The sequence below is a fragment of the Streptomyces sp. JL2001 genome, from assembly GCF_050917515.1.
In the GTDB taxonomy this organism is placed as follows: domain Bacteria; phylum Actinomycetota; class Actinomycetes; order Streptomycetales; family Streptomycetaceae; genus Streptomyces.
The window spans coordinates 7,443,836-7,556,198 of the sequence record NZ_CP169421.1; the positions used below are offsets into that span (position 1 = coordinate 7,443,836).

Here is a 112,363-nt window from a genome sequence, read left to right on the forward strand (position 1 = left end):
ACGTTCTGCAACGCGCTTCGGTCCCCGAGCTGTTCGGCGAGCTCCGCCGCCTCCGTGAACAGCGTGACCGCGTCCTGCATGGGGCCGCCGCTGAGCCGGGCGTGCCCGAAGCTGATCAGATGGGCCAGACGTGCGCGGTCGTCGGTCAATTTTCCCTCCAGGGTCAGATGCATGGAGATGGCGGCCAGCACCGAACCGTGCCACACCATCCACTCGCTGATGGAGCTCAGTACGTGAGCCGCGGCGTCCGGCTCCCCGGCACGCACCCGGTGCGCGAACTCCCTTCGCTGCGGCTCCACGTCGTCCAGGTGCCGCCACCGCGCCTGCGGTGCCGCCTGGTGTGCGTACCAGTCGGCGGCGCGACGCTCCACCGCCTTCACGCCCCGCGGTCCGTCCGATCGCATGGCGGCGTACGCCAGGTCGGCGTCCATCGGGTGCAGGGCGTAGGCACGGGTGGCCCGGTTCACCGACACCATGCGGATCCGCAGGAGTTCGCCCAGCGCCCCGAGTACGTCGAGGTCCGGGTCCACTCCGGCCGTGATCCACTCGATCGCCTCGCGGGGCACCGGTGTGCGCAGCGCTGCCAGGATCCCGAGGACGAGGCGGCCGTCGGCCCCGAGGCGTGCGTACCGGTCCTGGGCGAGCCCGGCGACCACGTCGCCGCGCAGGGCGAAGTCCTCGAGGACGTCCTGGAGCGTGGGCAGCGCCACCATGTCGTCGGCGACGGCCCCCACGAGGAGTTCGAGGGCGCGCGGCACTCCGTGGACGTGGACCGAGGCGTCCAGCAGCTGTGCGTCCGAGAGCTGGGCGATGCCGAGGCTGCCGTCCTGGTCGAGTTCGCGCAGAAGCGCGACGGACTCGGCCGGCGGGAGGCCGTCGGAGAGCTCGACCTCGGCGGCGAAGCGTCGCAGTTCGGGCGCGAGCCGGACGGGAATCTGGGAGGTGGCCAGGAGGCGAGGCGTCTCGCGGGCGCGGAAGAGGCAGTCGAGGAAGACGTAGAGCTCGTCCTCCTCGTCGAGCCGACCGTCGTCGTGGAGGCGGTCCTCCAGGTTGTCCATGAGGATGACGACGAGCCGGTCCTCCATCGCGTCGAACAGCTCACCGAGCTTGTCGCGGACATCGCGGTCCGTCGCCCAGACCCGCAGCAGGCGGCTCTCGGTCTCGGGGCCGAGGACCCGTGCGCAGTCGAGGAAGACGCGCTCCAGGGAGATGCCCGACGTGCGCGTGCTCAGGTTGACCAAGCCCACCGGGGCGGGGGCGGGTGCGTTGCCGGGCCACTCGCCGTGCGCCAGCATGTCCATCACCTTGGCGGCCACGGCGCTCTTGCCCATGCCGCGCCGTCCGGTGATCGTCACCATGCGGACGGCGGGGTCCCGCAGGTGGCGGCCGATCGCCTCACGCGCCTCGGTACGGTCCTTGAACAGCTCGAGCCCGTGGGCGACGGGCAGTCCGATGACCCGGGAGCCGACGGGAGCGGACGGACCGGGTCCGGGGAGCGGCGTCACGTCGGGCAGCGCGTCCGGGCCTGTGACGGGCAGCAGTTCAGCCAGGGTGGCCCGGCCTCCCTCGCCGATCCCGCGCAGGGCGTGGTCGATGCGGACGGCCGTGAGCCGGCCGAGTCCCTCGCCGCGGTGGTGCTCGGCGACGACACCGACGATGTGCGGCCCGACCCAGACGGCGGCTCCGGACATCCCGGACCAGGGCGAGACGGCCGGGTCGGGGTCCGCCGCCGCCATGGGGACGGTGATCTCCAGCGTGCCGGTGCGCAGGTTGGACAGCGCGGCCACGGTGCCGTCGGCCTGGTGCAGTTCGCGGAACTGCCTGCCGTCGGGTCCCCGCCGCCGCTTCCACAGGGGGAAGCCGGCGGCGTGCACCTCGACGATCGCGTGCCGCTCGTCCCCGACGCGGCCGAACTCCGCGGGGGATACGGGGACGACGTCCGGACCGGGCTCGATGACCAGCACGGCCAGGTCGCACCCCGCGTCGGACCAGGCCACGGCCGCGTCCGCGCTCCACTGACCCGTCCGGTCGGCGTCGAAGCGGACCCGCACCGCCGCCGCGTCGGCCACCACATGGTGGGCGGTGAGGACCGCGGCGCCGGTCACCCGGTAGCCCGATCCGCGGCGTCCCCGGCCGTTCGGGGCGGTGACGATGATCTCCGCGATCCGGTGGGGATCGATTCCGCCGGTCGGCGGCGTGGGGTCAGATCTCACCGAGCATCTCGTCATCGGAGATCAGCGGCGCCCGGTCCGGTGCGTCCGCGGTCACCGGCTGCAGCGTCAGGGTGAGTCGCTGGGTGGCAGTCGCGGAACGCCTGGCCGCGGCGCTCGCGTCGAACACCCAGAACCGCACCTTCACCCCCGGCTCGCGCGAGCGCTCCACGCCGACGGTGAGTTCGAGCTCCACCTTCTCGGCCTTGAAGCGCAGGTCCGCGCCCTCCCCATCCGCCATCGCGCGGCTCAGCTCGCGGCGCAACTGCGCGATCATGTCGGCCAACTCGACTGCGTCGTCCACGTACGGGTCCCCCACCTGCGTGTCTTGGCGGTCCTGCCTCAGCAACTGCCTTGTCCTGCAATTCATATCATCGCCCGTCAGGTCAGCCGGCCGGCCGCCGACAGAGATGAGGTGGACGTCTTGGCGTGAGCTGACGCCCCGGTGCCGGGCACCTCGCCCTTCGTGCCGGCGGCTGCTTCCGCGGGTTCGTGCCCACACACCCGGTGTCGAGGCAGCGCCGGCGTTCCCCCGGGTGCCGGCCACGGGAGCGGTCGTGGAGATGCGAGCGGTCGTGGAGATGCTCCTTGCGCCGGCGAGCGCGCGGAGCGGGAGAGGGCTCGCGCCGCACCTCCCCGTCGAGCCCCGTGGTGCTGTGCATCCGCGCGGCTCGCACGGGACGCCGCTCCGGTACGCACCCGACAGGCGGATCCGGCGCGTACCTGCGGCCCGCTCCGGGCGTACCCGGCGCGCGCGCTCGGGTACGCCGGCACCGCGGCACCGCGGCACCGCGGCACCGCGGCACCGCGGCACCGCGGCATCTCCCCCGCGTGCCGACGTGCCGCCCGGAACTCCGTCCCGCACCCTGTACGCAGGGAAGGAGCGTGCGCCCATGCCGACCGCGGGACCGACACCGATGACACCGACCGTCACACCGCTGCCCGTGAGCGGCGCGTTCCGTGCCTGATGGGGAGCGAGGGGCCCGCGGAGCGCCGCGCGGACAAGGGCCGCGGGACGCGGACGGGACCGTCGGGGCGTGGCGGTGCCCTGCGGCCGTCGTGGTGGCGCGTGAGGTACCAGAGGGCGAAGGCCACCGCCCTGCGGCTGCGGAGTTCGGCCGAGACCCGGTTTCCGGCCGTCACCCATGTCAGTGAACGGATGCTGGCGGTCAACATCCTGGACGCCGCCACCCGGCTGGCCGCGCAGTGCTTCCTGACCGCGATCCCGTTGCTCTTCCTCTTCGCCTCCGTCGCCCCCGAGGGGGTGCAGAACCAGCTGGTCACCTCCATCCGGGCCGTCTTCGGCCTGACGGGTGCCACGAACGCCGAGCTGGAGAAGCTGTACCGGTCCCACTCCGACTCCCTCCAGGACGTCACCGGCGTCGTGGGGGCGCTGATGGTCATCGTCTCGGCCACCGCCGTGAGCCGGGCGATGCAGCGGCTGTGCCTACGCGCCTGGCAGGTCCCCAAGGGCGGGATGAAGGTGGCGCCCTGGCGTTGGCTGGTGTGGATCGTCGTCTGGCTCGTCGTCCTGGTCGTCCAGGCTCCCCTGCACGACGGTTTCGGCCTCGGACTGTGGCTGGGTGTCCCCGTCACCCTGGTGAGCCAGACGGCACTGTGGTGGTGGAGTCAGCACCTGCTGCTGGGCGGCCTCGTCCGATGGCTGCCGCTTCTGCCGGGCGCCGTGCTGACGGCCGCCGCGGTGACCTTCCTGTCCCTCGGTGCGCAGTTCTACATGCCGACGGCGCTCAACCGGACGCTGGCCGAGTACGGGGGACTGGGGCCGGTCTTCACGATCCTGTCCTGGCTGATCGTGCTGTGCGCGGCGGTCGCCCTCGCCATCACGGTGGGCGCGGTCGTGGCGCAGGAGACGCATCTCGCCAAGCCGCTGGGAAGCCTCACCCTCAGGCCCGTGGAAGCCGGGGACGGCGAGGCAGGCGACGAAGACGGCGACGGCGAGCACGCCGCTGAGGGCGAGCACCCCGCCGAGGGCGAGCACCCCGCCGACGGCGACGACGGCGATCACGGCGGGCGACGATGACCAGCGGCGTCCGCCCCTCCGCCCGCCACCGTCCGCCCCTCCACCCGCCGCCGCTCGCCCCAACGGAGGCTCAGATTTCGCGCCGCCCGCGGTTCCGTGGCTGGCTGGGTTCGGAGGGCGCGTCCCCGATCGCGTCCCCGATCGCGTCCAGTGGACCGGACGCCCCCGGACAGGCACCGCGATCACGGAGGTGGCCTTCGATGCGCCAGCGCAGCAGCGGCGTGCCGCGGCGCCCGGACGACGCCGCGCGGCGGGCGGCCCGGGGCGCCCGGGTGGCGGGGGCGGAGGGCGACCGCCCATGACACTCGACCTGATCCTGATCGGACTGGCGATCACCTTGGAGCCCTTCCCGATCATGGGCTTCATCCTGCTGCTCACCGCGCACCGGGGCATCATCAAGGGGCTCGCCTTCATCCTCGGCTGGCTCGCCTGCCTGGTGCTGGTGATCGCCGGAGTCCTGCTGTTCACCAACGGGTCCCCGCCTTCCCTGAACAGCTCTCCCTCGACCGCCTCGCTCGCGGTCAAGCTCGCCGTCGGCCTCGGGCTGATCGCCTACGGGGTCCACAAACAGCGCAAGGGCCCACGCCCTCGTGAGGAACCCGCATGGCTGGGGAGACTGCGCCATATCTCGGTCTGGTCGGCCGCCGGCATGGCGGTGCTCCTCCAACCGTGGGGCCTGGTCGCGGCGGGCGCCGCGACCGTCATGGGCGCGAACCTCTCCCACGCGATCACCTGGCTGGTCCTGGTGCTGTACTGCGTCCTGGCCACCGCCAGCCTCCTGGCGATGGAGCTGTACGCGACGTTCAAGCCCGCCCGCGCCGAGACCCGGCTCCAGTCACTGCTCACCTGGATCACCGGCCACCAGGACCAGGCCGTCGTCATCCTGTCCCTCGGGCTCGGGTTCTGGCTGGCGGGCAAGAGCATCTACCAACTCGCCTGATGTCCCGGTCCCGCCGCACGCAGCCGTCGGCGACTCGCCCACGGCGCGTCAGGGCGGAACGTCCCGGCCCGGGGACCCGCCGACCCCCGGGGCCGCGCCCAGCTACCGACCCACCCGTCGCCGCCCACCAGCCCGGGGCCCGGGCCGGGACATCACGATTCGGCCGAGCCCTCGCCTCGGCCTGACCGACCGCTTAGCATGGCGACCCCGGGAGCGGTGCGGGCCCACGTCCGTGCCCGTGATCGCCCGCTGGAAGCACGCGCCACGACCGGCGCCGCCACGACGGCACCGTGCGAGGCGCACCTGCCCGCCGTCCACCTGGAGCGTCCATGCACAACGGTTCCGCCGCCGGCAGCATCCGCCCCCGCTTCCCCGCGGACTTCGGCGCCCCGTCGGCCGACAGCGCCGCGGACCCCTCGGCCCTGCTCCTCTTCGACCGCGCGTGCAGGAGCCTGCTCGCCTACGGCACGGACTTCACCGACGGTGTCGTGGCGAGGATCCGGGCCGAAGTCCCCTACTACGCCGACCCGGTGCTGGCCCCCTCCGACGTGCGTACCACGGTCCGCACCGGCATCCGCCACGGGCTGGAGACCGGTCTCGACCCGAGCAGGATCGTGGACGTCGAGCGCTACACCCGGGAGCTCGGCATACGCCGCGCGGAACAGGGCCGCCCCCTCGACGAGGTGCTGCACGCCTTCCGCGTCGCCGGCTCCGGCGTCTGGAACGGGCTGGTCGGCGTCGTCGAGCGGGACGGCCTCGGCGAAGCGCGCGGACTCGTGCACGTCGCCGAGATGGTGTGGAAGAGCAACGACCGCGACGCCGTGATGGTCGCCGACGCCTACCGGCAGGCGGTCGAAGGCGTAGCGGGCCGGCACGCCGAACGCGTCCGCCTGATCCTCGCCGCCCTGCTGGAGGCCCGCGGAGAACCCGGGTTCACCCGGAGCGCCGCCGACGTGCTCGACCTCCCGCTCGACGGACGTTTCGCGGTGGCGGTCGTCGAGGCGACGCCGCCGTACGGTCGCCTGCCCGGCGGCGCCCCGGAGATCGCCGGAGTCCGCGTCCTGCACCAGGCATGGGGACACCGCGTCGTGCTCGTCGCCCATCTCGCGGACGGCCCGCTGGACACGTTCGTGACCGGCCTCGCGGCCGGCCCGGGCCTGCGCATCGGGGTCAGCCCCGTCGTCCCCGGACTGGAGAGCCTGGCCAGGGCGCGTGACATGGCCGGGCTCGCCCTGCGCACCTGCCGGGGCGACGGGGAGATCGCCCGGCTCGACGGCCGGTTGCCCGAAGGGCTCCTGGTCTCGCGGCCCGACCTGTCCGCCGCGCTCACCCAGCGCGTCCTCCGGCCGCTGTACGACCTCGACCCCGTCGACCGGGAGATGCTGCTCGACACCGTAGACGTCTGGATCGAGAGCGGTGGGTCCACCGCCCAGGCCGCGCGCCGCATGTTCTGCCATCGCAACACCGTCCTGAACCGCCTGCGCCGCTTCGAGCAGATCACGGGCCTCGCCCTGGCCCGGCCACGCGATCTCGTACACCTCACCCTCGCGTTGGACGCCCACCGGCTGCTCGGACCGGCGGCGGCACTGGGCACCGCCGAACCCGACCCGGACGGTCAGCGGACCTGACCGCCTGACCGGGCAGGACGGCCGGCGGACCTGCCCGGCTCGCGGCCGACTCCCCGACAGGCCCGCGTCGGCCGGCCCCGCACCCCCCCGATGGCCGACTCCCCGGCAGGTCCCGCGTGCCGTTCCCCGCGCCCGTGGCGGTCGGCCCGTCCCGCTGGGCGCCGGCACAACCGCACCCACCCGGGACTGGGAGCGGGCAACGGGGCCGGGCCGGCGTATGGAGGTCCGCGGACGCGGCTGGTGTGGTGGGCGTCGTTCAGGGGCGAAGCAGCCGCGCCCCCGCCCGCCAGGAGAGACCGCGATGCCCCACCCGCTCACATCCCCACCTCCCCAGCCGTCCCCCTCCCCGCACCGTCGCCCCGGCCTCGCCTTCGCGGTGATCAACGGATCGACCTTCGCCGTCCACGTCCTGCTCGTCTGCACCACCGACGTCATGGCCGCTCCCCACCGTGGCGGGACCGGATTCGGCGTGACCGCGCTCCTTCTCCAGACGGTGCTGCTGGTCGTCACGGCGGCGCGCTTCGACCGGTCTGCGGACGTACCGGCCGCCCAGGGGGACATCCCGGCGGAGTCCCGCCCCGCGACTCCCGACCAGGGCGGACACTTCACGGCCCGTACGAGGGGAGGGTGGTGATGGCACCGGACGTCCTGCTCGCCGCACCGGGACCGCTCGACCTCGGCAACCGGACACTGATCTTCGGGTGCTTCGTGACCTTCATCGTGCCCGTCCTGTTCCTCTGCGTCCTCAGCGGTCCCCCGAGGGACCGCGTCAACGACTTCTACACGGCGGGCCGCACCCTGCGTCCCCTGCGCGGCGCCCTCGTCCTCTCCGGCGTCTACCTCTCCTCCGCCACCGTCCTCGGCACCACGGGCAGCGTCGCGGTCTACGGCTACGACGGCCTGTTCATCGCCCTGTGCACCGTCCTCTCGCTCGGGGTGCTCCTGCTGCTCGCCCGCCCCCTGCGCCGGCGGGCGGGTTACACCCTGGGGGACACGTTCGCTCTGCACGCTCCCGGGCGGGCGACCCGGATCGCCGTCGCCGTGGTCACCCTGAGCACCTGCGTCCCCTACCTCGTCGTGCAGCTCTCCGGGGCCGGCGTGACCACCGCGGCGCTGCTCGGACTGTCCGGCCCCGGCGTCGAGAAGACCGCCGTCGTGATGATCGGCACCCTCGTCGTCTGCACCACGGCGTTCGGCGGGATGCGCGGCACCGTCACCATCCAGGTGATCAAGACGGTGGTCCTGCTCTGCATGGCCCTGGCCGTCACCGTCGTCCTGCTCCACCGCTTCCACTGGAGCACCGACGCGCTCATCGACGCCGCCCGTCAGGGAAGCGGCCGGCCCGCCGCCTACCTGCGCCCGGGACTGCGCTTCGCCGGCAGCGCCGAACCCACCCTCGACTTCGTCGGCCTCGTCCTCACCATCGTGCTCGGGGTGGCCTGCCTGCCCCATGTCGCCACCCAGCTCGGCACGGCGCCCGACGAGGCCGACGCCCGCCGCACGGTGCGTCACACCATCACGATCGTCGGCGCGTTCTGCTGCGCCACGGTGCTCATGGGGTTCGCGGCCGCGGCCCTGATCGGGACGCCGGCGATCCTGACCGCCGATCCCGGAGCCAACGGCGCGCTGGTGATGGCCGCCGGCGAACTGGCCGGCGGCTCGTCCACCGACGCCGGCGGGGCCCTGCTCATCGTCCTGGTCGCCTCCGGGGTCTTCCTCACCACGCTGGCGGTCGTCGCGAGCGTCACCCTGGCCGCGGCCGGCACCATCGCGCACGACCTCTACACGCACGCGTTGCGCCAAGGGCGGACGACCGAGGGCCGCGAAGTGGCCGCCGCGCGCGTGGGGTCCGCCGTCGTCGGACTGCTGAGCATCACGCTGGCCGTCTGGTTCCAGGGATGGAACATCCAGTTCCTGACCGCCCTCTCCCTGGCGGTGGCGGCGTCCACCCTGCTCCCGGCGCTCGTGTACGCGTTCCGCTGGAGGCGGTACAACCGGCGCGGACTGCTCTGGACCCTGTACGGCGGACTGGGCTGCGCGGTCGGGCTCTTCGCGTCCGGCCCCGTCACGTCCGGCAACCCCCTCGCGCTGTTCCCCGACCGGCACTTCGACTGGTTCCCGCTCCAGACGGTCGTCCTGGTGTCGATACCCGCCGCCTTCTTCCTGGGCTGGATCGGCAGCATCGCCGGCACCGGCACCGGCGGCCACGGCAGGAAGCGCACGGAGCGGATGGAGCGGACGGAACAGGTGTCGGCAGGGTGGGTGACGCAGGCACCGGAACGGGAGGCCCCGGGCCACAGCCGGACGTGAGCCGGGTCGACTCCACGGCCCGGTTCGCGTCGGAACACGCGCGTCCCACTGCCCGGGCCGGGACCTCGGATTCCCGGCCCGAGGCGGGGTCGCACGGCCTGTCCGGGGCCGGGGCGGGCCGCCGCTCCTCCGGCTTCCCGGCAGGCGTTTCCCCTCCGGACCAGCGGGAAGGCGAAGGGGAGCTGCTGCGAAAGGGTGGACATGAGCACGCGAGAGAAGGCGAAGGCCCAACTGGAGCAGATCGTCGGGAAGGTCATGCGCAAGGTGGCGCACCTGACGGGCAAGAGGAACACCGGTGCCAAGGGCGCGGCCCTGCAGGCCCGCGGCAAGGCCCGGCAACTGAAGGAGAAGGGCAAGGACCGCATCGGACTCTGATGCGGCGCCGACGTCGCGCCCCCCCCCGTGGCCGACCGTCCTCACGAAATCCCGACGCGACCGTCACCGTCACTTCACGATCGCGTGGAGTGACGGAGCCCGCCCGGGTCAGAAGCGCAGGGACGCACGCACCCGACGCCTGAAGCCGGAGAACACCGTGCCCCAGTCCGCCTCCGCCGGCCTTCCGCCCGCGCAGACGCTCACCCAGACGATGACCACCGAACTCCTCACCGGTCTGCGGCCGGTGCGGATCGACACCACGCTCAGCTACTGCTCCCGAGCCCCGTTCACCGTGGGCATCGCCTTCCACATCCTGGGCGGGGACGTCACGGTCTGGCGTGTCGACCGCGACATGATCACCGCGGGTGCCCACACCCCCACCGGCGGAGGCGACCTCCACCTTCGACCCACCGGCGGAGGCAAAGTCCTGCTGCGCCTGGGCCCGCCCGGTGACACCGCGACCGTTCTGGCGAACCGCGACCATCTGGTGGAGATGGTGCGCCAGACGTACGTACTGGTCCCGCCGGGCAGCGAGAGCGCGCACATCGACTGGCAGCCGTTCATCGACCACCTCGACGGCTGACGGGGTTCCGGCGCCAGCCGGCGCCGTCCGCCCCCGGAACCTCCCCAGGACCCTCGACGCGGGCGGGCCGACGCAAGAAGACCCCGGTGCCGTGGCTGTACCCGTACCCGTTGGGGGCGTCTTGCCGATCTTGCCGGGCTCGCGGTGTGCTGCGACTCCGTCTCCGGCGTTGTCGTCGGTCGGCATGGCTCCGCCATGCCTCTCTCCTCCGCCTTGGATCCGAAGCCCCAGGACACCGCTCACTGACCCGGCCTGATCGGCAAGACACCCCTAGGGCGTGTTGCGAAAGTACCGACGTCCGCCCGAAGGGCGGGCCTCGCGGCGTCTGGTGCGTGCGATCGCAAGGCGGAGGGTCGCCCTCGTACTGGGCGTACTCGGACGATCCCGACAACGCGGCGAGCGTGCGTGCCAGGCGTCGCGAGGCAGGCGGGACTTTCGCAACACGCCCTAGCGCCATGCCGAACGCCCCCGCGTGCACGAAGCACGCGGGGGCGTCCGCTCCGGGCTCCCGAGAGAGCCCGGAGGACCGACGAGGGGTTCGAGAAGGTCAGCCGTGTCGCATGTCGTCGGGGTCGATCGGGAGAGACCCCGGTGTCGCCTGCGGTCCGCCCATCTGCGGACGGCCCGCGTCGGTCCCGCCCGGGGAGATCCGGCCGCGCCACCCGCCGCTCTCGCGGCCGCGCTCCTCGATGAAGCCCTTGAACCGCTTCAGGTCGCCCTTGACCCGCCGGTCGAGCATCCCGAGCGCGTCACCGGCCTTCTCCGCCATGCCCTCGGGCTCGAAGTCCATGGCCAGACTCACCCGCGTGTGCGCGGGGTCGAGCTGCTGGAAGGTGACGACACCCTTCTGCCGCACATCACCGGCGACCGTGCGCCACGAGATGCGCTCGTCCGGCAGCTGGTCGACGATCTCGGTGTCGAACTCCCGCTTGACCCCGGCGATCTTCGTCCTCCAGTGGCAGTGCTCGTCGTCGAGTTGCCGGACGTCCTCGACGCCTTCCATGAAGCTCGGGAAGTCCTCGAACTGCGTCCACTGGTTGTAGACGTGGTGCAGGGGGACGTCGACGTCGATGGTTTCCTTCACCATGCTCATGAGTGTCTCCTCCTTCGCGGCTCTGCCGCTCATTCGGTCTCACTGCGCCGCGTACCCGGACCGGAGGGACTCATTCACACATGATGCTCGCGGCCACCCGGCAAGATCGACAAAACAGCCCTAGCATCTCCCTCGTGACGGAGTTCCTCGACAGTCCCCTGGACCGCGAATCGGTGGTGGCGTTCGTCCGCGAGCACGGGGACGGCGTGCTCTCGACGCTCGGGCCCCTGGGTGCTCCGCAGTCGGCCTACCTCACACTGGCGATCACCGACGGCGGCGAACTCGTGCTGGACGCCCGGGAGGTCTCGCGCAAGGTGGCCAACCTGCGCCGGGACGGCCGCGTGGCCGTGGTCGTCGGTGGCCGGGAGGGGGTGACGCTCCAGCTGGAAGGGCTGGCCGACATCCCGTCCGGTGAAGAACGAGAGCGGTGCGCCGACGCCTACGAGGCCGCCTTCCCCCAGTTCGCTTCCTCCCTCCATGACCCCGGGATCGTCGTCGTGCGCGTGAGGATCGCGTGGGCGCGGCTCGGTGACTTCCGGACTCCCGCCGCGGTCATGCGGGAGACCTCCGGGCCGTGGTGAGCGTTCCGGCCCGCACGCGTCCGTGAGCGGCCCTCGGGTGTACGGGCTGCCACCGAGGGCCTTGTCCGGACACCCGGCGCTCTCGTCCGAGCCGCACGGCGCCCGGCAGGATTGGCCGCCACCCGAAGCGGGCAACCGCACTCGGTGACCAGGAACTCCCCGCCCGCCACCACCCCCGACGGCCACTACGTCGTCATCGACGGCCGGCGTTGGCGTGCCACCGACCCCTCGGTGCCCGACGACGCCCGGGCCCGGCTGCGGGTCCACCTCATGGCGGCGCGCAGGGCGGTCGCACAGGCCCGGCGGGCTCACGACCCGGAAGCCGAGGGCGCCGCACGGAAGCGCGTACAGCAGGCGAAAGTCGCCCTCGGTGAGCGCGGCACGCCGTGGTGGGAGCAGAGCCCGGCCGAGCGGGAGGCGCGCCGGCGCGACGGTCTGGCCGCGCTGGACGACTGACCCACGAGGGCCGGCGACCCGCGGGACCGCGGACCCCGCCGACCCGGTCCTCATCGTCCGAGCTCGTCGGGGCGGCCCCCGGCACGGCCCGACCCGGACGGACACCCCATCCTCAGACGCTGAAAGGCACCGCATGAGCATTCTGGAGAACGCGGAACCCACCGATGACATCGGTCAGGAGACCCGTGACGATGTGCAGGCACGCAAGCAGCGCCTTCGCCGGCGGCTGGAGCGCCTGATCGGCATCGCGGCCACCGAAGGCAACGAACTCCTGCCGCTGCGCAACGGCGATGCGATCTTCCCCGCCATGCTCGGCGCGATACGCGGAGCCGAGCACACCATCGACATGATGACCTTCGTGTACTGGCGCGGCCAGATCGCCCGCGACTTCGCCGACGCGCTCGCCGACCGGGCCCGGGACGGAGTGCGGGTGCGCCTGCTGCTCGACGGCTTCGGCGCCAAGGAGATCGAACCGAGCCTGCTCGATGCCATGGAGAGCGCCGGGGTACAGGTCGCCTGGTTCCGCAGACCGATGTGGCTGTCGCCGCTCAAGCAGAACCACCGCTGCCACCGCAAGGCCCTCATCGTCGACGAGGACACCGCCTTCACCGGAGGCGTGGGCATCGCCGAGGAATGGTGCGGTGACGCCCGCGGCCCCGGCGAGTGGCGAGACACCCACGTGCAGGTCCGCGGCCCGGCCGTGGACGGAATCGCCGCCGCCTTCGCGCAGAACTGGGCCGAGTGCCACGACGAACTGTTCGACGACCGCGACCGGTTCACCGAACACGCCCAGGTCGGGACCTCGACCGTGCAGGTCGTGCGCGGCTCGGCCAGTTTCGGCTGGCAGGACATGCAGACCCTCATCCGCGTGATGCTGACCTCGGCCGAACAGCGCTTCCGCCTGGCCACCGCCTACTTCGCCCCGGACACCTACTTCATCGACCTGCTGTGCGCCACCGCCCGTCGCGGCGTCACGGTGGAGGTCCTGCTCCCCGGCCCCCACACCGACCAGCGCGCGTGCCAGCTCGCCGGGCAGCACCACTACTCCCGCCTGCTGGAGGCGGGCGTGTCCATCCGGCAGTACCAGCCCACGATGATGCACGCCAAGATCATCACCGTCGACGGCGTGGCGTCACTGATCGGTTCCACCAACTTCAACCGCCGCTCCATGGACCACGACGAGGAGGTGATGCTCGCCGTCCTGGACGAGGATTTCACCGCCACACTCGATCAGGACTACGACGCGGACCTCGAACGCAGCGTGACGATCGACCCGCGGCGCTGGAGGCGGAGGGCGGCCGTGCAGCGGCTGCGGGAGGCGGCGGTCGTGCCCATCAGACGCTTCCTGTAGACCCCGCACACGGATGCGGTCCGGCGCCCCAGGGGGGAGGGGAACGCCGGACCTGCACAGCGACTGCCCCGGTCCGGCCGGTCCACACCCCGATCGGACCGAAAGGATGCGGGTCGACGGCAGAGTCGTCCCGTCGTGTGTGTGGTCACCGGTGGATCAGGAATCGCCCTGGTGCGGCCCGGCCTCGTGGGCGCAGGTCACGGCAGACGCGCTGGTCGTGCGGATGCGCATGCGGCGCAGGAGGTCACGGGTGGTGCGTGCGTGGGATGTGCTGCGCCAGGTGATTCCCGGGTGGCGGGAGCGCAGGTGCGAGAGCGCCCGGGTGCCCAGGCCGGTGCTGTGGAAGCGCTCCTCGATGTCGACGGCGGTGATGACCCCCTCGGCGCAGTCGGCACAGATCCGGTAGTGGACCTGGCCGACGACCTGCCGGATGTGGACGAGCAGCAGCCGTTCCTCGCCGGGCCCGGACGCTCCCGGGATGTGCGTGGACAGGAAGTCGATCGCCCGGTAGGCAAGGATCCGGCGTCGGAGCCGGCCACGGAGCCGGCCCGGACGTGAGTGCCTGGGGCCGCTGTGGCCAGGTGTCGATGTGCCCGCCGTGGAGGCGGGCCCGAACAGGGTGCTCGTGGGACGTGCGTGTTGTCCGCGCATGGGACCCGTGTGCCCCGGCCATGGATCCGTACCCGTCCCGTACCGTACCCGTTCGCGTTCCGCACGCATCGGTACGGCCTGCCGGTCGCTCTGCTACGGGCTACGGGCTACGGGCTACGGGCTACGGGCTACGGGACGCGGGACGCGGGACGCGGGACCCGAGGCCGCCGCCGGCCGTGCGGGGCCGCGCCGCCGGTCTCGTGCCGCCGTGCGCCGCCGCGGGAGGTTCAGCGGCTGATCTCCATGGCGGCCAGGCCCTTCGCCAGGTCCTCGCCGTTCATCACCGGGGTGTACGAGATCTTCGCGCCCAGCTCCAGGAAGAAGGGCTCCGCCGTCTTCGGCATGTCGGCGGACTCGGCCAGGTCGAAGAAGATGTAGGCCGTCCGGCTGCCGTTCTCGGTGGTGAAGTACGCGGCTTCGGGGCGTATCGCCTCCATCGCCTTCTCCACCGTCTTCTGGAGCGTGCCCTGCCTGATGGCCTCGTTGGACGTCTGCGTGTCCATTTGGACCTTCAACAACATACGCATGATGGCGGCCTTTCTCGGCCCGGGCAGGCGCTGCCAGAGGCGCGCGGTTCACACCCGGAGGCCCGTACCTCCAGCGTCTCTCCATCCCGTCGCGGGGACCAGTCGGCGACCCGGGCGGGGAAGGAGGAGCCCCGGCCGGGAAGGGGGAACCCGGCCGGGGCTGCGCGGCGTCAGCGTCCGGGGCACTCCTTCCATGCGAGGTGGTAGACGGTGCTGATGTCGCCGTCGGTGGAGTCCATGGTCATGTAGCTGGTGGTGGCCGGGTTCGACGTGCCGGCGTTCACCCGGAGTTCGGTGTTGATGTTGAAGTTCCGCTGCACACCGCACGGCGCCCACACGAGCTGCGCCCAGTCGGTGTCGTCGGTGGCCTGCCAGTTGTCCTCGTACGGGCCCCGGAAGGTGTGCGTCCGGGACGCGGTGTTCGGCGAGCCCTGGAAGTAGTACGACGCCTTCTCGGTGCTGCTCGCACCGGGGCGGAGTGACGCGTAGCCCCGGTAGTCGGCGCTGGCGATCGCGTAGGTGAAGCCCTGGGGCACGTGCACCAGAAGGTTGAGCTGGCAGTTCCTGCGGGCCGCCGTCGGGGAGGAGTCGCCGCCCACCTGGGCCAGGTACTCGCTGTACGTGACGGTGAAGGCCGTGTTGTCCTCGGACACGGCGATGGCTGCGGTGCCGAGGGGGCAGCCGGACCCGTTCACGGTGGCGATGTCGATGACGATCCTGTCCGGAGGCGGGTCGACGATCGACGACGGGCCTGCTTGCGCGGGCAGGGCCGAGGCGAACAGAGCGGCTATCGCTCCGCTGACCAGCAGGGGGACTCTCATGGTTCTCCCATCCAGTGCTTCGGTGCCGGGCGAGCGCGGGCGCACGGGTGCGCCCGGTCGCGGGGCGGGGGGTGCGGCGCGCCACCTGGGCGGCCGTCACGGACCTGGTGCGATGGATCGAGGACATCGAGGGTGCGAAGGGGTAGTGCAACCGACAACGGTTGAAGCATCATGTACATGTCAGGCACTGTCCCCGGGCGCCCCGCCGGTGCGGGCGGGGGTGGTCGAATGCTAGAAGCCCTGGCGCGCCGGTACACGTGGTCGCCCGGCCAACTATGGCCTGGTGAAAGGGCTTTCCTTTGGCTCGGAACAGCGGGTGACGCCCCTGGCGTCCCACGTGTACCGGGCGTCCCATGTGCCCCTCGACGGATCAGCGGGCGCGGCGCCGTGAGCCCGGAGACATCGACGGGACGCTCCTCGGGAGCTCGGGCGGTCGCCGCCCCCGTGCCCCGCGCCGGCGGGGGACACTGGAGGAGTGACGGACGGCGAACGGCAGACCGAACGGCGCTTGGAGCGGGCCATCCTGGAGCTGCTGGACCGTCGTGCCCCGAGCGCGACGATCTGTCCCTCCGACGCCGCGCGGGCGGTGTACAAGGGAGACGGGGACGGCTGGCGCGACCTGATGGAACCGGCCCGCCGAGCGGCCCGGCGGCTGGTCGAGGCCGGCGAGGTGGAGATCACCCAGAACGGCCGCCCGGTCGAGCCGGCGAAGGCCCGCGGCCCGATCCGTATCCGCCGGACCCGCTGACACTCCACCAGCGGACCTCCCGTGCGGCCCGCCTCCGCGGCCCGCCCCCCTCTACGGCCCCGCCGCCCCGCGCCCCCAGGTGCCCGTGCCCGGTGGCCGGGCGTCGTCAGACCTGCGGCGGGGCGGGCTCGCGGACGAGTTCCGAGGCGTCCGGGAGCAGCGAGGTCAGCTCCTGCCAGATCCGCTTCGGGGCGACGCGCCTCAGCCGGAACGGGCTGCCCGCGTCGGCCCCGCCCTCCGTCATCGGCTCGGCGGGCAGCTCCCGCAGCCACGAGCCGAGCGGACCGCAGTCCCAGGCGGAGACCGTGCGGGCCGCCACACCCCGCACACCGCCCTCGCGTCCCTGCCAGGCGGCGGTCATACGCCAGTTGGCGCGCAGCTCCACGATCAGCTCCGCGAGCCGGGCGGCGCCGGCGTCCGTCGCGCCCGCCGCGCCGAGTGCCGCGGAGACCGCGGTCCGCTCCTCCGTGCCGGGTGTGCCCGCTGCCTTCTCCAGGGCCGCGAGCCCCGCCTCCAGAGCGCCCACGGTCGTCTCCACGACCTCCTCCTCGTCGGGCTCCGCGCCTCCCGACTGCCGTAGACCGACGAGGTCGGCGAGCGTCCACACGACCGTCCTCGGCTCCACGAGCCGGTACTCCGCCTCCTCCTGGCCCGGCCAGGTCTCGTGGCAGACGACGTGGTCGTCGCCGATCAACAGCCCGTGGTGAAGGGTGCCCTGCCGGCCTCCCGCCTCCAGGGAGACGATCACCGACGGCTGGACGAGGGTCCGCATGAGGGGCAGCAGGAGCGCGGACAGTTCCCCGGCGTCGTTCGTGAGACCACAGTCCCGCAGCCGTGCCGCGGCGGGCGCCATGGACTCCGGGACCGGCCGGCCGGTCGCGAGCCGGGCGAGGACGAGGACGTCGTCGTCGGACAGCCGGAAACGGGATCGGGTCACGTCGAAGGAAGGCATCAGTCGCTCACTCGGTAGGGCGGGCAGGGTGGGCAGGGCGGGCAGCGCGGGAATCAGGGGCGGCAGGGTGGAACGGCAGGGTGCAATCGGCGGACGGAGAGAGGGGCGGGGCTTGCGGGTCGGGCAGTACGGGACCGGATCGCGGCGGAGGACCGGTACCGGGTCAGTACTGCGACTCGGCCCAGAAGTGGGTGACGCGGGAGATGCCCGCCTTCACCGCACCGACCCGCGTGAGCGTCGAGCGGTCGACGCCGGCGAAGATCAGCCCGAGCGCCAGGTCTCCGCCCTCGGCCCGCCCCGCGACCCGGACGGAGAGCCGGCGGCGGCTCCCGCGCCCCGACTCGCGGACGGTGACGGTGACGCCGGGGTCCTCCTCGTCGGGCAGGCGGGTCAGCACGTAGCCGCGCTTGTCGAGGGCCGCGAGCCGGTAGTGGTCGCCGGCGTACCGCATGGCCAGGGCGCGCTGTTCGAGGGTGGCGCCGAAACGGTTCCGGTTCACGTACACGACGCGGTCGCCGACCCGGAGCGTGGACCGGTTCAGGGTCGGCAGCCTGATCCCCTCCACGTGCATCCCGCGTGACTCGAAGGACGCGGTCGGGAGCAGGCCGCCGCGCACCTCCGAGACGATCGACTCGGGCGAGGTGCGGGGGAGCGGGCAGGTCAGCGTGATCTCGCCGAACTCCGGCGAGACCCCCTTCCAGCCCGCGCGGTGGTCGTGACGGTTCCCTTCCTTCCACGCGTGGAGGTCGAACGGTGTGACAGCGGTGTGCATGCGGGCTTCCCAGGGTGTCTGCTCAAAGGATCAGTCGGACGGGTCGGACGGGTAGGACGGGTCGGTCGGACGGACGGGTCAGAGGGCTGGGGCTGAGGGGTCGGTCGGACGGCTCGGCCGGCGAGCTCGGTCGAACGGCTCAGTCGAACGGGTTGAGCGCACTGCCCAGTTTCCTCGCGCCGTCCGCGATCCCGGAGCCGACATCGGAGGCGGTGTCGCCGATCCAGTCCCCGGCCTCCTCCAGACCCTTGCCGATGGCTTCGTGGTTGTCCCAGACCAGTGCTCCGGCATAGACGACACCCGTGCCGACGGCGAGTCCGAGGGTGACCGGGTTCGGGGCCACCGTCAGCGCCGTCATCGACGCGCTGAAGGCGGTCCCACTGAGGTCCGAGGCGAACTTCGCCGGGTCGGCCTTGATCATGTCCGTGTCGTACGTGGCGAGGTTGGCCACTCCGTACGCGGTGGCGGCCACGCCGCCGACGACGCCGGCACCGCGCAGCCAGCCGGCCGCCTTCGCCGCGTTGGCGAGGCCGCCGTTCTGCGCCACCTTCACGAGGTCGGCCTCGGCCGCGGTCGGCAGGAAGAAGGCGCCGTTGCGCAGGGAACCGCCGAACATGGCGGCCTCGTCGGAGCCGGTCAGGGCGGTGGCGAGACCCGGCGGCACCTTGCTGAGCATGCTGCCCGGAGCCGCCCCGGCCAGGCGCATGTTGAACTGCCGGGACAGGAAGGTGCCGGGCGCGGTCGGATGGACGAAGGGCGGCCGGAGCGCCTTGGACAGCTTGTACGAGTACAGGCCGGCCGCGGTCAGGGCGCTCGCGAACGCGCCGGCCGTGATCGTGCCCTTGGTGAACTTGGCTACCAGATCGGCCAGTTGCTCGTTGCCGGTGAGCCTCGCGAGGCCGTCGCGCTGCAGTCGCCGGACGTAGTCGTCGAGCGTCTCGTCGTCACGCATCCCGAGCCAGGCGAGGCTCGTCCGGACGTCCTGGGCCTTGTCGTCGGCCGTGGCGACCCGGCCCGCGTCGCCGTTGAAGCCGGTGCCGAGCGTCCCGTCGCCCTTGTTGCCGTACCCGTCCCGGACCACGGCCTCCAGGTCCTTCTTCAGGTCCTGGTCCGCGACGTCGAAGGCCTTGACGCAGGCCTCCAGGTGTTCCGCCCACGACGCCTCGGCGTCCCGGACGCTCTGGGCGCCGTCCGGATCGTGGTGCAGCGCGCTGCGCTCCTGCGGCGTGAGGCGGCCGTGGTCGTACGCGACCCTGCCCTGTTCGGAGACCTTCATGCCGGCCGCCACGGCGTCGGCGCGTGCGCTCTCCAACTGCTTCCTGAGCCGCGTGAACTGTTCGTGTGCGTTGCGCAGCAGGGTCGCGGTGGCCTTGGCCTGCGTCTGCGCCGCCCGGTACTCGTAGCGCGTGGCGGCGAAGAGGGTGTGGGCGGCGGTCGCGCTCTCGCCCAGCCAGGCCGGGGCCGTCGGCAGCGACTGGACGCTGTCGCGGTAGCGCTCCTCGACCTTGTGCAGTTCACCCGCCGTCTCGTCCCACTTGTCGGCGGCGTCGGCGAGCTTGTCCAGGTCGGTGGCCATGATCTCGGCGTACGTCGGCACGGTCCGCCCCCTCAGTACCGGTCGATGCACGAGGACGGTCCGACACCCGCGATACGGGTACGGGTGTCCAGCTCCTGGCGGCCGAAGGCGACCGCTGTGCCGCGCAGGGCGTCCCTCTCGGTGGCGAGCCGGGCGAGGAGCGTCCTGACCTGCTTGTCCCAGGTGGCCTCGACGGTCTTCAGGCCGCTCGCGGTCGCCCAGCCGTCGAAGCCGGCGACGGCCTCCGCGGTGGCGGCGTCGGCGCACCGGGCGGCCTTGCCGGTGCGGGGCTCCAGTTCGGTCTCGATCGTGTGGGCCGCGGCCTTCTTCTTCGCCGGTGCGGTGGCGAGATCGGGTGCTCCGCCCGCCGGTCCGGTGGCGCCGCCCGGATCGGTCCCGGCCGGCCCCGTGGCGCCGTGGGTTCGTGCCGGTGCGCCGGACCGGATGCCGGCCCAGTCCTCGTCAAAACCCATACCGCTTGCCCCCATGAAAAATGATCATCACTTTGCAGGTGCATCGTATGGTTCCGGGGTGGCGGCCGGGACGCAAGGTCACGCCGTGATCCTCCGCAGGAGCCACCCATTCCGGCACCGGGGCCGGTTGCCCGCGCCCGGGCGATCGCCGTCCTTCTCGCCGCGTTCGGCCGAGGGCGGACGGCGGCAGGGGGCCCGGCGCGGCTCGGGTCGACGGGGGAGCCGCGTCAGGAGGCGGTCGGCCAGGTCGCCCCCGCACCCATCGCCCCCGCGCCCCATCGCCCCTGCCCCCGCCGCGCGTTCCGTACCCGCCGCGCGTTCCGCGGTCAGTGCGTGCGTCGGTCGATGAGGACGGCCAGGCCGTCCAGAATGCGCTGCAGTCCGAACTCCCACGCCTGGTCCTGTCCGCCCGTCCGCGCCGCCGAAGCGAAGGCCTCGGTGAGGGCGGGGAACCGCTCGCCGTGGACCCGCATCAACTCGGCCAGCACTGCACCGAGTTGAGCCTCCGGGTTGCTCGACGGGCCGGCCGCGCGGGCCTGCTGGGTGATGCCACGCACGTGGCTGACGAGCAGCACGGCCGCGTCCATCCGCTCCGCCCCGCTCAGTCCCGTGCCGTCCAGCGCGGAGATGGCGCGCTCCATCCAGGAGAGTTCCCCGGGGCCGGGGATCCGTACTCCGACGGTGGCGTCGAGCGACCAGGGGTGCCGGTGGAAGGCGGCGAACAGGCGCCGCGCCCAGTCTTCGAGCTGCTCCCGCCAGTCCCCCTGCGGCGTCGCCTCCATCGGGAAGGCGCCGATCGCGCCTTCCACCATCAGCGCGACCAGCTCGGCCTTTCCGGGCACGTACCGGTACAGGGCCATCTTGGTGACGCCGAGTCGCTCCGCGACCCGCTGCATGGAGACGTCGGCCAAACCCTCCGCGTCGGCGATCTCGATACCGGCCCGCGCGATCCGGTCCAGATCGAGCGCCGGCCTGGGGCCCCGCTTCGGCTGGGGGTGCGGACCCCACAACAGCCGCACCACCTCGGCGTGCTCGTCGCCCACGCTTCTCCTCCGCCTCGCCTTGTCGAAGCCATCGAACTGTGTCTATCGTACACAGTATTAATCCGTGTCCGATGGACACAGTTTCCGAGCGGGGGAGACCCATGAACGAGACCGTCCTCATCTCCGGCGCGAGCATCGCCGGCCCGGCGCTGGCCTACTGGCTGGGACGCCACGGCTTCACCCCGACCGTGGTCGAGCTCTCGCCCACGCTGCGCGAGGGCGGTCAGGCCGTCGACTTCCGCGGCGAGACCCACCTGACCGTCCTGGAACGCATGGGGCTCCTCCCCGAACTGCGCCGCGTGCAGACCGGTGGGAGTCCGATGCGCTTCGTCGACGAGCACGACCGGACGCTGCTGCACCTGCCGGCCGAGTTCGCCGGCGGCGAGATCGAGGTCGTCCGCGGGGACCTGGCCCGGCTGCTCCACGAGCACAGCGCCCCCACCACCGAGTACGTCTTCGGCGACTCGATCACCGGCCTCACCGAGACCGCGTCCGGCGTGCGCGTCGACTTCCGGCACGGCGCCTCACGCGACTTCGACCTGGTGATCGGAGCCGACGGGCTGCACTCCCACGTCCGTCGCCTCGCCTTCGGTCCCGAGGCCGACTACGTCAGCCACCTCGGCTACTACGCGGCCACATGGCAGCTGTCCCACGACGAGTCCCCGGCGCCGGCCAGGGGGTCGGTCGGCTACAACGTGCCGGGGCGGCTCGCCTCCGTGGGCGCCGACCACCGGGATCCGTCGCGTGCGGGTGCGTTCTTCGTCTTCGCCGCGCCCGAGCTGTCGTACGACCGGCACGACCTCGACCGGCAGAAGCGGCTGATCGCCGACGCCTTCTCCGGCCTCGGCTGGGAGGTGCCCCGCCTGCTCGACTCCCTCCGCCGGGCCCCCGACCTCTACTTCGACTCCATCAGCCGCGCGGACGTCGCCACCTGGTCCAAGGGGCGCGTGGGCCTCATCGGCGACGCCGCCTGCGGGGCGACCATCGGCGGCATGGGCACCGGAACCGCCGTGGTCGCCGCGTACGTGCTGGCCGGTGAGCTCGCGCGATGCCGCGGGGACCATCGGGCGGCCTTCACCCGGTACGAGGACAGACTGCGGAAGTACGCCCAGGGCTGTCAGGCGGGCGGCGACCGGACCGGGAAGTTCCTCGCGCCCGGAACCGCCACCGGCATACGCCTCCGCAACACCCTGCTGTCCCGGCCGCTGTTGCTGAACGGCATGCTCCGGATGGGCGAGAAGGTCAGCACGGTGACTCTGCCCGACTACTCCGCCGACTCCCGCCGCGTCCGCCGTTGACCGGTGCCGTCTCCGGGGTGAGGGGCGGCCGTGGTGCCGGGCCCGGGCGGATTCGGCACCACGGCCGGCGGGTCAGCGGGTGATCAGGCGCGACAGCGCAGCATCTCCAGCGGCGGGTGGGCGAGGAGGTCCGCCCAGAAGTCGTCCCCGAACTCCCGGACGCCTGCTGCGGACACGTGCAGCGGAACCCACTCGATCTCACCGAACCCGGCCGCACGCAGGCACTCTGCGTAGACCTCGCGGCGCGGGGCCGTGGAGACGATGCTGATCGGCTCCGGGGCGAGGAGCGCGGTGACCCGCACCTGCGGCCCCGTCTCGAGCTCCTCCCCGGTGGGCTCGCAGCGGAACCCGTACGTGTCCAGGGACGGACAGTCGAACCCGTAGTCGGGCTTCTGGGCGAGCACGAAGAACTCCCCGCCGGGCACGAGGCTCCGGTGGACGTTGCGGCACATCCGCTCCATCTCCGCGATGTCCCGAGCGTAGTTGAGGCACTGCACCCCCAACGCGACGTCGAAGCGCCGGCCGTCCGTCCGCAACTCGGCGACGTCGCCGACCTCGTAACGCACACCGAGTGGATCGCGCTGCTCGATCTCCCGTGCGGCGGCGATCATCTCGGCGGAGATGTCCACCCCGAAGACGTCCGTGGCACCGCGCCGCCTGAACTCCCTGCTGTAGAAACCGGTCCCGCACGCCAGGTCGAGGACCGTCCTGCCTGTCACGTCCCCGACCAGGCCCAGGAAGCTCGGGACCTCCCCGTAGCGTGTCAGTGGCAGGGACTTGAACCCCTCGAACGCCTCACCGATCTTGTCGTACTGCTGCACGCTCACGTGCCGTCCCCTTCCGGGTTTCCTCGCCTGTACGCGGGCACGCCGGTGCCTCCGGATCCACAGGCCGGCCGCCGCGTCGTGCTCGAAAGTCTGCTGCGCCCGGTCCGGCCGTTCGTACTGGCAGATGACACGAAGAAGCCGCCCCCTCGCGTTCGTATCACCCAACGCCGCGACAGCTCAGGGCAGTTGACGTGCGATCTTGGAGCGGACACGCTCCGTGCCGCCGACGGGGCGGGCTCGCCGACGGAATGTGCCGACCGGAGCGCGCCGCCGGCCGATGGGGGAGTCCTCATGAGGGGTGGCCTTGAGGATCGACATCGGCGGTGTGCCGCGCGGGCGCCTGCGGTTCGCGGTTTCCCCGTTGGCCGAGCTGACCGTGATGCTGCACGTGCTGGCCGAACCAGCCGCCACACCCTCCATCTGCCCGACCTCACGGCCCTGGGCACCGACGTGCTGTCGGTCGTACTGCGCTGAGCGCACGCGTCCGTCTCGAACACGGGCGGTGAAGGAGCAGGTCGTCACCGGTGAGCAGCCGCCGACGCAGCCGGTGGCACCACATGAGGAACTGTGGCTTCCGACACAGCGCGCGGGGGGCCCGCCTGTTCAACTGACCGCATGCTGATCAACCTGATACTGCGCGTCCTGCCGTACTGGATCCGTGAGCCCCTGGTCATCGCCGCGAGCCTCTCCTTCGGCGTGATGTGCCTCTACTGGTACTTCACGGTCGGGGAGTGGCAACGAGCCGCCTTCGGCGTGGTGTTCCTCGCGATCGCGGTCCTGCGGTCGTTCGTCCTGCGCCGCGAATGGAGATCCCGCCCGAGAGCCGGCCAGGCCGCGTGACGGCGGAGCGGGCCGGTACAGGTTCGCCCCGCCGGGCGGTGACGATCCCGCCGCGCCGACCCGCCTTCGGCATCGGCGCATCGGCGCATCTGCTGGCCCGATCGGCCCGCTCCCGCTCGACCGGCCCGATCGGCCCGCTCCCGCTCGACCGGCCCGATCGGCCCGCTCCCGCTCGACCGGCTCGGCCGGCCCGCTCCCGCTCGACCGGCTCGGCCGGCCCGCTCCCGCTCGACCGGCTCGGCCGGCCCGCTCCGCTCGGCCGGCCCGATCGGGCATGTGGGCGGCGGGCGATCCCTCCCGCCCCGGTCTCCGTGGCCGCAGCCTCACCCGCGTGCGTCGAGGTAGGCCGCGAGCTCCGCGGCCCCGGTCAGCATCGCGCGCCCGCGGGCGGAGAGCCGGGCGTGCCAGTCGCGCAGCGCCGCCTCCAGGGGCGCCAGCCCACCGGCTGCCCGCACCTGGGTGATCAACGGGGCGATCTGCGCCAGGAGATAGCCGCCCCGCCTGAGCTGGTGCGCCAGCCGGGCGTCCCGTACGTCGGCGTCGTCGTAGACGCGGTAGCCGGTCCGGGGGTCCCGGCGCGGCCGCACCAGCCCGGCGCCCTCCCACTTGCGCAGGGTCGCCGGCCGGATGCCGAGCCGCTCCGCGAGAGGCCCGATGAAGGTGCCGCCGGATCCGAACTCCGCTTCCGACTCCGTAGCCTGCCCGGACCGCGCAGCCGTACCACCCGCCCACACCGCCTCGGAGCCCCGGTCGGGCTCCAGGTCGCGCAGGGCGCTCTCCACGGCCTCGAGGGTTCGCCGGTCGTCGAGGAGCCGGGCGTGGCTCTCGTCGATGAGGTGAAACGCCTCGTCGACCCCGCCCCCGTTCACCGCCCGCATGATCGACGTAGCCGTCCGGTGACCGTGGCCCGGCACCAGGGCGAGGAACGCGCGGAGGGCCCCGGCGTGCAGCGGGGTGTACGTGCGGTAGCCGTGGGGGGTGCGCCCGGCGGCCGGAAGGATGCCGGCCTCCTCGTAGTTCCTGACCGCCTGCGTGGACAGTCCGCCCGCACGCGCCAGATCGATCGGCCTCAGCCGTGCACAGCTTTGAAGGTTCTTCCCCATGCGACCGACGATATCGCGCAGAAGTTTCAAACGGAGGTTCAACGATACCGTTGAAGGCATGGCGACCGACATCAAGGACACCGCCCATGCCGTCGAGGCTGCCGCCGTCATGCGGCTGCTGCCGACCCGGCCCCGACTGCTCGCTCTGGGCGAGCCCACCCACGGCGAGGACTCGCTGCTCGAACTCCGCAACGAACTCTTCCGCGACCTCGTCGAGCAGCACGGCTACCGGGCCATCGCCATCGAGAGCGACTGCCTGCGGGGCCTCCTCGTGGACGACCACGTCACCTCCGGTGCCGGCAGCCTCGACGAGGTCATGGAGCACGGCTTCAGCCACGGTTGGGGCGCCTCGGCGGCCAACCGCGACCTCGTGCGCTGGATGCGCACCCACAACGACGGCCTGCCCCCCTCCGAGCGGCTCCGCTTCGCAGGCATCGACGGACCGCTGGAGATCAGCGGCGCCGCGAGCCCTCGTCAGGCCCTCACCGCGCTCCACGGCTACCTCGCCGCCCGGGTCGACGCGTCCCTGCTCCCCTGCACGGCCGACACGCTCGGCCGTCTCCTCGGCGCCGACGAACGATGGACCGAACCCGCGGCGATGATGGACCCGACCCGGTCGATAGGTCGGTCGGACGAGGCCGGTGAACTGCGGCTGTACGCCGACGACATGACGGCCCTGCTCGCCGCCCAGAGCCCGCAGCTGCTCGCGGCGACCTCGCCGGAGGACTGGGACCGGGCCTGCCTGTACGCCCGCACCGCCGTCGGCCTGCTCCGCTACCACTCCTGGACGGCCGACACCTCACCCGCCCGCCTGACACGACTGGTGGGGCTGCGGGACCAGATGATGGCCGACAACCTCCTCGCAGTTGCGGCCCGCGGCCCCGTGCTCGTCCACGCCCACAACGCCCACCTCCAGCGGGAGAAGAGCTCGATGAGGATGGGCGGAGCGCCCCTGGAGTGGTGGAGCGCCGGTGCGCTGGCGAGCGCGCGGCTGGGGGAGGAGTACGCCTTCTTGGCGACCGCCCTGGGCACGATCCGGCACCAGGGCGTGGACACACCGCCGCCGGACACCGTCGAAGGGCTCCTGTACGCGCTCCCCGAGGACCGCTGCCTCGTCGACCCCCGGCGCCTTGCCGCCGCCCTCGGCACCCCCCTGCCCGCACCGCGCGTCTCCCCGTGGTTCGGCTACGCCCCGCTCGACCCGGCCCACCTGCCGACCATCGACGGCCTCGTGTTCGTCGGGGACGTCCCGCGCAGCTGATGCGGCGCCCGCGCCGCACCCCGCCACGCCGTCGGCGGTAGACCCTGGCCCCTCGCGCGCGCCCCCTCGCGCGCGGCCGTTCGAGCCCGTGCGATGTCACGTCCGCACAGCACCCCGCACTCAGCGCGACGGCGGATGCGTGCTGAGCCAGTGGCGGGCGATCTGTTCGCGGGTGGCGACCCAGGCACCGCCACGCCGCGCGACGTGCCGCAGGAAGCCGTCGAGCGCGCGGATGCGCCCGGGCCTGCCGATGATCCGGCAGTGCAGGCCGACGCTCATCATGCGCGGGCGCTCGGCGCCCTCGTCGTGAAGCGTGTCGAACGTGTCGACCAGGTACGCGAGCATGTCCTCGGCGGTCGTGAAGCCGTGCACGATGAGGAACTTGAAGTCGTTCGCGTCGAGGCTGTACGGCACCACGAGGTGCGGCCGGCCGGCGGCCTCGACGTAGAACGGCAGGTCGTCCGAGTAGTCGTCGGAGTCGTAGAGGAAGCCCCCTTCCTCGGCGACGAGGCTGCGGGTGTGCGGGCTCGTCCGGCCGGTGTACCAGCCGACCGGACGGCGGCCGACGAGCCGCTCGATCGTCGAGATCGAGCGCGCGATGTCCGCACGCTCGACGTCCTCGGGCACGTGCCGGTAGTCGATCCAGCGCCAGCCGTGGCTCGCCACCTCCCAGCCGGCGTCGGCCATCGCCCTCGCCACCCGGGGATTGCGCTCGAGCGCCCGGCCCACGGCGTACACCGTGAGCGGGACGCCGTGCGCCGCGAGCGTGCGATGGATGCGCCAGAACCCGGCCCGGGAGCCGTACGCGAACATCGACTCGACGTTCAGGTCGCGCCCGCCGACCACGGGTGGCGCGCCGATGATCTCGTGCAGATAGCCCTCGGAGGCGGGATCGCCCTCGACGACACTCTGCTCCCCGCCCTCCTCGTAGTTGAGGACGAGGCTGACGGCGACGCGGGCGCCACCGGGCCACGCGGCGTGCGGCGGCTCGGCACCGTACCCGACGAGGTCGCGCTCATGCTCGGACACGGGCCGCACCCTACCGTCGCACCGCGTCAGGGCGGCGGGACCACGCCCCACCCCACCCGGAAGCCGGGCACCGCCGCCGCTCCACGCTGCCGTCACCTCGGCCAGGGCGTCAGGGGGCCTGGCCGTCGGCGGGGAGGCCGAGCCGGGCGGCCACGGTGGTGAGCGCCGCTCCCAGGGGGAGTGCCACGCGGGTGAGGGCATGCCGGTCCCCGCGGGTCGGGTCGCGGTTGACTATCAGTACGGGCTTCCCGGCCTGGGCCGCCTCGCGGACGAACCGCAGCCCGGACATCACCGTCAGTGAGGAGCCCAGGACCAGCAGGGAGGCCGCCTCGCGGACCAGCCGGCGGCAGTGCTCGACCCGTGCGGGCGGGACGGCCTCGCCGAAGAACACCACGTCCGGTTTGAGGACGCCGCCGCAGACCAGGCAGGGCACCACGCGGAAGCCGCCGACCTGCTCGTCGGAGAGGTCGGCGTCGCCGTCCGGGTTGATACCGGCCGCCACCGGCTCGAATCCCCGGTTGGCCTCCTCCAGCCGCTCCGCGAGTTCACGGCGCCGGCTGAACGCGCCGCAGGAAAGGCAGACCACCCGCTCCAGGCTGCCGTGGAGCTCCACGACGTCCTCGCTGCCCGCGGCTTGGTGCAGGCCGTCGACGTTCTGGGTGATGACACCCGACAGCAGGCCGTGCCGCCCGAACGCGGCCACCGCCCGATGCCCGGCGTTCGGGCGGGCACGGCCGAAGGTGCGCCAGCCGAGATGGCTGCGCGCCCAGTAACGGCGCCTGGCCTGGGGGCCGGCGGTGAAGTCCTGGTAGGTCATCGGGGTGTGCCGGCTCAGGCTGCCGCCCTCGCCGCGGTAGTCGGGGATGCCCGACTCGGTGGAGAGGCCCGCCCCGCTGAGCACCAGCACCCCACCGGCCGCCAGAGCGTCGGCGACCGGACCCGGATCCGTGATGCCCGGCGGCAGGTCCTCGGTGGGGGTCCAGCTGAGAGTGGGGCGCATCCTCATGCCGCCAGGGTACGAAACACCGGACCCGACCGCCGCCCCACCTGCGGCAGCGTCTCTCCACCTGCTCGCGGTCGCCGACGCGGCGGGGCGAGGCGCCGCGGGCACGGGGGAAAGCGAGTGTCGCCGCAGGTGGCAGCCACGACGGGGCAGCCCTTAGCCTTGCGCTCGTGCAGCAGCCCCGTAGACGCGACCGGCGCCCCTCCCCCCGTGCGAGAGCGGCCTCGGCACGCCCCCGGGTCGCGCCGCCCGTGACGGTCGCGGGGGCCGATGTGCTCGTCGTCGGCTACTTCTCCGCGAAGGAGAAGGACTTCGTCGCCCGCATGGACGCGGCGGCCACGGAACTGGCGGCGCGGGGCGCACGAGTCGTCGGACGGTTCGTGCAGCGGCGGGGAGTCTCGTCCGGAGGGGTGAGGACGATGGGGTTGCCCTACTCCTCACGGACGGTGCTGGGGAGTGGAAAGGTACGGGAGGTGGCCGCCGCCCGGGAAGCGGCCGCCGCTGACGTGGTCGTCTTCGTCCGCCCCTTGACCGGGTTCCAGCAGCGCGCGTTGTCGGAGATCTTCGGTTGTCCCGCCGTGAGCCTCTCGGAGTTCCTCACGGCCGATTGATCCTGGTTGCGACCCGGACACGCGTCGCGTCACATTCCCGGGGGCTGCGGCGTCTTCTCACTGAGACTTCGTCCAGCAGCATCCAGAGGGGACACCGCATGTCGGCAGCGGGGACAACAAGCAACACGGCGGCGCTCAACCGGTTCCACACCGCTGTGAACAGCGGCGATCCGACGGTCGTATCGAAGGCCATCGACGAGTTCGTCGCACCGGACGTGCGGTTCCACGCGCCGGTACCGATGGGCGCGACGGGCGCGGAGGCTCTGAAGCGGGTGTGGGACGTGCTCCTGAGCGCGTTTCCCGACATCCGTGTCACCGTCGAGGAGACGATCGCGGAGGGGGACAAGGTCGTCGCCAGGAACACGGTGACCGGGACCCATCAGGGCGCGTACCAGGGTCTGCCGCCCACCGGAAGGTCCGTCAGCTACAACGAGATCTTCATCTTCCGCTTCGCTGAGGGGCGGATCGTCGAGATCCGCGGCGTCGTCGACGTCCTCACGCAGCTGCGCCAGCTCGGCGCCTTCCCCTCCTGACGAGCACCGGAAGACCATGGACCGCCGCACAGGCGCCCACCGTGCACGGTGGGCGCCTGTGCGGCGGGTCCGCCAGAGGATGCACACGGCCCGGCGGCTGGTCTCAGGTACGCACACTGGGCGTTCGACGCGTCATGTTCGCCGTCGACGACATCGAGGAGGTCATCGCCCGCCGCCGCGCCCACGGAGCCAAAATGCGTGACATCGATGCCCGCGCGCCGAGGTTCCGCGTCGTGACGGTGATGGCCTGAAACCGCGCTGTAGGTCACCGAGTTGCCCGCCCGGCGCGGACGGCGGGCGCGCCCCCGGACCGCGACACCCCTTCCGCATTGCCTGTTGTGCTCCTACGCTCAAATGTAGTACTTCTTATACATGAGCGAGCAGGTTCACAACAGGTTGGCTGTGGTCCGTGCTGAGCGGAAGGTGTCGCGACAGGCATTGGCCGAGGCAGTGGGTGTCCACTACCAGACCATCGGCTATATCGAGCGGGGCCAGTACAACCCCAGCCTGGACCTGGCTTTGAAGGTGGCCAGGTTCTTCGCGCTGCCGGTGGAGGCGTTGTTCTCCCTGGAGCCGTTCCAGCCGCTCACGGACGAGGTCTACGGGAGGAAGCAGTGATGACCACGACGCGCTACGACCGGCGGATGTACGCCGTGATGAACGACCGCCGGGCGGCCGCCTTCTACGCGACGAAGGGGCGCCGTCGGCTTCTGGTGGGGGCTCACATCGTGCTCACCGGCGTCGGGGTGGGCGGCTGGATCGGCACGGTGTCCGCCGCGGGGCTCGGGCCGGTCGTGCTCGTCGCCGCGGTGCTGGTGCCCTGGGTCCTGCTGACCGGGATGCTCAACGGTTCCACCCGCGGGCTCCTCGAACTGCGCGGCCGCATGCTCGACGAGCGCCAGCTCGTCGAGCGCGACCGGGTGCGCGCCCTCGCCCACCGGATCACCCTGTGGCTGCTGATGGCCGCCGCGTGCGCGGCGGGCGGCTACGGCGTCCTGTCGGACGCGGAGCCGCGGGCGTGGGTGCTCCCGGTGCTGGTCGGGGTGCTCGCCCTGCACTGGATGATGCCGCTGTGGGTGGCGGGGCTGCGTGTCCAGGACGATCTGATCGACGACGCCGACGACGAGGTGTAGGGCGGGCTGGTTCTACGGGAGTAGGCGAGGGAGCCGGGTGGCCCGTGGGGGACGGCCGCAGGCCGTCCGGCCCCCGGCGCTCCGCGATCATGTGGCGGCGCCGGCGCCTGGAGTCTAGGGTTTCGGCATGTTCAAGTCAGGGGTGGGGATTCTTGCGTTGTTCGGTTTCGGCTGGTGGCTGCTCGGTGCCAGCGTGTTCACGGGGGCGGTCTGGCTCGTGGCGGTTTTGGCCGGGGTCGCGGCCACGGCCGGCCTGCTGCTGACGGCCCGGCGCCTCTTCGACGGGTCGCGGCCGGACCCGCTCGCCGACAGCGGGCGGCGTCGTCGGTTCAATCAAGTCAACGGCCTCCAGTGGTTGTTGATCGCCGGCGTGGCCGTGGGCTGCTCCGCGGCGGGCGTACCGGCGCTCATCCCGCCGCTGGTCGCGGTCGTCGTCGGGCTGCACTTCGTGCCCCTCGCGGCGACGTTCGAGCAGCCTCGCCTCAAGGTCCCGGCGGGGCTGCTGGTCGCGGCAGGAGCCGCCGGGGTGGTCGTCCACCTCGTCGACGGCTCGGACACGGCGGTGCGTCTGGTGGTCGGCATGGGCGCCGCGCTGTCGCTCTGGGGCACGGCGACGGCGATGGTCCTGGGGATGCGGGCGAGCGGCGGATCGGTGACGGAAGCGGCCGGGAGCTGACGGGCGCTCAGGCGAGCAGGTTCACGGCGCGCTGGAACAGACCCGGGAAGCGGACCGCCGCCGGGGTGATCAACGGGGCCAGTCGAGGCCGGCTCCGGGCCCAGAGCAAGGACGTCGTCAGGAGACGGTACGCGCGGGACAAGCGGCACCACGCGTGTTCGTACGCCTCCGGACGGCCTTCCCGCAGGCACCGCACCAGCGCCTCCGCCGAGGCCAGGGCGAGCGTGAGTCCCTCGCCCGTCAGCGCGTCGACGTATCCGGCCGCGTCACCGACGAAGAGCACCCGGCCGGCGACCCGGGAGCGTGCCTGCTGACGCAGCGGACCGGCGCCTCTGACCGGTGTCCCGTCTGCCGTGCCCAGGTGGGACAGCAGAAGCGGAAAGTTCGCCAACTGGGCTTCGTAGGGGCCCTGGTGGGACGTGAGGAGGGCGACGCCGATCTGGCGTGGCCCGAGCGGCGTCACGTACGCCTCGCACTCGGCCGACCAGTGCACCTCCACCAGGTCGCTCCACGGCTCGACGGCGTAGTGCCGGCGCAGCCCGTAGCGCGGTGGGTGCCGCCGGGCGTCCGGCCGCACCGTCAGGCCGAGCGCGCGACGGGTGGGGGAGTGCAGCCCGTCGGCCGCCACCAGGTAGCGGGCGTTCATCCCGTCCGCGGAGACGTGCGTGTCGTGCTGGCTCACCTGCCGGACGCGATGGGGGACGACCGGAACACCGAGTTCGGCAGCGCGCGCGGTGAGCGCCTCGTGGAGCAGCGTGCGGCGGGCGCCGAGGCCGTGGCCGGTGCGGAAGACGGCTTCGGCGCGCCGGCTCCCGGTGGCGTCGACGTAGCGGATGCCCCGAAGGGCCTGGCCGGCCACCTGCACGTCGAGCGCCCGGAGAGCGCGGACCGCCGCGGGCATCAGCCCCTCTCCGCAGGCCTTGTCCACGGGCGCCGGACGGGGCTCGGCAACCACGACGTCGAGACCGCACCGCACCGCGTGGATCGCGGTGGCCAGCCCCGCCGGACCACCTCCGACGACGAGAAGGTCGATCACGGCGCGGCGCCGGGGGCGGAGAGGGAACGGGACGGCGCCAGCGCCGAGTTCTCACAGCGGATGCGTGTCGCCAGCAGGGCCGCGTTCAGGAGCGAGAACCCCAGGGCGGTGATCCACGCGGTGTGCACCAGGGGGAGGGCCACGCCCTCGACGACGACGGCCACGTAGTTGGGATGCCGCAGATACCGGTACGGGCCGGAGGTGACGAGCGGAAGGTCGGGGACGATCAGCACACGGGTGTGCCAGCGAGGACCCAGGGTGCCGATGCACCACCAGCGCAGCCCTTGGGCGGCGAGGGCGAGGGCGAGGGCGGGCCAGCCGAGCAGCGGCAGGAAGGGCCGGTCGGCCAGCCACGGCTCGACGAGGCAGCCGGCCAGCAGCGCGGTGTGCAGGGCGACCATGGTGGGGTAGTGCCCGGCCCCGTACTCGCGGGCACCGCGGGCTCGGCTCCAGGCGCCGTTGCGGCGGGCGACGGCGAGTTCCGCGAAGCGCTCGGCGGTGACCAGGAGGATCAGTACGGCGTATGGCGTCATGCCACCCTCACCAGGTCAGGAGGACGAGTTCGGACGAGACACCGGGCCCGAGGGCGATCATCAACCCCGTCGTCCCGGGCGGCGGTTGTGCGAGCTGCGTGTCACGGAGGATCTGCAGCACCGAGGCGGAGGACAGGTTCCCGGTCGCGGCCAGGGCGCGGCGGCTCGTGGCGAGGGCCGCGTCCGGCAGGCCGAGTTCCTCGGCGAGCGCGTCCAGGATCCTGGGGCCGCCGGGGTGGACGATCCACGCCGTCACGTCCGAGGGCTTGAGATCGTGCTCGGCGAGGAAGGACTCCACCTCCTCGCTCACCTGGAGCCGGACGAGATCGGGGAGTTCCGGGCCCAGTACCAGGCTGAAGCCCCATTCGCCGACGTCCCAGCCGAGCAGGTGCTCGGTCCCGGGGTACAGGCGACTGCGCGCGGCCACGACCGTGGCGCCGGGAACGCCGGGTGCGGCGGTCACGTCCGGAGCTCCGGACGTGACCGCCGGCGCACGGTGGCGGCCGCTGCCGGCGGCCACCAGCGCGGCGGCCCCGTCCCCGAAGAGACTGCCGGCCACCAGGTTCGCCATCGACATGTCCGCCCGCTGCAAGGTGAGCGAGCACAGTTCGGTGGACAGAAGCAGAGCGGTCCTGCCGGGCCGGACGCCGAGGTGGTCGTGGACGCGAGCCAGCCCGGCGGCGCCCCCCGAGCAGCCGAGCCCGAACAGGGGCATGCGCGTGACGTCGGGCCGCAGGCCGATCCGGGAGGCGAGACGGGCATCCAGGGAGGGCGTGGCGATCCCCGTGACGGTCGTCGAGACGACCAGGTCGACCTCCTCCGGGCGCACGCCCGCCTCGTCGAGTGCCTGCCGGGCCGCGTCGGCCCCCAGGTCGGCGGCCAGTTCGACGAAGAGCCGATTGGTCTCGCCGAAGGTGCCGAGGTCGCGGTAGCGGTCCAGGGGCAGGGCGAGATGGCGCGTCTCCACGCGGGCCGCCGCGTGCAGTCGGCGCAGGAGGCCGCTGTCGGTCCCCGGTGGCAGGCTGGAGACCAGGTCGTCGGTGATCTCCTGCTGCAGGTAGCGGTGCGGAGGGAAGGCCGTGCTCACCGCGAGGACGCGCGTCATCGCTCCAACATAGGGACAGGGCGCCGCCCACAGCCTGAACCCGGCCTTCGCGGGCGCGCCGTCCCCGCAGGGCTGCCCCGCGATCCCCGGCGGGCGCACGACGCCCGGCGCCCACGGCGCCCCCCCGCCTTCGGCCGGCGGTGCCGTGCCCCCCACGCGGCGTTGCCGGATCGCCCGAGTACGCCGGGCACGAGGACGACCCTCCGCCTCGCGACACACCGCATCAGCGCCGCGCGCCGACCCACCGCGGATGACGGGCCGGCCCTTAGCGTGGTGCGATGCCCGCCACCACCGAAGAAGGACCCCGCCACCGCACCGGGCATCCGCCGGGGGCGACGCCCGTCGAAACGCCCCTCCTCCTGCCTCTTCTGAAGGCCAGTCACCCGGTGCCCGCGGCCGCGGTGACGGGCCTCACCGCGCTGCTGGCCTCCGCCCTCGGGCTGGGTGCCGCCGCCGGCCTCGAGGCGGTCGCCGCGGTGGCCGCGGGCCAGCTGTCGGTCGGCTGGTGCAACGACCGGGTCGACCTGCGCCGCGACCGGGCCGCCGGACGCCGGGACAAGCCGCTGGCGATGGGGACACTGCGACCGGGCGCGGTGGGCACGGCGGCGTTCGTGGCCCTGCTCGCCTGCGTTCCGCTGTCGCTGGCCTGCGGACTCCTGGCCGGCTCGGTCCATCTCGGCTGCGTCGCCGCCGCATGGGCCTACAACCTGTGGCTCAAGCGCACGGTCCTCTCCTGGCTGCCGTACACCGTCGCCTTCGGCCTGCTCCCCGCCTTCCTGACGCTGGCCCTCCCGGGCCGGCCGTGGCCGCCCTGGTGGCTGACGGCGGCGGCAGCCATGCTCGCCACCAGCGCCCACTTCGCGAACGTGCTGCCGGACATCGAGGACGACCTCGCGGGAGGTGTGCGCGGACTTCCGCAGAGACTCGGACGGCGCGCCTCGACGGCGTGGGCCGCCGTGACGGCGTTCGCCTCCTGCGTGGTGCTGGCGGTCGGGCCGACCGGATCCGTGTCCCTGAGCGGGGGAGTCCTGATCGGTACGACGCTGGTGCTCTGCCTGATCTCGGTGGCTGGCCCGCCCGCACTCTCCGGCGGGCGGTTGCCGTTCGCCGCCATCATGGCCATGGCCGGAGCCGACGCCGTGCTCCTGGTGCTGGCCGGCGGCACGCAACCGGCCGGACCGCTCTGGCCGTGACCGTAGGAGGCGATCGAAGGGCCGGTGTCCGGTCCGCGGAGCCGCCGGTACGGGTTCCCGGGCGCTGCGGGCCACGGGCCGTCAGCGCCTTCGACACGCTTTCAGCCGCCACTCAGCGGCGATCCCCAGGCGGGATCGTGCAGCGACCTGTCCGTCAGGTGGGTCAGCATATGCTCCGCCGTGGCGGAGGCGGCGTCCCGCGGCGCACCGGCCGACACGAGGGCAGCGCGGAGCCTGGGCTTCGCGGACTCCGGCACCTCCGCGCTGCCGAGCAGGGGGAGAAGCAACAGGAGCCGGGCGGGCGGGTCCTCGACGCCTTCGGTGACGGCGGACGGCGGGGTGTCCGCGAGGCGAACCAGCTCGTCCCACGTCAGCCCTGTCCCCGAGAAGCCCCCATCCCGGCTCGCGACCTGCCCGGCGTCGCTCCGGCCCGGACGGGTGAGGAGGTGGTCGATGCCGTACTCGCCCGGCAGGTTGCGGCAGATCACCACGACTCCCGGGCCGTCTCCGGCCGGCACCCGGAACACCGGCCAACGCGCCGGGTCGAAGAGCACCTCGGACAGAGCATCGGTATCGGCGGCGTCATCGCCGAACCACTCCGGATCCGGGCGCGTGTCCCCCGGGTCGTCGCCGTACACCTGCAGGAAGTAGCTCGACCAGAAGCCTGGACGGGTCATCAGCGACTCGCCGGCGACGAGCGGCCCGTCCTCGTATCCCTGGATCAGCACCCCTGAATCCTGTCAGCAGCGACTGACACGGCTCGATCCGGGAGTGGTGCGAGACGCCGCCCGGACAAGACGCTCCTTGGTCCTGCCCGGCTCCATGGTCCACGGCTGCTTCCGCAGCCTGCCCGGCCCGGAGGCGGCGGACACCTCGGGTGCCCGGACGCGGAGGGCCGAGGGCCGGGGCCGCACGGTGAGCTACCGGTCCTGGCGGGATCCGGTTTCCAGGCGTACGGGATCCGGCCGTGCGGCTCGGCGGTCCCAGTCGGCTCCGGGACCTGTGGTGGTGAGCGGGATGCCCAGGCTCTGGCACATCCGCCGCGCCCGGGCGAGAGCGCTGAAAGTGGCGGGTGACGGGACCGGGGAAGGGAGTTCGACGAGTACCTGATCGGGCCGGTGGCCGGCGACAAGGGCCTCGATCTCCAGGGCGGCCGCCGCCCGGGTGGTGATGTCGAGTTCCCGCAGGAGCCTCACCTGCAGGACACCGTCTGCGAGCGTGTGGTCGATGACCATGTGTGCCTCCCGGACCGGCTCCCGGTACGCGGAGTGCGTACCTGACAGGCCAGGGGTCGAGTGTGACGAGAGGGGCCGACGGGAGCCAGCCGACGCGCTCATCGAGACCGAACTCCGGAGACCCGCCCGGCCGGTCCTGCCGGCCGGGTGGCCTGCCCCCGGCCGGCGCGGGTCACAGCTGCTGCCGGGACCGCCTACGAGGTCGCCTCGGCGGAGGCCTGCCCGGGCAGGCGGGGGTCTCCGCCGGCCTCGCGGACCGGGTCCGGCCCGGCGGTGGGCACCGGTCCGGCGGCCGTCTCGACCAGGGCGAGGGGGATGTCCAGGCCCTCGCACCTCCTCTTCGCCCGCGCGATCGCGCTCAGCGTGGCCAGGGACGGCGGGGTGCTGGTCAGCTCGATGACGACGCGGGCGGGCCGGTAGGCGGCGATCAGCGCCTCGATCTGCAGCGCCGCCGCCGCACGGTTGGTGATGTCGAGGTTCCGGTGCAGCGTGATTCGCAGCGCACCGTCATGGGCATCGTGGCTGAGCAGCATCGGCGTCCCCTCCCGGGCCGAACGTACTGGCTGTCCGCCTGTGCCCGTATCGAAGGGGCGTGAAACGGCAGGTCAAGCCGTTCCGAGCCGCGCTGCCGATTCCCCGGGCGGGAATCCTTCCAGCCACTTCACGGGCGTCATCTCGCGTCACGGCTGCCTCCCCGGCCGCAGGCACCGCCCCGTCACGACGGCAGCGGCTGCTCCGCCCAGATGGTCTTGCCCTCGGGCCCGTGGCGGCTTCCCCACCGACCGGCGATCTGGGCGACGAGGAACAGGCCACGGCCCCCTTCGTCGGTGGTGAGGGCGCGTCGCAGCCGGGGCTGAGTGTGGCTGGGATCGCTGACCTCGCAGATCAGCGAGGTGTCGCGGATCAGACGCAACCCCACGGGGCCCTTCGTGTAGCGGATGGCGTTGGTGACGAGCTCGCTGACGATCAGTTCGGTGGTGAAGCCGATGTCGTCGAGTCCCCAGGCCGCCAGCTGTTCCGTGACGGCGGCGCGGGCGCCGGCGACGGCCGCCGGATCGGTGGGGAACTCCCACTCGGCGACCGCGTCGGCGGGCAGGGGCGCGGTGCGGGCCAGCAGCAGAGCGGTGTCGTCGCGCGCCGCATGGGGACGGTCCGAGGCGATGAGAGCACTCCCCAGGGCTTGCAGCGGGCGCGCGGGGTCGTGCGGTGGTGACAGCCGGGCGACGACGTCGCTCACCTCGCCCCCGCACCGTTCGATGAGACCGTCGGTGAACAGCGCGAGGAGGCTGCCCGGGGGCACGTCGACCGTGGTCGTCTCGAACGGCATTCCTCCGACGCCGAGCGGCGGTCCGGGGAGGATCGGCACGGGTTCCGCCGTGCCGTCCGGGAGGACGAGGACGGGCGGAGGATGTCCCGCGGCCGCCACCGTGCACTGGCCTGCGACCGGGTCGTGCAGCACCACCAGGCACGTCGCGCCGACCGCGTCGCGCTGCCCGGGCTCCGCCTCGGCCGCCAACCGGACCACGAGGTCGTCGAGATGGGCGAGCAGCTCGTCCGGAGGGAGTTCGAGGTCGGCCAGCGTGTGGACGGCGGTGCGCAGCCTCCCCATCGTCGCGCTGGCGTGGAGCCCGTGGCCGGCGACGTCCCCGACGACCAGGGCCGTGCGCAGCGAGGGCAGGGCGATGGCGTCGTACCAGTCACCGCCGATCTCGGCGCCCCCGGAGGCCGGCAGGTAGTGGCCGGCCGTCTCCAGCACCGTGGTGCGGGTGACGGCCTGCGGGAGTAGGTGCTCCTGCAGCGCCACGGCGGCACGGTGCTCGCGGGTGTAGCGACGTGCGTTGTCCACCGCCAGCGCGGCGTGGGAGGCGACCTCGGACAGCAGGTCGATGTCCCGCTGGTCGAACGGCTCGGGTCGTTCGGTGCGCCAGACCGCGGCGACGCCCAGCACCAGGTCCCGGGCGAAGAGCGGCGCGACGGCCAGCGAGTGCCCCTTCTCCGGAGCCGTGGCGCGCACGAAGTCGGGGTCGGCCAGACCGCGCTCCAGGGTCGCGCGGTCGACGGTGATGGCGCGCCCCTGCTGGAGCAGACGCAGCAGAGGGCGGTCGGGAAGCGCCGGGATGCTCGCCCCCGGCTGCAGGAGCTCCGGCGCCCAGGGCGCGTCCCCGGGGGACACGGCGGCGCGGCGCAGGTGCAGGTCACCGCCCCCGAAGTTCCTGGGCGGCTCGTCGCCGTTCAGGACGTCCTCCGCCAGGTCCACCCAGGCGAGGTCGCCGAAGGCGGGCACCAGCACGTCGGCGATGTCCTGAGCCGTCCGGATGATGTCCAGGGACCGTCCGACCGTGCTGGACATCCGATGGCGCAGCTCCAGCCGGTGTGCGGCCCGGAACTGCTCCGTGGCGTCGGTGAGGAGGACGACGACCCCGTCGGGGCGGCCGCCTTCGTCCTCCAGCCGCACGGCGCACACGGAGAAGTCCCACTCCGCCGAAGGGGTGGCGAGGGAGCGTACGCGCTGCTTGCGGTTGACCACCGGATCGCCGGTCTCCAGCACCGCACGCAGCGACGCCTCCGCCTTCTCGGCGTCCTCGGCGTGCATGACGTCGGCGAGCCGGGTGCCTGTCCGGTACGGCACCTCGCCGAACAGGCCGGGCGTGCGGTTCGTCAGTACGACGGCCAGGTCCGTGTCCCGCAGGACGACACCGATGGCGTCCTGGGCCAGCAGCGCACGCAGCAGCGTGGTGCCGTGCCGTACGTCCGCGGCCCGGTCGGCGGGCACGGCCAGGACGACGAGGCGATCGGGTGACGCCGTGGGCAGCACGCGGTACTCCACGTACACATCGCCCGCTCCGCCGCTGAGCCGCACCGTGCCGTCGAGGGGACGGCCGCCGGCGTCCGGGAGGCCGCGAGGAAGCCCGGCCGGTTCGGCCACCAGGCGCAGGACCGATCGCCCCCGTACCTCCTCGGCCTCTCGGGCCAGGAGGCGCGAGGCGGCGTCGGACCAGGACACCACGACTCCCCGGGCGTCGATCAGCGCGGTGGCGACGCCGGCGAGAAGGCCGTCGTCACCAGAGGAGGTCGAGCGCATGGAAGGATCACCGCCCGGTCGAGGCTGCAACGCTCTCATTATGGTGCTTCACACCTGTGCAGGCCTTTTCGTGTACTTCTCCCCTTCGCCGTGCGGCGGACGCGCCGGGGCCGGACGGGCAGCGCCGGACGGCCGTGGGGCCGGGCCGGGCCGTGTGTCGGCGGGGCGCGCTCCTGTCCGCTGCATGACGATCGAGGGGGCAGCGGCCTTGGCACTGGTGGCGGCCGTTCTCGGCGGCCTCGTCTCACTCGTCTCGGTGTGGTTCACGCAGCGCTCCGCCCAGCGCCTGCGGGAACTGGAACTGGAGCACACCGAGCGCCACAGGAGGGAGGACCGCGACCGGGATCGGCAGGACCGGCTGCTGGCGGAACGGCAGGCCGGATACATCCGGTTCAGCGCGGCCGTACGGGCCGTGCGGGATGTGCTGGCAGCGTGCACGTACGACCTCCGGCGCTCGGGGACCCTGGAGGACGCGCGCCGCGCCGACCTTGCCGAACGGTGGAACGCGTTCGTGGTCCAGCACGCCGAGGCTCACATCCTCGTCTCCGACGAGGTCCTCGAGGCCGTGGGCCGGGTCAACGCCGCCGTGCGCCGGATCTACGGCCTGGTGCAGCGCCTGGACACCGGACCACGCGGGCCGGAGATCACGATGGAGGAACTGCAGCGACGGCTGGACGAGCTGTGGGAGCCGCTGGAGTTCCTGCGCGAGGCCATGCGCACGGACCTTGGGCTCGCCGGCCCTGCCGGCCGCGATCCGGCGTGACGCCCGCGCCCTGCCTCGGCGGAGGTGCTGCCCGGCGGTTCCGCCGAGTCGCCGCAACGGCTTCCCCCGGTCCCGGTCCGGTGCCCCTCAGGCGCCGCGGCCGGCGGTGCGGGTCCGGCGGCGGGAGCGTGGGCCGCCCTGCGCGGGATCCGTGGAGAGCCGGAACGTCACGGCGACGTGGGCACCGCCCAGTGGGCCGCGGGTGATGCGGACGGAGCCGCGGGCGGCGAGGGCCGCGCGGCGGGCGATGTCGAGGCCGAGCCCGGAGGAGCCCGTGCTGCCGCCGCGGGCGAGGGCGCCGTCCGGGTCCGCGATGCCGGGACCGGCGTCGTGGACGACGAGTTCCACGGTGTGTGCGGTGCGGTGCACCGAGATCTCCAGGGCCGTGCCCCACGGCGAGTAGCGGAAGACATTGCCCACGAGCGCGTCCACGACCGCCGTGATGTCCGATTCCGGCAGGCAGACGGGAGTCGCCTCGTCGGTGATCTGCAGGTGGCAGGGGCGCTCCTGCTGGTCGGCGAGCACGGCCCAGAACGCCGCCCGCCGGCGGACGACGTCGGCGACCTCGCAGCGTTCCGTACCCGGGCGGGGCCCGTCGGGGGAGTCCTCCCCGCGCAGCACCCGGCCCAGCGGTCCGACGGCCAGCGGCGTGCGCGCCTCCGCGATGATCGCGTTGAGTTCCTTCTCCAGTTCGGCGACGGCCGCGTGGATGCGACCGGTGTCGGCGCTCGGCGTGATCCGCTCGACCGCAAGGTGCAGCGCGGTCAGCGGGGTCCGCAGCCGGTGGGACAGGTCGGCCACCAGCTCCCGTTCCACCGCGAGCAGGTCCGTCATCCGGTCGGCCATGGTGTTGAACGCCGTACCGGCCTCCTTGAGTTCGGGGGGTCCCTTGGGCTGGACGCGGGTGTCGAGGTTGCCCGAGCCGAGCCTGCGGGACGCCTCGGCCAGCCGCTTGGCGGCGGTGACGACGGCCGAGCCCAGTCGGTCGGCGACGAGTACGGAGCCGGCGAGCAGCACCAGGGCCAGGCCGGCCATGACGCTCCACGACAGGGCGACGCCGCGGGTCAGCTCGTCGTCGGGCACGAAGTTCTCCACCACCGCCACCCGGTCCTGGGGCAGGATCACCGGCTGCAGGTAGATCCAGCCGCCGGGGACGTCCCGCGAGATGGACTCGCGCTCGTCCTCGGCCCGGCCGAGCAGGTCCGGCGGGGCGTGCCCCGCGCCGCCGACCGTGCTGTGGTCCGGCAGATGGATGACCATGTGCTCGGCGGCCCGCAGACCGGCCCCGGCCTCGCGCAGTTCGGCCGCGTCGGTGGTGAGCGCCAGGATCGGGGCCATCGCCGCGGCGCTCTGCTCGGCCGCGGTGATGCTCTGCTCGCGGGCGAGCGACATCACCAGCAGTCCCAGCGGGATCAGGAACGACAGGGCGACCATCGACGTGACGGCCAGGGCCACCCCGGCCAGGGAGCGCCTCACCGCGCGGGTCCGTCCGTTTCGCCGGGTGTTCGGGGACGTCGGGTCACGGGTACAGCGCTCCAACGGGTGAGCCGCGCCGTCTGCGGTGCGGGCGGTCTGTGGTGTGGCGCCCTGGCGGGCTCCGACGGGCGTCCGGCACGGGTTCCGGCCGCGGGGCGGCCGCCCCGCGCTGCCCCGGAGGCGGCGGCCGCGAACCGTCAGCCGGCGTCGAACGACAAGCCGTCCTCGCTGGTGAGCAGGGGTACGGCCCGGTCGGCCACGGGGATCGTACACCCCTCGGTCGAACTGCAGCTCGCATAGCCGACCAGCACGTTCGCCCTGCCCGGCGCGGTCGCGCGGATCGGCAGTGTGACCGTGACGGGCCCGTCCGGATACACGGGAACGGCGCCGCGCACCCCCGGCACCTCGATGGTCCTGACGGGCGCGTCCACGGTCGGCTCGCCGGCGGCGGCGACCGTGCCGCTGGTCCGCAGCTCGGTGGGGCGCCCCACCCCGTCGATGCCGTCCGCGGGAAGGGCCGTGCTGTACAGGTGGAAGCCGGCGTCGTCGGGGGTGAAGGTGGCGACCAGGGTGCCCGCGGACGCCTTCCAGTCGGAGACGCTCAGCCGGACGGTGACACCGTTCTCGTTGAACTCGGTGACCGCGGCGGGACGCTGTGCCTGAGCCTCCTGCCCGCATCCGGTGAGCGAGGTGGCCGCGAGGACCGCGGCCGCGGCCCAGGCCAGGCGTACCCGCGCGGTGCGGCGTACCCGGGTGCTCGGGTGGACCTGGGTGTTCGGGTGGGCCCCGGTGTTCAGGTGGACGCGGGTGTTCGGGTGGACCGGAGGTGTGTGTCGTGTCATGTCGTGCTTCGTCCTTCTTTCGTGCCAGGGGGTGTGTGTCGGGCGGCGCCGTGCCGGACCGGGGGCGGGCGCCCGCCTACAGACCGGCGCTCGTGCCGTCCACCCGTACCTGCAGGGCGTAGACGAGGTCGGACCACAGCCCGGTGACCAGCAGGACCCCGACCAGGACCAACAGGGCGCCGCCGCCCCGCATGACGGCCCGGTGGTGGCTCCTGACCCAGCGGAACGCGCCGAGGGCCCGCCGGAACGCCAGCGCGGTCAACAGGAACGGCGCACCGAGGCCGAGGCAGTAACAGACCATCAGCAGGGCGCCCCGCCCCGCGCTCGCCTCGTTCCAGGCCAGCGCCTGGACGGCGGCCAGGGTCGGACCGATGCACGGGGTCCAGCCCACGCCGAACACGATGCCCAGCAGGGGCGCGCCGGCCAGACCGAGGGCGGGCCGGCGCCGGCTGCGCAGCTCCCGCTGGGTGAAGCCGGGCAGCCAGCCCGCGAAGGCCAGGCCCATGGCGATCGTGAACAGGCCGAGGACCAGGGTGATGGTGTCCTGGTAGGCGAGGAGGTTGCGTCCCACGTATCCGAACAGGGCGCCGCCGGACACCAGGACGCTGCTGAAGCCGAGGACGAACAAGGCGGCTCCGGCGACCATCCGGCCGCGCCTGCCGCCGTCCGCCTCGGCGAGGTCGGCCACCGACAGGCTGGTGACGTAGCTGAGGTAGCCCGGCACCAGCGGCAGGACGCAGGGCGAGAGGAACGACACCAGGCCCGCGGCCGCGGCCACCGGCACGGCCAGCAGCAGTGTGCCCGACACCGTGCCGGCGTCCACACCGGCGGCGAGCGCGGTCCACCCGGGGCCGGTCACGACTCCTCCTCGGCGACGCGGGTCACCAACGGCTCCAGCTGCGCGCGGGTGACCGGTCCGGAGACGGCGGCCGCGATCCGGCCCTGCCGGTCGACGACGAGGGTGGAGGGGATCGCCTGCGGGTTGAGCAGCGCCGGCGGGTAGGCCAGGAGGAGCTTCCCGTCGGGATCGTGGATGCTCGGGTAGTGCAGGCCGTACGTCTTCTCGAATCCCACGGCGGGCCCGGTCGACCGGTCGCGGACGTTGACGCCCACCAGCCGCACGCCCCGGGGCTCCAGGGCGCCGCGCAGTGCCTCCAGTTCGGGGGCCTCCGCACGGCACGGGGCGCACCAGGAGCCCCATACGTTGAGGACGACGACCTTGCCGCGGTACGAGCGCAGGGCCAGGTCCCGGCCGGCCAGGTCGCGGCCGGCGGTGTCGGGGGCCGGCGGGCGTCGGGCCGCGGGCAGGACGGTCGCGGTCGCCGCGGTACCGGCACTGGCCGCCGCGGCCGGTCCGGCGCCCGGGCCGTCGGTTCCGGTCGAGGTGGCCCCGCCGCACCCGGTGACCGCGACGGACAGGAGGAGCAGGGCGGCGGCCGCGCGTCCGCGGCGCCCGGCCGCCATCAGGCCCACTTCCGCAGGAACGCGCTGAGGCCGGCGGTGGTGAGGTCCGGGTTCCCGGTCGAGTGGGTCTCCGTCACGACGTTCCCGTTGCCGTCCAGGACGACCAGCACCGGCATCTTGTACGCGCCCTGGCCGGAGCAGTAGTCGCGCAGCAGGTCGAAGGCGCCGGAGTCCTGACTGCCGATGTCGACCTTGACGACGTGGTACGAGGCGTCGAGCAGGGCGCCCACGTCACGCGTGGCGAAGACCTTGTCCGCGGCCTTGCAGTTGCCGCACCAGTTGGCGCCGAAGTCGATCAGCACCTTCTTCCCGTCGGCCCTGGCCGCGGCGACCGCCGCCTTGACGGCTCCGCGCGCGTCGGCGCCGGTCGGGTAGCCGGAGGAGAAGCCCGAGGAGCCGGATCCCGAACCGCCCTTCGTGGCGGCCGGCTTGGCGGACTCGGCGGGTCTCGCCGTTCTGGCCGGGCGTGGGGCCGCCGTTCTCGCGGCGGCGCTCTTGCCGGCGGGCGAGGAGGCGGCCGGGCGGGACGTGGGGGAGGCGGAGGCGGGGGAGGGCGTGCCGGCCGAAGCGGTCGTGGGTCCGGGGTCCGTGGGGCTCTGCTCGGTGGGCGCGTCCGGGACCGATGCGACCGAGACGCTCTGCGCGTCGTCGCTCCGCGAGCCGCCGACGCCGCAGGCGGTGGCCACCGCCGCGGTCGCCACCGACAGGGAGACGGCGGAGAGTCGGACGAGTCCCGGTATGCCAGCGGTGCGTGGACGCCGGTGTGCGGCCATGGCGAATCAACCCCTTGTGTCGCGGTGAGGTCTCCGGGGCCTGGAGGCGGCCGGTGCCGGAGCCGGGCCAGAACGCCGCCCGGCGCCATGTCCGCCGGGGCCGGAGTGATCGTCCTGACCGACCGTGAGCATAGGGGCGGCGAACCCGCCTGGAGCCGTCCTGATGCTGGTCATCAGAGATGCTTAAGGAACTGCTCAGGTTGGGGCGCGGCGGGGGCCCGGGAGCCGGTGCGGGCCGGCGAGGACGCGGACCCGGTCAGCGTCGACCCGGTCAGCGCGAATCCGGTCAGCGCGGATCCGGTCCGCGGGGGCTCACAGGCGGGTCTCGCGGACACTCGCCTTTGCGGTCGGCACGACGGTCGCGGTGATCTCCGAACGGTGGTCGTCGCTGGTGAAGACGACCACCAGGGTGTCCGGATCGGTCTGCTGCGTGCTCGTACGGAATCCCGGGTCGGGCACGGCGGAGATGAAGCAGACGCTGGTGCGCCCGTACTGGACGGTGACCTTGCCGCCCTCGGACGGGACGGTGTGCAGTCCCGGACCGCCGGTGCACTTCGGCGACGGGCCGGGCGTCGCCGTGACCGGCGCCCGCGTGGGCGAGGGGGACGGCGTCCGCGTGGTGGGGGCTGCCTTCACGGGCGTTCCGGTCGGGGTGGCCGACGACGTCTTCGGTGTGGGGGCCGCGGACGAGGCCGGCACGCCCACGAGGCCGGACGGTGAGGGGTACACCGCCTGGACCGAGCGCGCGGCGGGCGGTGTCGGACGGGTCAGGCCGATCACGAAGTACACCGTGAGCATGACTGCGGTGACGCTGGCTGCGGTGCACGACAGCCATATGAGGAGGTAGCGCGTGAGGCGGGGCACCGCATCAGTGTGGCCGACGGCCGGCTCGCCGCTCGGGCGGCCCCCGCCTGCTCGTCAGGGCGGCCCCGTACCCGGTGCGTCGGGCGCACCGGCGCCGGCCGGAACCCCGCCCGCCGTGGGCGGCCGGCAACCGGCCCTGTCGCGGCCGGGTGAGCCGCCCGCGGACGCCGGGATCCGTGTGCGGGGTGCTCCGTGGCGGTCACGGAGCGGCGCCGAACCTGAACAGTTGCTTAGGCCCTCCTGAGCGCATCCCTCAGACGGCGTTCCGGCCGCCCCGGCCCGCCTACGATCCGGGCACGGCAAGCGGCGGACCTCACCCCGCCGCCCTTCGCCGTCATCCCCTTCGTCGGCCCCGGCCTGACCGCGCCCGACCCGCACACCCCCTGGAGGATCCCGAGATGAGCCCCCGTGCCGCACATGGACGCCGTGGGCACCGCGCCCCCCGCACCCCGCGCGCCAGAGCAGCCGTGGTGGGCATCGGCGCCCTGGCCGTGGCGGCCGCCTGCCTCGCGGGGGCCGAACTGACCGGCTCCCCGGCCGACGAGGCGGGGTCGACCGCCCTCGACGTAGCCACGTCCGGCACGGCGACCGCCCCCTCTTCCGCCTCCGCGCCCCCCACGGTCGCACCCACCCCCACGACAGCCGCCCCCACGACCTCCTCGGCGACGCCGTCCCCGTCGAAGACACCCGAGGCGTCGAAGAGCGCCGCCTCCGGCACCGCCGGGAAGGCGGCGACCGCGCCGGGCAGGTCCCCGGCCGGCAAGGCGCCGGCCACCACGTCCGACAGCGGCTCCCGGCCGGGGGGCGGCAGCCAGGCCCAGGAGGTCGTACGCCTGGTGAACGTCGAGCGCGCCGCGGCGGGATGCAAGGCCCTGACGGTGGACGCGGACCTGACCGACGCCGCCCAGGAGTACAGCGACGCCATGGCCGCCACCGGGAACTTCTCCCACACCGGCACGGACGGCACCCAGCCACAGGACCGCATCGAAGCGGCCGGGTACACCTGGTCACGATCCGGCGAGAACATCGCCAAGGGACAGGCCGACGCCGCGGCCGTCGTCGACGCCTGGATGAACAGCCCCGGCCACCGCGCGAACATCCTCAACTGCGGCTTCACCGAGATCGGCGTCGGCGTCAGCACCGACGGCGGCCCCTGGTGGACCCAGGACTTCGGCACCCCGGCCTGATCACCTCACGTCGGGCATCCGCGCCCTGGCGCCCCCACCCGCCGGTCCTCAGTGCGGCGCCACCAGCTTGATGCCGACACCGCGCACGGTGCGCAGGTAGCGCGGCGCGGAGGCCCGCTCGCCGAGTTTGCGGCGCAGCGCGGACACGTGCACGTCGATGGTCTGGTCCTCGATGTACGCCTCGCGCCACACCTCGGTGAGCAGACGCCGCCGGGATATCACCGTCCCGGCGTGCCGAGCCAGGAAGGCGAGCAGGTCGAACTCCCGGCGAGTGAGGACCAGTTCGTGCCCTGCCAGGTAAGCGGAGCGGGCCAGCGGATCCACGGCGAGCTCGCCCACCGTCACCGGACTCATCGGGTCGACGGGCTGGGGCTGCCCGGCGGCCGGGCCGGGTGCCGCGCTGCGCCGCAGGACCGCCGCCAGCCGGGCCATGAGCTGGGCCCCGGAGAACGGCTTGACCAGATAGTCGTCGGCCCCGGCGTTCAGCAGCTTCACGATCTCGTTCTCGTCGTCCCGGGCGGTGGCCACCACCACGGGCACGTTGGAGATGCCGCGGATCATGCGGAGCGCGTCGGCACCGTCCAGGTCGGGCAGGCCGAGATCGAGTACCACCGCGTCCAGCGCACCCTGGGCGACCTCGCGCAGCGCGCCGAAACCGTCGCCCGTGCTGCGCACCGTGTGGCCGTGCTCCGAGAGGATCTCCATGAGCGAGGCACGGATGCTGGGGTCGTCTTCGACCACGAGTACGCAGGGCATGGCGGTCACCCTACAGCGGCCTGTCCGCCATCCGGACAGGCCCGTACGACGCGGTGGAGAGGCGCCCGGGAGCCGGCGCGCACTGTCGCCCACTGCCTCGCCGCACACGGACGAACCCGCCGCGCCCGCGACGCGGCGATGCGGCAACTCCGGCAGCGGGGGCGATGAGGGGCGGTGCGCGCGAGCCGGTTCGGGAGGTTCGGCGGGGGAGGTTCCGGGCAGCCGGACGGCTACGGTGACCTGACGCGAAGTCAGCGGAGGGGCGGAGGTGCCAGGTGCCTCAAGAGGCCCTCTTGTGGGGCGCGTCCGATGTTTCGAGAATGCTCATGACAACCGAAGGATCTTCGGTCGCATCGTCATCGGAGGGGAACCCCCACATGAACAAGCCTCTCACCGGCGCCTTGCTCGCCCTGCTCCTGACCGGGGCGGCGGCAGCCCCGGCCGTGGCCTCCGCACCGCGGGACACGGTGGCGCAGGCCCCGGCCCCCGCGCCTCGTGCCCAGGCCGCGACGGCCGTCGCCGTCGACTTCGCGGGGACGGTCGCGCTCAGCAACTGTTCCGGCTCCCTCGTACGCACTCCCGGCTCCCTGCCCGGCGACCCCGCGCTGGTCCTCTCCAACGGGCACTGCCTGGAGACCGGCTTCCCCGCGGCCGGCGAGGTCGTCAAGGACCAGCGGTCCAGCCGCTCGTTCTCGCTCCTCAACTCGGCCGGCTCCAAGGTCGCGACCCTGCGCGCCGGCAAGATCGCCTACGCGACGATGACCGACACGGACATCTCGATCTACCAGCTGACCAAGACGTACGCGCAGATCCAGAGTCAGTACGGCATCAGCGCGCTGACCCTCGACGACGTCCGTCCGGCGCAGGGTTCGGCGATCAAGGTGGTCTCCGGGTACTGGAAGCGCGTCTACAGCTGCAACGTCGACGGATTCGCGTACCGCCTCAAGGAGGGCGAGTGGACGTGGAAGGACTCCGTCCGCTACACCTCGTCCTGCAACACCATCGGCGGCACCTCCGGCTCGCCGGTGATCGACACGACCACCGGAAAGGTCGTCGCCGTCAACAACACGGGCAACGAGAGCGGTGAGCGCTGCACCGTGAACAACCCGTGCGAGATCGACCAGAGCGGCACCGTGACGGTCCGCCAGGGCATCAACTACGCGCAGCAGACGTACACGATCGTCCCCTGCGTCGGCGCGGGGAACGTGATCGATCTGAACCGGCCCGGTTGCGTCCTGCCGAAGCCGTGACGCCCCTGCCGCCCGGCTCGACCGAGCCGGGCGGCGGATGTCGCCGACTCCGGACCCGGCAGCAACCGTTCCGGCGCGCCCATGCGCCCGTTCATGCCGGACCGGCGCACCGAACGACCCTGACCTCAGGCCGGCTTGCGCCACACGGACACATGCTTCGCGGAGTCATCGGTGAACGGCGCCCCGTCCCAGTCGGCGACGCGGCGTTCCAGCTCGAGTCCGGCGATCCGCGCCATCAGATCGAGCTCCGCCGGCCAGGCGTACCGGTGCCGGGAGGCGCCGCGGCGGTACCGGCCGTCCTCTTCGCGCGTGACGTGGTGCGAGACGAGGATCTGCTCGACCAGGTCGAAGGTGTCGAAGCCGAGATGCCGCTCGGAGACGTCGAACGGCACCGCGACCTGGCCGGGCGGCAGGAACCGCAACGGCGGCACATTCAGCTCGACGACGAAGCGGCCGCCCGGCGCCAGATGACGTGCGGCGTTGCGGAAGCACTCGACCTGCTCCTCCTGCGTGAGCAGGTTCGAGACGGTGTTGTAGACGAGATAGACCAGGGCGAACTCGCCGGGGACGACGGTCGTGGCCATGTCCCCGATGGTCACCGGGAGCGTGTCCTCGTCGACCTTGCGCCGGAGGACGGCCGCCATGTGCTCGGACAGTTCGATGCCCGCCACCGGCACGCCGCTTTCCCGGAGAGGGACGCCCACGCGTCCGGTTCCGATCGCGAACTCCAGCGCCCGCCCGTCCCCCGCGAGTTCGGTGAGGAAGGCGAGTGTCGGTTCGAGGACCGCGGCGGAGGACATCTCGGTCTCCCCGGCGTCGTAGCGTTCGGCGGTCGCCTGGTTCCACAGTTCACTGCTCGTCACGAGCCGCCACTGTGCCGGGCGCGGCGGGGCGTTGTCGAAGCATTTACCGTTCCGCGGTGCTGACGGCGCCGGTGTTCTCGGCCCTGCCGGCAGGCGGCCCGCACCTGCGCGACGGCCGGCCCATCGGTCCACGCGAACATCCAGGCGTGTGCGGAGCCGGACCACTCGGCCCCGACCACCCCGTGCCGGTGGGGCGGGGCCGAACCGTGCGGTGAGCGTACGGGCGAGTCGACGGAGGCGCGTGGCGCCGGCGGAACCCACCGGCGCTCAGCTGTAGTACGCGATCTTCTCGTCCAGGACTCCGATGGCCCGGGACAGCGCCGCCACCCGCTGCTCCAGCGCCACACGGCGCTCGCGGAGGAAGGTGACCCGGTCCTGGGCGGAGTGCTCCGTGCGCAGGATGGCGACGAAGGCGCGCAGGTCGGCGATGCCGAGTCCGGCCTCACGGAAGCACGTCACCATGCCGATCCAGAAGACATCCTCCTCGGTGTACTCCCTGCGTCCGCCCGCGGAGCGTCCGATCGGGCCGATGAGGCCCTCGCGCTCGTAGTAGCGCAGCGTGTCGATGGAGACGCCGGTGCGGTCGGCCGCGGCCGCCGGGGTCAGGGTGGTCATCGGTCTCCTTCCGTGGTCGCCGCTCCCGTGCTCGGGCGAAGCGTGCCAGGTGCTCGTCGTCGAGCGGTACGCGCCGTGCGGCGAGGGCTTCCTCGATCTGCCCCACCCGGCTCACGCCGAGATGGGGCCGATCCGCTGCGTGAGCAGCCACGCGAGAACGCCCCGGTTCCTGGTGGCCGAGAGCGCTTCGGCGACCTCGCCGAGGACGGCGAGCACCCGAAAGGTGCCGTGATGATCATAGGTCTGCGGAAGCGGCCTGAGCCAGACACCACCGCCACGGCCATCGACACAGGCGCCGAGGATCGCGCATCACGTGTCGGCATCGACGCGGGCGCCGAGCCCGCCCCACCACGGAGCCGAGCCGAGCCGAGCGGCGCGCCATCAGGCCGCGCCCACGTCGGTGACGTACGCCGCCTCCCGGACCTCCTGCTCGGCGTGGCGGCGCAGTGCGACGACCGTGGCGCGGCAGGTGTCGGGCCAGCCGTGGCGGGTGCCGAGGGCCGTGGCGAGGGCGACGGCGAGGAGGCCTTCCACGAGACCTCCGTCGTCGCCCAGCGCGCGGACCGCGGCGAGGGCGGGGGTGAGGTCGGCGAGCGGGTCGCCGTACCGGTGCGACTCCTCCAGGTCCTCGGCCACCCGGGCCGCGAGGACGGGACGTCCCGCGATCGCGGCGGCCAGCTCGCGGAGCGACAGCAGCAGCTCGGGCTCGGCTGCCGCCAGGTCGATCGCCCGCACGAGCAGGGCGGTGCGGGTGGAGGTGACGGCCGGTTCGGCCCTCAGCTGCCGGGCCAGGGCGGCGCACATCGCGCGGTCCCGGATCGAGGAGCCGAGGAGGGAGTGCAGGCGGCGCCGTGCCGGCAGGTCCCCGCCGCCCCCGCCGCCCTCCGGTTCGCCGGCCGCCACGAGCGTCAGAAGCCGGTCCACGACGTCGTGCGTCAGGCTGCCGGGTTCCACGCCCCCGATCGGGTGGGGCAGTCGGGACTGGGCCAGTTCCGTCAGCGCGTAGCCGGCCCGCCGCTCGTTCAGCGGTGAGGCGAGGTCGGTGTAGACGTCCACCAGCGCCGTACCGGCCGCGGGCGTGTAGCGCGCCCAGTCACGGAGGTGGAACAGGGCCTGTTCCGCCACGTGCTGCTCGGCGACGAAGGGCATCCGGGCGATGAGCTCGCCGTACCGCGACCGGTGGGCCGGAGCCAGGTCCGACGGGCCCACGTCCAGGAGCGTGCGCCAGGCGGCCTCCGGTCCGTCGGTGGTCGCCGCCTCCAGCAGGGCCCACATCTCGTCGGCCGGCAGCAGGGCCGGAGCCAGCCCGACGAGGGTGGCGTGCACGTCCGGGTGGATGCCCGGCGCGCGGCCCACGGCGGACAGGAGGGCGGTGGCGGCCCCCGGGGGCAGGTGGTCGGCGGCGAGCCGGGCGGCCGCCTTGCGGACGGTGACCTTGACTCCGCTCTCGCTGGTCAGAGTCTCCCGGAGCAGGGCCGCGACCTGGCTGGGACGGGCGTGGGCGGCGGCGCGGCCGGCCGAGGACCAGGCGGCCGCGGCCCGGTCGTCGCCGGCGTGGTCGAGCAGGGCGCCGAGGGCCGAGCCCGGGTCGTCCGTGTGGGCGGCCGCCTCGAGCGCCGCTGCCGTCAGAGCCGACTCGGTGTGACCGGTCGAGGCCTCCGCCGTGCCGCCGTCCCCGGTCGGTACGGGGGCGGCGTACCGCCGGAGCAGTGCCCGCCCGTACGTCGGCACCGGGGCCACCGCGCGCAGCAGCGCGGCTCGCTCGTCCAGACCACGGCCGGGATCGGCCACGACGTCCGCCGCCAGCCGGACCGCCGCCCGCTGCTGCCGGGGCAGCCACCGGTCGGCGAACCGGAAGGGGGGCAGCGGCCGGGGAGTGCCGGCCACCGGGAAGCGTCCCCCCGGGAGTGGGTTCTCGGGCAGGGCGCGGTCCAGCAGGTCCGTGCGCTCGGCGGCCAGCACCGCGAGCACCGGAGGCAGGAAGGCCGCGGAGGGCTCCCACGCCAGCAGCTCGGCCACCCGGTCGCCGCGGGTCGCGCGGTCGGCCAGCCAGGCCGCGGCGATCTCGCCGAAGGGCCCGTCCGGGCAGGTGCGCAGGGCCTGTTCGAGGCGGTCCTGAAGTTCCGGGTTCCGGTACGCGCGGCTTCCGCAGGACCGGACCAGGGCGAGCAGCGGCACGACGTCCCCGCGGGCGGCGGCCCGGTCCAGCCACGGTCCGAGGGCGTCGAGCACAGCCTCCATCGCACTGCCGCGCAGCAGGGGACCCAGACGGCCGAGGTCCACCGTGCCGGTGTGAGCGGTCAGCGCTTCCACGAGGCGTACGGCGGTCCGCAGGGCGGCGGCAGCGGCGGCCGGGTCCGTGCGGGTGGCCCCGTCCTTGCCGGTGGGGCCGTTCGCGGTGGTCGCGGCGTCGCCGACCGCGGCGAGCAGGGTCACGGCCAGGGTTCGGACGGTGTGCCGGGTCCCGGACGAGCAGTCCCGGGCCCGCAAGGCGTCCAGGCACAACCGCTCCAGCGCGTCGGCCCCGGTGCCGCCTCCGGCGGACCCGCCCCCGGCCGCCAGGGCTGCCACGATCAGCGGTGCCGGCAGATCGGCGAAGGCGGACAGGGCCTCCCCGCGTACGGGGTCGCGCTCGTTGGTCAGGCGGCCTGCCGCCAGCGCGAGGACCTCCGCGACCTGCCGCGGATCACGGGTGAGGCCGGCGTTGGCCGCCAGCCGGTCCCAGAGCGTCCCGCGATCGTCGGAGTCACCGGTACCGAGGGCGGCCAGGAGTTCGGGGCGGGCCTCGGCGGGCGGCAGCAGGGCGAGCGCGCCCCACAGGTTCCAGCCGGTCTCGTTCTCGGCGCGCAGTGCCCCGACCGCGGCCCGGGCCCGGCCGTGCCGATCCGCGGCCGGCAGCAGGGCGAGGACCCCGTCGTGCGCGCGGACGTTCCTGCGCGCGCTTCCCGCGGCGACGACCGTGTCCAGGAAGGCGGCCCGGCGTGCCGGCGGGACGGACCGCAGCAGGACACCGAAGGCTCCCCGGTGGAACCACCGGGCTCCGAGCCTGGGCAGGGACGGCGGATCCGCCGCCACCAGCTGCCGCATGACAGCCCGTCCGGGTGTCCGCTCCCATCGCGCGGCCGCCCGGCCGGGGGCGGCGAGCCAGCAGGCCACGCGCTCGGCATCCGCCGCCACGAGGTCGCCCAGCCGCTCGTGCACCGGGCCTGGCAGGTTGTCGGGGCCGTACCGCTCCAGCAGGTCCAGTACGCGCCCCGGGGCGGCGGGCAGGGCGGCGGCGATTCCGGTGGCGTGCCGTTTCCACCAGGAGGCACGCAGCTGCTCGGGGAGGTCGGCGAGTTCCCGGTCCGCATGGTCGAGGACGGCGACGGGGTGGCGGACGGCCAGCGGGCTCCAGTCCTCGTACGCGAGCGACCCGGCGAGTTCGGGCAGCAGCCGTGCGGTGAACTCAGGGGAGCAGCCGGGCAGCAGGCGGGCCGCGTCCCGGTCGCCGTACTCGGTGCGCACCCGAAGCGCCAGGCGCTCGGCGAGTCCCGGCCGCCGCCCGTCGCGCAGCAGCCGTGCGAGGTCGCCGCGGACCACGGCGGGCGCGTCGTCGTAGGCGGCCTCGACACGGGCGTCCGGGACGGGCAGCCGCCGGGCGCAGCGCAGCGCGTACCGGCGGACCACCGGGTCCGGATCGCCGAGCCGGGCCGCCAGGTACTCCCACGCGCCGCCGGCCAGTGCCGCCAGCGCGGCGAGCCGGCGCTCGTAGGATCCGCGCGCGCCCAACGCGGCCAGTACGGGACCCAGTTCGCCTCGGGCGGCGAGGCGGTGAGCGTGGACGGCGGTGTACCGGAGCCGGGCGGCGTGCGGCAGGGGTTCGAGCGCAGCGAGCAGCTCGTCTGCAGTGGAGATCATCGCGAGCATTGTGCCCTGAGGGCCTGGCCGCGCCCCATCGATTATCGGACCGGTACCGGGAGGACAGCGGAGGAGTGCCGGGGAGCGGGCCGCCGGACCCTGCTCAGAGACCGCGGTACGACGCTACGCGGGAAGGCGGAAGCCGTTGAACAGGTCGTCCATCCCGCGCAGGGCCAGGCGGTCGGGAGTGGCACGGATCGCGAGGTCGCGCACCGCCGCGGCGAGCGGGTTCCGGAGGGCGCCCAGGCGGCCGACCCTGCGGGCACGGACGCGCACCGCGTCGGTGCGGTCGCGGCGGGCGGCGGTGTACGCGGCGAGAGCGGCCGGGACGGAGCCCGCGCCCTCACCGGTGTCACCCTCGGCACCGCGGTCTCCCGCGGGCAGGAGGCGGGCGAGGATCACCGCGTCCTCGATGGCCTGGCAGCCGCCCTGGCCGAGGTTGGGTGCCATGGCGTGGGCGGCGTCGCCCAGCCAGGCGACCCTGCCGTGGTGGAGGCGGGGGAGCGGGGCCGCCAGATCGTAGAGGTCGTTCCGGAGGACGTCCTCGGGGTCGAGACGGTCGACCCGGTCCAGCAGCGCCGGAATCGGGTCGTGCCACGAACCGAATCGCCGGCGGAGTTCGGCACGGTGGTCGGAGGACCGGCCGCCGGCCGGAACGAGCGCCGTGGCGTACAGATAGAACCGGCCGTCGGAGAGCGGGGTGATCCCGAACCGCTCACCCCGCCCCCAGGTCTCGCTCATCGACGGTATCCGGAGGTCCGGGGCGTCCACGAGGGCCCGCCAGGCGGTCTCGCCGACGTAGTGCAGGCCGGGGTGCGCGGGGAAGTACGCGCGGCGCAGCGGACTGTGGATGCCGTCGGCGGCCACGACCAGATCGACGGGACCACACGGACCGTCCTCCGTACGGACCGTCGGGCGGCCCTCGGTGTCCTCGACGCCGGTCACCTCGGCGCCGTATCGGATCGTCTTCGGGGGCAGCGCCGCGGCCAGGGCGGCGGTGAGGGCCGGGCGGGGGACGGCGATCGGGGGCCGGCCGTAACGAGCCGCCATGGCGGCGGTGCCGCTCCGGGTGAGCCACCGGCCGTCGGCTCGCCGTATCCCCATGGTCTCGGGGACGTGGCTCCCCGCGGCGTAGGCGGCGTCGACGCCGATGGCGTCGAGCGCTCGCAGGGCGTTGGGGGCCAGGCCGATGCCGGCGCCGGCGGTGGGGGGCTCGGGGGCGCGTTCGCGGACCGTGACGTGCCAGCCGCGGCGGTGGAGTGCGACGGCGGCCGTGAGGCCGCCTATTCCGGCCCCGACCACCACTGCGCGACGCTCCGGCATGGACCACCTCCCCATTCGGCCCGAGCATCCTTGCACAGGAGGACCTGAGGTCGGATCGCCCGGGGTGACGCGACGGACGAACGGCGGGACGGCCGTCGGTCGAACCCCTCAGTTCCGCCGGCCCCAGTCGCCGAACGTGGCGAAGAATTCCTCGACCGTCCGTGAACCGGTCTGCGCGAGCCTGGCCCGCTGCTCTTCCCAGTCGCCGGCGAACGCGTCGACCAGGACCTCGGCGGCTCTCGGCGTTCCGATGATCCTGCGCAGGCACGCCTCGCGGCGGGGGCCCTCGAAGTGGACGAGCGCGACCCGGGCCACGTTGTAGGCGCGGCTCGCGGAGCCGAGACGATACGGCGGGTTCGGCCGGAAGCGGTGCTGCAGTCTCGCCGAGGGGACGGCCAGGACGTCGATCCCCGCACGCCATGCACGGAGGCTGAAGTCGACGTCCTCCAAGCCGAGTTCCCTGAACTCTCCGAAGCCGCCGAGGCGGTCGAAGGTGGCCCGGCTCAACGCGAGACATCCCCCCGGCGCGATGGGCAGCGGGTACGGCACGTCCTCCGGGCCGGGCGGCAGCCACCGGTACCGCAGCGCGGCGTCGACCAGTCGGACACCGCAGCCGTACTCGGTGCCGCCGACGTCGCGGATGGCGGGCGCCAGGACGGCACCGGGCTCGGCGGCCAGGGCGGCACGCAACCGGGCGAGACAGTCGGGTTCCAGCCGGCAGTGCGCGTCCAGGAAGACCAGCTGCGCCCCCTTCGCGAGCCGGGCGCCCGCGGTCCGCGCCGCCGCGACACCGCCGCGCTCGACACGGTGGACGACGACCCCACGCGCGCGCCACGCGTCGCTCCGCAGGGCGGCGCAGCTGCCGTCCGTGCCCCCGTCGTCGACGACGACGGTTTCCGCGGGAACGACGGATCCGGCGTGGACGGACCTCACCGTCTCGAGAAGCTCCACGCCCTCGTCGAGGCTCGCCACGACCAGTGACAGCGGCGGCGGCTCGGCCGTCGGCTCAGGCACGGGTGGACCGGTTCCCCGGTCGCCCCCTCCACGACGCCCCCATCAGGCGGGGCCGGGGGTGCCCGGCGGCACCCCGCCGGGCGGCAGGGTGGCGGCGAGATCGATCAGCCCGGGAAGGAGCGCCGCGTACCGGAGCGAGTCCCGCAGATAGGCGGTCAAGCCGGTGGTGAGGGCGAAGTGGTAGGTACTCAGGCGATCGAGTTCCCGGTCGTCCAGGGCGAGCGCCAGGAGGTCCCCGACCCTCACCTGACCGAGGTTCAGGGTGTCCAGGACCTTGCGGGGCGTGGCGGCATGTTCGGACTCGGCGAAGCCCGCCTGTTCCAGGGCCCGTTCGAGACCGCGATCACCGGCACGGACGAGATATCCGGCCGAGGACACGTCGGCGTCCCGCAGGTGCTCCAGGAGGTGCTTGGTCACCGCGCCGACGAGGCCGAGGTTGGTGGCATGCGCACGGTCCGTCAGGACCGGAGTGAGGTGGGCCCGCCGCTCCGTGCCGATCAACGCCATGCCCACGGCCTCGACCGTCTGCGAGCCGATCCCCTTCGGCGGCCACGGCCTGTCCGTCGTGGCCAGCACGAGAACGAGGCCGCTCCGGGACAGCAGCGGTTCGAGGGTCTCGAAGTACAGGTGCGGGAACCGGTTGCGGCGGCAGAACGTGGCCAGCGCGGTCTTCGTCTCGACGGGAAGGTCACCGGCCGCCACCTGGATGCGGATCGACTCGTTGACCACGGCATGGTCGTTCATCGCCGGCCTCCCAGGGCATGCGAACTCGAACTGGACATCCATCCCGCGACCGCGTACCGGGTGCCTTCGCGGACGGTCGCCACCTCGTGCATCAGGGACGACCGGAACAGCACCAGCATGCCGGGCTCCGGGATGATGACGACCCGGCGATCGCGAAGGGACGGGTCGGTCTCGTAGAGGGTGAGCGCGCCCCCGTCGAACGTCGGCAGATCCGTCGTGGCCTCGCGTCCGTTGAGGTAGAGCAGGAGCGACCAGCGGTGTGCGGCCAGCCGCGGCGGATCGTCCTTGTGGTTGGCGACGTCCCGGTGCGCGCGGAAGTAGCTCCCCGGCTCGTACGACATGAAGTAGGGGCCGTACAGGTAGTCCGCGTCGGACTCGAACTCGACCCGGTGCGAGGTGAAGTGGGAGGCCAGGCGGTCGCCGAGCGCTCGTGTGACGGCGTCGGGGCAATGGTGGTCGAAACACCGGCGGAGCGACGGGTCGAGGACCGACTGCCCGGCGCGCACGACCTGCGCCTGCTCCCGCGGCGCCTCCTCCATGGCCCGGATGATGTCGCGGCATTCGGCGACCGACAGGAAGTCGGACGCCGACGCGACGTTCCGTGTTCTGAACCGCAGGTCCATGGTGAGGCCCCCTTGGCCGCATACGTAGGGGCGTGCAAGAGACCTCTCCACCAAAGCCGCGGGCATCCCGCCGCGCACGCCGGGGGAGACCGGGCGAGTGAGCAGGGAGCCAGGCGTGGACGGCCGGGCCGTGGAGCAGCTCGGCGTTCTGTCACCCGGCCGGCCCACCGGGACCTCGGGGGTGTCTTGTCGATCAGGCCGGGCTCGCGGGGTCCTGCGACTCGGCCTGATCGACAAGACACCCCCTAGAGTGTCCGCGTGACCGAGCACAACTCAGAACTCATCGCGGGCCGGTACCAGCTGGTCGAACGCATCGGCCAGGGCGGGATGGGCCGGGTCTGGCGAGGTGTCGACCAGCAGCTCTTCGGACGCGAGGTCGCCATCAAGGAGATCGTCTTCCCGCTGGGGCTGGACGACGGCGACCGTGCCACGCTGCTTCGGCGCTTCACCGGCGAGGCCCGTGCGGCGGTCACCCTCAGTCATCCCGGGATCATCACCATCCACGACGTCGTGGAACACCGGGGCGCCCCCGTGATCGTCATGGAGTACATCCGGGGACAGTCCCTCGCCGCGGCCATCCGGGGGGAGGGCCGACTGCCCGTGCGACGGGTGGCCGAGATCGGCTCCGCCGTGCTCGACGCACTCGCCGAGGCGCATGCCGCGCGGATCGTCCACCGCGACATCAAGCCGGACAACGTGCTCGTGACCAAGGACCGCGTCGTCCTCACCGACTTCGGCATCGCGCACCTCGCGGACGCCACCACCAAGCTCAGCCACAGCGGGATCGTCATCGGCACCCCGCAGTACATGCCGCCGGAACAGCTGGAAGGCAAGCGTCCGACCCCCGCCAACGACCTGTGGGCGCTCGGCGCCACCCTCTACCACGCCGTCGAAGGGCAGCCCCCCTTCGACGCCGAGGGGCTCCACGCCCTCGCCGTGGCCATCCTCACCCGCCCCCACCGACCCCCGACCCGCGCAGGTGCCTTGGCGCCCGTGCTCGACGCGCTCCTGGCCAAGGACCCGGCGGACCGACCCGGAGCCGCCGAGGCCGCCGAGCTGCTGGCGTCGGCGCTGAGTTCCACGTCGTCACCGTCCCCGTCCCCGTCCTCGTCGCGCTCTCGGGTGGACGCAGGTGCCGAGCCCGAGCCCGAGCCCGATTCCGGGTCCGTACCCGCACCTCAGCCCACTCCCGCATCCCTGCCGGACGCCGCGACGGACGACGCCCGCCCCGAGACGGACGGGGAGGCAGAACCGCCGTCCCCGCCCTCCCCGCCGACGCCTACCGTCGCGGACTCCGTGCCCACCGTCGACGCCCCCCGCCGGCCCCTACCGGACCGGCCGCCCACGCCGCCCGTGCCGCCGGCCGAGGACACGGTCCGGCTCGGCGGGAACGACCGGGACGGCCGCGACGAGGAGCCGGCCGTCCGGCGGCGCGCCCTCACCCGCCGCTCCAGCATCCTCGCGGCCGCCCTGGCCACGCTCGCCGTCGGCTCCGTCCTCACCTGGACCCTCAACCACGACGACCAGCGCGGCGGAGGCGACGACGCGGGCGGCAACGGTTCGGGCGCCACCCCCGTCACCGTCGTGATCGGTGTGGACGCACCGCTCAGCGGCGGTCTGGCCTCCTTCGGCGTCGGTATCAAGAACTCGGCCGACCTGGCGGCCAGGACCGCCAACCGCACCGGGCACGTACCCGGCGTGAAGTTCACGATCGAGGCCCTGGACGACGAGGCCACTCCGGCCAAGGGCCGTCTGAACGCCGCGCGGTTCGTCGCCGACAAGCAGGTGCTGGGCATCGTCGGACCGCTCAACTCCGGCGTCGCCCAGGAGATGCAGGAACCGCTCGCACAGGCCGGCCTGGTCAACGTGTCGCCCGCCAACACCAACCCCATGCTGACCCTGGGCCCCGACTGGGCTCAGGGCACCAAGGCCCGGCCCCACCCGACCTACTTCCGCACCGTCGCGACGGACGTCGACCAGGGGCCGGTCGCCGCCCGCTATCTCCATGGCGAGGCCGGGAAGCGCAAGCTCTACGTCGTCGACGACAACAGCAGTTACGGCACCACCCTCACCTCCGGGTTCACGGCCGAGATCACCAGGCTCGGCGGGACCGTCGTGGGCGCCGGCCACGTCACGACCCAGCAGGGCGACTTCACGGAGATCACCTCGAAGATCCGGGCGTCCGGTGCCGACGCCGTGTACTTCGGCGGCGACTACCTCACCGCCGGGCCCCTCTCCCAGCAACTCAAACAAGCGGGCGCGCGGATCCCCCTGATGGGCGGCGACGGCATCTTCGACCAACAGTTCCTCACGACCAACACACAGGCCGAGGGCGACCTCGCCACCAACATCGGCGTACCCGCCGAGAACCTGACGGGAGGGGGCACCTTCCTCACGTCGTACCGCGACGCGGGATACCCCGAGACGGCCGGCCCGTACGGCCCCTACGCCTACGACGCGACCTGGGCGGTCATCGAAGCGGTGAAGGCCGTCGTGAAGGCCAACGGCGGCACCCTCCCCGAGAACGCCCGGGCGAAGATGCCCCAGGCGGTGGCCGGACTGGGATTCGACGGCGTCACGGGCCGCGTGGCCTTCGACGCCTACGGCGACACGCTCAACCGGGGACTGACGGTCTACGCGGTGAAGGACGGCAAGTGGACCACCGTGACGACCGCCTCCGGCGCGCCCTGACCCGCCAGGACGGACTCACCCGCATCTGCCCGGACGGGCCCGGACTCACCCGCATCTGCCCGGACGGGCCGGGCGAGGCGTCCGGCGGCAGGCGAGCCGCCGCGAACGGCAGGGAGCGCTGCGTGACCGCGCGGATCGCGGGAGGGAAAGCGGTCAAGGGGGCCTCCGGTCGACCGAGTGAAACGTGCGTTCGAATGATGGCGCCATAGCGGGCTGGAACCGGCCCATCGGCCGGGCCGACGAAGACCGATCAGCGGCAGCCGGGGGGTGCGCGGCGCGTGCGATGACGGCGCTCATCGACCACGGGGGAGCGGGAGGGGCGGGCGGCCGGCTCCGTTCGCCAGAGCGCTATGCCCGCATTGCGAAGATATTGTGGGAAGCGTGATCGAGTCTGGACGGCTGCGGCTCCGTCGGCGCTACGGCCGGGGGACGCTCGTTCGGATGTCGCCGGTCATCCTGACCGTCGTGATCGCCAGCCTGGCCTACGCGACGCCGCCGGAGATGGCCTTCAGCCGCCTCCTGCCCGCGGCGCCGGCCCTGGCGGCCGCCATGTGGCCGGTCCTCCCCACCATCCTGCTCGGGACGGTCTGCCTCCTGCTGATGATCGGCCTCAGCCTCGTCTTCCCCGACCTGGGAACATGGTGGACGGTCGCGGGAATCATCGCGGTCACCGTGGCGGCCGCGTACGGAAGCCACGTCCGGCTCCAGCGGGAGCGCACCCTCTTCCAGGTGCGGCTGGTCGCCGACGCGGCCCAGCAGGTGGTGCTGAGCCCCATGCCACGCCGCTTCGGCAACGTCGAGATCGAGTCGCTGTACCTCGCGGCCGCGGCGGAGGCCCGCATCGGAGGGGACTTCTACGAGGTGGTCGAAACGCCGTCCGGCGTCAGGCTGCTCATCGGTGACGTGCGGGGCAAGGGCCTGCCGGCCGTGGGGGCGGCCGCGGCGATCGTCAACGCCTTCCGGGAGGCGGCCTACGGCGAGGCCGACCTGGTCGAGGTCGCACGCAGGCTGGACGCCAGCTGTATGCGCTACAACGCGGCCTTTCCCCCCGAAGGCACGATGGAGCGGTTCGCGACGGCCCTCCTCGTCGAGATCTCCCATGGGGGCAGACGCATCGACATCCTCAACTGCGGCCACCCCCCGCCGATGCTCCTGAACCGCAGCAGACTCCGCGTCCTCGAGACCGCGACCCCCTCGCCCCTGCTCAGCCTCGCGGAGCTGATCGGCGATCGCTACGTCGTCGACACCTACGACGTCGACCCCGGGGACCTGCTGCTCCTCTACACCGACGGGATCGCCGAGGCCCGCGCGCATGACGGCGAGTTCTTCCCGCTGGCAGCCTGGATGGGCCGGCAGCCCCCGACGCCACCCCGCGAACTGCTCACGGCCCTGCACCGCGACCTCCTCCACTACACGAGAGGGCGCCTCGACGACGACATCGCCGCCCTCGCCGTACGCCTTCGCGAGCCCTGAGGCCGGGGGGATGAGCCCTGTCCGGAGCCCTGAGGCCGGGGGGATGAGCCCTGCCCGGAGCCCTGCGGCGGGGGCGATGAGGCAGGGGCGATCAGCGGCCGGCACCGCTCACCCCGTGCGGGACCGTTCCCCGAGCCCGGTCATGGCGGCCCAGGCGCGAAGGACAGCATCCTTGCTTCCGGGTTCGCGTCGTCGCCGCTCACGCCCGACGGTGTGATGACGATCCGGCCGTTCACGTAGGCGACGACTCCGGCGTCCATGCGGGCCTCCGTGGCGCGGGCCGATTCGGGATGCCGCAGCACCTGCTTCTTGGTGTCGACGCCGCCCTTTCCGAACCGGATGATCCCGCCCGGCCGGTGCGATGAAGCCGCCTCGTAGACGAGGGCCGCGGACCCGCCGCCCTCCGCACGCAGCGGATGGAGCGTGCTGTCCTCGGACTTCACGCCCCAGACGAGTTTCCCGGTGCCGAGGCTGTACGCGCCGACCCGGTCGTTGCCGCCCAGGAAGACGGTGTCGTCGCCGACGACGGCGCCCTTGCAGTTCTGGATGTTCTCGCCCGAGTCTCCGATGTCGGCGCAGTACTTGAAGCCCTTCGGCCTGGCGTCGACGGTGGTGCGGAGCTTTCCGCCGGGGCCCAGGGCGACCACCCGCCAGTTCTCGGTGCGTTCCTCGGCGTGGAACGTGGTGACGACCACCGGGAGGACGGAGAGCACCTTGCCCACCACCCAGCCCTGCTGGGTCCGGAAGCGCCAGCGGACCTTGCCGGTGCGCGGGTCGATCTCGCGGAGCTGGCTGTTGTTCCTGCCGCGGTCGACGCCGATCGCGCAGTCGGACTTCACCAGGAGCCGGGGGCCGCCCGCCACGTCGTCGGGGTAGCACTTGCCGGGGTTCTCCAGGGGGATGTCGTAGAGCTTGGCGCCGTCACCGACCCGGTAGGCGGCGGCCCGCATGCTCTGGACGATCGCGAGCACGTCGCCGCTGATGGCGGAGTTCACGATGATGGTGTCGTCCATGGAGCCGGTCTCGTTGAGCTCCTTGTGCCAGCCCGCCTTCCCGGTTCGAAGGTCGATCATCTGCAGCTGGTTGCACCGGTTCCCGTGCACGGCCTGGTTGCTCTTGTACACCAGGACGACCCTGCCGTCGGGGGTCGGGTTGACCGGCGTCTCGCAGACCGGGGCGGGCAGCGGCACGCTCCACACCTCGGCACCGTCCGTGAGGCGCCGGGCGGTCACCTTCCGGTGCACGGCCTGGACGACGGTGTCGCCGACGACCCACAGGTCGTGGAGCTTGATGCTGCGCCGGGGCAGGTCGGTCGGGTCGTCGGCGATCCAGGCCGTCGCGTCCCCCGGCTCGCGGCCCGCGTTGATCTCCTGCGACGTCGGGATGCGACCGGGCAGGGGAGTGCGGACCGCAGGTGGGCGGGAGGCGGAAGGCGTACCGGATCGGGGCGGCTGTTCCGCCACCGGCCGGGAGGGTCCTCCCGACCGGCCACCGGTGACGGCGTACAGCCCTCCGCATGCCGCGAGGACCAGCAGGACGACGACCGCGGCGATCACCGGCCTCCCGCCGAAGCGCCGCCGGCGGTCCGACGGTGCCGGGGTGAGACCGTGCGGGGCGTACGGGTTGTCCGCGATCGGTTGCTGCTGCGGGCGGGGGTTGTACCAGGGCTGGTGCGGGTGCGACATGGTCAGGTCGCCACGCGTTCGCCGGACGGCTCGGCGACCACGATCCGGATGTGCGGTGGGGCGTACCTGCGCGCCTTGTGGACCATCTTCGCCAGATCGAACCGGGCACGCGGGACGGCAACGTGGACGGGTGCGGGCATGGCCGGGTGCTGCGGCGGGACGGCCATGCCCGCCGGCAGGGACGCGCCGGAGTGCAGCCGCGCGCCGATGAGTGCGTGCGGGCCGTCCGGCGGGGTGGCCACGACGAACTCGGTGACATCGGTCCACGGCAGCAGGGCCTCGCCGAACCGGACGCCGGCCGCGTCGAACTGGAACGCCGTGCGTCGCTTCTCGAACCAGGAAATGATGAAGGGCGCGGCCGCGACGATGATGACGCCGCCCTTCATGTCGAGTGCCCAGCCGAGCAGGACGGCGAGCGCCACGACGCCCACGATCGATCCCCACAGGGCCGCCTGGTCCTGCAGGGAGAACGGGTGGGCGACCCGGTAGCGTTCCCACCGCCCACCGCGGCGGGTGGGCCCTGTGCCGGGTGCGCGGTTGACGTGCGACATGGTGATACGTCCCCTCTCAGTGGCCGGCCGGAGGGTGGCCGCCGGCCCGCGTGGCGATGATCACACCGGGCGGCCGCCCGCTCTCCGTTCGGTTCGGCGGCGGCCCCCGACGCGACCGGGCAGACTCTTCCGTGCGGCGCTGCAAGGCCGATGAAATCCGCATGAACCAGGGATTTGAGAGAGTGAGCAGGCACGGGGGACACGGGGGCTTGGCTGTGGGCGTGCACGCACAGGGATCGGGCGGAGGCGGGGCGGGGACGAACGCGGATCTGCGGATCGACCTGCTCGGGCCGGTCCGGGCCCGGCGCGGCGACGCACCGCTCGCGCTCGGCCCGATACGACGGCAGGCGGTTCTCGCCGCCCTGATCCTGCGCGCGCCGAGCTTCGTCACCCATCACCAACTCCTGGCCGACGTATGGGGAGCGGACCCACCGGGTACGGGCCGTCAGGTCCTGCCGAGCTACGTCTACGCGCTGCGCAAGACGCTCGACGCGGCGGCAGCCGGGCCCGACCGGTCGGTGATCCACAGCGGACGCGGCGGCTACCGGTTCGTGCCCGCCGAGGCGCGGACCGACCTCGCGGAGCTCGCCGAAGAGGCATCCCGGGCCCGGCACGCGAAGGTCACCGGAGACCTCGACGCCGCACTGGAGCACGGCGGTCGGGCCCTGGAGCTGTTCCGCGGCGAACCCCTGCCCGGCTTGCCGGGGCCGCTCGCCGACAGCGAGCGGCAGCGCCTCGCCCGCCGGCGACGCACGCTGCACCAGGACCGGGCGGAATGCCTGATGGCGCTCGGCCGCTACCCCGACGCGCTGGACGAACTCCTGGCCGCGCCCCTGGCCCGGCCGCACGACGAACCGCTCGCCGCACTGCGGATGCGGGCGCTCTACGGCAGCGGCCGACAGGCCGAGGCGCTGGCCGTCCACCAGGAGACGCGTAGGAGACTCCTCGACGACCTGGGTGTCGAGCCCGGCGAGGAACTGCGCGGCGTCCACCAGGCCGTCCTGCGCCGCGACGACCGGTTCCTGCTCGGCCGGTCGGCGGGACCGCACGCGGCCGCCGTCCTCGCTCCCCGGAGCAACCCGCCCGCGCAGGCACCGCCGGACCCCGCGCGAGCACCGCTGGACCCGGCGCAGGCACCGCCGGACCCCGCGCGAGCAGTGCCCGACCGTCGGCTCCGCGACGGGTCCGATCCGGCCGTCGTTCCCCGGTCCCGTCGCAGCGACCTCCCCGGTGACACCGCCTGCCTGGTCGGCCGCGAGAGGGAACTCGCCCTGCTCACCGCGCCCATGTCCCCGACGGCCGTGTCCGTGGTCGCGGTCGACGGCACGGCGGGGGTCGGCAAGACCGCCCTGGTCGTGCGCGCCGCCTGGTCGCTCGCCGACGCCCATCCCGACGGGTGCCTGTTCGTCGACCTCCACGCGCACGGCGCCCCCGAGGAGAGGGGCGGCCCGCGACGCGCACTGCGCCGGCTGCTCCGCACGGTCCGCGCCGGCGGCGACGCGTTCCCCGACGCCCCCGACGCCCCCGACGACGCGGAGGACCTGGACGACCTGGTCACGGCCTGGCGCGCCGCCACGAGCGCACTCCGGTTGCTGGTCGTCGTCGACGACGCCCGCAGCGCCGAGCAGGTGCGTCCCCTGCTGCCCGCAGGACCGGGGAGCCGGGTCCTGGTGACAGGCCGGCAGCGGCTGCCCGGCCTCGACGCCGACCTACGGCTGACCGTGGAGCCCCTGGGCACGGGCGAGGCGGTCGGCCTGCTCCGCGAGCTCCTCGGGGAGCCCCGCGCGGACCAGGAACCCGAGGCGGCTCTCGAGCTCGCCCGGCGGTGCGGCGGCCTGCCCCTGGCGCTCCGGATCGCGAGCGCCCGGCTTCAGAACCGGCCGTCCTGGAGCCTGGCCTTCCTGGCCGGCCGGATGTCGGACGACGCGCGCAGCCTCGGCGAGCTGCGCGCCGAGGACCGGAGCGTGGAAGCCGCCTTCCGGATGTCGTACGACCAGCTCACGCCCGAACAGCAGCGCACCTTCCGTGCCTTGGGACTGGTGCCGACCGCCGGATTCGACGCGCTCACCCTCGCCGCGATGCTGGGCGACTCCCGGGAGAACGCCGAGGATCTGCTGGAGGGCCTGGTCGACGCGAGCCTGCTGCAGCAGCCGCACCCCGGCCGCTACCGGCTGCACGATCTCGTACGGGCCCACGCGCGGCGCCTCGCCGGCGAGGCGCCCGTGCAGGCGGACGCGGACCGCGCCGCCGTCCTGCGCCTCTACACCGTGGCAGGCCGCACCGCCGGCGACTGGGGTCCCGAGGGCTTCTCGACCGGCCCCGACGTCACGACGTCCCCCTTCGGCAGTTGGCGGGAAGCCTCCGCATGGCTGCACGCGGCGGGCGGAGAACTGGTCGACGTGGTGGCCTACGCGGCGGCCGCCGACCGGTTCGACGAGGCCTGCTGGATCGCCGAAGCCCTGATCGAATTCCTGGTCCGGCAGGGCCAGTACCACGAGTGCCAGGCCGCGCTGGAACTTGCGCTGCCCTGCGCGGACCTGGCCACCGACCGGCGGATGCCCGTCTCGCTGCGCAACTGGTCGGGCATGGTCGACCTCTACCTCGGGCGGCTCCGCCGGGCACGGAGCTGGTTCACCGAAGCGCTGCGCCACGGCGGCGATCGGTGCGACCCGCGGGAGCGGGCCCGGTCGATCGCCGGGACGGGCGTCGCCGAATGGATGCTGGGGGACATCGAGGCGGCGGTCGCGCACCTGGACGAGGCGGTGAGCCTGACGGCCCGGCTGGACGACAGCTGGCTGGCCGGGATCTCGCTCTGCAGCCTCGGTGCGATCCGCTCCCAGCAGGGTCGGCACGAGGAGGCGTTCGCGCACAACGCGGCCGCACTCGCCATCGCCGAGAAGAACGGCCGGCCCAGGGCGATCAGCAACGTCCTGTGCTTCGCCGCCGACACCCACCTGGCCCTCGGCCAGTACACGGAGGCCAAGGACCTGTTGCGGCGGGCGGCCGAACTGGCCCGCGAGGCCGAGGACCTGCCCCTGCGCGCCGCGAGCCTGTCCCGCCTGGCGACCGTGGAACAGCTCGAAGGCAGCCTGCACGCCGCGGTCGAGACCCACCACCGGGCCCTGGCCGCGCTCACCCGGCACGCGAGCGCCGGCCTGGAGATGGAGGTCCGCATCCGTCTCGGCAGCACCTACGCGGCGGCGGGCCGCCGCACCGAGGCACGGCAGGAGTTCCAGGCCGCCCTCTCGCTGCCCGGAGCCGGCGACCACCCACGGCAGTTCGGCCTGGCACGCGACGGACTCAGCGACATCGACTGACCCGCGGGGGAGCGCCCCGCCGGCCGCGGTGGCGTGAGGATTCCGGCTTCGCGACTCCTGCACCACGCCGCCCGCACCGCGAACCCGGCGGCTCCACGCGCCCCGGGTTCCGCGGCGGTCAGTGCCCGAGGGCGGGCGTCACCTTCCGGGCTTCCGGTCGGTCCGGCGGCCTGCCTTCCGGTCGGCCTCTTCCAGTGCTCCGCAGAACGGGCACATCACGTGCTCATGGTCGGCGGGGTCGGGTGCGTCCGCCCAGTCGTCGCCCAGAAGCTCGGCACGGACTCCGGAGACGTACTCGTCATGTTCGTGTGCATGCTTCGTCATGTGCCGCAAACGGGACAGGTCGCCGCCAGGGGACGGGCCGTGACGGCGCGTTGCCGAACAGCGACATCCGCACACAACCGGTCCGGCAACGTCACAGCACTGACATAGAGCGTGTCGATGTGGGCCGGTTCGGACCACCCAGGACCCTCTCGGGTCGGTAGGGGCCGACAGCCACCCCACGCAAGGCCGACCGCGTCACGGCTGCGGGGGTTCCTGCCGTGAGATGGGCTGCTCCGTCCAGATGGTCTTGCCCGACTCGCTGTAGCGGCTGCCCCAACGCGACGTGACCTGAGCCACCAGGAACAGCCCCCTCCCGCCCTCGTCGGTGCTGACGGCCCTGCGCAGCCGCGGGTGGCTGTTGCTCGTGTCGGTGACCTCGCACACCAGCACCTGGTCACGGATCAGGCGCAGGCCGACGGAACCACCGGCGTAGCGCATCGCGTTGGTGACCAGTTCGCTGACCACGAGTTCGGTGGTGAAGACCAGATCGTCGAGACCCCATCGGTCCAATTGCGCGCTGACGAGTCGTCGCGCCCGGGCGACCGCCTCCAGATCGTTGGGGAACTCCCACTCGGCCACGTCGGCGGAGGCGATCGCCCGAGTCCGGGCCAGGAGCACGGTGGTGTCATCGGCGTGCCGACGACCGTGGGCGGCCGAGGCGGCGAGATCCATGCCCGCGGCCTCCAGCGGCCGCCCCGGCCGGCACGCGTCGCGCAGGCGGTCGATCAGATCGGCGTCGACCGCACTGCCGGAGCCCGCGCCGGCGACGTCACCGGTGAGGAGCCCGTCACTGTACAGAGCGATCACGCTGCCGGGATCCAGTTCGATCTCGACCATCTCGAACGGCATGCCGCCGACCCCGAGGAACGGGCCCGGGGTGACGTCGATCAGGGTCACGCTCCCGTCGGGGGCGACCACGGCCGGTGGAGGATGGCCCGCGCTGGCGAACCGGCACAGCCGCGTCACCGGGTCGTAGACCGCGTAGAGACAGGTGGCGCCGACGGCGTCGGGGTGCTCCGCCTCGGCGGCCATGCGCTGGACCAGGTCGTCCAGACGGGTCAGCAACTCGTCGGGCCCGAGGTCGAGATCGGCGAGCGTGTGGATCGCCGTCCTCAGGCGTGCCATGGTCGCCGTCGCGGGCAACCCGTGGCCGATGACGTCACCGATCACCAGCGCCGTCCGCAACGACGACAGCGGGAGCGCGTCGAACCAGTCCCCGCCGACACCCGTGTCCCCCGCGGCCGCCTGGAAGAAGCCGGCCGTGTCCACGGCGGCGGTGCTGCCCGAGACCGGCGGCCGGAGACTGCTGCGCAGCGCCGCCACCGTACGGCGCTGATGGGTGTAGCGGCGGGCGTTGTCGATGGCGAGGGCCGCGAGGTTCATGATCTCCTTCATCAGCTTCGCGTCCTGCCCGTCGAAGGAGTACGGCCGCCGCGTGCGAAACACCTGGGCGTACCCCAGGACGTGCCCGCGCGCCACCAGCGCGGCTCCCATGGACGCGTGCGCGCCCGCGGGAGTCATACGGCGTACGCCGGGGCCGTTGCCGAGGAACTCCAGGTAGTCGCCGGGCCCGTTGCCGACCAGCACGTCCCCTCGCTCCAGGTTGCGGAAGCCGGGCCCGTCGGGCACCTCCGGCAGCAACTCGCCCACGGCCACCTGGTCGTCGGGCCAGGGGCCGTGCATGTTCTTCACGGCGGCGCGCCGGAAGTCGCCGCGCAGGCCCTCCACCCGGCGAGGCGGTTCCGTGCCGGAACCGAGCCCCTCGAAGAACTCCACGGCCGCGAGGTCACCCAGCGCGGGCACCAGAAAGTCCACCAGGTCCTCGGCGATGCGTTCGGCCACCAGGCTCCGGCTGATTCCGCGAGAGGCCCGGTAGACGAGGTCCAGCCTGTCCGCCGACCGGAAGCGTTCGGTGACGTCGATGAGCGAGGAGAACGCCCCGTCGATCCGCCCCCACAGGTCGCGCACCGGGGCGGCGGTCAGCGCGTAGACGCGGTCCCGGGCGTCCGGTACGGCCCCACGGAGGAGGCCGGACTCGTCCACCACGGACACGCCCGTCGCCATGACCTCACGCAGCACGTCGCTCGCGGATCCCTCCACACCCAGCCGCGGCATCTCGCGGAGAAGATCCCCGCCCGCGCTCAGCCGCCCGGCGCGGGCGACCTCCGGACTGCTGCGCCGCACCCGCAGCTCGCTGTCGTGAAGGGTGATCTGGAACTCCTCCTGCCGCAGCGCCGCCAAGCCGATGGCCAGGCTGTCGCGCCAGTCCGCCAGGGTGTCCATCGGGAGGCCGAGTACGAGGACGCCGTCACCCTCGGGGCTCGAGGCGAGCGGCATGAGCCGCACCCAGACGTCCACGGTGCCGCCGTCCCGATGACGCAGGCCGAGCACCCTGCCGCCCGGGGCGCCCCCACAGGGCTCGGGTCCCCCGAGGGGGCGGCGCAGGGCGACCAGATCCCGTGCCCGACGGCCCAGGGGCGCCGGATTCGGGCCCTGGTGACCGAGCAGGCGGGCCGCTCCGGGAGTCCACGAGACCAGGATGCCGTTGCGGTCCACCACGGCGGCGACGGTCCCGTCCAAAGGCGTCGGCGGGCTGGGGTCGGCCTGGCGGGGACCGTTCATGAGACCTCCGGAGCACCTCGGGATGATCGCCCCATTCTGGTCGCATCCGCCCGCCCGGCTCGGTAAAGAGACACGCCGAGTCGTCGGCTCGGGGTACGCGCCGAGCACGGGCCACGGCGACCCGCAGGTCGACCGCCGTCACCGCCGCCACTCACGGCGGGTGGTGAGGCCGACACCGAGGTGGTGCAGGCGGGTGGAGACGCCCTGTCGATGAGCAAGTCCGATGGGTGGTCTTCCCGTTCGACGGTCTGTGATCATGGAGGGGGTGCGGCGGAAGGAATTGCGCGTATGTCGTGGGGGTATGGCTTTCACCCGTTGACTCTCGGGGTGAGATTCGTGTTGGAGCTGCTGGCTCTGACGTGCTTCGGGCTCTGGGCCTGGGCAGCCGTGCCGGCTCCCCTGCGGTACGTCTCCGTTGTCGCCGTTCCGCTGGCTGTGGCTGCGCTGTGGGGAGTGTTCGCCACCCCGGACGACGCGTCCCGGTCCGGGGGGACGGTGATTGCGACACCTGGTCCGCTGCGGTTCCTGCTGGAGCTGGCTGTGTTCTTCGGCAGTGCGGCGGCGCTGTACGCCGAGGGGTACCACGGCCTCGCCGTGATCCTCGCCGGTGCGCTGATCGTGTACCACCTGCTGTCGTGGGACCGGGTCCTGTGGCTGCTCAGGCACTGAGTCCGCCCCGGCGGCATCACCAGGAGAACCAGCCGGGAGTGGCCGAGTAGACCTGCGGCGTGTAGTCACACCTGCCTTCACCGACGGCCTCGGCCGTCAGCTGCGCCGCCCGCTCTTCGCCGCCGGCGTCCACCCTGTCGGCAGCCACCACGAAAGCCAGGGCGGCCACCATGCAGGCGATCAGGAACGGAGGGCGGGAGGGCGTGCTCCGCATCGTCGCGGTCGCCGCGCCGACGACGGCCATCAGGAACGCGCCGGCGACCAGCGCGAGCGCCACGAGTGTGAGGTGGTTCAGAGCGGGTGACTGGTGGCACAGCACGTACTGGCGGCCCGACCGCAGACCGTGCACCCGCTCGAACGACGCGATCGACGCCAGCACGGAGCCGAACGCGAAGACGTGCCACGGCCGCACCGTGGCGCGCTGATCGGTCACTACGTCGCTCACGGTGCCCCCCGGTCGCCGTCGCGGCCCACATCCGTGCCGCACTCTACAGAGGTGGAGGCGCGGCGACTTCGGCCGGGAGCCTCCGAGCCGCAGGGGAACCTGGCCCCTGGGCGAGGGGGAGAGCAGTCCCTCGCCGTCGCCCCCGCCCGGAGGGGCCTCAGCGGTCTCCAGCGGCCGCAAGATCCCCGTCCTCGACCGCCGCACGGTGAGGCCGGTGCGCGCCCTCCCCGCCGGGCGCGGGGGCGTGCCGCTCGGCGACCGTGCGGCGCTCGGTCATGCTGCGGGAGGGAGTGGTGAGCACGGCGAGGCAGCCGACGACCAGGGTGACGCCTGCCCAGCCCAGCAGGGGGAGGTGCTCGCCGACGACGAGGACGGCGAGCATGGCCGCGACGGCGGGTTCCAGAAGGGACAGCGTGGTGGCGGTACTCGGCGGGACCTGTGCGAGGCCCCAGCCGAACAGGACGTAGCCGAGGAACATGGGGACGAGGGCCATGTAGGCACCGACGGCCGCGTTGGGCCCTGACTCCAGCAGGGGAGCGCCGGTGGCCAGGAGTACGGGGAGGAGCAGCAGTCCGCCGATCCCGAAGACGCTGCCCATGGCCGCGGCGGAGCTCACGCCGCGGTGGATGAGGCGGTGCGCCGCCCAGGAGTAGAGGGCGTAGGTGAGCCCGGCGACCAGGCCGAGGCCCACGCCGAGCACGGTCGTGCCGACGGAGCGGGCTTCGGGACCGGAGGGCGCGCCGGCGGATTCGGCCACACAGAGCAGGACGGTTCCGGACAGTCCCAGAACCGCCCCCGTGATCCAGCGACGGGTGAGTCGGCGGCCGTCGGCGACCCGTTCGATCAGCGCGGAGGCGAGCGGGGCGGAGCCGATCGAGACCACCGTTCCGGCGGCGACCCCTGCCAGGTGCATGCTGCTGTAGAACGCCAACGGGTACGCGGCCACGGCCAGGGCGCCGAGCAGCACCACACCACGCCGCGCGCGCAGGCGGGGGGCCTCGCGTCGGATCCGGGGCGCGGCGATCAAGGCCTGGAGCAGTCCGCCCAGGCCCATGGCGACGGCCCCGATCGCCAGCGGTCCCACGGCCGGGGCGAACGTCGCGGCGGTGCCGGTCGTGCCCCACAGCAACGAGGCGGCCAGGACGCACAGCGACCCCATGCCCGCGGACGCGGTCCTGCGTCCCTCGGGCCTGTTCACAGCCGCGCCAGCAGGTCGGCTGCCATCGCCCGCGCACGCTCGACCCGCGTTGCCGAGCCCTCGAGGCCCGCACGTGCCATCGCTCCTTCCAGCAGGAACGCCAACTGCTCGGCCACCGCCCGGGCTTCCTCGGGCCGGTCGGGCACCAGCTGTCCGACGTGCTCGGCGAGCAGGGCCTCGACCTCTTCCTTGTGACGGCGTACCACGTCCCGGCCCTCGTCCCCGGCGGGCAGCTCGGCCGCCGCGTTGAGCAGTCCGCAGCCACGGAATCCGCGCTCGTAGGCGAAGTGGGCATGGTCGGCGTAGGCGTCGAAGACCGCCAGTACTCCGTCGCGGCCGTCCCGGGCGCCCTGGAGCCGGTCCCGGTACAGGCCGAGCCATTCCTCGTGCCGAGCGTCGAGGTACGCCAGCACCAGTTCGTTCTTGGAGGAGAAGTTGTTGTACAGGCTCATCTTCGCGACGCCCGCTTCGGCGGTGATCGCGTCGATGCCGGTGGCCGACACGCCGTCCGCGTAGAAGCGCCGGGCGGCCGCGGCGAGCAGCTTCTGTCGCGCGGCTCCTCGCCGTCTCGCGGGCCGCGGTGTCGCGGGCGCGGTCTCGGGCATGCCACTCCTCCTCTGATTAGGTAGACCAGTCTACCTAATCAATTGGGGGGTCGTGCGCCCGGGGACGCGGAGCGTCGGAGGGGGCCGGTGAGGCGAGCGCGACGGACGGAACGCCGCGCCGTCGGCGGCCGGGTGGTCGGACGCCGAAGTCGACCGCGGTGAGGGGAGTTGTTCACGCAGGGCGCGGAGCGCCTGTCGGTTCCCGGGCGCGGAACATACGAAAGGCAAGGAGAGTTCTCTCCTTGCCGCTCTCAACTTATAGCGCACAGGGGGACTTGCCACAAGGCCCCGGTCAGGGCGCACAATCGTCGGCCTATGCCCACAACCTGCGGAAACGGGGTCCCGACGGTGTGTTTCGTCGGCGACGTCCGCGGGATGTGGTGACGTCGGACGGTGGCGGGACAGGAGGGCGGCCGCGGGTGCTCGACACGGGGGGTGCCTGCCTGCGCACCGCCCGGTCGGGGCGGAGCGGCCGGCCGGCCCGCCAGAGGCAGGGCAACGAGGGATGAGGACGTGCGCGACAACAGGTTCGACGGAGTGGAAGGCGCCGGTGACCCGATCGGCCACCGCAGTGACAGGGAGAACGGCAGCCTCGGAGGTGTCGCAGTGAGCGAGCAGTACGTGCTGGACCTTCAGGAAGCCGACGCGGCGCAGGTCGCGGTCGTCGGCGGCAAGGGCGCGCACCTGGGCGAACTGTCCCGGATCGAAGGCGTCCACGTGCCGGGCGGCTTCTGCGTGACGACGGACGCCTTCCGGCGGGTCATGGCGGAAGCACCGTCGATCGATGATCTGCTCGACCGGTTGTCGCGCGTGGACGCGGACGACCGGGAGGCCATGCGCACGCTCAGCGCGCGGATTCGCCGGACCATCGAAGGGACCGCCGTCCCGGGCGATCTCGCGACGGCGATCACCCGCGCGCTCGACCGGTGCGGTGAGGAAGCCGCGTACGCCGTCCGGTCCAGCGCGACGGCGGAGGACCTGCCGACCGCCTCGTTCGCCGGCCAGCAGGACACCTACCTGAACGTCGTGGGGGCGCCGGAGATCCTCCGGCACGTCCGCCGCTGCTGGGCCTCGTTGTTCACCGAGCGGGCCGTGACCTACCGCCGGCGGAACGGCATCGACCACCGCACGGTCCACATGGCCGTGGTCGTGCAGCGGATGGCCTTCTCCCACGCGGCCGGCATCCTGTTCACGGCCGACCCCGTCACCGGAGACCGGAAGGTCGCCACCGTGGACGCCGGCTTCGGTCTCGGCGAGGCCCTGGTCTCCGGCCTGGTGAACCCGGACGTCTTCAAGGTGCGGAACGGCGAAGTCGTCGCCAGGACGATCGGCGCCAAGCAGCGTGCCGTTCACGCCCTGCTGGAGGGCGGTACGGAGGAAGTGGCGATCGCCCCGCAGCTTCAGGAGCAGCCGGCCCTGACGGACGAGCAGGTCGTACGGCTCGTCCGGCTGGGGCGACGGATCGAAGCGCACTTCGGCCGCCCGCAGGACATCGAATGGTGCCTGGTCGACGACGACTTCCGGATCGTGCAGAGCCGGCCGATCACGACGCTGTTCCCGATCCCCGAGGCCGGCGACCAGGAGAAGCACGTCTATGTCTCCGTCGGCCACGGGCAGATGATGACCGACCCCATGAAGCCCCTGGGGTTCTCCATGTGGCAGCTCACGGCCATGGTGCCGATGCACGAGGCCGGCGGGAGGCTGTTCGTCGACGTCACCCGGCGCCTGGCCTCGCCCGCGAGCCGCGCTGCCCTCCTGGACGCGGTGGGCAAGGGGGATCCGCTGGTCAGGGACGCTCTGGAGACCGTCCTCGAACGTGAGGACTTCATCCCGTCGCTCCCGGACGTGGTCCCCGGCGGACCTCCGGCCGCCGGCGCGCCCGACCCGATCGAGACCGATCCGGCCGTCGTCGCCGAGCTGATCGAGCGCAGCGAGGTGTCCATCGCCGCCCTGGAGCGTGACATCCGGACGAAGAGCGGACCGGCGCTGTTCGACTTCCTGCTGGAGGCGTTCGAGGAACACAAGCGGGTGCTCAGCGATCCGCTGAGCTTTCAGGCGCTCATGGCGGGGATGGAGTCCACATGGTGGCTCAACGACAAGCTGGGGGAGTGGCTGGGCGAGAAGAACGCGGCTGACACGCTCACCCTGTCGGCTCCCGACAACATCACGTCGGAGATGGGACTGGCGCTGCTCGACGTCGCGGACGTGATCCGCCCGCACGCGGAGGTGGTGTCCTTCCTGCAGGGCGTCGAGGACGACGGCTTCCTGGACGAGCTGCCGAAGCTCACGGGCGGCACCGAAGCACGCGACGCCATCGAGACGTACCTCGACCGGTACGGCGTGCGCTGCGTCGGCGAGATCGACATCACGAGGCCGCGTTGGCGCGAGCGCCCTTCCACGCTCGTGCCCGTGATCCTCGACAACGTCAGGAACTTCGACCCGGGCGCAGCCGAACGGCGCTTCGAGCAAGGGCGGGAGAAGGCGCAGAAGAAGGAACAGGACGTGCTGGCACGCCTCCGCGCCCTGCCGGACGGAGAGCGGAAGGCCGACGAGACCAAGCGGATGATCGATCGGGTCCGCACCTTCATCGGATACCGGGAGTACCCGAAGTACGGCATCATCAGCCGCTACTTCGTCTACAAGCAGGCCTTGCTGGAGGAGGCCGGGCGCCTCGAACGGGCCGGTGTGCTCGCCGACAAGGAGGACGTCTTCTACCTCACGTTCCAGGAGTTCCACGAAGTCGCGCGCTCGAACCGGGCCGACGGCCGACTGATCGAGCAGCGCAAGGAGGCGTTCCGGTCGTACCACGCGCTCACGCCGCCCCGGGTGCTCACGTCGGACGGTGAGGCCGTCACCGGGTCGTACCGGCGCGACGACGTGCCGGCCGGCGCCCTGACCGGACTGGCGGTGTCCGCCGGGACCGTCGAGGGGAGGGCCCGCGTCATCCTCGACATGGCGGACGCCGATCTCGAAGCGGGCGACATCCTGGTCACGCCCTTCACGGACCCCAGCTGGTCGCCGCTGTTCGTCGGCATCGCGGGCCTGGTGACCGAGGTGGGCGGCCTGATGACCCACGGCGCGGTGATCGCCCGGGAGTACGGCCTGCCGGCCGTCGTGGGCGTGGAGCAGGCCACCCGGCTGATCCGCGACGGGCAGCGGATCCGCGTGCACGGCACCGACGGCTACGTCGAGATCCTGTCCTGACCGGAGGTCTCCAAGCCTCCGGCCGGCGGGGGCGCGAGGGCGTGGGCGGGGAAGAGCGGCTGCCGGCTCGGGGGTCGCGCAGGCAGGATCCTGGTCCGTCGACGGACGTTCTGGCCCGTCGACGGACCCTCGGGCGGGGGAGTGACGCCGACCGAGCCCGCGGCGTCCCGCCGCCCGCGCCGACGAACTCGGCCACGGCACTGCAAGGGAGCACAAGCGTCATCTCCCTTCGGTCTTCTCGCACTTCTGCACACGATTGCGCTTGTGCACCGGCGTCCTCGGCGACGCCCGCGAGATCCACATCGAGTATTGCGAACGGTGGAGCTCATGACCTTTGACCACTGAGGCGGCCACCGGTGGTGGCGATCCGTGAGGTGGCCTCTCCACCGGCGTTCCCCTTCTCGAGGCGCGCCCCGAATCCGACGGCTTCACACAGTGGGTGACCCGGCTTGGAAGTCGTAGCAGAACAGGCCTTCCCCGCCGCCCGCGAAGAGGGCGAAACCATCGCGGCTCCAGGCGCAGGACATCAGACGGGAGTCCGTGCGCATCATGGTCAGCGGCTCGTCGCGGCCGGCTTCCCGGACGAGCAGCGCACCACCGATGCTCGTCGTGGCGATGCGTGCGCCGTCGGAGCTCACCGCTACCGAGGTCACTGCGCCTCCGTGTCCCCTCAAGGTCCTCACCACCGCACCTGTGGCCACGTCCCAGATCCGCACGGTGCCGTCGTCGCCGGCGGTGATGATCTGCCGGCCGTTCTCGCCGACGACCAGTACTTCCACCGAGCCCACGTGCCCGGTCTGCAGCTGCTCGTGGGACCTGGTGTCGGGGTCCCACAGTCGAACCGTCGCGTCCTCGCCCGCGGTGACGAACCAGCTGCCGTCCGGGCTGAACGCCACCGCGTTGACCGCGCCACGGCGGCCCCAGAAGCGGTTGGCGATCTCCCCCGTGGCCGGATCCCAAAGGCGCACCACTCCGTCGTCACCCCCACTCACCAGCAGGTTTCCGTCGGGATGGTAGGCGACCGACTTCACCGCACCCGTGTGACCCGTCAGGGTTCGAACGGCGCTCCCGGCAAAGGTCAGCCAGAGCCTGATGGTGCCGTCGTCCCCGGCAGTCGCGAGGTAGACCTCGTCGGGGCTGAGGACCACGGCGTTCACAGCGCCCGTATGACCGGTCCAGGTGTCGATGCACGTACCCGTCGACGCGTCCCAACTACGTACGATGCCGTCCTCGCCGGTCGTGGCGAGGATGCCCCGTGCGCCGGCCGTCACCGTGGTGATGGCGCCGGCACGCCCGGTCAGAGTCTCGATCGGGGTGCCGGTGGCCGGGTCCCACATACGGATGGACCTGTCGTTGCCGGCGGTAGCGAGCCACGTGCCGTCCGGGCTGAAGGCCACCGCGTTCACGGCACCGGTGTGGCCCGTGAGCGTCCTCAACGACTCACCGGTCGCCGGATCCCGGATCCGGACCGTCTTGTCGTCACTTCCGGAGGCGATCCGCGAACCGTCCGGGCTGACGGTGAGTGCCCTGATCCAATCCGCGTGGCCGGTGAGTGTGCGGAGGAGCCTGCCCGTGGCCGGATCCCAGATGCGGAGGGACCTGTCGTTGCCGGCGGTGGCGAGCCACGTGCCGTCGGGGCTGATGGCCACATCGGTCACCCAACCTGTGTGGCCGGTGAGTGTGCGGAGTGCGGTTCCGGTGGTGGGGTCCCAGATACGGACCGTCTTGTCGTTCGAGGCGCTGGCGAGCCAGGTGCCGTCGTGACTCACGGCGGCTGAGTTGACGGCTGCCGTGTGGCCGGTGAGTGTGCGGAGAGGGGTTCCGGTGGCCGGGTCCCAGAGACGGATGGTGCCCTCGTCGCCCGTTGTCGCGAGCCACGTGCCGTCGGGGCTGATGGCCACGCCGGTCACCCATCCTGTATGGCCGGGAAGAGTCCGCAGGGTTGTGCCGGTGGCGGGGTCCCAGATACGGACGCTCTTGTCGTTGCCGGCCGTGGCGATCCATGCGCCGTCCGGGCCGGCGCCGACGGAGTTCACGTATTCGGTATGACCCGTCAGGGTGCGGATCAACGCCGGGTCCGGCAGGTCGGGCGGGGACCATCTGTTGACCAGAGCAGGGGTGACTGCGAGGAGCGCGGAGGGGTCCCAGTGCGGCGCATCGGTGATCCTGCTGCACAGGATCGCGTCGAGCGCGTGGCTCGGAGTGGTGGGGGAGAGGAGGTGGGCCGCGCGCGCCAGCTGCCTCGACAAGGACAGCGCGGTGCGGGTGCCGATGCGCTCCAGATCACGGCAGATTGCGGTCGGGCCCCGCTGATGCAGCCGAGCACGCACCCATAACAGACTGCCCGCCGCGGCCTCCGCCTGCACGGTATGCCCCGCATCCACCAGGTGCTCGATGAGATGGTCCTGAACGTACCCCTCGGACGACTCCCACCACGCCGCGCCGGCGGCCGGATCAGGAGGGAGGGTGGCGGCGATCGCGCTCAGCAGCGCGGCATTCACCGCCGGAACATCCGACGCCAGCTCGGCGCGCAGATAGTCACGTACGACGTCATGCAGAGCGACGGCTCCGCCGGGGACGCCGGCATCGATCGTCAGCAGCGACAGATCCGCCATCGTCAGCAGCGACAGATCCGCCATCTGTTTGCACAGCAGCCGCGACCTCGCCTCGTCCAGTCCCCCGGTGACCCTCCACAGGAGCGCGATCACGGGGAGCGGGATCGCTTCGTCCTCCGCGAACACACCGAGCTCGGCGAAGCGCCGGTCGCCCTCCGACGGAAGGAGAGTGGTCGCCGCCTGGATACTCGCCCGCACCGCGGTGTTGCGGCGGTCCGGATCATCGAGGTTCAGGAAGCCCCGGACAGCGCGGTGAACTGCGCCAGCACTACCGCGAAATAATGGAGGACCGGCTCGGCGCCCTCGGACTCGCCCTTTCTGGGCGGTTCCTCCCACGGTAGGATACCCATGGGGGTATGTGAGGAGGTTGGTGTGCAACTCGACATGAGTGCCGAGGAACTGAAGGCGGCGCTGAACCGGCTGCGGCGGGCGCAGGGTCAGCTCGCGGGAGTGATCAAGATGATCGAGGAGGGTCGGGACTGCGAGGACGTCGTCACGCAGCTGTCGGCGGTCTCCAAGGCGCTGGACCGGGCAGGGTTCTCGATCATCGCGACGGGCCTGCAGCAGTGCATGACCAGCGAGGACCCGCAGGTACAGGACTCCACGCAGATGCGCTCCCGGCTGGAGAAGCTGTTCCTTTCCCTGGCCTGAGAGTTTTCGCATCCCGTGGGGCCTGCCGCAAACGCACCGACAACGGGGCGTCCGCGGCTGGCCCCACGGGTCTTCCACAGCAGGACGCCGGTCGCCATCACGGCGGCCACGGTCAGCAGCAGTGTGCCGAAGACCCGCTGCAGGCCGGCGGGCTGGTCCTTCGCGGACAGCCGCTTGCCGTCGCAGGCGCCCAGGACCGCCGTCGCGATGAACGGCATGATCAGGGACCAGTCCAGGCTGACCTGGGTGGACGCGCGGGCCGCGAGGGCGACCGCTTCGTTGGCGATGATGACCGGCAGGCTGGTGCCGACGGCGGCGCTCATCGGTGCCGCCAGTGCCGTCACCAGGGCAGGGACGGCGAGGAAGCCACCGCCGACGCCGAGGAATCCGGTCACCGCGCCCAGCACGGCCCCCGCTCCCGTTGCGCGGGGCGCCGACGCCGTCGCGTCCTCGGACGGTGTCCGCCGGCGCAGCATGCGCAGCCCGGCGAACATGGCGAGGGCTGCGAATGCCATGGTCGGCACAGCGGCGGGAATGCGTGCGGACAGCAGGCCGGCCGCCGCGGCGAACAGCAGACCGGCCCGCCAGCGCACCATTCCCGCCCGGGCGGGAGCCAGCGGCGCGGTGAGCGAGGTGACGATCACGATGATCAGGCTGGCGGTAGTGGCCTCGGCCGGGCTGAAGCCGAGCAGGTAGATCAGGGCGGGGACGGTCAGGATGCTCCCGCCAGCCCCAAGTGCCCAGGGCGAGACCTACCAGAGCCCCGGCGAGCAGCACGAGAACGAACGCGGTCATGTGACCGTGCCCGCCGCCCCGTGCGCGTCCTTCACGGGCAGACCCGGATCGGCCCAGGCGCACATCCCGCCCGTGACGTCGACCGCCGCAACACCGCGCTCGGCGAGCAGGTGCGCGGCCTGCTGGGAGCGGTTCCCGGAACGGCAGATCATGGGTGTTTCACGAGCGACCGCCTATGAAACAACCCGGGGCGTTGACCACCCGGCACCCGGGATTCCGTACGCGATTGGTCAGCGGTGCCCGCCGGTGCGCGGAGGCGGGGCACGGCGGCGGCTCACCCTACTGGACCCTTCGTACTCCGTCCGCCCGGCGCCTCGGCCAGGGCCGCCCCGAGGGGGCCCTGGCGGAGCGTGTGTCGGTCAGGTTCGGGGGTGGTCGGTCATCCAGCGGGCGGCGAGGAGGCCCGAGGCCGCGGTGAGGACGGTGGCGGCGAGGACAGTGGCATCCAGGCCCAGCGCGTCGGCGAGGACGCCCGCCGTCAGGGCGCCGACGGCGTAGCCGATGTCGCGCCAGAACCGGTAAGTGCCGAGGGCGTGGGCCCGCCAGGAGGGGTGGGCGTGGTCGGAGACGGCGGCGATGAGCGCCGGATAGACCAGCGCGGTGCCGAGACCCAGGCCGAAGGCGGAGAGGACTCCGGCGAGAAGAGGGCGGTCGAGGAGGAGGGCGAGGAGGAGTGCCGCCGCCTGGACCAGCATGCCCGTCACGACGAGCGGCTTGCGGCCGACCCTGTCGGCGAGGTGGCCGGCCGGGATCTGGCCGATGCCCCACACGAGCGGGTAGAGCCCCTTGATCAGGCCGATCGCGGCGATGCCGAGTCCGTGATCGGCGAAGAGAAGCGGAAAGACGCCCCAGGTCAGGCCGTCGTTGAGGTTGTTGACCAGACCCGCCTGGCTGGCACCACGTAGCGACCGGTCGCGCCATGACGTACGGGCGAAGGTCTCCTTGAAGGACGGCCTGCCGTTCTCGCCGCCCGGGGGCGCCGGGTGGCGGGAGAGTTCGAGGGCCAGGTGGGCGGCGGTGTCCTTGGCCAGGAGGGACAGTCCGAGTCCGGCGGCGAGGAAGACCACGCCGATGAGCTCGGGGGCGGGGCGCAGCCCGTAATGGTTGGCGAGATAGCCGGTGAGCAGGGCGGTGGCACCGACCGAGACGTAGCCGGCGGCCTCATTGAGGCCGGTGGCGAGCCCCCGGCGGCCGGGTCCCACGAGGTCGATCTTCATATTGACGGTCATCGACCACGTCAGCCCCTGGTTGACGCCGAGCAGGACGTTCGCGGCCACGATCCACCACCACGAAGGCGCCCACGCGAGGACGAACGGCACGGGTGCGCCGATCAGCCAGCCCGCCAGCAGGAGCTGCCTGCGCCGGAAACGGGCGGTGAGCACACCGGCGGCAAGGTTCGTGAGCGCCTTGGCGAGGCCGAAGGCGACGATGAACGAGAAGACGGCCAGGTTCCCGGCGAGCCCGAAGACCTCGGTGCCGATCAGGGGGACCGTCGTCCGCTCCAGACCGACGAGCGCCCCGACCGCCGCCGTGACGAGGACGAGCAGGACGAACTGCGCCCGGTTCTCCCGAAGGCCCAGCCGCACGGCGCCGGGCGAGGGGGCGACGGGGGGCGAGCGCCGCCTCGCCGTGATCCCTCGTGTCATCTCGATCTCTCCTATCCACTCCGATATCCGCAGACCACCATACCCCCACGGGTATTTTCTCCGCCCCTTCCCGCAGAAGTGGGGACCGTGACGGGGGATACCCCTAGGGGTATTTGACTTCTCTCGCCGCCTCTGCCTACAGTCGGCGTCGTAAGTACCCCGGGGGGTATCTGAAAGGGTGACCTTCCATGCGTGAAGTGGATCTGGACGTCTTCGCCTCCGAACTGGCGGAGGGCGCCTTCGCCATCGACGTACGGGAACCGGACGAGTACCGCGCCGGTCACGTACCGGGGGTGCGCACCGCACCGCTCTCCGAGCTCGGCGCCCACCTCGCCGCGCTCCCCGCCGACCGGCTCGTCTACGTGATCTGCGCGAGCGGCAACCGGAGCGCCTGGGCCGCGGAGCACCTGGAAGCCGCCGGCCTCCGCGCGGTCTCGGTCGCGGGCGGCACCTCCGGGTGGGCCCGTGCCGGTCGCCCGGTCGTGCGCGGCACGGATGTCCGGGCCGCCTGAACGGCCGGCCGCCCACCCTCAGCGCACTTCTTCCCGTCTCGCGTGGCTTCCGCTCCGCGACCGCTTTCTCCGTCGAAAGGTTCGCCGTGTTCTTCGCCCAGTACTACCTCGACTGCCTGTCCCAGGCGTCGTACATGATCGCCGACGAGCAGACCGGTCAGGCGGTCGTCGTGGACCCGCGCCGGGACGTGTCGGAATACCTCGCCGATGCGCGGGCGCACGGGTTGACCGTGGTCGGCGTGATCAACACCCACTTCCACGCGGACTTCGTCGCCGGCCACCTGGAGATGGCCGACGAGACCGGCGCGTGGATCGGTTACGGCTCGCGGGCGGAGACGGAGTACCCGGTCCGTCACCTCGCCGAGGGCGAGCGGATCGCCCTGGGCGATGTGGTGCTGGAGGTCATGGAGACACCGGGGCACACCCCGGAGTCGATCAGCGTCCTCGTCTACGAACACGCCGTCGACGCCGTCCCGTACGGGGTCCTGACGGGTGACGCGCTGTTCATCGGTGATGTCGGCCGCCCCGACCTGCTGGCGTCGGTGGGCGTGACGGCTGAGGAGCTGGGCGGAATGCTGCACGACAGTGTGCAGAACAAGCTGATGGGCCTCGCGGACGAGGTCCGAGTCTTCCCCGCCCACGGCGCCGGCTCGGCCTGCGGGAAGAACCTGTCGACGGAGAAGTCCTCCACGATCGGGGAACAGCGGGCGACCAACTACGCCTGCGCCCCGATGGGTCGGGAGGAGTTCGTCGCGCTGGTGACGGCGGGACAGTCCGCCGCACCGGGCTACTTCGCCTACGACGCCGACCTCAACCGCAGGGAGCGGCCCCTGTACGACTCCGCAGCCACGGCCCGTCCGCTGTCCCTGGAGGAGTTCGCCGGACTGCGGGCAGGTGGCGCCGTGGCGGTCGACGCGCGTGATCCGCAGGAGTTCGCGGCCGGGCACCTGACCGGTGCGGTGAACGTGCCGGCCGACGGCCGGTTCGCCGAACAGGCCGGCACCGTCCTGGACCCCGCGGAGGAACTGGTGGTGATGGCGCCTCAGAACCGGGAGGAGGAGGTCGTCACCCGCCTCGCCCGCATCGGCTTCGACCGTGTCGTGGGCTACGTCCGCAATCCCCAGGACGCCCTGCGGGTGATGGAGGGTGAGGTCACCCCCGCCAGCCGCCTCACCGCCACCCACCTCAAGACCGTCCTCGCCGGAAACAACCCGCCGCTCGTTGTCGACGTCCGCACCTGCGGCGAGCGCGAGGCCAACGGCTTCATCCCCGAGGCCCTGCACATCCCGCTGAGCGAACTGTCCTCCCGGATCGGCGAACTCCCCACCGACCGGCCGCTGGTCCTGCACTGCGCGGGCGGCCACCGCTCCTCCATCGCCGCCAGCCTGCTGCGCCACCGCGGCATCGAGGACGTCTCCGACATCCTCGGCGGCTGGGCCGCCTGGGCCCTCGCGGCCGGATCCGCCGAGGTCTGACCGCCCGACCGCTCACCAACCGCCGACGGGCACGGAACATCCGGGCTCTTCCCGCCGTGCACCGCCGGCCCGCGCCGGAGCCGGGGGCCGCTATGCCCCGCTCCTCCGCCCCGTCGCGGGCGGGGCCGCACTGCCCCGCCCGCGACCGGCCCCTCACCCCTGTCTGCCTGGGCCGTCGCCACGGCCCACGGTGTACTGCATACCCCCACCCGTATAAACCTTCCGGAGTCCCGCATGAGCGCCGAGCGCACCATCCAGTCGATCACCCCCGCCGTCCTGCACCGTCTCGTCCAGGAGGGCCACGCCCCGCGCCTGCTCGACGTGCGCACCCCGGGCGAGTTCCGCACCGCCCACATCGCCGGCTCGTACAACGTGCCGCTGAGCACCCTGCGCGAGCACCGCGCGGAGCTGCGTTCGCACCTGGACGAGGAGGTGGTGCTCGTCTGCCGTTCCGGACAGCGGGCGAAGGAGGCCGAGCAGGCCCTCGCACAGGCCGGTCTGCCCAACCTCCGTGTCCTGGAGGGCGGGATCACCGCCTGGGAGGCGACGAGCGCTCCCGTGGAGCGGGGCCCCGAGCGGTGGGACATGGAGCGCCAGGTCCGCCTCGTCGCGGGCTCGGTCGTCCTGGCCACCGGCCTCATCGGCATCGCCGTCCCCGGTGCCCACCTCATCGGCACGGCGATCGGCGCCGGCCTGACCTACGCGGCGCTGAGCAACTCCTGCGCCATGGGCGTGCTGCTCTCCAAGCTCCCGTACAACCGCGGCCCGCGCACCGACGTCCGCACCGTGATCGCGGAGCTGCGGAGCGCGTCGTGACCGCCCTCATCGTCGCGGTCTCTCTGCTCATCGGCGTCAGCCTCGGCATCCTCGGCGGCGGCGGGTCCATCCTCACTGTCCCGATCCTGGTCTACCTCGTCGGACAGGACACCAAGGAGGCCATCGCCACGTCGCTGTTCGTCGTCGGCGTCACCAGCCTCGCCGCCCTCATCCCTCACGCGCGGGCCCACCGAGTGCGGTGGAGGACCGGGCTGCTCTTCGGCGCCTTCAGCATGGCCGGCGCCTACGTCGGCGGCCGCGTCGCCGAGTACATCCCCGGCACCGTCCTGCTCATCGCGTTCGCGCTGATGATGCTCGCCACCGCCTACGCGATGCTCCGCAAGCCGCGTGACGGGGCGAAGAAGGTCCGGCCCGCCCACAGCGACCTGCCGCTGAAGCACATCGCGGTCGAGGGTCTCGTCGTCGGCGCCGTGACCGGCCTGGTCGGTTCCGGCGGTGGATTCCTCGTCGTTCCAGCCCTGGCCATACTCGGCGGACTGCCGATGGGCATCGCGGTCGGCACCTCGCTGCTGGTCATCGCGATGAAGTCCTTCGCCGGACTCGCCGGCCACCTCTCCGGCGTCTCCGTCGACTGGGGCATCGCCCTGACCGTGACCGTGGCGGCTGTGATCGGCAGCCTGATCGGCGCCCGCCTCGCCGGACGCATCCCGCAGGACGCGCTGCGCAAGGCGTTCGGCTGGTTCGTCGTCGTCATGGGCGTCTTCGTCCTCGCCCAGCAGCTGGACACCGCCGTCTGGACCCACCCCGCCACTTGGGCCGTCCTCGGAGCCGGGGTGACCATCGCGGTCGCCACCCGAATACGGAGGCGCTCAAGGACGTCCCGCCCTCGGCCGATGGTCCGTGTCCACCAGGATGCGGCATCGAAATAGTGTAAGAACGCTTGCTCCAAGGCGTGCCTGGTGGGGGGCGAAGGGGGTGAATTCCGGTGCAGGTGGACGAAGAATCGATGAAGTCGGTCCTGAAACCGCCTCAGGCGGGCGCAGGGACAGCTGGCCGCCGTGATCGAGATGGTCGAGTCCGGCCGGGAGTGCGAGGACGTCGTCACTCAGCTCGCGGCCAGAAGATCAGCACCCACATCCGGGTCCGCCCCCAGTTCGAGGCCGCCCTCGGCGCCGCCCGCGAGGTCAAGGCGCATGCCCCGCACTGCCGGGTCATCCTCACCGTCTACGAGATGAAGCGGCTCGGCCGCGACGCCGCCGAGCTCACCGCGCTCGCCGACCACCTCACCGTCCCCGGCCTGGTCCTGGAGATGCTCCTAGGTGTATTGACTCGCAGGGTTGTTCACACGGGTGATGGGCGGTTTGCCGCCGAGTGCGGTGTGGCAGCGGTGGTGGTTGTAGGTGTGGAGGAAGTCTGCCAGGGCTTCGGTGCGCTCGTTGTTTGAGTGGTAGGGCTTCAGGTAGGCCCATTCGTCGAGCAGGGTGCGGTTGAAGCGTTCGACCTTGCCGTTGGTCTGCGGCCGGTAGGCACGGGTCAGCTTTCCGGTCGCACCGAGCTCGGCGAGGGCGTTTTTCCAGGCCAGGCCCTTGCGGTAGGCCCAGGCGTTGTCGGTCAGGACTCGCTCGATGTGGTCGATGCCGTGGCTGTGGAAGAAGGCGGCCGCGCGGGTCAGGAAGCCTGCGCAGGTCGCGACCTTCTCGTCGGCGTGGATCTCGCTGTAGGCGAGGCGGGAGTGGTCGTCGACGGCGGAGTGCACGTAGTCGAAGCCCATGCCGCGGATCGGCCGGCCGGCCTCGCGGCCGTTGGTCTTGTGGCCGCCGCCGTCGGGGATCCGGCCGAGTTTCTTCACGTCCACGTGGATCAGTTCGCCGGGCCGGTCGCGTTCGTATCGGCGGATCACCGTGCCGGTCGGCCGGTCCAGCCATGTGAGCCGGTGCAGGTGGTGGCGGGTGAGGATGCGGTGGACGGTGGAGGCGGGCAGGCCCAGGATCGGGCCGATCCGGGCGGGTCCGAGTTTGCGGTCCCGGCGCAGGTCGCAGACCCGGGCCTCGATCGCCGGCGGGGTTCGGTGCGGTGTCGAGTGCGGGCGGCTGGAACGGTCGTGCAGCCCGGCCTGTCCCTCGGCTCGCCAACGGCGGATCCATTTGTGGGCGGTGGCCCGGGAGATGCCCATCTCGGCCGCGACATGAGCGACCGGACGGCCCGATTCGACACGTTCGACCAGCAGTCGTCTCCCGAAGACGGTCAGTCGGGCATTACGGTGGGACACGAAGGCCTCCGTGCGGTGAAGATTCGACACCTCCACCACACACGGGGGCCTTCGCCATGTTCAAGACCCAACCGTGTCAACAACGTCCGTGATCAATACACCTAGGACAGCGACCGCCACGTCCTGACCAGGGCTTCCCGGAGCACGCCGATCTCCTCGGTACTCAGGTCGGCGACCATGCGCTCCTCGAGGCGGCGGGCCGGTTCGGCGTACTCGGCGAGCAGTTGCCGCCCCGGGGTGGCGAGCAGGATGAGGCGCTCGCGGCGGTTGGCGGGATTGGGCTCGCGGCGGATCAGGTCACGGCTCTCCAGCGCGCGGACCATGTCGGCCATCGACTGGGCGGTGACGAAGGAGTCGCGGGCGAGCTGCGCGGCGGAGATGCCGTCGTGCCGCTCCAGCACCGTCAGGGCGGTGTACTGCAGCGCGGTGATCCCGGCGGGCTTCAGCAGCTCCTCGAGGCGGGCGCGCACCGCCAGCTCCGTCCTCTTGATCAGGTAGAGCAGCGAGGTGCTCATGTCCGACCTCCCGTGGTGGTGGTGTTCGGCGCGGGTGGCTGAAGTCCCCGTGGTCGCGCCACCAGGCCGGCGGCGTCTCCCCAGGGTAGGGCATTGACAGGAATCCTGTTGATTATCCAGACTGGCGTTCATCAGGATTCCTGTCGATTCCGGCCCGGGCCGGCGCTTTCGGCATTCCTCTTCCCTCCCTCACGAGAGGCCCCTCATGGATCTTCAGGGCAAGGTCGCCGTCGTCACCGGCAGCGGTCGCGGTCTCGGACTGGCCTACGCACAGGCGCTCGCCGCCGCGGGCGCCGCCGTCGTCGTCAACGACGTCGACAAGGACACCGTCGACGCCGCCGTCGCCTCCCTCACCTCCGAGGGCGGCAGGGCGACCGGCGTCGTCGCGGCCGTCGGCGACGGCGAGGCCGCCCAGCGACTCGTGGACGCGGCGGTCGAGGCGTTCGGACACCTGGACGTGCTCGTCACCAACGCCGGCATCCTGCGCGACCGCGTCCTGTGGAAGATGACCGACGACGACTTCGACGACGTCGTCCGCGTCCACCTCCGCGGCACCTTCACCTGCGCCCGCGCGGCGGCCGTCCGCATGCGCGAACAGGGCACCGGAGGCCGGCTCGTCCTCATCTCCTCGCCCGCCGGCCAGCGCGGCAACTTCGGCCAGACCAACTACGCCGCCGCCAAGGCCGGCATCGTCGCCATGGCCCGCACCTGGGCGATGGAGCTGGGCCGCGCCGGCATCACCGTCAACGCGGTCGTCCCCGTCGCCGCCACCGAGATGACCAGGACCATCCCGGCGTTCGCCCCGGTCATCGACGAGGCCGAGCGCACCGGCGAGCCGCTGCCGGACTGGCTGCGCAAGGACGAGGGCCTCGGCACCGTCGAGGACGTCGCCGGCCTGATCACCTTCCTGGCCTCGGACGCCTCCGACGGCGTGACCGGACAGGCCATCGGCATCGGCGGCGACCGGCTGGCCCTCTGGGCACACCCGAAGGAGAAGGCGGTCGCGTTCGCCGCCGGCGGCTGGAGCGCCGACGCCATCGCCGCCGAGTGGCCGGCCGGCGTCGGCGCCGCGCCCGAGACCTACGGCATCCCCGCGCCCCAGGCCCCGGAGGCGTGAGATGACCGACCGCCCCCACGGGCCCGCGCTCGACCTCGACGCGCTGACCGCCATCGACATGCACACCCACGCCGAGGTCTCCAAGGACGGCCACGGGGCCCTGAGCCCGGAGCTGTTCGGCGCCTCCGAGACGTACTTCAAGGCCCACGGCCACCGGCAGCCGACCGTCGACGAGATGGCCGACCACTACCGGGAGCGCCGCATGGCGGCGGTCGTCTTCACCGTCGACGCCGAACACGCCACCGGTCACCCGCGGATCTCCAACGAGGAGATCGCCGAGAGCTGCGCCGCCCACGCCGACGTCCTGATCCCGTTCGCCAGCGTCGACCCGCACAAGGGCCGCGCGGGGGTGCGCGAGGCACGGCGCCTGGTGGGGGAGTACGGGGTGCGCGGCTTCAAGTTCCACCCCAGCATCCAGGCCTTCTCCCCGAACGACCCGCTCGCCCACCCGCTGTACGAGGCCATCGAGGAACTCGGCGTACCCGCCCTGTTCCACACGGGCCAGACCGGCATCGGCGCCGGCGTCCCGGGCGGCGGCGGCATCCGGCTGAAGTACTCGAACCCGATGCTGGTCGACGACGTCGCCGTCGACTTCCCCGAACTGCGGATCATCCTCGCCCACCCCTCCTTCCCCTGGCAGGACGAGGCGCTGGCGGTGGCCACCCACAAGCCGCACGTGTACATCGACCTGTCCGGCTGGTCGCCGAAGTACTTCCCGCCGCAGCTCGTGCGCTACGCGAACACGCTGCTCAAGGACAAGGTCCTCTTCGGCTCCGACTACCCGGTCATCACCCCCGACCGGTGGCTCGCCGACTTCGAGAAGCTCGACATCAAGCCCGAGGTCCGGCCGAAGATCCTCAAGGAGAACGCCGCCCGCCTGCTCGGCCTGTCCACCGACTGAAGGAGCCGCTCGTGTTGAACCAAGGCATCGGCTCCTGGCCGGCCCGCCGGGCCCGCAGGACCCCCGACCGGATCGCTGTCGTCCACGAGGAACGCACCCTCACCTACCGCGAACTCCACGGGCGGGTCCTCCGCCTGGCCCACGGCCTGCGGGCTCTGGGCGTGACGAGCGGGGACCGGATCGCCTACCTGGGCCCCAACCACCCGGCCTTCCTGGAGACATTGTTCGCCGCCGGAGTGCTCGGCGCGGTCTTCGTCCCGCTCAACACCCGCCTCGCCGCACCGGAACTGGCCCACAACCTCGCCGACTCGGGCAGCACCGTGCTCGTCCACGCGCCTGAGCAGGCCGAGGCGGCCCGCGGTGCGGCAGCCGAGGCGGGGGTACCCCACCGGATCACGCTCGCCGCCCCCGACGACGGCGCGCTCGGCTACGAGGAACTCCTCGCCGGCGCCGGAACCGGCCCGCTGGACGAGGCGGTGGCACCGGACGACCCCTGCATCATCATGTACACCTCCGGGACCACGGGGCGCCCCAAGGGGGCCGTCCTCTCGCACGGCAACATCACCTGGAACAGTGTCAACGTCCTCGTCGACACCGACCTCACCGCCGACGAGGTCACCCTGGTCGTCGCCCCCCTCTTCCACACCGCCGGCCTCAACATGACCTGCCTGCCCACCCTCCTCAAGGGCGGCCGGGTGGTCCTGCTCGCCGCGTTCGACGCCGACCGGGTCCTCGACACCATCGAGCACCGGCGAGTCACCTACATGTTCGGCGTCCCCACGATGTACGACGCGATGGCCGCCCGGCCCCGCTGGGCGAGCGCCGACCTCTCCAGCCTGCGCACGCTCAACTGCGGCGGAGCACCGGTCCCCGCCCGCACCATCACCGCGTACCTCGACCGCGGCCTCGCCTTCAGCCAGGGCTACGGCATGACCGAGGCGTCACCCGGCGTCCTCTTCCTCGACCGGGAGCAGGCCGCGGCCAAGGCCGGCTCCGCCGGAGTCCCCCACTTCTTCACCGACACCCGGCTCGTCCTGCCCGACGGCAGCGACACCGCACCCGGCGAACGCGGCGAGGTCCTCGTCCAGGGCCCCCACGTCATGACGGGCTACTGGGGACGGCCCGAGGACACCGCGGCCGCCTTCACGGACGGAGGCTGGCTGCGCACCGGCGACATCGCGCGGACCGACGCCGACGGCTACGCCTACATCGTCGACCGGGTCAAGGACATGTTCGTCTCCGGCGGCGAGAACGTCTATCCGGCCGAGGTCGAGGACGCGCTCCTCGGCCACCCCGCCGTCGCCGAATGCGCGGTCATCGGCATTCCCGACCGGGTCTGGGGCGAGGTCGGCCGCGCCGTCGTCGTCCTCAGGCCCGGCACCCGCGCTTCCGAGGAGGACATCCTCGGCCATCTGCGAGGACGCCTCGCCAAGTACAAGATCCCCAAGTCCGTCGTCCTCACGGACGGACTGCCCCGCACCGGCTCCGGAAAGATCGTCAAGCCCGCCGTGCGCGACACCCACGCGCCCGGTCCCGCCCACCGCCCCCACCCGTGACGGACATCAGGGCAGCGCTCTCACAGGCCCGGCCCACCGTCGCCCTTGCCATCGAAAGGACCTCCATGCCGACCCTCGCCAACGGCCTCGACGAACTCAAGGCCCTCAGCGGAGCCGACCTCGGCCGCTCCGAATGGCTCGAGATCACCCAGGACCGGGTGAACACCTTCGCCGACGCCACCGACGACCACCAGTGGATCCACACGGACCCGGAGAAGGCCAAGGACGGGCCCTTCGGCGCCCCCATCGCCCACGGCTACCTGACGCTCTCCCTCATCATCCCGCTCTTCGGCGAGCTGCTCACCATCACCGGCACCAGCATGAGCGTCAACTACGGCCTGGACAAGGTCCGTTTCCCCAGTCCCGTGCCGGTCGGCGCGAAGCTCCGCCTGCACGGTGCCGTCGGCACCGTGGCGGACGTCAAGGGCAACGGCGTGCAGATGCCGCTGACCTTCACCGTCGAGGTCGAGGGCAGCGAGAAGCCGGCCTGCGTCGCCGAGGCGGTCTACCGCCACTACGCCTGACCGTACTCGACCGGCCGACGTCGGACCGGGGCCGCAGCGCGCCGCCGCTCAGGGCGTGGGCGGTACGCGTCCACCGTGCCAGTCGGCGGCGCCCCCTGCGCCCAGGACACCCGCCGACTGTTCGACGGCGCGCGTGTCGACGTGCGCCAGGGCACGGCGGGCCACGCGGGCGACGACGAACGGGAAGAGGGGGCGCAGGGGTTCCATGAGCCGGAGCCAGGGAGGGCAGTAGACGCTGGTCGCGCGCCGCTCGACCCCCAGGCGCAGCCAGCGGGCGACCTGCGCCGCGTCGTGCACCCGTCCGGCGAAGCGGGGCTGGGAGGCGCGGAGCGCCACCAGCACCGGATTCTCGTCGATGTCCTGGGTCATCGCCGTACCGGTCCAATGCAGGTACGCGATGCCGACGCCGATCCTCCGCGGCGCGACCTCGGCGCGGAGCGACTGCGCGAACGACTCCGCGCCCGCCTTCGAGGCGCAGTACGCGCTCATCATCGGCGCCGCTCCGAAGGCCGCGGTGCTGGCGATCTGGAGGAAGTACCCATGGGTCCGGGCGAGCTGGGGCAGGAAGACCCGCGCCGTGGTGGCGCTGCCGAGCAGGTTGACGTTCACGACGCGTTCCCACAGGTCCGGATCGGCGGTGGCGAACGGACCCGTCGCGGCGATACCCGCGTTCGCGACGACGACGGAGGCCGGGCCCATGTCGTCCGTCACCTGCTCGGCCACCCGTGCCATGCCCGCCTTGTCGGTCACGTCCACCGCGTAGCAGTGCGCCTCGACGGGCAGCGTGCGGGCCACCGCGTGCAAGGTTTTGCACTCCCTGCCCAGCAGGGCCACACGCATTCCCTCCCCGGCCAGCTCCCGCGCCAGCGCGGCCCCCACGCCCCGCGCCGCGCCCGTCACGACGGCGACCCGGCCGCGCAGTACCCGCTCGTCCATGGCGTCTCCCTTCGGCAGCCGAAGCCTTCAGTCCACCACGGACCCCCGGACCACGCCGCTCGCGACACCTCGGGGTGGACCGGCGGGTGCCGCGGCAGCGAGCCGGATCCGCGGGCCACCGGCCGGCGTCGGTGCCGGCGCGCGCCCAGGGTCCGGTCGGCCGTCGCGAAGCGGTGCTCCGTCGGCTTCGGCACTTCGTGGAGGTGGCCGAAGCACTCGGTCTCCGGGCAGACGGAGGTTCCCGTCTCCCGTACCCACGCGTGCCCGCGTCACAGGGCGATCACGGCCCGCACCAGCGTGCCCCGGGCGTCGGACAGCACGGACCTGTCCACGGCGTAGGCGTCGACCAGGTCCAGCCCCCGGCCGAATTCCACATGCATGTCGACCGCCTCACAGCGCGGAGCGGTGCGCTCCCGCCACCGCCCGTGGTCGCGCACCCCGACGGTCACCGAGTGGTCGTCGGCCTCCAGCGCCACCACGAGATCGGGGCTGCCGCTGTGCAGGACGGCATTGGTCGCCAGTTCACTGACGATCACACCCAGTGCCTCCTCCGCCGCCGAGGACAGGCGGCGGGCACGCGCCACGACCGTCGTCAGCCGCCGCAGGCAGGGCACGGCTCGCGGACACGCAGGGAGTACGGCCACGGCCAGGACGCATCCGGAACCGGACGTCACCCGCTCGAAGGGCTCCGTTCCCAGCGGCTCCTGCCCCGGGCGCGCCCCACCGCGGCTCGAACACGTCACGTCTCTCACGCGGGACTCCTGCCTGGCAGCCGACTCCGTCGGCGGCGGGCCCGGCGTCCGGCGGACGGCGAGGCCTGACAGACTCCACGGTGCCCGCCGACCGGAGCGTGCGGCAATCAGGGCAGACTGAGTACGTATACGCAATCAACGTTGAGGCGCGTGAGGACTCGTGACAGCCAACCCGGACCTCCCCGGAACAGCGGGCGACGCCGAGGTCACGCTGCGCAGACGCCTCGAAGCGGCTCTGGCGCCGGACGCACCCGCACGGCCCCTGCTCCTGCTCGTCGAGGGCGCCGCCGGGACCGGCAAGAGCCGCCTCGTGCACCGGCTGACGGACGACCTGCCGACGACCGTGCACCGGACGACCCACACGGCCCTCACGCCCCGTACGACCCCGGACGGGCTGCCGCCCCGCACCGGGCCGACTCGTACGACCCCGGACGGGCCGCCGCCCCGCACCGGGCCCGTCCTGCTCATCGCCGAGGACGTCCACCGCGCCCGCGCCGCCGACGTCGCGAGCCTGAGCCGGCTGCTCGCCGACCCGCCCCCTCACCTTGCCTGCGTCCTGAGCTACCGCCCCGAGGAGCTTGCCGCGCCCGGGCTCGTCCTGGGTCCCGGCACCGAGTTTCCCGCCACGCTCACCGTCGTGCGTCACGTCCTCGCGCCGCTCGACGTGACCGCCGTGCGCACGACGGCCGAGGCCGTGCTCGGAGCCGACCGCTGCACGGCCGACCTGGTCGACCGCCTGCACCGCGTCTCCGGCGGTGTCGCCCAGACACTCACCGACCTGCTCGACGAACTGGCCGCGTGGTCGCCGAGCGCCACGGGGGAACCGCTTCCCGTCGTCCTCGACCGCCTGGGCACGCCGCCACGCCTGGAGGCGCTGGTGCTGCGTCGCACCGCCGCCGTGCCGGAGGAGCACCGGCCGATCGTGAGCGCCGCAGCCGTTCTCGACGAGCCCGCGACGTCCCGGGACCTCGCCGCCGTCGCCGGTCTCACGGGTCGGGCGGCCCACGACGCCCTGGCCGCGGCCCTCCGGGCCGCCGTCCTGGAGGAACGCGGCGACGGCCGGTACGGCTTCACCTCGCCGCTCGCCGCCGCCGCTGTCCGTGCCGCGGCGACGGGACCGGACCGCGAGGTGCTGCACCGGCGGAGCGGACGCCTGCTCGCAGCGCGCCAGCCCGTCGAATGGGAACGTGTGGCCGCCCATCGCCTCGCCTGCGGCGACGAGCGGGGGTGGCTGCACGCCGTCGAGCGGGCCGCCGAGAGGTTCGAGGAAGCCGGACAGCAGCAGCGGGCGGTGAGTCTGCTGGAGTCGTCGCTGGCCACCGGCCCCGTCCCGGGGCAGGCCCGGTCCCGGCTCGCCACGCTGCTCGCCCGCTGTGCCGTGGTGGGCCTGCGCTCGGACGAGACACTGCAGGTCCTCCGGCACATCGTGGCCGACTCCGGGCTCCCCGCCGGAGTGCGGGGCGAGATCCGCCTGGACCTCGGACTCCTCCAGTGCAACCAGATGGGGCAGGTCACCGAGGGGCGGGCCGAGCTCACCCGCGCGGTGGGCGAGCTGGAAGGCAGACCCGTGCCGCAGGCCCGGGCGATGTCCGCCCTGGCGATGCCCTACGGACCCGGCCCCTCCCTCACCGAGCACGTCGTCTGGATCGAGCGCGCCGTGGCGGTCGCGGAGGAGTCGGGAGACCCGGTGGTGCAGACCGCGGTCGCGGCGAACCGGGTGAGCGTCCTGCTCAACACCGGCGATCCGGCCGCATGGGAACTCGTCGAGCGTCTGCCTCGTGACAGCAGGCTCGTCGGCTGCCGCCAGCAGACCGCCCGGGGGCTGTGCAACGCCGCGGACGCGGCGGTCTGGCTCGGCCACTACGAGAAGGCGCGGACGCTGCTGGCCGAAGGCGTCGCTCTGGCCGCTCGTAGCGGTGCGGCCTACGCCGAACGGACCGGCCGCGGCTGCACCCTCGTCCTCGACTGGGCGACCGGAGCGTGGGCCGGCCTCGCCGACCGGGCCAGGGCCTTCGCCGACGAAGCCGGCGACATGCCCTACCTCGCCTCCGATGCCCGTATGGTCCTCGGACTGCTGGCCCTCTCCCGAGGAGAGTGGGCCGACACGGTCACCCACCTGACCGGTCCGGAAGCCGCGGACCTCGACACCGGCCCCGTGCCGGTCTCGGCCACCGTGTCCGGTGCCCTGATCAGACTGGCCCTCGCCCACGACGACCTCGCCGGCGCGGCCACCGAGGCCACCGTCGCCTGGAAGCGGCTGCGGAACAAGGGGATCTGGTCCTGGGCCGCGGAACTCGCACCCTGGGCGGTGGAGGCGACCCTGCGAGCGGGGGAGGAAGCCACCGCCGCCGCGATGGCCGACGAGTTCGCCGCCGGGCTGGAAGGCCGGGACGCGCCGTCCGCGGAGGCCGCCCTCGCATGGACCAGGGGCATCCTGGCCGAGCGGACGGGGAAGACGGCCGAGGCCGTGGACTTCTACGAGACCAGCGCCGCCGCCTACCGGGGGCTGCCCCGGCCCTACCACCAAGCCCTCACCGCGGCTGCCGCCGCCCGCTGCCGCCTCAGCCTCGAGGACGACAGCGGCACCGTCGTCACCGAGCTCACCCGCTGCGCCACCGTCTTCGACACGCTCGGCGCCACCTGGGACGCCGCCCGCATCCGCGCCGACCTGCGTCATCACCAGCCCGCCGCGGAACGCCGACCGCCCGGTCGCCCCCGATACGGGGACCTTCTCTCGCCCCGCGAGGCGGAAGTCGCGGAACTGGCGGCCGCCGGCATGTCCAACCGCGAGATCGCCACCACGCTGCACCTCTCTCCGCGCACCGTCGAGCAGCACGTCGCCCGTGCCCTGCAGAAGACCGGCGTGCACTCCCGCCAGCAGCTCGCAGACGCCCTGGAAGCGGCGTCGAGTTGAATAGGTATCCGTAAACCCCCGCCTCCGGATGCTTCGATAGCAGATTTCACGCCACGATCGGTCCGGGCAGCGCCGCATTCCACCCCCATGCGGCGCTGCAACGGGGCTCGCCCCGGTATTTCGGCAACACAGCGGGCGCGCGCCCATCCCCCACGGGCGCGCGCCTGGCCGTTGCCCGGGGGAATCGGCCAGCCGCCACCCAGCCCCGGCTCAGGCCACCCGCTGACCTCCTGCCGCCTCCCCGGAGCGCTACCAGGCCCGGGCGCCGTGGCCGAAAACCCTCGCATCGGAACGGCATCCTCGGCCGGACGGGTCCCTCAGGCCCACCACGGCCGGCAACGCACGTCGACGTCCGGCCGCTCTCGCCTTCTTCTCGGTCATCAGTGGTGCTCACCCCTTCACCGCCGGGGCCCGCGCCGCGGTGCCGGACGACCCGGAGCGGGCAGCGGCAACTACCGGAGTGTGTCAGCGGGTTGAGGCGGCCTGACCTCGCCGCCGCGAGATCCCGGCTCGCGTATATCGAGGCCACGCCGATAATTGAAGGAGAGCCCGGTGCCCGCCCCGGCCGGCATGCGGAGGCTCTCCGAGGGGGCAGGTCAAACGAGTGGTTGCACAGCGCCGCCCCTGACTTCCATGGCAATCCGCCGTTCTCGCGAGCGATGCCGCCATGCCGGAACGCCGCCGGGCGAAGATGCCATCCGAAGGGCTCCACCAGCACGTCGCCTCTGGTGACCGGCAGGCGCGGACGCGGTGCGGAAGGGCTACGTGATGTCGGATCGAATTCTGTACTACAGCGCGTCCAAGGGTCGTGGGGTCATCGGTACGGTCGACGGCAACAATGTTCTGAAGGACGTGACCGTCATTCCGGATGGGTCGTTCGCGAAGGACTGGACGCAGATCACCGCGTTGAGTGGTGACCGGATTCTGTACTACAGCGCGTCGAAGGGCCGCGGTCTGATCGGCACCATCGACAGCAATAACGTCCTGCGGGATGTGACTGTCATTCCGGATGGGTCGTTCGCGAAGGACTGGACGCAGATCACCGCGTTGAGTGGTGACCGGATTCTGTACTACAGCGCGTCGAAGGGCCGCGGTCTGATCGGCACCATCGACAGCAATAACGTCCTGCGGGATGTGACTGTCATTCCGGATGGGTCGTTCGCGAAGGACTGGACGCAGATCACCGCGTTGAGTGGTGACCGGATTCTGTACTACAGCGCGTCGAAGGGCCGCGGTCTGATCGGCACCATCGACAGCGACAACGTCCTGCGGGATGTGACTGTCATTCCGGATGGGTCGTTCGCGAAGGACTGGACGCAGATCACCGCGTTGAGTGGTGACCGGATTCTGTACTACAGCGCGTCGAAGGGCCGCGGTCTGATCGGCACCATCAACAGCAACAACGTCCTCCAGGACGTCACCGTCATCCCCGACGGATCGTTCGCCAAGGACTGGCAGGAGATCGCCTTCCTCCGCGTGCCGGGAAAGCCGGCCTACCCGTGGGCCTTCCTGCTGGTCCAGTTCAGCGACGCCACGACCCCGACCCCCTTCACCCGTCAGCGCTTCGAAGAGATGTGCACGAGTGCCGGCGCCGGGAAATTCAACCTGGTCGATTTCTACCAGGACATGTCCCACGGGAATCTCGATCTCAGCACCTCACGCGTGTTCGGCTGGCACCGGCTCGCACAGAAGGAATCCGACTACGTCGGGTCGGGAGGCAACCCACAAGGTCGCAGGGACCTGATCACCTGGGCGCGGCAGGCCACGCTCAACGCAGGCGAGAACCTGTCGCCCTACGCGAACCGGATCTTCGTCGTCACCCATCCCCCCACGGACCTCTTCGGCATGCCCGAAGGCGCCGTCTCCGGTGACGGCAGGGACTCGGAAGGGATGACCTCACTGGCCCCGAGCCTCGTCGGACACGAGATGGGACATGTACACGGTCTCGACCACTCGTGGGGCGGCGGCTACGAGTACGGGGACCACTGGGACCTCATGAGCAATCGCACCCCCTATATGGCGCCCCACCCGGTCTACACGGAGCTGGACAGCTCCGGGCGACCGATCTGGCGAATCGGCCCCGGCCTGAACGCCGCCGCCATGTGGGGCAAGGGCTGGCTCGACATGACGCGGGTCTGGCAAGCGGGAGGAACGGAGACCGACGCGCTCGTCGACCTGCGACCGCTCCACCGACACGACCTGCCCGGGCAGCTCTGCGCGCGGGTCGGGCCGTACTTCTTCGAGTTCCGTGTCAAGGAACGCTGGGACGCGGCCATTCCCGAGCCGTGCGTCCTGGTGCACGAACTCACCTACAACCGGTCGTACCTCCTCACCGCGACCGAGAACGGCGGCCGGCAGGACCTTCGGGAGGGCGACGAGTTCCTCCGCGGCGACCCCGACGACCCGACGGGGGCGAGCCCTCTGGTTCGGGTCAAGGTCCTGGACATCGACGCCGCCGCGCGGACGGCGCGACTCAGCGTGACGCAGCGGCCGGATCTTCGGTTCCTGGCCGGACCCGAGACAAGGCTCTTCGGAGCGGAAGGCATCGACGGCGGGCTCATCGTCATCGGCGGGAAGGTGGTGGACGTACCGCCCGGCTCACCTTTGTCCGCCACGATCGAGGAGATCGCCCAGCAGCTCCAGGAGACGGGAGCCGCCGTCACCGCGGACGGCGACGGCTATCTGCACCGGGACTTCCTGCGCGCGATCGCTTCCTTGACGGATCTCGTCTCGCGGATGGAAACGCCGTGTGTGCCCCACGAGGCGGTGGCCCGGACCGACCGGGTCCTGGCGTCCTCGACCGCAGCCACGCACGCGGGCAGCGACTGAGGACGGTGAGTCTGTCGCCGCACCCCGGAGAGGGAGTGCGCACGCGCTCCCTCTCCCACCCGGTTCGGCGGTGTCGCCGTACCGGACGTCACTCGCCGTCAGATCGACCCGGCCCGATGCCGTGAGGATCCCGAGGCCCGCCCACTCGGTGTTGCCGGTCGCCTGATCGAGGCGGAGCCCTGCCCGGGTACGGTTGCTTCGCATGAACCGTACCCGTACCGAGATCGAGATCACCGCGGAGCTGGTCCGGGACCTGTTGCGCGAGCAGCATCCCGACCTGGCCGACCGCCCGGTGAGGCTCGGCGCGCGTGGCTGGGACAACCAGCTGTGGCGGCTCGGCGACGACCTCGCTGTCCGGTTGCCCTGGGCGACGGAGTCCGCGGACGCGTTGCTGCGCAAGGAGCACGCCTGGCTGCCCGCCCTCGCCCCGCGCCTCCCGCTGCAGGTCCCGGTCCCGCAGCGCCTCGGGGAGCCGTCCGAGAGGTTCCCGCGGCCGTGGATCGTCACCACCTGGGTGCCGGGCGAACCCGCCGACCGCGCCCCCGCCACACGAGCCGAGGACGCGGCCAACAGCCTGGCCGACTTTCTGACGGCTCTTCACCGTCCCGCCCTCGACGGGGCGCCCGCCGGCCGTGGCCGCGGGGGGCCGCTGGCGGACCATGCCGAGGGGTTCGCCGAGGGGCTTGCGTCGGCCACGGAGCTGGGCCTGATCCCCGACCCCGAGGCGGTCCGCACCGTCTGGGAGGACGCCGTCGCAGCACCCCGGTGGACGGGCCCGGCACTGTGGCTCCACGGCGACCTGCATCCGGCGAACATCCTCACCTCCGACGGTACGTTCTGCGGCGTGATCGACTTCGGTGACCTCTGCGCCGGTGATCCGGCCTGCGACCTCGCCGCCCCCTGGATACTGCTGCCGACGGGCGCCGCCGACCGGTTCCACGAGGCGTATCGACCGACCGCGGACACCGCGACGCTGCGCCGCGCCCGCGGCTGGGCGGTGCTGCGCGCCCTCGGCGGCATCCACATCGGAGAGGCCGGTCTCCGCGGCCGCCCCGGCGGCAAGGCGACCTGGGGCCCACCCGCCCACGCCGCGCTGCGACGGCTCGTCGCAACCGTCCGCCGACCAGGTGGGCACGACCGCCCGGCCGGTGGCGCCGACGCTCCTCGCCCGGCGTGAACGAGCCGTGCACGTGACGGATCCTCCGGTCAGGGCCGCAGGCCCGCCCGTTTGAGTGCGACCTCGCCGAGGGTGGCGATGACGCGCTGGTCCCCTCGGCGCCACGCGTCGGCGAAACCGCCGGGCGGGACGGGGAGCGCGGCGAGGTCGCGGGGCGGGCCGGTGAGGGCACGCAGGGCGAGCAGGTCAGCGCCTCCGGGCGCGTCGGCGAGGCGTCGAAGGGTCGTACTGCGCCGGATCCAGAGCAGGCGCGGGGGAAGCCACAGCAGCAGTACGAAGACCACCGGGACGACGATCAGAACCGTCGTGGTCACGTCGGCCACCTGACTGACGGCCTGCTGCAGCGATTCTCCGGCGTCGGCGAACCCCGTGCTGGCGTCGGCTGCGGACTCGAGCGGCTTCCTCAGCAGCCCGCCGACGAGCGGCACGTCCCCTGCCGCGTCGCCGGCGTTCCCGAGCTCGGCGGCCAGGCCGTCGCCCGCGCTTTCGACCTTCCGTCCCGGCTCGGCCAGCCGCATGATCGCTTCGCGGACCGCGAGGGCGCCCCACACCACCACGGCGATCAGGAGTACGGCGATCAGGTCGACGAGCACCTGCCGGTTCCGACGTGCGGGCGTCTGAGCGTAGAGGCGCATCGGCGGGGCCCCGTTCGAGTCATGGAGTCGAGGAGGATCGGCCCGGTCGGGCGCAGGTCGGCCGACCTGTACGTCGGACTCAACTCTTCCACCTCGCTGCGCGGGCAAACGTCCGTGACACGACATGCGTGACACGGCATGTGGGTGGCCCGGACACCGGAGCCCGACGACGATCGGCCGCGCCAGGTGACGCCCGAGCCCGAAAGAAGCCCGGTTCCGCCCCCTCGATCGCCACCGAGCCCGCGCCGTCGATGAAGGGGAACGCTCGTCCGTGCGGCCGACCGGCGACAGAAGCGGAGCCGTCGAGCCTGGTGGTGACAACACCAGGCTCAGCACACCCTCCCTCCCCTCCCGGCTCACTGCCAAGGTGATCGCATGACCCAGCGCACCACTCTCATCACCGGCGCCACCCAGGGCATGGGCCGCGCTCTCGCGCTCGACCTGGCCTCGCGCGGCGGCACCGTCCTGCTGCACGGCCGTGACCGTGACCGGCTGGAGTCCGTGGCCGCCCAGGCACGGGCCACCAGCGAAGACGTCACCGTCCGCACCTACCTCGCCGATCTGTCCGACCTGGACCAGGTGCGCGCGATGGCCGAAGAGATCCGTGCGACGGAGCCGCACCTCTCCGGCCTGATCAACAACGCGGTGGCCGGCGGCGGTTCCGATCCGCTCAGGCGGGAGCTGAACCGTCACGGCCACGAACTCCGTTTCGCCGTGAACCACCTCGCCCCATACGCCCTCACCAGGGGACTGCTTCCCCTGCTCACCGCCTCGGCCCCCGCCCGCGTGATCAACGTCGCCTCGATCGGCCAGGAGGCCGTCGACTTCGACGACGTCATGCTGGAGCGGGGCTACGAGGGCCTGCGCGCCTACTGCAGGAGCAAGTTGGCGCTCATCATGGCGACCTTCGAGTTGGCCGCGGAACTCGACGGCACCGGAGTCACGGTGAACACCCTGCACCCGGCACACCTCATGGACACGGAGGGCGTCCGCGCGTACGGCCTGACCCCCGTCATCGGCACCGACGAGGGGGTCCGGCCGACCGTGCGGCTCCTCCTCGACCCGGCGCTCGCCACCACCACGGGCCGCTACTTCGACCGCTTCACGGACGCGCGCGCCCATGACCAGGCGTACGACGCCGAGGCGCGCGGGCGCCTGATGGAGCTGACCCACCGCCTGCTCGATCACAGCAGGCCGTGAGCCGGCGGCGTCAGCCGGCCACCTGACCGGCCGTCGGTTCGGCGCGGCGGCGGGTGAGCGCCCGGCGGCCGAGAAGGACGGCGCCCAGCCCCAGCGGGATGGCCACGATGGCGCCGACGAGTCCGTTGCCGGTGCCGGGACCGCCACCGGCGGTCGCCGCATGCAGCACCCCGAGGACCGTGCCGGCCAGCCCCACCGCGATGGCCGTCCTCCCGCCGGTGCGCGCCCTCCGGCTGCTGATCCGGTTTCCGGCGCGGCCCAGGGCCAGCCGGCCGATGGCCAGGCCGAGCAGCCCCACCCCCAGGGCCAGGTTGGCCCCGGTCCGTCCGTCGCCGATGATCCCGCCCTCGGCGGCCGCCATCAGCGCTGCTGAAGGACTCATGCCGTTCTCCTCTTTCTCCGTCGCTGATTCCGCATTCGATGTGCCTTGAGCATGCGCGCCCGATCCCCTGCGGGTCGTCCGACGGACGCAGGCACTTCCCGCTGCCGCCGCCGCTGCAGCCCCCTACGGCGGATGCAGCAGGCCGGCGCCCCCATACCGCACCCGCAGTAGTCGACCGCTCGTCCATGAGCCGGAGTCGCCCACCTCCACGCCCGGCTACGGTGCACCCATGGACAAAGGACGGTTCGCCCTCCCGGCCCACGTCACCGACTGGGCGATCGCCGTGGGCGTCGCGGCGCTGCTGCTGGGCACCGGGCTGTCCGGGCCACCCCCGGCCGGGGGAGGCGAGCTGATCGGCGTCCTGCTGCTGGCGGCTGGCGGGCTGGCGCTGGCCGCGCGCCGCCGGGCGCCCCTCGTCGTCCTGGCCGTCACCGGGCTGCTCGCGGTGGGCTACCAGGCGGCCGGGTTCGAGGCGCTCGCGGTCTCCTACCTGGTCGCGGTCTACGGCGCGGTACGCGCCGGACACCGGACCGTGGCGCTGGCGGCCTCCCTGGCCCTGCTCGTCCTCCTCCAGCTCACCGCCCTGGCCTCCCACGACGGGCCCGCGCGGGAGAGCGTCGCGCAGGTCCGGAGCACCATCGAGATCGCCTGGCTGATCGCCGCGTTCGCCGCCGGGGAGGCGGTGCGGCAGGCCGAGCGGCGGGCGGACGAGGCCGAGCGCACCCGCGAGGAGACCGCGCGACGCCGGGCCGACGAGGAACGGCTGCGCATCGCGCGGGAACTGCACGATGCCCTCACCCATCAGATCTCGGTCGTCACCCTGCAGTCCGAGGTCGCCGTCCACGTGGCCCGGCGGCGCGGCGAGCAGGTGCCGGAGGCACTGCTGGCGATCCAGGAGGCCGGCCGGGAAGCGAGCCGGGAGCTGCGCGCGACCCTCGAGGCGCTGCGCGACGACGACACCACCCCGCCACCCGGGCTCGACCACATCCCCCACCTGGTGAAACGGTTCCACACGGCCGACCTGGACACGACGCTGACGATCCGTGGACATCCGCACGCCGTACCGGCGGCGGTGGGCCGCACCGCCTACCGCATCGTTCAGGAGTCGCTCACCAACGTCACGCGGCACGCCGCCGCGACCACGGCCTCCGTGCTCATCGACCACCGGCCGGACGCCCTCGCCATCCGCGTCGACGACAACGGAACAGCCACCGCGCACTCCGCGCAGACGCCCGGCCTCGGACTGCTCGGCATGCACGAACGCGTCGCGGCCCTGGGCGGCCGCCTGCGCACCGAGCCGCGCCACGCGGGCGGCTTCACCGTCCAGGCCGAACTCCCCGTGAACGGAGCGACGTGATCCGTGTCCTGCTGGTCGACGACCAGCCGCTCATCCGCAGCGGCTTCCGCGCGCTGCTCGGCCTCGAGGACGACATCGAGGTGGTGGCCGAGGCCGCGGACGGCCGAGAGGGCTTGGCACGCGTCAGGGAACAGCTGCCCGACGTCGCGCTCATCGACATCCAGATGCCCGTCATGGACGGCATCGAAGCGACCCGCCGCATCGCCGCGGACCCGGCCCTGGCCCGCGTCCACGTCGTCATGCTGACCAACTACGGCATGGACGAGTACGTCTTCGACGCACTGCGCGCCGGCGCCGCCGGTTTCCTCGTCAAGGACATCGTGCCGGAGGACTTCCTGCACGCCGTTCGCGTCGCCGCCCGCGGCGATGCCCTGCTCGCGCCCGCGATCACCCGCAAGCTCATCGACCGGTACGTCGCCCAGCGGCCTCCCACCCCGGCCGGCAGCGGGCTGGAGGAGCTGACCGGCCGTGAACGCGAGACGGTCGTCCTGGTCGCACAGGGCCTGTCCAACGACGAGATCGCCGACCGCCTGGTCATCAGCCCGCTGACCGCCAAGACCCACATCAACCGTGCCATGGCCAAACTCCACGCCCGCGACCGCGCCCAACTCGTGGTCCTCGCCTACGAATCCGGCCTGGTCACTCCGGGCCGCTCCTGACGGGTGCCGCAGCGGCCAGGCCCGGACACGCCGATGCCGGGTGATCGGCCACCTCGACGCCCGGGCGGCAACCGGTGTGTGGCGGGCAGGCCGGCATCACGCGAGCGGGACACGCCCCGGAACCAGGGGGCCGGTGTTCACGTGCGCGGCGATCCGGTCGATGGTCCGGGCGTTGTCCTCGAACAGGTGGCCCTGCATGCCCGCCGCTCGGGCGGCTTCGATGTTGACTGCGACGTCGTCGATGAAGAGGCAGTTCTCCGGGCGCACGTCCAAGCTGAGGCAAGCGGCTTCGAAAGCCCGCAGGTCAGGCTTTTCGATGCCGATCTCGTGGGAGTAGACGATCTGCTCGACCAGTTCGTCGAACCGATACAGCGCCGTCTCCCGTTCCCGGGCCCCGACGAAGCTGTTGCTCAGGATGCCCAGCCTGCACGAACCCCGCAATCCGCGCACATAATCGATCAGTTCCTCGTTCGGCGTCCCCAGGTACTCCGTCCAGAGGTCGGCCATGAAGCCTTCGACCTGATGGGCGTCGAGACCCAGGCGGGCTGCCACCTGTACGTGCACGTCCCGTTCGCTGATGCTCCCGACGCTTCCGGCATGCCACACCTCGCGCATCCGCTCGTTCACGGTGCCCGCCGGCAGCTCAAGCCGTTCTTCCCACCGTTGCACCCATCCCGTGTCCGGCGTGATCTCCAGTACGCCGCCGATGTCGAGAATGACGCAGGTCGCTGTCACGCGAAGTCCCCCTCTTCCGTCCTGCCGGCCGGCGAGGGCGCATCCCCCGCCGAAGTGATCCACGGAGACACTGTCGTGCTTTCCCCCGAGGCAGGGTCAAGCGATCTTGGAACTCTGTGACAGCTCTGTCGCGAGCGCCGGCGGGAAGCCTTGCCATGCTCCGGCGACCTGCGACCTGCGACCTGCGACCTGCGACCTGCGACCGGCGACCGGCGGTCGCCTCGGCTCGGGCGGAAACGGAACCCGGAGGCCTCCCGGTCGGTCAGCCCGCGGCGTCGTGGGACGCGCGGGCGGCGAGCACCTCGTCCATGTGGTCCTCCGCCCAGCCCTTGATCGCGCACATGACCGGGAGCAGCGAACGGCCGAGCGCGGTCAGTTCGTACTCGACGCGGACGGGGACGGCCGGGATCACGGTCCGCGACACGAGCCCGTCCCGTTCCAGGTGACGCAGGGTCTGCGTGAGCATCTTCTGGCTCACGCTCGCCAGCGTGCGTTGCAGGTGGGAGTACCGCTGAGGCCCGTCGGCCAAGGCGTTGACCACGAGACTGACCCACTTGTCGGCGATGCGGTCCAGGAGCTGTCGTGCGGGGCACCGTGCGAGGTAGGCGTCGTACGCGGTGCTCGCCTCGGCCCGGCGCTGGGCGGCGGTGCGGGTCGGCATGGCTCTCCTCCCGGTGCCTGAGGCACCTCGAAGTGCGTACTTCCCGTTGGAGAGTAACAGTCCGTAGGTTCCGCAGCATGACTGCTGAAGAGTTGATGTGGGCGGTGGTGGCCCGCGGTCACGGCGGATCCGAGGTGCTCGAGTCGGTGAGGGTTCCGGTGCCCGAGCCGGGCGCCGGGCAGGTGCGGATCCGCGTCGAGGCCGCGACCGTCCAGCCCGTCGACCTGGCCACCCGTTCCGGCGCGCTCGTCGAAGCCGGACTGATGGCGGTCCGTGAGCGCACGGGCATCGGATGGGACGTGGCGGGTGTGATCGACCGAGTCGGAGCGGGCGTCCGGGTGTTCACGCCGGGACAACGGGTGATCGGGTTGCGCGACCTGCTCGACGTGTCGCTGGGCGCCTACGCCGAACATCTGGTCCTGGACGCCACCGCGGTCGCGGCCGCTCCGGCCGGTGTGTCCGCCGCCGCGGCGGCGACGCTGCCGTTGAACGGCCTCACCGCCCTCCAGTCACTCGACCTGCTCGGCCTCGCCGAGGGCGACACCGTCCTGGTGACGGGAGCCGCGGGTGCGGTCGGCGGTTTCGCCGTCGAACTGGCGGACCGGCGCGGTCTGCGCGTCATCGCCCAGGCCGGCCCCGGCGACGAGACCTGCGTACGCGACCTCGGTGCCGCGTGGGTCGTCGGGCGGGACGTCGGCGACCTCGCGGCCGACGTCCGGCGCCTGGTTCCGGGCGGAGTCGACGGCGCGCTCGACACGGCAGGGCTCGGTGTGCGCGCCCTGGCCGCCGTCCGCACCAGGGGCGCCTACGTCACGGTGGTCGGCGGTTCGGCCCCGCTCCCGCTGCGGGGCATCCGGGTTCACCAGCAGTGGATCAGCGCCGACGGGGCCGCCCTGGCCGAACTCGCCGCCATGGACCTCACGCTGCGAGTCGCCGGCGTCCTGCCGTTCGGGCGCGCGGCCGAGGCGCACGATCGGCTGGCCGCCGGCGGGCTACGCGGCCGACTGGTGCTGGTTCCCTCCCAGGGGGTGCCTTCACAGTAGGCCGAAGCACGGAGCTGCCGCGTCGGCCCGAGTGGTCCATCCGGTGCGTACTCCGCGAGGGATGGGACCAGGCGACCGGGCATGCCCCAGCGGCTGAGGTATGTCTTTCACGTGGATGCACGCCGAAGGGCCCTCGTCTCGCGCCTCCACCGGCGCGGTGGTGGCCTGCTGCTCGTCGTGCCCTTCGTGCTGATCGCGGTGGTGACCGTGGTCGACGTTCTCGTCCCTCCCGACGTTCACCTCGGACCGTTCCTGATCGCCGCGCCTGCCGTGACGGCGTCGTTCGCGGGGCCGCGCATGACGGCTTTCGTGGGCGCCGTCGCGGTTCTGGCCCAGTCGGTCGTGGCGCTCGCGCGAACGAGCATCACCGATCTCAACCACACCTACCAGATCATCGCTCTGGTCCTGATCTCGGTCATCGCCACCCTCTTCGCCCACCTGCGAGAGCGCGACGAGAGCAGGGTGAAACGGCTGCGCTCCATCGCCCACGCGGCCCAGAAGGTCGTCCTGCGACCGATCCCGGACCGGGCGGGTCCCCTGCGCATCGCCTCGGTATACCTGGCGGCCGAGGAAGAGGCGCAGATGGGAGGCGACCTGTACGCGATGGCCCGGACGGCGAGCGGGACCCGACTCCTCATCGGAGACGCCAGAGGCAAGGGGCTCGACGCGATCAGCGAGGCCTCACTCGTCCTGGGCGCCTTCCGCGTCACCGCCCGCGAGCAGGAACTGCCAGAACTGATCAAGCACCTGGAGGCGGGAGTCGGCTCGTGGACGGAGGAGACCGAGGACTCGACGGCGGCGGCCACCGACGACGCCGATGAGGCCGACGACGCCGACGATTCCGACGAGGCCTTCGTCACCGCGCTGGTGCTGGACATCCCCGACGACGAGCCCGTCCTGCGCCTCGTGAACTGCGGGCACCCGCCGCCGCTGCTCCTCGGAGCAGGCGGCGTCACCCCTCTGGAGACAGCCGACCCGAGCCCTCCACTGGGACTGTCGGGTGTCATCGCCCCGGACGTGACGGTGGAGACCTTCCCCTTCGACGTGGGTGATGTGCTGCTCCTCTACACGGACGGAGTCGTCGAAGCCCGAGACCGGACGAGAGCCTTCTACCCCCTGACGGATCGGCTCACGGCCTGGGTGGGAGAGGACCCGCCGACCCTGCTCGACCGTCTCAAGGCCGACTTGCGGGCCTACGCGGGCGGCCATCTCGGTGACGACGCGGCCCTGCTCGCGGTCGAACGCCTTGCACAGGAGCCATGAGCAGGCGGTACGGGGTCGAGGCCGGGTCCGGCGGCCCGCATCGTCCGGCCCTGCCTGCCTCAGGGTGCGCCGGGGGCCAGGGCGGCGGCGAACCCGAGCCCCGTGGTCCGACGGGTTCCGGCAGCGGTCAGGGGCGGGCAGGGCCCGGGCCTCAGAGGTGCGGAACGAGGGCGACCGGAGCGTGAGCGTGGTGCAGGACGGCGTGGGCCACGCTGCCGAGAGAGGTGCCCAGTGCGGAGCGGCGGGCGTGACGGCCCACCACCAGCAGGGGCGAGTGCTGTGCCGCCCGCACCAGCTCCTGGCCGGGGGAGCCGATCACCACCGCGCCGGTGGCAGGCACCTCGGGGTACTTCGCGTGCCAGCCGGCCAGGAGGTCGTCCAGCGAGCGTTGGATCTCCGGGGCGACGGAGAGACGGACGTCAGGGACGACGGCCGGTCCGAGGTTGCCGAGGAGCGAGAGCTGCTGGGCGTAGAGAACACGCACCCCGCCGGGGCGCAGGGCCGCTTCCTCGTATGCGAACCCCAGGATGGTGTCGACGGGGTGGCGCAGGTCGACGCCCACGACCACCGGACCACCGGGAGCAGGGACTCCTTCAGCCCGCACCAGGACCGTGGGGCGTTCGACCCGGCCGGCGACGGTCATGCCGACCGAGCCGACCAGGTAGCCGGCCACGCCGCTCATCGCGCGGGATCCGAGGACCAGGAGTTCGGCGTCCTCGGCCGCCGCGACGAGGCTGCTCACCGGCTCCGCGGGAAGCAGCCCGGTGGTGACCGGAAGGCCTGGATGGTGTTCCCGTAGCCCAGTCGCGGTGCGCTCGAGCAGGTCCTCGGCCCAGGACTCGATCGGCCGGCGCGACGACAACGGCAGCAGCGCCTCGGGTGAGGGCTCCCGCACGTGCACCAGGTGCACACCCGTGCCGCGCAGCCCGGCCTCTTGCGCCGCCCATCGCGCGGCGGCGTCAGCCTGCTCCGTGCCGTCGAGGCCGACCACGATGTGTCGCGTCATGATCGGTCACCTCCTCGTCCGGGATGCGGGCAGCGGCACCACGGCGACCGGTGCCGGACTGTGGTGGATGACCGCGTGAGCGACGTGGCCCAGATGGGGAACGATCGGCATCCTCCGGCTGCGACGCCCGATCACCACGAGGTCCGCCGTGCGTGACGCCTCCACCAACTGGTAGGCAGCGGAACCCACGACGGCCTTCGCGGTGACCTCGACACCCCGGTACCGCTTGCGCCACGGATCGACCAGCTCGTCGAGGTTGTCCATCATGCGTTCGCCGAGCTCCTCGCCCGCCTGAGGATCCATGATCGCTGCGTAGCCGTAGGACGCCGGCAGTGTCCAGCTGTGCAGGAACCGCAACGGAACACCCCGACGGGCTGCCTCCCCGAAGGAGAAGGCGAGCAGGGCTTCGCACGGGCGGTACACGTCGACGCCCACCACGATCCCGCCTCGCGCCGCCATCGGACGGCCTGCCGCGCGGTCGGCCCGCAGGAGGACGACGGGGTGCCGAGCCGACCCGACCACGGCCAGGGACACCGAACCGACGACGAAGCCGGAAACGCCGCCGAGGCGGCGCGAGTCGAGCACCGTCAGGTCCGCCTCGTTCGCCGCGGCCGTCAGCACGTCGGCCGTTCTGCCGGCCACCCGTTCGGCGACGACCTCCAGTCCCGGATGGTCCTCCTGCGCCTGGTTCACCGCCTTCTGCAGCAGCTTGTCCGCCCGCTCGGCGACGGCGTGGACGTACGAGTCGGGGAGTTCGGGCGCGGCAGGCCACTCGTCCACGTGCAACACGTGCAGGGCCACTTCACGCAGCACCGCTTCCCTGGCCGCCCAGCGAGCGGCGGCGAAACTCTCCTCCGTACCGTCCAGACCGACGGTGACGTGGGCCGTCATCACGTACCTCCTCGAACAGCCTCCCCGCATCCCAGCCTGACGCCGGCCGCCCCCTGGGCGGCAGGGCCGGGCAGGTCTCGATCAGGGCCGAACGGCCCATGCCGGGCGCGCCCACCGGGATAGCGTTGAGGTGGAGCAGTTCCGGAGGTGGAACCATGACCAGCGAGACCCTCGGCCGGCCGGAACTCGGCGACATCATCGTCGGTGTCGACGGGTCGCCCTCCGCGTGGACCGCCGCGCTCTGGGCCGCGACCGAAGCCGACCACCGTCACCGCCCCCTGCACCTCGTCCACGCGGCCGACACCGACAGCCGCGCCCGCCACACCACCGCCGAGACGGTCCAGTCGGTACGCGAAGCAGGCCGCGACCTGCTCGAAGAGACGGCGAAAGCGGTCCACGAACGCTTCCCGGACCTCACCGTGACCACGGAACTCAGCCGCCGGGAACCGATCGCCGGCCTCAGAGGGGCCGCGGCCCTCCACGGCACCGTCGTCGTCGGACACCGGGGCCTCGGCGGCTTCTCCACCCTGATGCTGGGCTCCATCGGACTGGGCGTCGCCGCCCGGGCCCACGTACCCGTCATCGTCGTACGTGGGGAGGCCGAGCGTCCGGAGACAGGCTCCGTGACCGCGGCCGTCCACGGCGCCGACGACCTCGAATGGCTGCTGGTCGCGGCCGCCGAGGCCGACGCCCGCAAAGCGGTTCTCCGCGTCGTCAGCGTGTGGAACGTGCTCACCCACATGGGCAGCATCACCTCCATGCTCGACGACCTCGACGACGTCGCCCATCGGCGCGTCCACGAGGTGAGGGACCTCGCCAACCACGTCCGCGACTTCTACCCCGGGCTGATCATCGGGCACCACGTGGAGACCGGCACAAGCGTCCCCGGCATCCTCGTCGAGGCAAGTGCCCGCACCGACCTGCTCGTGATGGGGCGCGGCCGTCGCCCGCTGGGCGTCGGCCCCTCCCTGGGCCGCGTCGCGCACAGCCTGATCCACCACTCCCACTGTCCCGTGGAGATCGTCCCGCCCGGCTTCGGCGACCCGCGACGACGAGCGACGGACGATCACCTGACGTGAACGACGTCCTCACCGGCATCGGCTCCCGGCCCGTCCGGCACGGGCCGGGTGCGGGCTTCCGGCGGAGTCGGCTCCCGGCCCGTCCGGCACGGGCCGGGTGCGGGCTTCCGGCGGAGTCGCACGCGGACGACCGCGCCTGCTCTCCGCCCGCCGCCGGTCCGCGCCCGGCGCCCCGACGAAGCCGCGCGGATGCCGGGATCGAAGGGGGGGCACTCCTGCACGCGCGACGGCTGCGGCTCATCCCGGCGGCCTCCGCGGAGTGCCCGCCTGCTCCTCGAGCCGGTGCCGGACGATCGCGGTCAGGGCCGTCAGCCGCATCGATGCCGCCGGCACCGGTGCGATCGGCCCGTCGACGCGGCGCGCCTCTTCGGGAAGCGCGGCGAGATCGGCCTCGAAGCGGGCGCGGGCCGTCGACAGGGCAGCGGGCGGTTCGGTGCGCAGTCCGCCGCGCATCACCGGCCGCAGCAGCGGCTCGGTGCCCGCGGGCGGCTCCTCGTTCGCCAAGCCGACGACATCCCGCAGTCCGGGACCGCGGAAGACCTGCTTGGGGCCCGGTGCCGTCACCTTGGAGACCGACAGCTTCATCATGGGACGGGCGTCGTACTCGACCAGCTTGTACGC

At 72.7% G+C, this 112,363-nt stretch carries 104 protein-coding genes and 4 pseudogenes (2 of these 108 cut by a window edge); 48 read left to right on the plus strand and 60 right to left on the minus strand.

The genetic code is table 11. The annotated features are described in order from the left end of the window. Together ACE1OA_RS33315 and ACE1OA_RS33320 are read right to left on the minus strand one after the other, a co-directional pair. Window positions 1-2,213, minus strand: the 5' portion of a protein-coding gene (locus ACE1OA_RS33315) for a trypsin-like peptidase domain-containing protein (RefSeq protein ID WP_356601492.1). It extends 757 nt beyond the left edge of the window; the window shows 2,213 of its 2,970 coding nt (coding positions 1-2,213); its start codon is at window positions 2,211-2,213; the stop codon falls past the left edge of the window. Beyond that, entirely contained in the window at window positions 2,203-2,514 is a 312-nt protein-coding gene (locus ACE1OA_RS33320) for a trypco2 family protein (RefSeq protein ID WP_432753870.1), read from the minus strand. Before ACE1OA_RS33320 ends, ACE1OA_RS33315 begins: the two co-directional genes overlap by 11 nt. A 765-nt stretch (window positions 2,515-3,279) precedes the next feature. On the opposite strand from ACE1OA_RS33320, the gene ACE1OA_RS33325 reads away from it, so the two are divergent. The 7 genes from ACE1OA_RS33325 (at window position 3,280) to ACE1OA_RS33355 (ending at window position 10,087) form a co-directional block, all read left to right on the plus strand. Continuing rightward, the gene (locus ACE1OA_RS33325) at window positions 3,280-4,251 is read left to right on the plus strand and encodes a YhjD/YihY/BrkB family envelope integrity protein (RefSeq protein WP_386541840.1); all 972 of its coding nucleotides are present in this window, start codon (window positions 3,280-3,282) and stop codon (window positions 4,249-4,251) included. Window positions 4,252-4,549: 298 nt separating this feature from the next. Next, a complete protein-coding gene (locus tag ACE1OA_RS33330) occupies window positions 4,550-5,191 on the plus strand; it encodes a GAP family protein (protein WP_432753871.1) in 642 nt (213 codons plus the stop codon). Between the two features lie 329 nt (window positions 5,192-5,520). Continuing rightward, entirely contained in the window at window positions 5,521-6,819 is a 1,299-nt protein-coding gene (locus tag ACE1OA_RS33335) for a PucR family transcriptional regulator (RefSeq protein ID WP_356777009.1), read from the plus strand. Between the two features lie 301 nt (window positions 6,820-7,120). Next, the gene (locus ACE1OA_RS33340) at window positions 7,121-7,453 is read left to right on the plus strand and encodes a hypothetical protein (RefSeq protein ID WP_356601487.1); all 333 of its coding nucleotides are present in this window, start codon (window positions 7,121-7,123) and stop codon (window positions 7,451-7,453) included. After that, window positions 7,453-9,129 (plus strand): cation acetate symporter, encoded by a 1,677-nt coding sequence (locus ACE1OA_RS33345; RefSeq protein WP_432753872.1) that lies wholly within the window; start codon window positions 7,453-7,455, stop codon window positions 9,127-9,129. The genes ACE1OA_RS33340 and ACE1OA_RS33345 overlap by 1 nt, the downstream gene beginning before the upstream one ends. Window positions 9,130-9,330: 201 nt before the next feature. Continuing rightward, window positions 9,331-9,504, plus strand: a complete 174-nt coding sequence (locus ACE1OA_RS33350) for a hypothetical protein (RefSeq protein WP_356601485.1) — start codon at window positions 9,331-9,333, stop codon at window positions 9,502-9,504. 157 nt (window positions 9,505-9,661) lie between these two features. Beyond that, window positions 9,662-10,087, plus strand: coding sequence for an SsgA family sporulation/cell division regulator (locus ACE1OA_RS33355; RefSeq protein ID WP_356601484.1), 426 nt, complete (start codon window positions 9,662-9,664; stop codon window positions 10,085-10,087). Window positions 10,088-10,634: 547 nt separating this feature from the next. On the opposite strand, the gene ACE1OA_RS33360 is transcribed toward ACE1OA_RS33355, so the two are convergent. After that, window positions 10,635-11,180: an SRPBCC family protein gene (locus ACE1OA_RS33360; RefSeq protein WP_356601483.1), complete on the minus strand. Its 546-nt coding sequence runs from the start codon at window positions 11,178-11,180 to the stop codon at window positions 10,635-10,637. Window positions 11,181-11,314: 134 nt separating this feature from the next. Here ACE1OA_RS33360 and ACE1OA_RS33365 point away from each other — a divergent pair, with 134 nt between their 5' ends. The 3 genes from ACE1OA_RS33365 to ACE1OA_RS33375 all read left to right on the plus strand — a co-directional run bounded on the left by ACE1OA_RS33365 (window position 11,315) and on the right by ACE1OA_RS33375 (window position 13,568). Further along, window positions 11,315-11,761 carry a pyridoxamine 5'-phosphate oxidase family protein gene (locus ACE1OA_RS33365; RefSeq protein WP_356601482.1) on the plus strand — a complete coding sequence of 149 codons (447 nt, stop codon included), beginning with the start codon at window positions 11,315-11,317 and terminating at the stop codon, window positions 11,759-11,761. A 144-nt stretch (window positions 11,762-11,905) separates the two neighbouring features. Further along, window positions 11,906-12,217, plus strand: a complete 312-nt coding sequence (locus ACE1OA_RS33370) for a hypothetical protein (protein WP_384872940.1) — start codon at window positions 11,906-11,908, stop codon at window positions 12,215-12,217. 133 nt (window positions 12,218-12,350) lie between these two features. After that, window positions 12,351-13,568 (plus strand): phospholipase D-like domain-containing protein, encoded by a 1,218-nt coding sequence (locus ACE1OA_RS33375; RefSeq protein ID WP_384872937.1) that lies wholly within the window; start codon window positions 12,351-12,353, stop codon window positions 13,566-13,568. 156 nt (window positions 13,569-13,724) lie between these two features. Here ACE1OA_RS33375 and ACE1OA_RS33380 read toward each other — a convergent pair whose 3' ends face one another. The 3 genes from ACE1OA_RS33380 to ACE1OA_RS33390 form a co-directional block, all read right to left on the minus strand. Continuing rightward, window positions 13,725-14,219 (minus strand): hypothetical protein, encoded by a 495-nt coding sequence (locus ACE1OA_RS33380; protein WP_384872934.1) that lies wholly within the window; start codon window positions 14,217-14,219, stop codon window positions 13,725-13,727. 227 nt (window positions 14,220-14,446) lie between these two features. Then, on the minus strand, window positions 14,447-14,746 hold the full coding sequence (locus ACE1OA_RS33385) for a hypothetical protein (RefSeq protein WP_356601478.1): 300 nt from the start codon (window positions 14,744-14,746) through the stop codon (window positions 14,447-14,449). Window positions 14,747-14,916: 170 nt separating this feature from the next. Beyond that, on the minus strand, window positions 14,917-15,567 hold the full coding sequence (locus ACE1OA_RS33390; protein WP_356601477.1) for a DUF4360 domain-containing protein: 651 nt from the start codon (window positions 15,565-15,567) through the stop codon (window positions 14,917-14,919). A 475-nt stretch (window positions 15,568-16,042) separates the two neighbouring features. Between ACE1OA_RS33390 and ACE1OA_RS33395 the strand changes: the two genes are divergently transcribed. Further along, entirely contained in the window at window positions 16,043-16,315 is a 273-nt protein-coding gene (locus ACE1OA_RS33395; RefSeq protein WP_432753873.1) for a DUF3253 domain-containing protein, read from the plus strand. A 106-nt stretch (window positions 16,316-16,421) separates the two neighbouring features. Here the strand turns inward: ACE1OA_RS33395 and ACE1OA_RS33400 are convergent, their stop codons facing one another. The 5 genes from ACE1OA_RS33400 to ACE1OA_RS33420 all read right to left on the minus strand — a co-directional run bounded on the left by ACE1OA_RS33400 (window position 16,422) and on the right by ACE1OA_RS33420 (window position 21,131). Continuing rightward, a complete protein-coding gene (locus ACE1OA_RS33400; RefSeq protein WP_432753874.1) occupies window positions 16,422-17,267 on the minus strand; it encodes a histidine kinase in 846 nt (281 codons plus the stop codon). 163 nt (window positions 17,268-17,430) lie between these two features. Continuing rightward, complete coding sequence (locus ACE1OA_RS33405) at window positions 17,431-18,039, minus strand: hypothetical protein (RefSeq protein WP_432753875.1); 609 nt, start codon at window positions 18,037-18,039, stop codon at window positions 17,431-17,433. Between the two features lie 139 nt (window positions 18,040-18,178). Beyond that, window positions 18,179-19,636, minus strand: coding sequence for a hypothetical protein (locus ACE1OA_RS33410; RefSeq protein ID WP_432753876.1), 1,458 nt, complete (start codon window positions 19,634-19,636; stop codon window positions 18,179-18,181). A gap of 11 nt (window positions 19,637-19,647) precedes the next feature. Beyond that, the gene (locus ACE1OA_RS33415; protein WP_384872918.1) at window positions 19,648-20,088 is read right to left on the minus strand and encodes a hypothetical protein; all 441 of its coding nucleotides are present in this window, start codon (window positions 20,086-20,088) and stop codon (window positions 19,648-19,650) included. A 326-nt stretch (window positions 20,089-20,414) separates the two neighbouring features. Continuing rightward, entirely contained in the window at window positions 20,415-21,131 is a 717-nt protein-coding gene (locus ACE1OA_RS33420; protein WP_432753877.1) for a TetR/AcrR family transcriptional regulator, read from the minus strand. A 101-nt stretch (window positions 21,132-21,232) separates the two neighbouring features. On the opposite strand from ACE1OA_RS33420, the gene ACE1OA_RS33425 reads away from it, so the two are divergent. Continuing rightward, window positions 21,233-22,429 (plus strand): FAD-dependent monooxygenase, encoded by a 1,197-nt coding sequence (locus tag ACE1OA_RS33425; RefSeq protein WP_356776985.1) that lies wholly within the window; start codon window positions 21,233-21,235, stop codon window positions 22,427-22,429. Window positions 22,430-22,512: 83 nt separating this feature from the next. On the opposite strand, the gene ACE1OA_RS33430 is transcribed toward ACE1OA_RS33425, so the two are convergent. Beyond that, complete coding sequence (locus ACE1OA_RS33430; protein ID WP_386541816.1) at window positions 22,513-23,256, minus strand: class I SAM-dependent methyltransferase; 744 nt, start codon at window positions 23,254-23,256, stop codon at window positions 22,513-22,515. A 298-nt stretch (window positions 23,257-23,554) separates the two neighbouring features. Here ACE1OA_RS33430 and ACE1OA_RS33435 point away from each other — a divergent pair. Together ACE1OA_RS33435 and ACE1OA_RS33440 are read left to right on the plus strand one after the other, a co-directional pair. Next, window positions 23,555-23,677: pseudogene (locus ACE1OA_RS33435) on the plus strand (DUF5937 family protein); the annotation flags it as partial. Between the two features lie 194 nt (window positions 23,678-23,871). Further along, entirely contained in the window at window positions 23,872-24,096 is a 225-nt protein-coding gene (locus tag ACE1OA_RS33440; protein ID WP_356601469.1) for a hypothetical protein, read from the plus strand. Between the two features lie 323 nt (window positions 24,097-24,419). On the opposite strand, the gene ACE1OA_RS33445 is transcribed toward ACE1OA_RS33440, so the two are convergent. Continuing rightward, window positions 24,420-25,199, minus strand: coding sequence for a TioE family transcriptional regulator (locus tag ACE1OA_RS33445; protein WP_432753878.1), 780 nt, complete (start codon window positions 25,197-25,199; stop codon window positions 24,420-24,422). Between the two features lie 58 nt (window positions 25,200-25,257). Between ACE1OA_RS33445 and ACE1OA_RS33450 the strand changes: the two genes are divergently transcribed. Then, window positions 25,258-26,460, plus strand: a complete 1,203-nt coding sequence (locus ACE1OA_RS33450; protein ID WP_432753879.1) for an erythromycin esterase family protein — start codon at window positions 25,258-25,260, stop codon at window positions 26,458-26,460. A 120-nt stretch (window positions 26,461-26,580) separates the two neighbouring features. Here the strand turns inward: ACE1OA_RS33450 and puuE are convergent, their stop codons facing one another. Both puuE and ACE1OA_RS33460 read right to left on the minus strand, forming a co-directional pair. Continuing rightward, window positions 26,581-27,489: an allantoinase PuuE gene (puuE, locus tag ACE1OA_RS33455; RefSeq protein ID WP_432753880.1), complete on the minus strand. Its 909-nt coding sequence runs from the start codon at window positions 27,487-27,489 to the stop codon at window positions 26,581-26,583. A 109-nt stretch (window positions 27,490-27,598) separates the two neighbouring features. After that, complete coding sequence (locus tag ACE1OA_RS33460; RefSeq protein ID WP_384872895.1) at window positions 27,599-28,495, minus strand: NAD-dependent protein deacetylase; 897 nt, start codon at window positions 28,493-28,495, stop codon at window positions 27,599-27,601. 248 nt (window positions 28,496-28,743) lie between these two features. Here ACE1OA_RS33460 and ACE1OA_RS33465 point away from each other — a divergent pair, with 248 nt between their 5' ends. The 5 genes from ACE1OA_RS33465 (at window position 28,744) to ACE1OA_RS33485 (ending at window position 31,445) form a co-directional block, all read left to right on the plus strand. After that, window positions 28,744-29,103, plus strand: a complete 360-nt coding sequence (locus tag ACE1OA_RS33465) for a hypothetical protein (RefSeq protein WP_356601464.1) — start codon at window positions 28,744-28,746, stop codon at window positions 29,101-29,103. A gap of 98 nt (window positions 29,104-29,201) precedes the next feature. Further along, window positions 29,202-29,636 carry an ester cyclase gene (locus ACE1OA_RS33470; RefSeq protein WP_356601463.1) on the plus strand — a complete coding sequence of 145 codons (435 nt, stop codon included), beginning with the start codon at window positions 29,202-29,204 and terminating at the stop codon, window positions 29,634-29,636. 372 nt (window positions 29,637-30,008) lie between these two features. Continuing rightward, on the plus strand, window positions 30,009-30,254 hold the full coding sequence (locus ACE1OA_RS33475; protein WP_147981539.1) for a helix-turn-helix transcriptional regulator: 246 nt from the start codon (window positions 30,009-30,011) through the stop codon (window positions 30,252-30,254). After that, window positions 30,254-30,769 (plus strand): hypothetical protein, encoded by a 516-nt coding sequence (locus ACE1OA_RS33480; protein ID WP_432753881.1) that lies wholly within the window; start codon window positions 30,254-30,256, stop codon window positions 30,767-30,769. Before ACE1OA_RS33475 ends, ACE1OA_RS33480 begins: the two co-directional genes overlap by 1 nt. Window positions 30,770-30,896: 127 nt before the next feature. Further along, window positions 30,897-31,445: a hypothetical protein gene (locus tag ACE1OA_RS33485; protein ID WP_356601460.1), complete on the plus strand. Its 549-nt coding sequence runs from the start codon at window positions 30,897-30,899 to the stop codon at window positions 31,443-31,445. Window positions 31,446-31,452: 7 nt separating this feature from the next. Here the strand turns inward: ACE1OA_RS33485 and ACE1OA_RS33490 are convergent, their stop codons facing one another. The 3 genes from ACE1OA_RS33490 to ACE1OA_RS33500 are packed head-to-tail and all read right to left on the minus strand — an operon-like array spanning window position 31,453 to window position 34,119. Next, window positions 31,453-32,481 (minus strand): NAD(P)/FAD-dependent oxidoreductase, encoded by a 1,029-nt coding sequence (locus ACE1OA_RS33490; RefSeq protein WP_356601459.1) that lies wholly within the window; start codon window positions 32,479-32,481, stop codon window positions 31,453-31,455. After that, window positions 32,478-33,014, minus strand: a complete 537-nt coding sequence (locus ACE1OA_RS33495; RefSeq protein ID WP_432753882.1) for an isoprenylcysteine carboxyl methyltransferase family protein — start codon at window positions 33,012-33,014, stop codon at window positions 32,478-32,480. Before ACE1OA_RS33495 ends, ACE1OA_RS33490 begins: the two co-directional genes overlap by 4 nt. A 7-nt stretch (window positions 33,015-33,021) precedes the next feature. Then, window positions 33,022-34,119, minus strand: a complete 1,098-nt coding sequence (locus tag ACE1OA_RS33500; protein ID WP_432753883.1) for a type III polyketide synthase — start codon at window positions 34,117-34,119, stop codon at window positions 33,022-33,024. A gap of 278 nt (window positions 34,120-34,397) precedes the next feature. Between ACE1OA_RS33500 and ACE1OA_RS33505 the strand changes: the two genes are divergently transcribed. Continuing rightward, window positions 34,398-35,312, plus strand: a complete 915-nt coding sequence (locus ACE1OA_RS33505; protein WP_432753884.1) for a UbiA family prenyltransferase — start codon at window positions 34,398-34,400, stop codon at window positions 35,310-35,312. Window positions 35,313-35,413: 101 nt separating this feature from the next. Here the strand turns inward: ACE1OA_RS33505 and ACE1OA_RS33510 are convergent, their stop codons facing one another. The 4 genes from ACE1OA_RS33510 to ACE1OA_RS33525 all read right to left on the minus strand — a co-directional run bounded on the left by ACE1OA_RS33510 (window position 35,414) and on the right by ACE1OA_RS33525 (window position 39,629). Further along, the gene (locus tag ACE1OA_RS33510; RefSeq protein WP_432753885.1) at window positions 35,414-36,040 is read right to left on the minus strand and encodes a hypothetical protein; all 627 of its coding nucleotides are present in this window, start codon (window positions 36,038-36,040) and stop codon (window positions 35,414-35,416) included. 192 nt (window positions 36,041-36,232) lie between these two features. Continuing rightward, window positions 36,233-36,547, minus strand: a complete 315-nt coding sequence (locus ACE1OA_RS33515; RefSeq protein ID WP_356601454.1) for a hypothetical protein — start codon at window positions 36,545-36,547, stop codon at window positions 36,233-36,235. 194 nt (window positions 36,548-36,741) lie between these two features. Beyond that, complete coding sequence (locus tag ACE1OA_RS33520) at window positions 36,742-37,080, minus strand: hypothetical protein (RefSeq protein ID WP_356601453.1); 339 nt, start codon at window positions 37,078-37,080, stop codon at window positions 36,742-36,744. Window positions 37,081-37,262: 182 nt separating this feature from the next. Next, window positions 37,263-39,629 carry a SpoIIE family protein phosphatase gene (locus ACE1OA_RS33525; RefSeq protein WP_432753886.1) on the minus strand — a complete coding sequence of 789 codons (2,367 nt, stop codon included), beginning with the start codon at window positions 39,627-39,629 and terminating at the stop codon, window positions 37,263-37,265. Window positions 39,630-39,813: 184 nt separating this feature from the next. Here ACE1OA_RS33525 and ACE1OA_RS33530 point away from each other — a divergent pair, with 184 nt between their 5' ends. Further along, the gene (locus ACE1OA_RS33530; protein ID WP_432753887.1) at window positions 39,814-40,392 is read left to right on the plus strand and encodes a hypothetical protein; all 579 of its coding nucleotides are present in this window, start codon (window positions 39,814-39,816) and stop codon (window positions 40,390-40,392) included. Between the two features lie 87 nt (window positions 40,393-40,479). Here the strand turns inward: ACE1OA_RS33530 and ACE1OA_RS33535 are convergent, their stop codons facing one another. The 6 genes from ACE1OA_RS33535 to ACE1OA_RS33560 form a co-directional block, all read right to left on the minus strand. Further along, window positions 40,480-41,868 carry a HAMP domain-containing sensor histidine kinase gene (locus tag ACE1OA_RS33535; RefSeq protein ID WP_384872863.1) on the minus strand — a complete coding sequence of 463 codons (1,389 nt, stop codon included), beginning with the start codon at window positions 41,866-41,868 and terminating at the stop codon, window positions 40,480-40,482. A gap of 197 nt (window positions 41,869-42,065) precedes the next feature. Next, the gene (locus tag ACE1OA_RS33540; protein WP_432753888.1) at window positions 42,066-42,710 is read right to left on the minus strand and encodes a hypothetical protein; all 645 of its coding nucleotides are present in this window, start codon (window positions 42,708-42,710) and stop codon (window positions 42,066-42,068) included. A gap of 76 nt (window positions 42,711-42,786) precedes the next feature. Further along, window positions 42,787-43,569, minus strand: coding sequence for a cytochrome c biogenesis CcdA family protein (locus tag ACE1OA_RS33545; RefSeq protein WP_432753889.1), 783 nt, complete (start codon window positions 43,567-43,569; stop codon window positions 42,787-42,789). Next, entirely contained in the window at window positions 43,566-44,174 is a 609-nt protein-coding gene (locus ACE1OA_RS33550; protein ID WP_356601447.1) for a TlpA family protein disulfide reductase, read from the minus strand. The genes ACE1OA_RS33545 and ACE1OA_RS33550 overlap by 4 nt, the downstream gene beginning before the upstream one ends. After that, window positions 44,174-44,947: a thioredoxin family protein gene (locus ACE1OA_RS33555; protein WP_386543622.1), complete on the minus strand. Its 774-nt coding sequence runs from the start codon at window positions 44,945-44,947 to the stop codon at window positions 44,174-44,176. The genes ACE1OA_RS33550 and ACE1OA_RS33555 overlap by 1 nt, the downstream gene beginning before the upstream one ends. 312 nt (window positions 44,948-45,259) lie before the next feature. Beyond that, a complete protein-coding gene (locus ACE1OA_RS33560) occupies window positions 45,260-45,811 on the minus strand; it encodes a hypothetical protein (protein WP_356601445.1) in 552 nt (183 codons plus the stop codon). Between the two features lie 398 nt (window positions 45,812-46,209). On the opposite strand from ACE1OA_RS33560, the gene ACE1OA_RS33565 reads away from it, so the two are divergent. Next, window positions 46,210-46,998 carry a CAP domain-containing protein gene (locus ACE1OA_RS33565; RefSeq protein WP_432753890.1) on the plus strand — a complete coding sequence of 263 codons (789 nt, stop codon included), beginning with the start codon at window positions 46,210-46,212 and terminating at the stop codon, window positions 46,996-46,998. Window positions 46,999-47,046: 48 nt separating this feature from the next. Here ACE1OA_RS33565 and ACE1OA_RS33570 read toward each other — a convergent pair whose 3' ends face one another. Next, window positions 47,047-47,754 (minus strand): response regulator transcription factor, encoded by a 708-nt coding sequence (locus tag ACE1OA_RS33570; protein WP_356601443.1) that lies wholly within the window; start codon window positions 47,752-47,754, stop codon window positions 47,047-47,049. 377 nt (window positions 47,755-48,131) lie between these two features. On the opposite strand from ACE1OA_RS33570, the gene ACE1OA_RS33575 reads away from it, so the two are divergent. Continuing rightward, window positions 48,132-49,004, plus strand: a complete 873-nt coding sequence (locus ACE1OA_RS33575) for a S1 family peptidase (RefSeq protein WP_356776938.1) — start codon at window positions 48,132-48,134, stop codon at window positions 49,002-49,004. Window positions 49,005-49,129: 125 nt separating this feature from the next. On the opposite strand, the gene ACE1OA_RS33580 is transcribed toward ACE1OA_RS33575, so the two are convergent. The 8 genes and pseudogenes from ACE1OA_RS33580 to ACE1OA_RS33615 all read right to left on the minus strand — a co-directional run bounded on the left by ACE1OA_RS33580 (window position 49,130) and on the right by ACE1OA_RS33615 (window position 58,086). Then, a complete protein-coding gene (locus ACE1OA_RS33580) occupies window positions 49,130-49,867 on the minus strand; it encodes a class I SAM-dependent DNA methyltransferase (protein WP_432753891.1) in 738 nt (245 codons plus the stop codon). Window positions 49,868-50,134: 267 nt separating this feature from the next. After that, a complete protein-coding gene (locus ACE1OA_RS33585; protein ID WP_432753892.1) occupies window positions 50,135-50,482 on the minus strand; it encodes a MerR family transcriptional regulator in 348 nt (115 codons plus the stop codon). Between the two features lie 25 nt (window positions 50,483-50,507). Next, a pseudogene (locus ACE1OA_RS33590) lies at window positions 50,508-50,740 on the minus strand (aldo/keto reductase); the annotation flags it as partial. A 123-nt stretch (window positions 50,741-50,863) separates the two neighbouring features. Then, window positions 50,864-54,382 carry a hypothetical protein gene (locus tag ACE1OA_RS33595; RefSeq protein WP_386543633.1) on the minus strand — a complete coding sequence of 1,173 codons (3,519 nt, stop codon included), beginning with the start codon at window positions 54,380-54,382 and terminating at the stop codon, window positions 50,864-50,866. 123 nt (window positions 54,383-54,505) lie between these two features. Continuing rightward, window positions 54,506-55,705 (minus strand): FAD-dependent monooxygenase, encoded by a 1,200-nt coding sequence (locus ACE1OA_RS33600; RefSeq protein WP_432753893.1) that lies wholly within the window; start codon window positions 55,703-55,705, stop codon window positions 54,506-54,508. Between the two features lie 108 nt (window positions 55,706-55,813). Beyond that, complete coding sequence (locus ACE1OA_RS33605; RefSeq protein ID WP_432753894.1) at window positions 55,814-56,719, minus strand: glycosyltransferase family 2 protein; 906 nt, start codon at window positions 56,717-56,719, stop codon at window positions 55,814-55,816. A 42-nt stretch (window positions 56,720-56,761) separates the two neighbouring features. After that, entirely contained in the window at window positions 56,762-57,463 is a 702-nt protein-coding gene (locus ACE1OA_RS33610) for a hypothetical protein (protein WP_432753895.1), read from the minus strand. Beyond that, the gene (locus ACE1OA_RS33615; RefSeq protein WP_432753896.1) at window positions 57,460-58,086 is read right to left on the minus strand and encodes a 2OG-Fe(II) oxygenase; all 627 of its coding nucleotides are present in this window, start codon (window positions 58,084-58,086) and stop codon (window positions 57,460-57,462) included. The genes ACE1OA_RS33610 and ACE1OA_RS33615 overlap by 4 nt, the downstream gene beginning before the upstream one ends. A 258-nt stretch (window positions 58,087-58,344) precedes the next feature. On the opposite strand from ACE1OA_RS33615, the gene ACE1OA_RS33620 reads away from it, so the two are divergent. Continuing rightward, window positions 58,345-60,777: a bifunctional serine/threonine-protein kinase/ABC transporter substrate-binding protein gene (locus ACE1OA_RS33620; protein WP_432753897.1), complete on the plus strand. Its 2,433-nt coding sequence runs from the start codon at window positions 58,345-58,347 to the stop codon at window positions 60,775-60,777. Window positions 60,778-61,218: 441 nt separating this feature from the next. Continuing rightward, window positions 61,219-62,250, plus strand: a complete 1,032-nt coding sequence (locus ACE1OA_RS33625) for a PP2C family protein-serine/threonine phosphatase (protein WP_356601686.1) — start codon at window positions 61,219-61,221, stop codon at window positions 62,248-62,250. A 140-nt stretch (window positions 62,251-62,390) separates the two neighbouring features. On the opposite strand, the gene ACE1OA_RS33630 is transcribed toward ACE1OA_RS33625, so the two are convergent. Both ACE1OA_RS33630 and ACE1OA_RS33635 read right to left on the minus strand, forming a co-directional pair. Then, complete coding sequence (locus ACE1OA_RS33630) at window positions 62,391-63,935, minus strand: PQQ-binding-like beta-propeller repeat protein (protein WP_432753898.1); 1,545 nt, start codon at window positions 63,933-63,935, stop codon at window positions 62,391-62,393. Window positions 63,936-63,937: 2 nt separating this feature from the next. Further along, window positions 63,938-64,486, minus strand: coding sequence for a hypothetical protein (locus ACE1OA_RS33635; protein WP_356776918.1), 549 nt, complete (start codon window positions 64,484-64,486; stop codon window positions 63,938-63,940). 221 nt (window positions 64,487-64,707) lie between these two features. Here ACE1OA_RS33635 and ACE1OA_RS33640 point away from each other — a divergent pair, with 221 nt between their 5' ends. Next, window positions 64,708-67,803 (plus strand): AfsR/SARP family transcriptional regulator, encoded by a 3,096-nt coding sequence (locus ACE1OA_RS33640; RefSeq protein WP_432753899.1) that lies wholly within the window; start codon window positions 64,708-64,710, stop codon window positions 67,801-67,803. Between the two features lie 138 nt (window positions 67,804-67,941). Here ACE1OA_RS33640 and ACE1OA_RS33645 read toward each other — a convergent pair whose 3' ends face one another. Further along, the gene (locus ACE1OA_RS33645) at window positions 67,942-68,127 is read right to left on the minus strand and encodes a hypothetical protein (protein ID WP_384872816.1); all 186 of its coding nucleotides are present in this window, start codon (window positions 68,125-68,127) and stop codon (window positions 67,942-67,944) included. A gap of 195 nt (window positions 68,128-68,322) precedes the next feature. Beyond that, complete coding sequence (locus ACE1OA_RS33650; protein ID WP_432753900.1) at window positions 68,323-70,749, minus strand: SpoIIE family protein phosphatase; 2,427 nt, start codon at window positions 70,747-70,749, stop codon at window positions 68,323-68,325. Window positions 70,750-71,076: 327 nt separating this feature from the next. Between ACE1OA_RS33650 and ACE1OA_RS33655 the strand changes: the two genes are divergently transcribed. Further along, on the plus strand, window positions 71,077-71,418 hold the full coding sequence (locus ACE1OA_RS33655; protein WP_384872811.1) for a YrdB family protein: 342 nt from the start codon (window positions 71,077-71,079) through the stop codon (window positions 71,416-71,418). A gap of 16 nt (window positions 71,419-71,434) precedes the next feature. Here the strand turns inward: ACE1OA_RS33655 and ACE1OA_RS33660 are convergent, their stop codons facing one another. The 3 genes from ACE1OA_RS33660 to ACE1OA_RS33670 form a co-directional block, all read right to left on the minus strand. Continuing rightward, entirely contained in the window at window positions 71,435-71,863 is a 429-nt protein-coding gene (locus ACE1OA_RS33660) for a hypothetical protein (RefSeq protein WP_432753901.1), read from the minus strand. 157 nt (window positions 71,864-72,020) lie between these two features. After that, entirely contained in the window at window positions 72,021-73,061 is a 1,041-nt protein-coding gene (locus tag ACE1OA_RS33665; protein ID WP_432753902.1) for a DMT family transporter, read from the minus strand. After that, window positions 73,058-73,666 (minus strand): TetR/AcrR family transcriptional regulator, encoded by a 609-nt coding sequence (locus ACE1OA_RS33670; RefSeq protein ID WP_356601427.1) that lies wholly within the window; start codon window positions 73,664-73,666, stop codon window positions 73,058-73,060. Before ACE1OA_RS33670 ends, ACE1OA_RS33665 begins: the two co-directional genes overlap by 4 nt. 606 nt (window positions 73,667-74,272) lie before the next feature. Here ACE1OA_RS33670 and rph point away from each other — a divergent pair. Beyond that, window positions 74,273-76,870: a rifamycin-inactivating phosphotransferase gene (rph, locus tag ACE1OA_RS33675; RefSeq protein WP_432754123.1), complete on the plus strand. Its 2,598-nt coding sequence runs from the start codon at window positions 74,273-74,275 to the stop codon at window positions 76,868-76,870. Window positions 76,871-77,298: 428 nt separating this feature from the next. Here rph and ACE1OA_RS33680 read toward each other — a convergent pair whose 3' ends face one another. After that, a complete protein-coding gene (locus ACE1OA_RS33680) occupies window positions 77,299-79,611 on the minus strand; it encodes a hypothetical protein (protein ID WP_432753903.1) in 2,313 nt (770 codons plus the stop codon). A gap of 246 nt (window positions 79,612-79,857) precedes the next feature. On the opposite strand from ACE1OA_RS33680, the gene ACE1OA_RS33685 reads away from it, so the two are divergent. Further along, the gene (locus tag ACE1OA_RS33685; protein WP_384872798.1) at window positions 79,858-80,136 is read left to right on the plus strand and encodes a metal-sensitive transcriptional regulator; all 279 of its coding nucleotides are present in this window, start codon (window positions 79,858-79,860) and stop codon (window positions 80,134-80,136) included. A 77-nt stretch (window positions 80,137-80,213) separates the two neighbouring features. Here the strand turns inward: ACE1OA_RS33685 and ACE1OA_RS33690 are convergent. The 3 genes and pseudogenes from ACE1OA_RS33690 to ACE1OA_RS33700 all read right to left on the minus strand — a co-directional run. Next, window positions 80,214-80,931: pseudogene (locus ACE1OA_RS33690) on the minus strand (sulfite exporter TauE/SafE family protein); the annotation flags it as partial. After that, window positions 80,928-81,083, minus strand: coding sequence for a rhodanese-like domain-containing protein (locus tag ACE1OA_RS33695; protein WP_384872795.1), 156 nt, complete (start codon window positions 81,081-81,083; stop codon window positions 80,928-80,930). The gene ACE1OA_RS33695 and the pseudogene ACE1OA_RS33690, both read right to left, overlap by 4 nt. A gap of 207 nt (window positions 81,084-81,290) precedes the next feature. After that, entirely contained in the window at window positions 81,291-82,577 is a 1,287-nt protein-coding gene (locus tag ACE1OA_RS33700) for an MFS transporter (protein ID WP_384872792.1), read from the minus strand. A gap of 188 nt (window positions 82,578-82,765) precedes the next feature. Here ACE1OA_RS33700 and ACE1OA_RS33705 point away from each other — a divergent pair, with 188 nt between their 5' ends. The 5 genes and pseudogenes from ACE1OA_RS33705 to ACE1OA_RS33725 form a co-directional block, all read left to right on the plus strand. Continuing rightward, a complete protein-coding gene (locus tag ACE1OA_RS33705; protein WP_073815243.1) occupies window positions 82,766-83,089 on the plus strand; it encodes a rhodanese-like domain-containing protein in 324 nt (107 codons plus the stop codon). 86 nt (window positions 83,090-83,175) lie between these two features. Further along, window positions 83,176-84,564: an MBL fold metallo-hydrolase gene (locus ACE1OA_RS33710; protein WP_221747384.1), complete on the plus strand. Its 1,389-nt coding sequence runs from the start codon at window positions 83,176-83,178 to the stop codon at window positions 84,562-84,564. Between the two features lie 234 nt (window positions 84,565-84,798). Further along, window positions 84,799-85,380, plus strand: coding sequence for a rhodanese-like domain-containing protein (locus ACE1OA_RS33715; protein WP_221747383.1), 582 nt, complete (start codon window positions 84,799-84,801; stop codon window positions 85,378-85,380). Next, complete coding sequence (locus ACE1OA_RS33720; protein WP_384872787.1) at window positions 85,377-86,270, plus strand: sulfite exporter TauE/SafE family protein; 894 nt, start codon at window positions 85,377-85,379, stop codon at window positions 86,268-86,270. Before ACE1OA_RS33715 ends, ACE1OA_RS33720 begins: the two co-directional genes overlap by 4 nt. A gap of 120 nt (window positions 86,271-86,390) precedes the next feature. After that, window positions 86,391-86,471: pseudogene (locus ACE1OA_RS33725) on the plus strand (metal-sensing transcriptional repressor); the annotation flags it as partial. Here the strand turns inward: ACE1OA_RS33725 and ACE1OA_RS33730 are convergent. The 3 genes from ACE1OA_RS33730 to ACE1OA_RS33740 form a co-directional block, all read right to left on the minus strand. Then, window positions 86,447-86,623: a hypothetical protein gene (locus ACE1OA_RS33730; protein ID WP_384872784.1), complete on the minus strand. Its 177-nt coding sequence runs from the start codon at window positions 86,621-86,623 to the stop codon at window positions 86,447-86,449. The pseudogene ACE1OA_RS33725 and the gene ACE1OA_RS33730 overlap by 25 nt on opposite strands. Before the next feature lie 33 nt (window positions 86,624-86,656). After that, entirely contained in the window at window positions 86,657-87,610 is a 954-nt protein-coding gene (locus ACE1OA_RS33735) for an IS481 family transposase (protein ID WP_432753904.1), read from the minus strand. A gap of 101 nt (window positions 87,611-87,711) precedes the next feature. Then, a complete protein-coding gene (locus ACE1OA_RS33740) occupies window positions 87,712-88,125 on the minus strand; it encodes a MarR family winged helix-turn-helix transcriptional regulator (RefSeq protein ID WP_384872486.1) in 414 nt (137 codons plus the stop codon). 205 nt (window positions 88,126-88,330) lie between these two features. Here ACE1OA_RS33740 and ACE1OA_RS33745 point away from each other — a divergent pair, with 205 nt between their 5' ends. From ACE1OA_RS33745 to ACE1OA_RS33760, 4 genes are all read left to right on the plus strand, one after another. Then, entirely contained in the window at window positions 88,331-89,242 is a 912-nt protein-coding gene (locus ACE1OA_RS33745; RefSeq protein ID WP_356607954.1) for an SDR family oxidoreductase, read from the plus strand. Window position 89,243: 1 nt separating this feature from the next. Continuing rightward, complete coding sequence (locus ACE1OA_RS33750) at window positions 89,244-90,143, plus strand: amidohydrolase family protein (protein WP_432753905.1); 900 nt, start codon at window positions 89,244-89,246, stop codon at window positions 90,141-90,143. An 11-nt stretch (window positions 90,144-90,154) separates the two neighbouring features. Beyond that, entirely contained in the window at window positions 90,155-91,699 is a 1,545-nt protein-coding gene (locus ACE1OA_RS33755; RefSeq protein WP_384872477.1) for an acyl-CoA synthetase, read from the plus strand. A 65-nt stretch (window positions 91,700-91,764) separates the two neighbouring features. Then, window positions 91,765-92,223: a MaoC family dehydratase gene (locus ACE1OA_RS33760; RefSeq protein WP_384872474.1), complete on the plus strand. Its 459-nt coding sequence runs from the start codon at window positions 91,765-91,767 to the stop codon at window positions 92,221-92,223. 48 nt (window positions 92,224-92,271) lie between these two features. On the opposite strand, the gene ACE1OA_RS33765 is transcribed toward ACE1OA_RS33760, so the two are convergent. After that, a complete protein-coding gene (locus ACE1OA_RS33765; protein ID WP_384872471.1) occupies window positions 92,272-93,159 on the minus strand; it encodes an SDR family oxidoreductase in 888 nt (295 codons plus the stop codon). Window positions 93,160-93,428: 269 nt separating this feature from the next. After that, the gene (locus ACE1OA_RS33770) at window positions 93,429-93,803 is read right to left on the minus strand and encodes an ATP-binding protein (protein ID WP_432753906.1); all 375 of its coding nucleotides are present in this window, start codon (window positions 93,801-93,803) and stop codon (window positions 93,429-93,431) included. Window positions 93,804-94,071: 268 nt separating this feature from the next. Here ACE1OA_RS33770 and ACE1OA_RS33775 point away from each other — a divergent pair, with 268 nt between their 5' ends. The 3 genes from ACE1OA_RS33775 to ACE1OA_RS33785 all read left to right on the plus strand — a co-directional run bounded on the left by ACE1OA_RS33775 (window position 94,072) and on the right by ACE1OA_RS33785 (window position 100,831). Continuing rightward, window positions 94,072-96,825, plus strand: coding sequence for a LuxR C-terminal-related transcriptional regulator (locus ACE1OA_RS33775; protein ID WP_432753907.1), 2,754 nt, complete (start codon window positions 94,072-94,074; stop codon window positions 96,823-96,825). Window positions 96,826-97,593: 768 nt separating this feature from the next. Next, a complete protein-coding gene (locus ACE1OA_RS33780) occupies window positions 97,594-99,654 on the plus strand; it encodes a hypothetical protein (protein ID WP_432753908.1) in 2,061 nt (686 codons plus the stop codon). 202 nt (window positions 99,655-99,856) lie between these two features. Beyond that, window positions 99,857-100,831 carry an aminoglycoside phosphotransferase family protein gene (locus ACE1OA_RS33785; protein ID WP_432753909.1) on the plus strand — a complete coding sequence of 325 codons (975 nt, stop codon included), beginning with the start codon at window positions 99,857-99,859 and terminating at the stop codon, window positions 100,829-100,831. A gap of 29 nt (window positions 100,832-100,860) precedes the next feature. Here the strand turns inward: ACE1OA_RS33785 and ACE1OA_RS33790 are convergent, their stop codons facing one another. Further along, complete coding sequence (locus ACE1OA_RS33790; protein ID WP_356607934.1) at window positions 100,861-101,466, minus strand: hypothetical protein; 606 nt, start codon at window positions 101,464-101,466, stop codon at window positions 100,861-100,863. 375 nt (window positions 101,467-101,841) lie between these two features. On the opposite strand from ACE1OA_RS33790, the gene ACE1OA_RS33795 reads away from it, so the two are divergent. Beyond that, entirely contained in the window at window positions 101,842-102,666 is an 825-nt protein-coding gene (locus ACE1OA_RS33795) for an SDR family NAD(P)-dependent oxidoreductase (RefSeq protein WP_432753910.1), read from the plus strand. Between the two features lie 10 nt (window positions 102,667-102,676). Here ACE1OA_RS33795 and ACE1OA_RS33800 read toward each other — a convergent pair whose 3' ends face one another. Next, window positions 102,677-103,048: a DUF6223 family protein gene (locus ACE1OA_RS33800; protein WP_356776893.1), complete on the minus strand. Its 372-nt coding sequence runs from the start codon at window positions 103,046-103,048 to the stop codon at window positions 102,677-102,679. A gap of 229 nt (window positions 103,049-103,277) precedes the next feature. Between ACE1OA_RS33800 and ACE1OA_RS33805 the strand changes: the two genes are divergently transcribed. Together ACE1OA_RS33805 and ACE1OA_RS33810 are read left to right on the plus strand one after the other, a co-directional pair. After that, window positions 103,278-104,405 carry a sensor histidine kinase gene (locus ACE1OA_RS33805; RefSeq protein ID WP_432753911.1) on the plus strand — a complete coding sequence of 376 codons (1,128 nt, stop codon included), beginning with the start codon at window positions 103,278-103,280 and terminating at the stop codon, window positions 104,403-104,405. After that, entirely contained in the window at window positions 104,402-105,064 is a 663-nt protein-coding gene (locus tag ACE1OA_RS33810) for a response regulator transcription factor (RefSeq protein ID WP_356607926.1), read from the plus strand. Before ACE1OA_RS33805 ends, ACE1OA_RS33810 begins: the two co-directional genes overlap by 4 nt. A gap of 96 nt (window positions 105,065-105,160) precedes the next feature. Here ACE1OA_RS33810 and ACE1OA_RS33815 read toward each other — a convergent pair whose 3' ends face one another. Together ACE1OA_RS33815 and ACE1OA_RS33820 are read right to left on the minus strand one after the other, a co-directional pair. Continuing rightward, window positions 105,161-105,799, minus strand: coding sequence for an HAD family hydrolase (locus ACE1OA_RS33815; RefSeq protein ID WP_432753912.1), 639 nt, complete (start codon window positions 105,797-105,799; stop codon window positions 105,161-105,163). A 262-nt stretch (window positions 105,800-106,061) separates the two neighbouring features. Further along, window positions 106,062-106,460 carry a winged helix-turn-helix transcriptional regulator gene (locus ACE1OA_RS33820; RefSeq protein WP_356607922.1) on the minus strand — a complete coding sequence of 133 codons (399 nt, stop codon included), beginning with the start codon at window positions 106,458-106,460 and terminating at the stop codon, window positions 106,062-106,064. A gap of 77 nt (window positions 106,461-106,537) precedes the next feature. Here ACE1OA_RS33820 and ACE1OA_RS33825 point away from each other — a divergent pair, with 77 nt between their 5' ends. Together ACE1OA_RS33825 and ACE1OA_RS33830 are read left to right on the plus strand one after the other, a co-directional pair. After that, window positions 106,538-107,503, plus strand: a complete 966-nt coding sequence (locus ACE1OA_RS33825; RefSeq protein WP_384872441.1) for an NADP-dependent oxidoreductase — start codon at window positions 106,538-106,540, stop codon at window positions 107,501-107,503. A 111-nt stretch (window positions 107,504-107,614) separates the two neighbouring features. Further along, window positions 107,615-108,766 (plus strand): PP2C family protein-serine/threonine phosphatase, encoded by a 1,152-nt coding sequence (locus tag ACE1OA_RS33830; RefSeq protein ID WP_356607918.1) that lies wholly within the window; start codon window positions 107,615-107,617, stop codon window positions 108,764-108,766. A gap of 151 nt (window positions 108,767-108,917) precedes the next feature. On the opposite strand, the gene ACE1OA_RS33835 is transcribed toward ACE1OA_RS33830, so the two are convergent. Both ACE1OA_RS33835 and ACE1OA_RS33840 read right to left on the minus strand, forming a co-directional pair. After that, complete coding sequence (locus ACE1OA_RS33835; protein ID WP_432753913.1) at window positions 108,918-109,772, minus strand: universal stress protein; 855 nt, start codon at window positions 109,770-109,772, stop codon at window positions 108,918-108,920. 6 nt (window positions 109,773-109,778) lie between these two features. Further along, on the minus strand, window positions 109,779-110,663 hold the full coding sequence (locus ACE1OA_RS33840) for a universal stress protein (RefSeq protein WP_432753914.1): 885 nt from the start codon (window positions 110,661-110,663) through the stop codon (window positions 109,779-109,781). Window positions 110,664-110,818: 155 nt separating this feature from the next. Between ACE1OA_RS33840 and ACE1OA_RS33845 the strand changes: the two genes are divergently transcribed. Continuing rightward, a complete protein-coding gene (locus ACE1OA_RS33845; protein WP_432753915.1) occupies window positions 110,819-111,742 on the plus strand; it encodes a universal stress protein in 924 nt (307 codons plus the stop codon). Window positions 111,743-111,979: 237 nt separating this feature from the next. Here ACE1OA_RS33845 and ACE1OA_RS33850 read toward each other — a convergent pair whose 3' ends face one another. After that, window positions 111,980-112,363 carry the end of a nicotinate phosphoribosyltransferase gene (locus ACE1OA_RS33850; RefSeq protein ID WP_356607910.1) on the minus strand. The gene runs 963 nt beyond the window's last position, so 384 of the gene's 1,347 nt are visible here — the last part of the coding sequence; the start codon falls outside the window, past its right edge — the gene reads right to left on this strand; it ends in the stop codon at window positions 111,980-111,982.

Excerpts from the sequence above, each read along its gene's own strand:
- ACE1OA_RS33715 (WP_221747383.1), top strand. The coding sequence starts at position 84,799 with ATGAGCGCCGAGCGCACCATCCAGTCGATCACCCCCGCCGTCCTGCAC.
- ACE1OA_RS33530 (WP_432753887.1), top strand. The coding sequence starts at position 39,814 with ATGACGATCGAGGGGGCAGCGGCCTTGGCACTGGTGGCGGCCGTTCTC.
- ACE1OA_RS33360 (WP_356601483.1), bottom strand. The coding sequence starts at position 11,180 with ATGAGCATGGTGAAGGAAACCATCGACGTCGACGTCCCCCTGCACCAC.
- ACE1OA_RS33340 (WP_356601487.1), top strand. The coding sequence starts at position 7,121 with ATGCCCCACCCGCTCACATCCCCACCTCCCCAGCCGTCCCCCTCCCCG.
- ACE1OA_RS33820 (WP_356607922.1), bottom strand. The coding sequence starts at position 106,460 with ATGCCGACCCGCACCGCCGCCCAGCGCCGGGCCGAGGCGAGCACCGCG.
- ACE1OA_RS33630 (WP_432753898.1), bottom strand. The coding sequence starts at position 63,935 with ATGTCGCACCCGCACCAGCCCTGGTACAACCCCCGCCCGCAGCAGCAA.
- ACE1OA_RS33445 (WP_432753878.1), bottom strand. The coding sequence starts at position 25,199 with ATGGGGAAGAACCTTCAAAGCTGTGCACGGCTGAGGCCGATCGATCTG.
- ACE1OA_RS33695 (WP_384872795.1), bottom strand. The coding sequence starts at position 81,083 with ATGATCTGCCGTTCCGGGAACCGCTCCCAGCAGGCCGCGCACCTGCTC.
- ACE1OA_RS33790 (WP_356607934.1), bottom strand. The coding sequence starts at position 101,466 with ATGCGCCTCTACGCTCAGACGCCCGCACGTCGGAACCGGCAGGTGCTC.
- ACE1OA_RS33595 (WP_386543633.1), bottom strand. The coding sequence starts at position 54,382 with ATGATCTCCACTGCAGACGAGCTGCTCGCTGCGCTCGAACCCCTGCCG.
- ACE1OA_RS33520 (WP_356601453.1), bottom strand. The coding sequence starts at position 37,080 with ATGCTGCTCAGCCACGATGCCCATGACGGTGCGCTGCGAATCACGCTG.
- ACE1OA_RS33515 (WP_356601454.1), bottom strand. The coding sequence starts at position 36,547 with ATGGTCATCGACCACACGCTCGCAGACGGTGTCCTGCAGGTGAGGCTC.
- ACE1OA_RS33345 (WP_432753872.1), top strand. The coding sequence starts at position 7,453 with ATGGCACCGGACGTCCTGCTCGCCGCACCGGGACCGCTCGACCTCGGC.
- ACE1OA_RS33385 (WP_356601478.1), bottom strand. The coding sequence starts at position 14,746 with ATGCGTATGTTGTTGAAGGTCCAAATGGACACGCAGACGTCCAACGAG.
- ACE1OA_RS33780 (WP_432753908.1), top strand. The coding sequence starts at position 97,594 with ATGTCGGATCGAATTCTGTACTACAGCGCGTCCAAGGGTCGTGGGGTC.
- ACE1OA_RS33440 (WP_356601469.1), top strand. The coding sequence starts at position 23,872 with ATGCTGATCAACCTGATACTGCGCGTCCTGCCGTACTGGATCCGTGAG.
- ACE1OA_RS33380 (WP_384872934.1), bottom strand. The coding sequence starts at position 14,219 with ATGCGCGGACAACACGCACGTCCCACGAGCACCCTGTTCGGGCCCGCC.
- ACE1OA_RS33840 (WP_432753914.1), bottom strand. The coding sequence starts at position 110,663 with ATGACGGCCCACGTCACCGTCGGTCTGGACGGTACGGAGGAGAGTTTC.
- ACE1OA_RS33635 (WP_356776918.1), bottom strand. The coding sequence starts at position 64,486 with ATGTCGCACGTCAACCGCGCACCCGGCACAGGGCCCACCCGCCGCGGT.
- ACE1OA_RS33740 (WP_384872486.1), bottom strand. The coding sequence starts at position 88,125 with ATGAGCACCTCGCTGCTCTACCTGATCAAGAGGACGGAGCTGGCGGTG.
- ACE1OA_RS33480 (WP_432753881.1), top strand. The coding sequence starts at position 30,254 with ATGACCACGACGCGCTACGACCGGCGGATGTACGCCGTGATGAACGAC.
- ACE1OA_RS33335 (WP_356777009.1), top strand. The coding sequence starts at position 5,521 with ATGCACAACGGTTCCGCCGCCGGCAGCATCCGCCCCCGCTTCCCCGCG.
- ACE1OA_RS33415 (WP_384872918.1), bottom strand. The coding sequence starts at position 20,088 with ATGGGTTTTGACGAGGACTGGGCCGGCATCCGGTCCGGCGCACCGGCA.
- ACE1OA_RS33800 (WP_356776893.1), bottom strand. The coding sequence starts at position 103,048 with ATGAGTCCTTCAGCAGCGCTGATGGCGGCCGCCGAGGGCGGGATCATC.
- ACE1OA_RS33505 (WP_432753884.1), top strand. The coding sequence starts at position 34,398 with ATGCCCGCCACCACCGAAGAAGGACCCCGCCACCGCACCGGGCATCCG.
- ACE1OA_RS33555 (WP_386543622.1), bottom strand. The coding sequence starts at position 44,947 with ATGGCCGCACACCGGCGTCCACGCACCGCTGGCATACCGGGACTCGTC.
- ACE1OA_RS33825 (WP_384872441.1), top strand. The coding sequence starts at position 106,538 with ATGACTGCTGAAGAGTTGATGTGGGCGGTGGTGGCCCGCGGTCACGGC.
- ACE1OA_RS33330 (WP_432753871.1), top strand. The coding sequence starts at position 4,550 with ATGACACTCGACCTGATCCTGATCGGACTGGCGATCACCTTGGAGCCC.
- ACE1OA_RS33585 (WP_432753892.1), bottom strand. The coding sequence starts at position 50,482 with ATGACCACCCTGACCCCGGCGGCCGCGGCCGACCGCACCGGCGTCTCC.
- ACE1OA_RS33450 (WP_432753879.1), top strand. The coding sequence starts at position 25,258 with ATGGCGACCGACATCAAGGACACCGCCCATGCCGTCGAGGCTGCCGCC.
- ACE1OA_RS33670 (WP_356601427.1), bottom strand. The coding sequence starts at position 73,666 with ATGCCCGAGACCGCGCCCGCGACACCGCGGCCCGCGAGACGGCGAGGA.
- ACE1OA_RS33475 (WP_147981539.1), top strand. The coding sequence starts at position 30,009 with ATGAGCGAGCAGGTTCACAACAGGTTGGCTGTGGTCCGTGCTGAGCGG.
- ACE1OA_RS33625 (WP_356601686.1), top strand. The coding sequence starts at position 61,219 with ATGTCGCCGGTCATCCTGACCGTCGTGATCGCCAGCCTGGCCTACGCG.
- ACE1OA_RS33390 (WP_356601477.1), bottom strand. The coding sequence starts at position 15,567 with ATGAGAGTCCCCCTGCTGGTCAGCGGAGCGATAGCCGCTCTGTTCGCC.
- ACE1OA_RS33845 (WP_432753915.1), top strand. The coding sequence starts at position 110,819 with ATGACCAGCGAGACCCTCGGCCGGCCGGAACTCGGCGACATCATCGTC.
- ACE1OA_RS33645 (WP_384872816.1), bottom strand. The coding sequence starts at position 68,127 with ATGACGAAGCATGCACACGAACATGACGAGTACGTCTCCGGAGTCCGT.
- ACE1OA_RS33570 (WP_356601443.1), bottom strand. The coding sequence starts at position 47,754 with ATGCCCTGCGTACTCGTGGTCGAAGACGACCCCAGCATCCGTGCCTCG.
- ACE1OA_RS33705 (WP_073815243.1), top strand. The coding sequence starts at position 82,766 with ATGCGTGAAGTGGATCTGGACGTCTTCGCCTCCGAACTGGCGGAGGGC.
- ACE1OA_RS33550 (WP_356601447.1), bottom strand. The coding sequence starts at position 44,174 with ATGGCGGCCGGGCGCCGCGGACGCGCGGCCGCCGCCCTGCTCCTCCTG.
- ACE1OA_RS33760 (WP_384872474.1), top strand. The coding sequence starts at position 91,765 with ATGCCGACCCTCGCCAACGGCCTCGACGAACTCAAGGCCCTCAGCGGA.
- ACE1OA_RS33350 (WP_356601485.1), top strand. The coding sequence starts at position 9,331 with ATGAGCACGCGAGAGAAGGCGAAGGCCCAACTGGAGCAGATCGTCGGG.
- ACE1OA_RS33400 (WP_432753874.1), bottom strand. The coding sequence starts at position 17,267 with ATGCCTTCCTTCGACGTGACCCGATCCCGTTTCCGGCTGTCCGACGAC.
- ACE1OA_RS33795 (WP_432753910.1), top strand. The coding sequence starts at position 101,842 with ATGACCCAGCGCACCACTCTCATCACCGGCGCCACCCAGGGCATGGGC.
- ACE1OA_RS33425 (WP_356776985.1), top strand. The coding sequence starts at position 21,233 with ATGAACGAGACCGTCCTCATCTCCGGCGCGAGCATCGCCGGCCCGGCG.
- ACE1OA_RS33650 (WP_432753900.1), bottom strand. The coding sequence starts at position 70,749 with ATGAACGGTCCCCGCCAGGCCGACCCCAGCCCGCCGACGCCTTTGGAC.
- ACE1OA_RS33375 (WP_384872937.1), top strand. The coding sequence starts at position 12,351 with ATGAGCATTCTGGAGAACGCGGAACCCACCGATGACATCGGTCAGGAG.
- ACE1OA_RS33835 (WP_432753913.1), bottom strand. The coding sequence starts at position 109,772 with ATGACGCGACACATCGTGGTCGGCCTCGACGGCACGGAGCAGGCTGAC.
- ACE1OA_RS33540 (WP_432753888.1), bottom strand. The coding sequence starts at position 42,710 with ATGACACGACACACACCTCCGGTCCACCCGAACACCCGCGTCCACCTG.
- ACE1OA_RS33765 (WP_384872471.1), bottom strand. The coding sequence starts at position 93,159 with ATGGACGAGCGGGTACTGCGCGGCCGGGTCGCCGTCGTGACGGGCGCG.
- ACE1OA_RS33485 (WP_356601460.1), top strand. The coding sequence starts at position 30,897 with ATGTTCAAGTCAGGGGTGGGGATTCTTGCGTTGTTCGGTTTCGGCTGG.
- ACE1OA_RS33525 (WP_432753886.1), bottom strand. The coding sequence starts at position 39,629 with ATGCGCTCGACCTCCTCTGGTGACGACGGCCTTCTCGCCGGCGTCGCC.
- ACE1OA_RS33460 (WP_384872895.1), bottom strand. The coding sequence starts at position 28,495 with ATGAGGATGCGCCCCACTCTCAGCTGGACCCCCACCGAGGACCTGCCG.
- ACE1OA_RS33500 (WP_432753883.1), bottom strand. The coding sequence starts at position 34,119 with ATGACGCGCGTCCTCGCGGTGAGCACGGCCTTCCCTCCGCACCGCTAC.
- ACE1OA_RS33785 (WP_432753909.1), top strand. The coding sequence starts at position 99,857 with ATGAACCGTACCCGTACCGAGATCGAGATCACCGCGGAGCTGGTCCGG.
- ACE1OA_RS33405 (WP_432753875.1), bottom strand. The coding sequence starts at position 18,039 with ATGCACACCGCTGTCACACCGTTCGACCTCCACGCGTGGAAGGAAGGG.
- ACE1OA_RS33805 (WP_432753911.1), top strand. The coding sequence starts at position 103,278 with ATGGACAAAGGACGGTTCGCCCTCCCGGCCCACGTCACCGACTGGGCG.
- ACE1OA_RS33565 (WP_432753890.1), top strand. The coding sequence starts at position 46,210 with ATGAGCCCCCGTGCCGCACATGGACGCCGTGGGCACCGCGCCCCCCGC.
- ACE1OA_RS33610 (WP_432753895.1), bottom strand. The coding sequence starts at position 57,463 with ATGAACGACCATGCCGTGGTCAACGAGTCGATCCGCATCCAGGTGGCG.
- ACE1OA_RS33700 (WP_384872792.1), bottom strand. The coding sequence starts at position 82,577 with ATGACACGAGGGATCACGGCGAGGCGGCGCTCGCCCCCCGTCGCCCCC.
- ACE1OA_RS33575 (WP_356776938.1), top strand. The coding sequence starts at position 48,132 with ATGAACAAGCCTCTCACCGGCGCCTTGCTCGCCCTGCTCCTGACCGGG.
- ACE1OA_RS33750 (WP_432753905.1), top strand. The coding sequence starts at position 89,244 with ATGACCGACCGCCCCCACGGGCCCGCGCTCGACCTCGACGCGCTGACC.
- ACE1OA_RS33615 (WP_432753896.1), bottom strand. The coding sequence starts at position 58,086 with ATGGACCTGCGGTTCAGAACACGGAACGTCGCGTCGGCGTCCGACTTC.
- ACE1OA_RS33745 (WP_356607954.1), top strand. The coding sequence starts at position 88,331 with ATGGATCTTCAGGGCAAGGTCGCCGTCGTCACCGGCAGCGGTCGCGGT.
- ACE1OA_RS33470 (WP_356601463.1), top strand. The coding sequence starts at position 29,202 with ATGTCGGCAGCGGGGACAACAAGCAACACGGCGGCGCTCAACCGGTTC.
- ACE1OA_RS33495 (WP_432753882.1), bottom strand. The coding sequence starts at position 33,014 with ATGACGCCATACGCCGTACTGATCCTCCTGGTCACCGCCGAGCGCTTC.
- ACE1OA_RS33600 (WP_432753893.1), bottom strand. The coding sequence starts at position 55,705 with ATGCCGGAGCGTCGCGCAGTGGTGGTCGGGGCCGGAATAGGCGGCCTC.